Below are 115,343 nucleotides of genomic sequence, written 5' to 3' on the forward strand. Positions count from 1 at the left end.
AGCGTACTATGGCGTCTGCTGACTTCTCATGATAAATCTTGTTTCAACCGTAATTCGAAATGAATCTCCTCACGTCCATGAGACCTCCCACGGTAAGACGATTCACTTTCCTTCCATGCACCCGCATCATTTACATTGGCACGTCCGTGTAGTTAATTGGACTTCGTTATGTGTTGCAAACTCGTCCCGTGTCCTATGCCTGATGATATTCGTGTTCCTCGGGTCGGAATTTTGCCTCCAGCTTCCTTCAGATTCCACCTCACAATGGACACCCTTGCTCTTGGCTAGTGGTTGGCAACTACAAGCCCCCACAGCGGACTTTCACCGCCTAGTTAATCGCCATGCGTGGCACACAACAAAAGAGGATCCCCAAGGGACCCTCTTTCACTCACCACTTAAAACCAAACCCTACTTCACCCGCACCAAAATATCAAACGGATACCGCCCAGCGTTGCGGCCGTACAGCGCCACGCCGCCCCGATCCGCGGCGATCGCGAGCTTGAAGCTGCGGCTGCGGTTCAGCTTGATTGCGATGCGGCTTGGCACCGCAATGCGGCACAGGTAGCCGAACGAGCCGGCGTCGTCGAGCTTGTTGTAGATCTCTTGATATTGCCACGAAAGCACACCGCGGCTATCGGCTGGATCATCCGGCAGCATGAACACGCCGACCTGCTCGCCGTCGATGCTCACCGCAATTTGCGACGGATGCAGCTCATCATCCGTCATATAGTACGTATTGCTGTTGTACTCCACGTTCGCGTTGGCACCGTGCATGAAGTCGATGCCGTGCGCACGGTCACGCGCACCTTCGACGTTGCGGGCAAGCAGACGCTTCGCGCTCGCTTCGAAAGCAATCTCGATATGATGGATGGCGCCCTGCTCTTCTACGCTCGGCAACTCCACATCATACACGAACTCCCCTTCCGAACCGCCGCTTGTTTTGCCTTCCTGAATGGAATTCCACTGGAACGGGAAGCTATGCGATTCGAAGCCAGTCACCGGCACCTGCAGGAACTGTCCTTCCGCCTCATACACGCCGCCGTCCACGCCGCTGCGCACGTCGAACGTCGTGAAGTTGCGCGTCACGACGCGGCCAGCCGCATCAACAAGACGAATTGCCAATACCGCAACCGCATCCTGCTTCGGCATATTCACTACGATTGGCGCTTCAATCGGCTTCACGCCGTAGCCGCCCCAAGCCAGTTCCACGCCACCGCGCTCACCCGTCACGCGCACGCCGAGGTTGTCGTACGTCAGCTCCCACGCAAGCGTGAGCTGCTGCCCGTGATACGAATCGGAGAAGCTCGACGCCAGCAGCGATACCGCAACTTGCTCGCCAGCCTGCACCGTCTTGCACGGTGGTCCGTCGACGACGATAAAGTCCGGCGTATGCAGATCCGCCAGCGACATGCCAGGCACCAGCTCTTCATAGCCAAAATGCTTATCCGTGCCGTTCAGCCGGTAATAGCCGTTGAACTCATTCGTCACGTCGCGGAACTCCGTGAAGACGAATCCGCACATTTTGTCATGGCGGCGGAATTCATTCATCATGTACCAGTAGTGCCAAGCGAGATCGCTGTCGCCTGCTCCGTTCGTGAAGCCCCATACGTTGCCGCACTCGCTGTTCATCAGCGGCGCATCGCCTTGAACATTGCCGTCGATGTAGTTGAAGCCCGAGCCCGGATACGTCTTCTCTACAATCTCCGTCACATGCGCACGAAGCTGCTCATAGCCGTTGATATAAAAATGCCATGTATTCAAGTCCGATTCCACATGGTCGTAGTTGCAAGGCGAGTTATCCTCGACGATCCGCGTCGGATCTAGCTGCTTCGCCCAGCGATACATCCCTCTGACCCACTCCTGCGTCTCCGGCAAATAATTGTGCGGCGCGAACGATTGCGACGTTAAGCTGGAATCTTTTGCATTCGTCTTCAGTCCCCACGTCTCGTTGAACATCACCCAGGATATAATCGATGGATGGTTATAGTCGCGCTCGATAATCTCTCTGGATTCGCTCTCGTAAGACGCTCTAGCCGTCTCGTCCGGATTGCCCCAGAAGCATGGCATATCCTCCATCACAAGCATGCCAAGCTTATCCGCCCAGTACAGCTTGCGCGGCTCCTCCGGTTTGATATGAATCCGGACAAAATTAAGCCCCAGCCGCTTCAGCAAATAAATCTCATCCTGCATCTCGTCATCCGTCGGATACGTAAAATAGCCCGTCTGATGATATGACTGATCCAGCGTACCATTGATATAGATCGGCTTGCCGTTGAGCGTAATCCAGCGGTAATTCCGATCGCCGAACAACGCGGTGCCGACTTCACGAATGCCGAAATAAGTGGATACCACATCATCGGAAACAGCAGCAGTACCAGACAGCGTAATCGTTCCCTCATACAGATGAGGCGTCTCCGGACTCCACAGCTGCGGATCACTCACGACAAAAGAAGTGCTCACTTCGTTCTCGCCTTCCACGAGCGCCGCAGTGAAAGCATGCCGCACAGCGCCGTCAGCAAAGCTGAACTGCAAGCTCGCTTCTCCCGCTTCGCCAGCCACAATGACAGCTTTTACGCTAATCGTGCCATCAATAGCTGTCGCGAATTTTGCAGATTGAATATAAGATTGCGAACGCGCCTCCAGCCATACCGGCTGCCAGATGCCGCGGATTTCCCCGTAACCCTGCTTCCCGCGCGCTTGATAATCATGGTCGTAATCCGTTGCACTTACGATAATCGTATTCGCTGCATCCGTCCGCCACACAGCCGTAACATCGAACTCGAAGTCGCCGTAACCGCCAGTGTGCGAGCCAATATGCGCGCCATTCACCCAAACCTCAGAGCGGTAATCAACGGCACCGAAGCGCAGGAACACACGCGATCCGCTCACCGCTGGCGCCCAGGTCACGCTCTTCTTGTACAAGCCCGTACCGCGCTCGCCGCGGCCAATTCCCGACAGCGGGCTTGCCCAAGAGAAAGGCACAATAATTTCACTGTCAAAATCACCCGCAGGTGCCTCGAAACCGTTTTCAGCTTCAGCCGAAGTATCGAGACGGAAATCCCATGTTCCGTTCAAATTGAGCCATTCCCCGCGCTCCCAGTCGGGACGCGGATATTCAGGACGAGGAATCTGTTTCAATGCAGACGTTAATGCTTGTGCAGTCATTGCGTATAGCACAACCTTCCCTTAAAGTGGATTTGCCCCCATTTTAGCACCAGTATATAGTTTAATCAATATATATATTACACTTTTACAATATTGCGATTATCGGGTACACTACTTCTATAACTATGATGACTGTCGAAGGGCTGGTTAAGTGAAGCCAATGAGCGAAATCAAACAAGATACGAGTACGAAGGATACGATCAGATACCCCTCTTCCCGCATAGTCGATGTGGCCAAAGCGCTCTCCGGCGATGTTCGGGTGCGCATTCTGGAGGCGCTCGGCGAGAAGTCGATGAGCGTCAGCCAGCTGGCGGAAGCGCTTGGCGTAGCGCAGCCGACAATCTCCATTAACGTGCAAATTCTTGAAAGCGTAGAGCTCGTCACATCCACGACCGGCGCGAACCGGGAAAAGATATGCTCCGTCACCGGACGCTCCATTCTGCTCGAGCTGCCAGTCAAGCTCGGCGAAGGGCTGCATCGCACGGAGGAGCTGCATATGCCGATCGGCATGTATGCGCACTGCTCGATCGAACCAACCTGCGGCATCGCGACGCGAGACGGCGCCCATGTCGGTTCCGTCGACGATCCGCGCGTCTTTTATTTGCCGGAGCGAGTCGATGCTGCGCTGCTCTGGTTCTCCGGCGCGGGATATATTGAGTATTACTTCGCCAATCCGATGCCGCCTGGCGTCACGATTGATGAGCTATGGTTCAGCGCGGAGCTCTGCTCGGAAGCGCCTCACTTCCAGATGGACTGGCCTTCGGACATCTCGCTGTACATCAACGATCAGCTCGTCGGCGTATTCACAAGTCCCGGCGACCTCGGCGACCGCAAAGGCAAGCTGACGCCGGACAAATGGAGCGGCACCGAATACGGCCAGCTTACCGAGTGGCGCATCACCGCTGCAGGCAGCCAAGTGAACGGCACTGCCTCCTCCGCCGTGACGATCGAATCGCTTGGTCTGCAGTACAACAAGCCGATTCGCGTACGCATTGAGGTGGCTGAGGATGCGGTGAACTGCCGCGGTCTGAACCTGTTCGGCACTAACTTCGGCGACCACCGGCAGGACCTGCTGCTGTCGTTTATTCGCTATTCGGACTAGCGCTTGTGATAACAAGAGCAACTGCAAATAAGCGCAAGGAGCGTACTCGGACGCCCCTTGCGCTTTCGTATTTTATTCCGCTTACTCCGATGGAATAATCAGCTGTACAGTCTTGATCTCGAATGGCGCAAACGCGAGCGGAAGGCTGCCATCGACAGCTTCCAGTTGCTCTTGCTTGTTCTCCATTAGATCGGTCAGCCACGCTTCCTCCACTGGAAGGCCAACGCGAAGCGCCGATTGCACGGAGGTACCGCTTGTTTCATACAGGCGAACAATGATCGCGTCACTGTCCTCTGCTTTCTTCACTGCCTCGATCATCACATTCGCATGAGCCGGCTGGAAGAAAGAACGCGCCGACGCGGACTGATCGTTAGCCGCGTCACCTGCGGCGCGCGCTGTTCGGAGCGGTACGTTCAGCTCGTAGCCTTGTTTATATACCTCAGCCGCAACATGATCTCCGGCATGCGGGTAAAGCGAATACGTGAACATATGCTCCGCCTTATCCGCTTCCGGATCCGGATGTGTCGAGCTGCGCAGCAAGTTCAGATCGAGCGTGCTTCCCTCGGCGCGGTAGCCGTATTTGCAATCATTAAGCAGCGCTGCGCCGTAGCTTGGCTCGGACAGGTCCACATAATGATGCGCGCAAATCTCATCCTTGGCATAATCCCACATCGTGTTGCGGTGCGTCTGACGGTTCAAATATCCGAACTGAATTTCACAAGCGGCGCGCTCCGAACGGACGTTCAGCGGGAAGGAGGTGCGGAGCATCTTCTCCGTTTCCTTCCAGTCGACCGTCGTCACGAAGTCGATACGCCGGCTGCCCTCTGTCAGCGTAACCTTCTGAATGATGACAGACTCGCCGAATTGATAACAGTGTATAACACCTGCCGACGGGCCGGACTCGAAGGATGACGTCTCGATCAGCTTGAGCGCCATGCCGCCGGTCTCGCGATAATCTTGGCGGAAGTCCCACGCATCGCCTTTGTCGTCGTACACCTGCAGCAGATTCGCGCTCTGGCCAGCCGCGATAACCTCGCGCTTGTGCTCCTTATCGAAGACGGATACGATCGCGCCATCAGCGCCAAAAGCAACCTTCAGCAGCTCGTTCTCCATGCTGCGATCGTCCATGCACACGCTTGGCGATTCTGGCACACTTACCGTTGCGACCGATGCCGTCGACACCGATTCCGTTGCCGCGATACCCATCGCCGGAACCGTCACACGCTGCCAGCTTCCACCTTCGCGCTCCAGCCATTCGGTACGCTCCCACGGCAACGAGTTGAATACCGTGAGCGCTTCACCGGCTACTGCCGAGGAAGCCGATTCCGAAGCCGCAGCACTCGCACCGGCTGCAACCGCGACCGGCGAAGACGATTGCCGCTTCGCAATTGCCTCATACCGTTCAGCAATCAACGCTTCAACTCGATCCAGCAGCACCGCATACCGCTCCAGCGATTCATCGTACACCCGCTTAATGGACGAGCCCGGAAGAATGTCATGGAACTGGTACAGCAGCACTTCCTTCCAGATTTCCTCAAGCTCAGCCTGCGGATAAGAGACGCCGCACACGACACGTGCCAACACCGCGGCGAATTCCAGCTCGCGCAGCGCTTTCTCCAGCTTGCGATTATACCGCTTGTTCCGCGCTTGGCTCGTCAGCGTCCCTTGATGCTTCTCCAGGTACAGCTCTCCGCGCCATGTTTGGTAGCTCGCCTGCTTCTCGGCGAGCTTCTCGAAGAACACCGCGGATGGCTCCTGCACGACCGGACTGAGTCCAAGCAAGTTCTTCTCCCGCGCAAGCCGCTCCAGATGCTCTTCGCCCGGACCGCCGCCGCCGTCGCCAATGCCGAACAGCATGAGGCAGTGGTCGGAAATATTCTTATCGAGGTATTCCGACTCCGCCTTCACAATCGAACGCGGCGCAGCCGGACTGTTGTATGTGTCCTCCGGCGGCATATGCGTCAGCACCTTGGAGCCGTCGATCCCTTCCCACATGAACGTGTGGTGCGGATGGCGGTTATAGGTGCTCCATGACAGCTTCTGCGTCATCATGTAGTCGACGCCGGATTTGCTCAAGATCTGCGGCAGCGCCGCGGTGTAGCCGAACACGTCGGGCATCCACAGCGTCTTCATCTCTTGCCCGAACTCCTGCATGAAATACCGCTTGCCGTATAGAACCTGCCGGACGAGCGCTTCCCCGCCAGGCACATTCGTGTCCGACTCGACCCACATCGCGCCTTGCGGCTCCCAGCGTCCTTCTTTCACGCGCTCCTTCACACGCGCATACAGCGCAGGATAGTGCGTCTTCATCCACTCGTACAGCTGCGGTTGACTCGCGCCGAACACATAATCCGGATAGCGCTCCATCATCGCCAGCGCCGTCGAGAACGTCCGCGCTCCCTTGCGGATCGTCTCGCGGATCGGCCACAGCCACGCGAGATCGATATGCGCATGGCCGATCGCGCTGATCGTCAGCGCCGGATCTCCGCCCCGCTTCGCCAGCTGCTCGCCGAGCAGCGCGCTTGCCTTCGCGATGCGCTCATCAGTCAGCTCCGTAAGCACGAGCGTCACCTCGTAGAGCGCATGAGCGATCTTCTCCTTGCGCGCGGAGCCTTGCGGCAGCTTCTCGGCGGTTTCCAGCAGCACCTCGGCATCGTAGTAGAGCTGGCGAACGTTCTCGCGGCAGATCGCGATGACCGCTTCCTTGAGCGTGCCGCTGCGATAACGGCCGAACAGATCGTTACAGCCCGCATCGCCCCACAGATCAATAACCTCATCCCCAGCGGACGATTCGCTGATGTGGACAACCCGTTTGCCAGGCAAGCCGAGCGAGTAGTCGAACTCCGAGTTAATGTTCGTCAGGCCCTGCACCGGCGAACCTGCTTCATCGACCAAGCACAGCTCCCCGTTCACATCGATCAACAGAACAATTTTGGCACCGCGCGCTTCTTCCGGTACTTGCCCTGCAAAATGAAACCATGCGCAGTCCCACAGCTCGCCCCACCGAACTCCAGCCGCTACATCCAACTGTCTGCCGGACATTCGCTCCGCATACGGGACAGGCTCCTTCGTCACCCAAGCTGTAACCGCTAATGTCGAGAGCGGACGGTAGATATGTTCCTCCAGTCGCCCAAGCATAGACCGCATCTGATCGAACTTAATTGTTTCGTATGGCATCCGAGTCTCCTTTTCTGCAGCAGCTGCACTGTCCTAGATTTGTCCATCCAAACCTGGAGCAGGATTTAGTAAACGTTTACATTGTTGTGTATAATAATATAATACATATCCAATATATATTCAATATGTATTATTAAATAAAAAAGAACCTTTCTACTTTTTCTAGAAAGGTTCTTTCCTTTTTCCGCGCCACTTGCACCGCTCGCTCCACGCACCATAACTTACTTATCGTTCGACTTCAGCGGACCTGTCGACTGCCGTACAACAAGCTCAGGCTTCATGATCATTTTGCTATACTTATGCTCCGACGCTTGCTTGTCATTAATAACCTCAATCAGCTTGTTCGCTGCCTTATAGCCAATCTCGTACTCGAACTGCTTCACATGCGTAAATATACTCATATCCTCTGCAATCGAGGTCGGATCATCGAAGCTGACAATCGACAGATCGTCCGGCACCGAGAGCCCGCACTGACGCGCAGCCCGATACACCTGCATGCCGAGCTTGCTGTTGAGCGTAATATACGCCGTTGCCATTCGATTGCGAATATACCGATACAACGGATGCTTCTCCTCGACCTCCGAGACCGGAGAGAACTCGGTAATAATATGCGCCGGATTAATGAGCGCGCCTTTCTTCTTCAGCGCGTCCATGTATCCTTGAATCCGCTCCTGCACCGTCACCGTCTGGATCGGCGAGTCCGAACAGATGGCAATTTCCCGGTGACCCAGCTCCCACAGATGATCGACTGCAAGTTCTGCTCCTGCACGACCGTCCCCGGCTATATAATGCGTCTCCACGCCAGGCAAATAACGGTCGATCAGAATGAATGGATAATTGGACAGCTTCATGCCAAGAATCTCGACATTGTACTGCTCCTCGTCCACAGGGAAGATCAGCATTCCTTCTGCGCCCATCTCCATCAGCGTCTGAATCGCTTCATTCTCCACCGACAGCACGCTGTTCGAGAGCATAATCACGGTCCGGTAGCCCTTCTCCATGAGGGCATTCTGTACGCCCTGTGTCAGCCGTGCGGCAAAATAATCATAGATCGAGGGCAGAATGAGCCCGATAATCCCTGACTTCGTGCTCGCCTGAGTCACCGGCTCATGGCGGACTGTCGCATTGCTCACTGCCGTCGGCCTTGTCTCCGCCGCAACCGCTTCTCCTGCTTGCCCGCTAACGAAGCTTCCTCTTCCCGGCACCCGCGTGATGACATTCTCATTAGCTAAGCCAGTAAGCGCATTAACAACGGTAATCTTGCTCACGTTGAAGCGCTCCATAAGCTCCTTCTCGGTCGGAATGCGATCGCCTTCCTTGAGACCGTTCGAGCTGATCAGGCTGCGAATATAATCTTGAATCTTCTGATACAGCGGTACCCGATCCATAGCGTTCATTAAAGCCACCACTCATTCTGAATATTAATATATATTCAATATAGTATATCCTGAAGGATAATGCTTTAAAAAAATTTTAGAATTTTTCTATTGCATCTTTCATCTCTCTTCATAGTAGCAGAGTTTTAGCCTTAACTGATAGAAATTTCGTCAATTTTAGACAAATATGGGGTAATGACTAATTAGCTCTTGTAAGCCTTCTCCTACTTAAGAGTCAGACTGCAAGAATAAGCGTATTTCTATCGGACTAGCACGCTATTCATATGTGGATAACTGGGGGTGTGGATATGTTTACAGGTGCGAAAATATTAACACTTCTGCGTATTACATGGTGTGGGCTATGGGGATAAATCAGTGGATAAGTCCGGATTAATACACAAACCACCGGAGGAGGTCACCTGCAACGAGCTCATGCCCGCGCCTGTTCGGATGATTGGACCAGGACAACAGGTCGGACGGATCACTGCCGTTTGACGCATACGCTGCGAACAAGCCAAAGCTGTCCACAAGCCCGACTTCATACTGCTCAGCCAAGCTCACAACCTGCTCCCGATGTGCGCATAGCTGCTTCCAGCTCTCGCTCGACGGGTCACGGTAAGACGTCTCCCAAGTCGGCGTTAACAGAATGATTTTGCTCCCAACCGCCAGCGATTGTTCAATCATTGTGCACCACGCTGCATGAGCCGCCCCCAAGCCGCTGCCCCGGTCATTCAGTGCATAATAAATCGTGACAACGTCAGGGCGTATCGACAAGACATCACGCTCGAACCTTTCCGCTCCACGGACGGCATGCTCGCCTCCGATCGCTGTAACGATGACATTCGCCACGGCAAAAGGAAACTGTTCCTTCAGCCTCCGGTGCAGCAAATGCGGGTAGGCGTTAAATGTATCCACAACCGGCGTCGCGAAGTATCCCGCAGGCACGGTCACGCAAATAACGCTCTTTCTCTGCCATTGCCATATCCATTCCCCTTACGAATATCGTGAATGTTTATGCCGTTCATTCCTTTCATTTCGCGAGTCGTACATCCTACTCCTTCCGCTGCATGAGACGATATTGAAGCGGTGTGGCACCGAGCTGCTGCTTGAACAATTGAATGAACTGCGAAGTCGTCGAGAAGCCGCAATCCGCGCCGATATCGCTGACCGCCAGCTCAGTGCTAAGCAGCAGGTTCCGGCTCTGCTCCAACCTGCGGCGCAGCAGATAATTGCCCGGGGACATCCCCGTCACTTCCTTGAACAGATGACGGAAGTGGTCCTGGCTGTAGCCGGATATTTCCGACAGCGTCCGTATGTTAATCGGCCGGTTGAAGTTCTCGTCAATGTACCTTCTCGCGAAAAATAGTTTGTCCGCCGCGTTCTCCTTCGCCCGCTTCGATGCGCCTGCAGAGTCGAACCGCGCCAGCAGAATGACAGCCTCGTTCACCATCAGGTTCAGCCTCTCCATATAGTGCGGCTTCCCGCCCAGCAGCTCTTCTCGCATTCGCTCTAGCAGCCAGAGCATTTCTTTGGACTCGTTATCGAAGTAGAGTCCATTCGCAAGCGAAATCGGGTAATCGTCATAGGCAAAGCCGAAGAAGAGCACCTCCGTCTCCGTATCATGCCGCTCATCATGCGTATATAACGGCCTTGTCAGCGTCATGCTCCCTGGCACGTAATCCAGCAGACTCCCGTTCAAGTTCATCTGACCGAGCCCCGCCGCATAATAGACCAGCTCATAGCACTGATGATTGTGGAAATCGACATATGTATCTCCTTCATACGAGCTGTAATAGAAGAACTCCAGCTTGCCGTTCACGGAACCTGCCCCCATTTTCGCCAGATCCTGATATTAATTCACCTAATCCATATATCGCATATCCCCCTCTCCCACGTAAAGTAGAAGCAGGTAATTAACCTTGCATTGGAGGGATTTCGATTGATTAACCAAATCGGTCTCAGCCCGCAGCAAATCGAGGACTACAATAAGGACGGCTTCTTGTTTATGGATGATGTACTAACGCCCGAGGAAGTCGAGGAATTGCGTGAAGCATGCGAAAGCGCGCAGATTACGATGCTGCGTTCCCAGCAGGATTATGAGAACAGCACTGTCCACTCGTTAGGCATTACGGCGCTTCATCCAGCCATTCTTCGTCTCGCCAAACACCCCGCTATCGTTCAGAAAATCATTCCCCTAATCGGTCCAAACATTCAACTGCAGCATTCCAAGTTAGCAACGAAACCACCATCGAAGGGCCGCGGCATCTTCCCATGGCATCAGGATTACGCCTTCTACCCGCATACGAATTCAGATCTGCTGTCCGTTATGGTGATGCTTGACGATGCGACGCCGGAGAACGGCTGCATGAGCATGGTTAAGGGCAGCCACCGCTTCGGACTGCTGAGCCATGAGAAGAATGGCTCCTTCACGCCGGAATGCCAGGAGAACCGCTATTGGACGAGCGATGAATATGAGGTCGTTGACGTGACGCCGCGGGCAGGCGGGATCAGCATCCACCACTGCCTGACGCTGCATGGCTCCGCTGCGAATTTGTCGGGCAAACCGCGTAGAGGTATCGTATTCTCTTACCGGGCGGATGATGCCTATCAAATGGCGGATACGATCTTCGACGATACCGGCATGCTGATCTGCGGAACGAAGCAAGGCGTCGTGCGCTGCGATGTCGGCACGGTATGGCTGCCAGTGCGTCCATTCTGGGGCAATCCGTACGGAAACGCTTGGAATCAGGTCGGTCCGTTCGCCGAAGAAACGAACAAACAGGACGGCTCTTCTCCACAAAAATAAAATCTATTTGCGAACATACGTTCGTTATAATATAATGAGCTTGTCGGCAATAATGAGACAAGTTACCAATTATAACGAAGGAGCGATCATTAATGACATTTAAGTTGGAGCCGTATCTGATGATGGACGGTAATACGAAGGAAGCGATTGAATTTTATAAAGAGGCTATGGGTGCAGAGGTTCTCTTCATGCAAACATTCGGCGAAATGCCGGAGAATCCGGAGTTCCCGCTGCCAGAGGAAGCGAAAGGTCTTGTCGGTCACGCCATGGTTCGCGTTGGCGAAACGGATCTGATGTTCTCCGACAATTTCCCAGGCTCGCCGTTCGCGATCGGCAACCAAGTAACAATTTGCATCTCTTCCACGGATCTTGACCGTTCCCGCCAAATGTATGAAGCGCTGCAAGTAGGCGGCCAAGTGCAAATGCCGTTCGCCGAGACGTTCTTCAGCCCAGGCTACGCGGTACTGACCGATAAATTTGGCGTAACTTGGCAGGTTTACACACACGCTAACAAGTAATCGCCTGCGCTGCCCGGCGCAGCCGGCGCGAAGAAACGGCTCTGAACGCAGCTTTTGCGGGATGAGCCGTTTTTTATATAAAAAATGTCAAATTTTCTTTAATATACGCATGGTAGATTGAGGAAAAACACGCTATAATTGTAGCTACGAAGGTTGTCGGCGCGCATGTGGTGCTGTCATTCCAACTAGAAATTTTAAGAAGGGCGTGTAACATGAAGATTCCGGTCGTTAAGAGATTCAATAAAAAAGAATTTGAGATAGTTTTTATTGATCTTGAAGACGTTCTTCTTATGCGCAGCTACCGCGGAGAGGTTTACTACCAGACGAGAGAAGGACTCTACAGTCAAATTTCAACCTTTGAAGAGCATGAGCGTTTTCTTGTTGGACAAGGGTTCAAGAAAGTGGACCGCTGTTATGTTGTGCAGATGGATCAAGTCGAGTTTTTCGACGACGTGCAGCAGCGGCTTTACTTTGTAAGTCAGCCTGTTAACAGCGACTCGCCAAGCGCACCTGTATCCGGCGCGCATCTAAAATCGGTGGAGAAGCTCATCAATAATCCAGGTTCCAAGGAAGGTTCAGCTTCCGTACGGAACGATCTGTCAGGCGGACTTTCGACCACCTGATGGCGATGAAGTAACGAGGAAAGTAGGAAAGCCGGTCCCTGGGGGGACCGGCTTTTTGTTTGCTCGGAGAGAGGCTTTTCTCCTCTCTCGGGCCGTTTTTATCGAGATTCCGGAGATCGAGAGAGACTCCGCAGAACGAGTCGCTCCGCGCCAGCGCAAACCCTGACGTTGGCCCCGGTAGAAATAACCAGTGCCATTGGGGTTGCTCACCTAGGCGGCACCTGACAGGCCGCTGATCTAGGTGGCCGGGAACTGGAAACACACTATTTACTCCAAAAGCACCGTTTCCCCTCGAAAAATCACCAAATAGGGTTTGTACGGTTCCTTAGAAACTTCAGCCTCCGCCCCCGCTAACCTCGTTTACCTGTATACATAGCGCAGGTGCGGAAGGGATCCCTAATCTTAGCTACGCAATCTGATCTTCGCAGCACTATTCGCGCCATTTTAACGCAATTTATACGCCATGAGCGCCATTTCGAGGCAGCGGCGTTTATCCGCCTCCAGAAAATCTTCCCCTAACAGAACCGCCAATTTGTCCAACCTATTATAGAGCGTCTGCCTGTGAATATTCAGCCGCGCGGCCGTCTCCTGCTTGGAGCCCATGCAGGCAAAATACACATCCAGCGTCTCAATAAGCTGCAGATGATGCTCCCGATCGTATGCAATTAACGCCCCTAAATGATCCTCCACGTAGGAAGCGAGAAAAGATAGCTTCGGCACTGCCTTGAGCAGCTGATAGACGCCCAGCCTGTCATAGAACATGCAGCTCTCATAGGCAGCCACATTCCGCGCCACGTCAATCACCTGCTGCGCTTCCTCGTAGCTTCGCGAGGATTCCGAAATTTGCGCGCGCAGCTTGCCGAAGCCAGCGAACAGCTTCAGTGATGAAGCATGCGACTCATGCGCCGACTCTCTCAGTTCTTCCACAAGCCGCTGCAGCGTCGTTTGAAGGTTCACGTGCGAGTCTTTGTGCAGCGCTTCTTTGGCGCAGAGCATGCAGATCCGGTTATTTTGCATCATGACCAAGCTGTTCAGCCCGTGCTTCTTGAGCAATTGCCTCACTAGAATGAGCAAATCCTGCTTATCCGCCTCAATCGTGATCGGCTCGATGTCCGCCGTATGCTGAATCTCGATGATGCCGCCGGCGAATAGATACTCACCTTTGCTCAGCTGCCGCAGCCCCATTCTCGCCTGCGCCTGATCCTCGTTCTCGATCCGGTTGTTCATAATGTCGAGGATAAACTCGTTATGGTCCCGCGACAGCTTCTCTTCGAGAAACTCCGTGCGCAGCGTAATCGCCGCGACGGCTTTGGTCGTGTAATCGAGCAGCAAGGTCAGCGACTCCGTAATTTCGGGCTTATTATGCAGCAAAATGCCGACATAGGAGAAGGTCTGCCCGAAGCAGATGACCGGCTGAACGACGATGAGCTGCTGCGCATTCATGGTCAGTACCGAGACGTCTTTGGCCGATAGCGCTCTGGCATCCATTTGCCGCTGCAGGAATGACGATATCGGGCTCGAAGCCTTCGAGGTCATCGCGGGATAGAGCACGCTGCTGTGATCGAGCGACGAGAAGTAGAGCACCTGCCGTCCGGACTGCTCATGGAAAGCTCGCAAAATCTGCGCAATGCCCGTGCTCTCGATCGTTAGCCGCTGCAATTTACGGGAGTACACCTCAAGCTCCTTCAAGAACTGATGCTGCCTGTTAATGAGCAGCGCATGAATGTCCTGCGTAATTTCTACGAAGCGGACCGGCTGTTCAAACAAGATCAGCGGAAAATGGTGCAGATCGGCCAGCTCTACGATTTCCTTCGGAATGGCATCAACCGTGGTGCCCATCTCGATGCATAATCCAGCCGCATGCTGGTCAATCAGCTGCTTCATGTAAGCGAACCGTTCCTGCTCATTTTGCTTCAGCCACAGTCCCGTCGTTAATATAAGATCGTTCGGGCTCACGTATGGAGCCACGTTCGTAATTTCAAGCACATGCACCCAGCCGACGGGGCGATGCATCCCTTCCCGGCCGGCTACGAGCTTCGCCGGGCGAAATATCGGCCTAGCCAGCAGCTGGCTAATATCGAATTTCAACGTTGTGTCCATATTTTTTCCCTCCGATTAGACATTTTGTCTATGATGCCTAGCCCAACTATACATAATTGTCAATCAAACCGTCAATTCATTCGATGTTTTGTACGATGTATAAGCTTTCGGCTGATTCTATAATGAAGGTAACAAAGAAGGTTCCTATTACGAATCGAGGAGAGACGATCATGAAGATTGGCGTACCGAAGGAAATGAAGAACAATGAATGCCGTGTCGGCGTGACGCCTTATGGTGTGCATGAATTCGTGCAGGACGGACATACCGTCTATGTCGAGACGAATGCGGGCCTCGAAAGCGGCTTTACCGACGCCGAGTACGCACAATCCGGCGCCATTATTGTGACCGATGCCGCATCCGTATGGCAGCAAGCGGATATGATCGTGAAAGTAAAGGAACCGCTGCCGAGCGAATATCCCTATTTCCGAGAAGGTCTCATTCTCTTCACCTATTTGCACCTTTCTGCAGAGCCGGCATTGGCTCAGGCGCTGGTCGACGCGAAAGTAACCGCAATCGCTTATGAAACGGTCAAAGAAGGCGGCACGCTTCCGCTGCTCACACCGATGAGCGAAGTGGCTGGCCGAATGGCAGCCCAAATCGGCTCGCAGCTGCTCGAACGCTCCAAAGGCGGACGCGGCATCCTGCTCTCCGGCATTCCAGGCGTATCGAGAGGCAAAGTTACGATTATCGGCGGCGGTGTCGTTGGTACTAACGCAGCGAAGATCGCGATCGGTCTTGGCGCGGACGTAACGATTCTTGATCTTAGCGCGAACCGTCTTCGCCAGTTGGAAGAACTGTTCGGCAACCAAGTGCAGACGCTCGTTTCCAATCGCCACAATATCGCACGCAGCGTAGCCGAAGCTGACCTGCTCATCTGCGCGGTTCTTATTCCAGGCGCGAAAGCACCTGTACTCGTCTCCGAGGACATGGTCAAAACGATGAAGCGCGGCGCTGTTATCGTAGACGTAGCGATCGACCAAGGCGGCAACGTGGCGACAATCGATCACATTACGACGCATGATCATCCAACTTATGTGAAGCATGGCGTCATTCATTACGCCGTAGCTAATATGCCAGGCGCAGTGCCACAGACTTCCACTGTCGGATTGACGAACGCAACGATGCCTTACGCCGTACAAATCGCTCGTAAAGGCGCGATTAAGGCCATTCAAGACAGCCCTGCCCTGCAAAGCGGCACGAACATTATTGATGGCAAAGTGACATTCAAAGCTGTAGCCGATGATCTTGGTTATGCATATACACCTCTGGCTGAAGTGCTGGAGCTGCATACCGTTCACATATAAGATTCCGATTTTAAATCAGCTTCAGAACCTGATTTAAATATTCAGAGCTAGAGCCCTTCATCTTCAATTTTTTTAAACCCCATGCGAAACCCCCTTGAGATCTCAAGGGGGTTTTGTGTTGGGGCTGGATGAATCGTTATAATGGATAACAGACATGGAATGCGTCGATAATTAATCCCATCAACTACAACTAGGAGTGATACCGCTTTGAATTGGAGCAATCTATTTTATCAAGCATTAACGATAATCATGATCGCAGCCGTCGTTTACACGGGCGTCAAATTATTGTTTAAGCAGAACAGAAGACGTTAATCAAAGCAGACTTACTTAGCAACGGACAAGCACACTCTTCGGCCCTTTCGCTTCTTCATAAGAAGTCGGAAGGGCTTTTTTAAATCCCATATTTACTTTACTCAGGAAATGGTATATATTCTTTTTGCATTAGACATATATTTTATGTCATTTAAGTCATTTAAAGCTTCGAACTAATCTAAGAAAGAAGGTTAAATGATGAAAGCAAAAAAGACAATCGGCTTTATTGTACTATCCGTCTTATCCCTCGTCCTCCTTACCACGCAAGCATTCGCCGCTCCTTCCGACACTGCGCGGGCCGCCCTCAAGACGAAGCTCAACAATGTAACTGGCGCGGTCGCGAAAAAGTTCAATGCCAAAGACAATCTCGGCAACACGATGGACACAGCTAAAATCATTGCAAACCCCGCGGTGTCCGGCCAGTTCCTGGCGGTTTATCACACGTACACCAGCGGCGTCGCCAAGGTGAATCTTGCGACTTCAACGGACCTCATGAATTGGACCTTCGTCAAGTCGCTCGCCGGCTCATTAGGGAACAACGCGACGCAGCCGACAATCAAAGTCGCATCGGACGGCGGTTATGTCGTCGCTTGGGAGCAGGAGCCGAACAATCATATCAAGGTCGCCTACTACACCACCTGGGCGAACCTCCAGACTGGCACGACTTCCAAGAGCTACAACGTACCCCGCACATTATCTAACTACGCCGAAGGAACGCCTAACCTCTATTCCGCTAGCAGCACAAGCGTCGACATCGGTTTCCACTATTTCAAGAATGGGGACGTCGACCGCCAAGCACGCGGTACACTCGCGAACTTCAATTCATGGACTGCCAGCGCGCAGACGAACGTCGACAACTCTTTACTGTATTGGGGCGTGGCGGGCAACATTGGCGACCGGGATGGCAAACTAACCTATAGCGGCTACGATTTCGGTCTAATCGAAGGCCAATTCACCAAGAACAACTTCGGCACGTTCCGCAGCTTCATCTATGACTATTCGACCGGCAATGCGGAGCAGCTCAACCCGGTCACGCCGAACGGCTCGACCGCCTTCGCGAATCCGACCTTCACGACAGTCACATTGAACGGCGTCACGCGTATCGTCGTCACTCTGTTCATATTCTCCGAAGGTGCAGGCAGCGGGGAAAGCGGCGAGCTCATCTACTACTTCAACGCATAAGCGGGAAGCTTCCTGTCCCGGCTCAATAAGAAAACCGTCAGGGATTCCCTGACGGTTTTTGATGACCTTTTTGATGACCCGTTATTAAACCTTCGACGGCGCGCCAGTCGTCTCTCCGGCGACGAGCACAGGCTGCATGACGATTCTTTGCGGCTTCACCGGCTGACCCTTCGCCTTAATGACGTCGAGAAGCAGCCTCGCAGCCTCTTGGCCGATTTCTTCTTCCGACTGATTAATATACGTGAATGGACTGATGAACTCCGTGTGCGGGCTCGGATTGTCGAACGTCACGATGGACAGATCATCCGGCACTTGAAGACCTGCTTTCTTCGCCACCGACCAGATGTGGACACCGAGGTCGCCATTTAAAGCTATATATGCCGTAGCCAGCTTATTCTTCACGAAGCGAAATAACGGATGCTCCGGATCGATTGCGCCCGGCTTGGCACTAAAGTCGGTCAGGAACAATGCGGGATTGATCATCGCGCCTTTTGCTCGGAGCGCATTGATATAGCCATTAATCCGGTCGTCGACGGACACGGTCAGCTGCGGGGAATCCGAGCAGATCGCGATGTTGCGATGACCCAAGTTCCATAAATGGTCGATTGCCATCTTCATCGCCGTGCCGCTGTCGGAGTGCACGGCGTTCGTTTCCACGCCAGGCAAATAGCGATCAATAAGAACAAAGGGGTAGTTGGCTATTTTCAGCGAAATGATGTCCTCGTTGTACACTTCCGCATCGGCAGGGAAGATAATCAGCCCTTCTACATCGTCCTTCATCTCGCGAATCGCTTCTTTTTCCTTCTCCTTGGAGTCAAACGTGAACATAAGCACCAAAGAGTAACCGTTATTTTCGAGTACTTGCGTGATTCCCCGAATGAGTCGGATAGCGAAATAGTCGTTCACGAACGGGAACACGAGCCCGATCTTTGGGCGGGATGGTATAGAAGGCGCAGCTGCTTCAGCGACTGCTTTCTCCTTCGGGATGAACGTCTCCGGAATGCCTTTGACATAGCTGCCCCTGCCTGGGATTCGATAAATCCAGCCTTCCCTGGCCAGCTCGTTCATCGCGTTGGCAACCGTCAGCCGGCTGACGTTGAATTGCTCCAATATCTCCTTCTCTGTCGGGATCCGATCATCTTCCTTCAACCGGCGAGAGCTTATGATTTCTTTGAAATGGTTCTGAATTTGAATGTAGAGCGGTTCACGATCTGTACTCATTAGGGATCCTCCAGTAATTCGGACTTCCTATCTACGATATATCAAATATAGCATACATTGGAAGGGGCTCCAATCGATGCGCCAAACCGCGCGCACAACAAAAACCCCGCAGTCACTAATGACCGCGGGGCCTATATAAGAATTATTTTGGAAGCTTCACCGTCACGCAGGTTCCTTCGCCAAGCTCACTTTTAATGCTGATGCCATACCCGCTGCCGTACTGCACTCGAATGCGCTCCTGCACATTGTAGAGCCCGTAGCCCTTGGACTGCTGCACCAGCACCTCGTCCACCAGCTCCCGCGTCATGCCCGGACCGTTATCCTGCACGATAAACACGATCGTCCCGCCATCAAACGATGCGCTAATCTGCAAGACGCCTCTGCCCGTTCGCTTCTGGTCGATCCCATGCTCAATCGCATTCTCCACAATCGGCTGCAGCACCAGCTTTATCATGTAGCAGTCCAGCACTTCATCGTCAATCTGATACACGACGTCGAAGTTGTCATCGTGCATAATGAGCTGCATCTCCATGTACGACTTTGTATTGAGCAGCTCGTCCCTGACGGACATCATATCTTTGCCCTTATTGAGCGAGGTCCGATAGAACGTTGACAACAAACCGGCTACATTGCTAATGTCATCCGAGCCTGCCGCGATCGCCTTCCAGTTAATGACCGACAGCGCATTGTATAGAAAATGCGGGTTAATCTGCGACTGCAGCGCTCGCAGCTCCGCTTCCTTCTGGCTGATCTTGTTCTTGTAGCCTTCCTCGATGAGCAGATTGATACTATTCAGCATTTTGCCGAACCGCAGCTCCAGCTCCCCGATCTCGTCCCGGACAACGATATCAGTCCCCGTCGCCGTAAGTTTTCCCTGCTCCACGAGCCTCATCTTCTGATTGAGCGAATGTATCCGGCCGACGAAGCCCCGCGTGAATAACCAGATGATGAAGAACAAGACCACGAAGCAGATGCTCTCGATTACAATCGTTGCACGGACGATTTTCCAAGGGTTAATCGTTAACGCCTTCGTGGAATAGAGCAGCGAAATCGTCCAGTTCGCTTCCCGCAATGGCTGCGACAGCACGACCTCATCGCCATTCGTCTCGCCACCCGCCGGCAGCTGTGCCACCTTCGGATTCGCATACAACACCTGCTGCTTCGCATCCGAAACGATGATCGAGAATTCTTTGGTGCTCGTATCGGTTAACGAGGTGAAGAATTCCGGCTTCAGCTCCACGTAGACGAGATTCCGCTTATCATAATTAATGTCGCCAAATATCCGTCTAACGCCAAATATCCGCCCGTCCTGCACATACCAATTCGTCTGCGACGACTTCATCACTTCGTCATACCAGAACTCATGCTCAACCGTCGTAATCGGCATAATGGAATTGATGCGCTGCGTAATGTTGTTGCCGGTGTAGATCATAATGCGTTTAATATCGTGATTAAGCATAAGCGTCGTGTCCAGCAGCGGATCAACGTTCTCGCTTAAGTCGGTGTACATGGAGTAATAATCGGTATATTCATCGTTAAAAATGCGGCTGAAATTCGGATTGAACGTAATGAGCTCAATGGCCGAATTAAACCGCTGCAGCTTGTAATTCAAGCTGTCTTCCATCTTCTGCAGGCTATCCTGAAGAACAACCTGCGCCTGCTGCACCTGCATCTGCTTCGATTGCTGGAAGGAATAAGCGCCAAGTATCGTAAGCGGTATCATCATAACCGCCAAGTAAGAAACGAAGAGCTTCCGCTTCATACTCAAGTTCCTGAGCCAGCTCAGCTTCATGGATGCCCCCGCCTCCGTTCTCGTTCTCTGCCGGTTTTACCGAATCATTATAGTAGAAACCGCTCGAGAAAGATAGGATCGAATCGAGCTGCTGAATCTGAGTTACTGAACCTGAGCTACTCCTTCACCGCACCAAGCACGATGCCGCTGACAAAATATTTTTGCAGGAACGGATAGATCAGCATGATCGGCACCATCGATACCATCACCTTCGCGGCATTCAGCAGCTGGCTCGACATGTTGGACAGACGCTTCACTTCCTCGGCATCGGTCGCGTTCATCAACGAGCTCATATCGACGATGAGCTGCTGAATGTACGTCTGCAGCGGCCAATGCTCCTTATGCTGCATCAGAATCATGCCGTCGAAGAACGCATTCCAATGGCCGACGATCGAGAACAGCGTTACCGCCGCAAGCGCAGGCAGCGAGACAGGCACGAAGATCGTGAACAGCGTTTTCCATGCGCCAGCTCCGTCCATATTCGCCGCCTCTTCGAGCTCCTTCGGAATGCCTTTGAAGAAGTTCATGAGCAGGATGACGTTGAACACCGGAACTGCCGTCGGGAGCACGAGCGCCCAAATTTTGTCCAGCAGATGCAGCTTGTTGATCGTCATATACCAAGGGATAAGTCCGCCGCTGAACAGCATGCAGAAGATAATAAACCACATATAAATATTGCGGCCCGGGAACAGCTTACCCGACTTCGACAGCGGGAAAGCCATCAGTACCGTAATGAGAAAGTTAATCGCCCCGCCCAGCAGCACCCGCTCCACCGAGACGCCGAAGGACCGGAAGAACGAACGGTCATGCAGCACCTGGCTATAGGCATTCAAGTTGAAATCGACGGGCCAGAAGTACACTTGACCTGACATGGCCGCCACTTTGCCGCTGAACGAGACAGCGAGCGTATTAAGAATCGGCGCAAGCGACATAAACGCGACCAGCGTTAGCAAGCAGTAGATGAGTGCATCTACGCTCCGGCTATTACCTCGAATCATCAGCAATCTCTCCTAGAAAATACGATAGTTAGCGAACCGTGAAGCAAGTGCGTAAGACAGCGTGATCAAGAGGAAGCTTACGACGGACTTCAGCAGCCCGACTGCGGTCGCAAGCCCGTACTGCGTCTCGAGCAGACCCGCCCGGTACACATACGTATCGATAATGTCTCCGGTCTGATAGACGATCGGATTGTATAGGTTCAAAATCTGCTCGAAGCCCGCGTTCAGCACGTTGCCGAGAGCTAGCGTCGCCAACAGGATGACCGTCGGCATGAGGCTCGGAATCGTGATGTACTTCAATCGCTGGAACCGGTTCGCGCCGTCGATGGCGGCCGCTTCGTACAAATTCGTATTGATCGAGGTTAGCGCTGCGATATAGATAACGGTGCTGAATCCGAATTCCTTCCACACGTCACTGGCGACAACCAGCGGCCGGAACCAGTGGTTGCTCTGCAGGAACATAATTGGCTCGAAGCCAAACAGCTGAACGATTTGGTTAATGATGCCGTCTAGGCTCAAGATGTTAATCATGACCCCGGAGAGAATAACCCATGACATGAAATGCGGCAAATAAACGATGGTCTGAATGGCGCGTTTAAACTTCACGCTGATGACCTCATGCAGCAGCAGTGCGAAGAGGAACGGGACGATCAGTCCGGCGAGGATCTTCATAAGCGCGATAACGACGGTATTGATCAGAATAATTCTGCTGTCCGGCAGGCTGAGCATATAGGAGAAGTTCTCCATGCCAACCCATTGCGATTTCATGATGCCAAGCGTTGGCTGGTAATCCTGGAACGCGATCACGACCCCGAACATCGGCACGATGCTGAAAATAATAAGGAACAGGATGCCCGGCAGCAGCATCAGGTGATAGTTCCATACAGAGGCTCGATTGTACATGTTATCTCCACCTAATCTTTATTAAGAAGGGTATCGCTCGCGGCTTCGCGAGTGATACCCTTTCACCTGTATAGCAGGGCTTATTTCACAGCGTCTGCAACTTCCTTCGCAATGGCGTCACCGCCTGTGCTCTTCCAAGTGGATACGAACTTGTCGAAGTCGTCGAGCGGTGCCGCGCCTGTGATGATGCGCAGGAACGTCTCATTCTCCAGCTTGTCGAGGTTCGCGCCGCGCTTCACCATCGTCTCCGTCTTGCCGTAGAAGATCGGCTCGACCTTCGTAATTTCCTTCGCGCCCGTAACCGCGCCGGCAGTGAAGAACGCGAGGGAATCCGCGAACGCCGGAATGTCCTTCTTCGGATCTTTATTGTTCTTCAGCACCGAATTCACGCGGGGAATGAGGCGTGCCGGCAGGTTCGCCGTGTCGCCGTCCTTGATCACTTTCTCGTAGACAGGAATGTCACGAGCAAGCGCATCCTGGAAGTCAAGCTGCAGGTTGAGCGGATAGTTGAGCCAGCCTACCCCTTTGTCCTTGTACAGCTCGGCTGATGCCGGGTCGATGAGGCGGATGCCTTCATACTCCACGCTCAGCATCTTCAGCGCTGCTTCCGGATGCTCGGCATCCTTGCTCACAACGAGGAACGAGCCTGATGGCGCGGAAGGAACGACGTTACGCTTGCCGTCGCTGTCCAGCGGCGCTGCAATCGGTACCCAATCCGCATTCGGATCAGCCTTCACGCTGTCGGAAATCATCCAGCCCGCGAACCACGGCGCGAACAGAATGCCTGCTTTGCCGCCGGATACGAGACCCGCATTGTCCTCCCACTTGCGAGTGAGGAACTCTTTATCGATCAAGCCATCCTTATACATTTCGCTCAGCTGTCCAAGAGCTTGCTTCGTCTCTGGCGTCGTCGAGCCGTAGACGATGTTGCCGCTTGCGTCCTTGAACCAGCTCTTCGGATACGAATGGTTCAAGTTGAACACAGGGTCGAAGGTGAAGAAGCCGCCGTCGCCCACCAATGATTTGTCGCCGAGCAGGCCGACCGTGTCCGGCTTGCCGTTGCCGTCTGGATCTTGCTCCTTGAACGCCTTCGCAATCGCCTTCACATCGTCAAGCGATTTCGGCAGCTGCAGGCCGACCTTGTCGAGCCAATCCTTGCGCACCCACAGCAGCTGGTAGCTGCCGTCGATATTCGTGTTCGGCAGACCAAGCAGCTTGCCATCGACACGTCCTGTATTCAGAACGCGGTCGCCGGAATACGAGGAGTAATACTCTTTGATAAGCGGGGAGCTGTACTTCTCATAAACCGATGTCAGGTCTGCCAGCAGACCCGCTTGCGCGAGGCGTTTGAATTGCTGCTCGTCGACAACCATAATGTCCGGAATGTCACCGCTTGCAATTGTCAGGTTGACCTTCTGGTTGTACGCATCCAAATCTTCAACCGAGAAATCATAGTTCACTTTCACGTTCAACCGGTCTTCTACGTATTTCAAATATTGATTGTTCTCCAGCGTATCACCGTCTGGCAGGTTGTTGCCGGATACGCCTTGACGTCCGAGTGAAACGGTAACCGTCTGGTCGTACTTCGAGAAAGGACCGTCGTCTTTAACCGCGCTGTCCGTATTTGTTTCCGCGGCATTCGAATTCGCGGAAGCACTGTTCGAATTCGATGATGTCGCGTTGTTGCCGGCTGCGTTCCCTTGGTTGCTGGAGTTGTCTGAGTTGTTCGAGCCGCAGGCTGTCAAGCTTAAAGCCACTGATGCACATAGGACCATACCTAATACTTTTGTTCTCATGTTCATCCCCCAATTTCGCCTTTGAAGTTTACGTGTTCATCATAACAAGCAATGTCTCGCGCCCTCTATGCGAAATTTTTAAGAATGGGCATCAAATTTTTACGATGTGCTTTCGCGGTATTTTGCCGGACTAACCCCATGAAAGTTGCGGAAAATCTGAATAAAATACGAGGAATTGCTGAAGCCGAGCGTCTCGCTGATGTCGATGATTTTCATATTCGTATTCGTCAGCAGCTCAACTGCCTTCTCCATCCGTACCTGCGTAATATAGCGAACGAGGCTCTTCCCGGTCTCCTTTTTGAATAGGAAACTGAGGTAGCTCGGCGTCAAATGGACATGCTCCGCAATGCTCTCCAGCGACAGATCCTGGCTGTAATCCTTATCGATAAGCCGCTTAATGCTCGTAATGAGCTTGCTCGCAGACTCCTCCTTCGCCTCCTCTTGTGCAGGAATGAGACGTTCGATAATCGCGCTGACCAAGCTCTTTAGCTCCGTTAACGAATTGATGTTGAAGATCTGATCGAGATAGACCGCAATGTCCTCCACGCGCTGCTTGTCCGCCTTCGCATAGGCATGCTTCATCACTTCCGAGCAGATGAATTTCGTATAAATGACAGAGAGCTTCCCTCTCGAGCGCAGCGTGGAGAACAGCATCTCGATGCTGTACTGCGCCCCTTGAACGTCAGCGCGGTCGATATAGTCGTAAACTTGCTTGCGAATCGACTCGATCTCGCTCTCATCCGCGGACGATTGCTCAGAAGGCGCATCCTCCGTGAACATAATCGGGTTGCCATCCATGAAAAATTTAAGCTCGAGCGTCTGCTCCATTTCGTTGAACACATCCAGCAGCTGCCCCAGATGATTCACTGTCCGCCCAATAACGATGCCAATCCGAGCCGGATAGACGGTCGACGCCTGCGCAATCATTGCCTCCGCAAGCTCCAGCTGTTCCTGCTTGCTGATCGGCTCTCGGCTGTTCAAGAAGAAGACGCTTTGGTGCTCGTTCAAACTCAAATAGTCGTAGGTGTAACGGATCGGCTCCCTAAGCAAGGCGACAAACTCGGCATTGTCAAAATACCGCCCGCCGCAGTCGACGAGCATCAGGTGTATGAACGAATGGCTGCTCACTTCCTCTCCCTCGGCGGAATAGGTGCCGTTCAATGCGTCCATCAGCTGCTTTTCCCGCTCATAGACAAGCCCGCGGTTATACCCTTCCAGCAGCTCGCTCGCTTGGCTCCGCGCTTCTTCCTTCGCTTGGCACTTCGCGATTACCGTCTGTATGGCGGCAAGAAACTCCGGAATTTGGATCGGCTTGAGCAAATAGTTCGTTACATTCGTCCGCATCGCTCTGCGGGCGAATTCAAAATCGCTGTAAGCGCTGTATATAATCATCTCGATGTCGGGATTCAGGCTGCTCACCTTCTCCGACAGCTCGAGGCCGTCCATGAACGGCATCTTAATATCCGTAATAATAATATCGACCGGCTGCTGCCTTACGACCTCAAGCGCCGCTTCGCCATTCTCCGCTGTCATGATGTCGAGTTCCAGATTATGCTTGCGGATTAAATGCCGTATGCCTTCCCGTTCAATCCGTTCATCATCCACAATTAAAATCCGGTACATGCGATCCATTCCCTTGTTTTGGTTTAGAAGATTCAGCCCACTAGCGTTCAGAGATTAGTGACTAGAGACTAGAGATTAGAGTTCAGCGCAAAAAGGGCTTATCTCATAGATTTCAAGATAACACCCCTTCTGTGCATTGCATAGCTATCTGGAGCGGAAGGAAATAATTTCCGAGTTAAGGCTGTGGCAAATTTGAACCGCTCTTGCGGCCGAGTCAATATGGCTGCCCCACTCCACCGTGTAGCGGAACTCGTAGAACCCGCCTAAAGTCGCTTTGAAGTTCGTCTCCCAATAGTTCGTGAGCGCCCATGCGTAGAGCGGATGCCGCTCGCCTTCTTGCTGCTGCCCTTGAACTTTGCGCTCGCCATAAGCAAGCTCGCCAGTCTGCATGAGAGGCGTATCCGGCGTTGCAATAAGCAGACCGCGCTCCGGCGACAAGACCGCGAGCCCCTCTTGGATGCAGTAGAAGTCGAGGCTTGTGCCCGGCAGCTGATCGACGCCAGGTCTAATGAGTGCCCCTGCTTTCTCGAACCAGAGCTCGCCCTCATTGCTTGTAAATGGCAAGGAGATGTACACGTTCTCCGGATCCCAGACGCTGTCCTTATGCATTCGCACCGCGACTTCGACGCGCGGCTGTCCGCGGAATACTTTCAGGAACAGGGAGAAGTAGCTGAGTCCATTCAGCTTATAAATGAGCTCGACGATGCCATAGATCGGCCCGTTCGTAATATGCTTCACGCCGGTCAATTGGCCGGCAGAGCGCTCTACGTTGATCCCTTTGCGGTTGCGGCCCATAATGCGGCGCACGTCCGCCATTTGCTCCATTCGGCCCGCCGGCGTCACTTCGTAAACAGGCGTGAACGCTTGATGCACGCGTTCAGGGTCGAGCAGCTCCTTGCCGGATTCTTTGTCCAGCCAGCTGACGATGCCCTCGCCTGTCTTCCACTTGATGCGTACGAATGGCGATTCGATCGTATTCTCGCTAATTTGCAGCTCTTGTTTCTGCTGGTGCTGCTCATCGCCGAGGTGAACCAGATTCGGAATGTCGTGGATGCCGTCATTGCCGCGAAGCCGCGTGCTGCTCGTCGTACGTGTCTGGTCCTGCTGCGCCGGTCTGATCGAGAAGAGGCGCTCCTCGTTCGCCTGCAGCGTAATGCTGATCGCGATCTGGTTGCCCTTGCTTACCGCTTCCAGCTGATGAGGCACGACCCCGCCTGTCGTTTCGTCGATAATCTCCATTCCCTGCTTGAAATACGAAGGCTCCCACTGGTCTTCCATGTAGAAGTGAGCGAGCGTCTCGACAGGATAGTTAAAGGAGTTAATGACTTTATACGTAAAAGGACGATTCGGCTTTAATAGTGCATCACCGCGCGCTTTTAAGACCTTATCGAGCGCTGTATGCACGAGTCTGCTGCCGTTCGCGGCATAGGCCTCCTTGCGCAGGCCAAGCTCCTGCACCATTAGATGCCACGGCTCCCGCACCGAGGAATGATAGCCCCACGTATGCTCGGCGTACATCATGAGCTGCTGCTGGGCATCGCGGATTTCGGTTTGGCTTACGGTTTGGCGATTCGGGTCAAGCCGATCAACCATGCTAAGTGTCCGCTGCGCATTGCGGAAAATCTGCGTATGAATCGCCGTCGAAGCGACGCCGTCGGACCACCAGTCCGGCCAGTCGCCTTTGTGAACTGCAATTGGCACGCTTTGAGCTCGCACGAGGTCGAAGTAGCGGTTCAACGTCGTCATTTCAATCTCAACCTGCTCGCCGTGCTTCTCGTTCCACTCTTGGATGAAGCTCATAATCCGGCCGTTCGGCGCGGCGTTGTCACGGAGCAGTCCCATACAGTTTACGAGTATAAAATCATACGGGTAGCTCTCCGCCTGCAGCTGGTTCAAGTAGCGTGAGATCCGCGTCTCCGCCAGCTTCATGTAATCGTCCGGCACGCCCCAGATTGGGGTCTCGTCCTTAATCGTATAGGAGAGCGCGCCGTCAGGGTTAATGCCAAGCTCGTTGCCGAGCATGTAGTGCTCGCCGTTCCAGACGAGAATTCGCTGCCCGTTCGGTGTTTCCCAGTAGAACGGGATTTGCTTGCGTCCGAGCGCGAACATGCCGTGATGCGTGTGCACGCAGGAGAGCAAGTTCTCGATGCCCGCATCCGCCATCGCCTGCGCGTAGCCCCAGCTGTAGCCATTAATGTCGGCGGTCATTGCCGACTTCACTTGCAGCCCGTGCTGCTTCGCGTAGAGTCCCGCACGGGAGAGTATATCGCTGAGAAGCTCATAGTTGGCGAGTTCGGTCATGTTGAGGTATGTGCCGGACAGCTCGATGTCGCCTCTGCGCAGGCAGCCCACGAATTGCTCACGCTCGGACTCGGTCGCTTCCTCCAGAAACTTCTCCACCGCCCAGAACGTTTCGCACGTCCACTTGTAACCAGCCCACTCCTTATGCTCCTCGGTATGCGAGCTGTTGCAGATCGCGATAGCTTGGCGTATGAAATCAACGTGGAACTGCTCGATTTTCTCCTGGCGTTCCGTGTACCCGATGTCCGTGTGAGAATGATGAATGACGTAAATTTTCCACTTCTTGCCGATCGGCTGCATGCGATTTAGTCCCCTTTGTTCTCGATAATCGAATGGCTGTAACCTTACGTTATGTACATTCTATCAACTCTAGAAAAGGGTTCCTATATTGGTTTCTTTCGAAACATGCCAGTTTTTTTGGTTGTTTTGTTGGGGGAGGCGGCTTCGCCGCCATCGCCCCGTCTCCAGGCGACAAGGCTGGAGCAGCAGGCCTAGCTTGCCGCGGGAGCTCTTGTGCTGAGCTGAGAGTCGGATTTTCCGTCTCTCAGACTGTGAAAATACGCGACTTGCCAGCTGAGAGTAGAAAAATCCGTCTCTCAGACTGTAGATCCCACCGGTGCAGCTCCCGCGCTGGACTGAGAGTAGGATTTTCAGTCTCTCAGCAGCGAGAATGCACGTGTTGCCCGCTGAGAGTAGGATATTCCGTCTCTCAGACTTAATATCTCGCCGTTGAAGCCCCCGCGCCGAGCCGTGAGTAGGATATTCAGTCTCTCAGCAGCGAGAATGCACGCGTTGCCAGCTGAGAGTAGGAAATTCCGTCTCTCAGACTTAATATCTCTCCGTCGTAGCTCCGTTGCCGGGGACGGTGATGCGTCTGGACCGTGGCGATGGGAATTTGCGTTGAGGCGATGGTGACGGGGTGGCGGGATGACGGCGATGCTGGTGGGGCGATGGGGCTGTCGTGATGAAGCGATGGCGGTGGGGCTATGGCGACGAGGCGATAATTGCAAGCGAGGGCGGCGGGGCGGTGGCGAGTTGAGCTCACACACTAATGCTTTCTTCTCGCTAGAGAGGCTGGCTTTTTCCTCTCTCAGTAGGCAATTAACATGTTCTCGGGCGGCGAGAGAGGCTTTTCCCTCTCTTTGATCTCGCGAGTCGAGCCGCCGCCTAACCGGCCACAACCAACCATCACAAAAAAAGGACCTCCCCCTCGCCAAGCGCGAGCTGAGAAGTCCTTTCTCCAACCTTCTCTATGCGTCCTCGTCTTCATCGTCCGCATAGTACGTGCATTTGAACCGCTCGGTGCCGGGGTATTTCGCCCCCAGGCTCTCGACGGTGAAGCGGCTGCTGCGGTAGAAGTCGACCGCATCCTCATCCGTTTCCGCGATGAGCACGCTCGGCTTCTCCAGCTCCAGCAGCTCGAGAATGAGCCCTCTGCCGTAGCCTTTGTAGCGTTCGGAAGACGAGACGGCAATATGGTCAATCTCGATCGTGTCGCTGTTCACGTGGTGATAGCCGATCAAGCCGATAACCTCATCTTCGGACTCCAGGCCAAGCAGCTTATGCTCGCCGCCGTTCTTGTACAAGCTGATCGCCCGCTCCAGATGCTCAGGCTCGGGAAACACCGACCAGCCAAGCAGCTCCTGAATCGATTCCTCATCCAGCCTTGCATGTATATCGATCAACATTCCATTACCACCTTTGCTTCGTGTCTCCATGAGCGATCATTATACCACAACTAGGATGCGGAATCGTAGGCGCTGGAGCGGCGGTATCTCATTTAGCGGAAATTCTCCACGCACCATTCCGCCCGCTTCGGCAGCAGCTTGCCGAGCAGATCCGTCGGAATATGCACGATCGCCGGCTCCTGTGCGCCGAGCTCCTGGGCGATGGTCCGCCAATACTGGTCGTACGTCATCCACTCTTCGCCCGTCACATTGTACGCCTTGCCGAATGTCCGCTCATTGCCGATGGCCGCAACGAAAGCGCGCGCCACGTCGTCGCGGTGGCACGCCACCCAGATGGACATGCCATCACCGTGTACGATGATCGGCCGACCTTCCCGCAGCCGCTTCATCTGGTAATTGCCATCGGCTACAGACGGCACCGCAGTACCGCTGCCGCCATACGTCTGCGCCGGCCTCATAATCGTCACCGGAAACCGCCTGATATCATGCGCGGCAAGCAAAATATTTTCGCTCAGCACCTTGTTATACGCATACGGAAAAGACGGACTCGCATCCCGCTCCCCGTCTTCCGTAACGGGATAAGTGTTGCCCTGCTTGCTGTACACATCCACAGTGCTGCAGTAGATGTAGTGCAAGGTTCGCCCACTGAACGCACGAATCGCGCTCTCCGCCTCATCAGCATGGAACAAGGCCATATCAATGACGCAGTCGAACGGTCCCGCTTCCGCCATCTGTGCCTCGAACAGCGCAAAGTCCGTCCGGTCGCCATGAAGTGTGTTCACGCCAGCCACACCAGACCGCTTCCCGCGATTATAATGCCACATCCATATCACCACGAGCTAGCAGCTGTTTCGTACTCGCCGTGCTGATCAGGCCCGTTCCTCCGATTATAAGCACCCGCTTCGTCATGGACGCATTCGCTTCCTTGGATTTACTGCATTTGTGGCATAGCCTGCTGCACTAAAAGTTCCAGGGCGATCGGTTTGTTGATCAAGTAGCCTTGCAGGCCCCAGCATTTCATCTCTTTGAGCATCTGATACTGCGCCGCATCCTCTACACCTTCGGCAATCACCTTCATGTCCAGCGCTGCCGCCATCATCAGCATGGCCGAGAAGAGCGACTGATTCATATCGCGAATGAACGAGCGGTCGATCTTCAGCTTATCAACCGGAAGCGACGTCAGCATGCTAAGCGACGAGTATCCCGTGCCGAAGTCGTCGAGCGCAATCGTAAACCCGACCGCACGAAGCCGATCAAGCGTCTGCTCCACCTGCTGGAAATTATGTATAACCGAGCTTTCGGTCAGCTCCAGCTCCACGCCGTGCGCGGGAACCCCTTCATTTCGGGCGATCTCGATCACACGCTCTACAAAATCCGGCTCCGACAGCTGCACGCTCGAAATATTCACCGACACCTTAAAGCCGCTGCCGTAATGCCGGGTCAGCTGATGCCAGTCGCGGCATGCCTTCTGAATGACCCAATAGCCGATCGGGATGATGAGTCCGGTCTGCTCTGTAATCGGGATGAAGTCCGCCGGCGATACAACGCCTGCGCCTGCCCGGTTCCAACGCAGCAGCGCTTCCGCGCCAACGACCTGTTCCTGCTGCGGGCTGTAGATCAGCTGATAATAGAGCTCGAACTCCTCCTGCTCAATCGCGTTTGCAAGCGCGAGCTCATGGATGAAGTTCTCGACATGCGCATACCTCGACGTCGATTCGTAGATGTGGTAGCCTTTGCGGCCGGCGCCTTTTGCCTTATAGAGCGCAATGTCCGCCTGCTTCAGCAGTGTCGGGATATCCTCATCGTTCTGCCTGGCGGCGACGCCCACGCTAACGCTCAGCTTAAGCTGCTGCTCCAACACGACAAAAGGAGGCTGGAACAGCTGCATGATCTGCACCGCCGTCTCTACCGGACTCACCTGCTTGCTCGCCGCAACGATGAACTCATCGCCGCCAAGCCGCACCAGCGTATACTCCGGACCGAATGCCCCGTGCAGACGGGTCGCCGCCTCGATGAGAACGGCATCGCCGGCATCATGGCCGAACGTATCGTTAATGTTCTTGAAGCTATCGAGATCGAGCAGGAACAGCGCCTCCGCACTCCCCAGCTGCTCAAGCAAATATCTGCGATTATGCAAGAGACACAGATCATCGTGATAGGCATAATGAATGAGCAAATTCTCGTAATTCTTGCGATCGGTAATGTCCCTCGTAATGGAGAAAATATAAGCAATATGGCCGGTTTCATCATAAATAGGCGACAGCACCGTCTCGCCGCTCATCGTCCCGTTCGGCATGACAACGCCGTCTTCGTAACGGATGACCGTTCGCTCGGTCAGCACCCGGATATATTTTCGATAGAGATAGTCCGCCATAGGAGCGTTCTTCTCATAAAATTCGAAAAAGGTTTTGCCCGCCTCTGCCATCGTAATGCCCGTCAAACGTGTCGCCGCGCGGTTTATATAGTAGTAGGTTAGCTCCATACCGTCTACTTTCATAATAAAGACGGTATCTGAAATTCCATCCAGCATCTGGCCAATGTGCAGATGAAAGCCATGATTATGCATCCAACGTTCAGCTCCTTATGCGTCAACACCTGCAACTCGTAAAGCTGTTGTAAACATTCTGCAAACGCGAGCGAATATCCTCTCTATTAGCACGTCGATTTTTAATGAATTTCCCCGTATGGAATAGGAATAAGGAAGCCCATGTCGTCTGTTCCGAGTTCCATGGCGACACCGCTCTTCAAGAGCCTCTGTGTTAGGGGCAGGTTCGTGCGGATAGATTGCCGCAACACGATCTCCTCATTCGGATTTACCGTAAATGGCTGTGTCTCGTGCCTATCGTCTGTTGTCACTTCCAGTCGTTCGATACCAGTAGCTTTGATTAGCCCAGGATAGAGCATCACAACTTTGCCACGAATATGCTGCACCTTATTCGACTGATTCACGACAACCGTGTATACCTCGAGCAGTTGATCAGCTTCATACCAGCGGACATAGCTACTTTTAGCAAGTATTAGCTCCTGTTTCTCCTTATTCGTGCAGGAAACTGCCAGCAAGAAAATAACGATTACCCCTAAGACACAGCCTATTCGTCTGAACAAAGTTAACCTCCCCTAAATTTACCTTATTTCTAGTCAAGCATTATCGCAAAGAAACAGCTGCCCCCAGCTCACAACGCCTTGATGCAAGCTCGCAACTCTCGGCGCTCTCCGGGCAACAGCCTCCGCCGAGCAGCTTGCTTGAACGAGGACGCCTGATGCGTCGTCGCCCACAGCCGGCCAGACACGTTCGCCGGCATCGTTCAGCGGCAGCACGCCGCCGGTGATGAACCGAAGCGCGCGCGACAGCGACAGCTCGTCCGACATATGATACAGCTCCGCGAAGCGCCCAGCCTTCTCCAGGTTATCTCCATTGCCAAAAGGCGACCAGTGGTCCGTCAGGCTGTCTGTCGCCAGCTCGACCTTGACGCCTTTGCTATGCAGCATCGGCAGCGGCATGACCATCCGGCCGATCGGCACCGTAGAAGCGATCGAAATGCCCGCTTCCGCGAACCGTTCCGCCAGCCGCTCCGCCTCCGCCGGCGTGCCGCCGGCAAAGCCGAACGCATGACTGACGGTCACTTTGCCCTGCCAGCCGGCGTCCAAAGTCATATCGGCTAGCCGGTTCATAATGGCATAACCAGCCGAGCCCTGCTCGTGCAAATGCATGTCGATGCCAGCGCCGGTTTCGGTCGCGATGTCCATCATCGCATGCAGCGACCGCTCCATGTCGCCATCGACTGCAATCGGGTCAAGCCCGCCGACATGCGTCGCGCCAAGCTCGATCGCTTGCTTCACTAAGCGGCGCGAATCGGATAGCAGCAGCCCGTGCTGCGGGAACGCGACAAGCTCGCAGCTCAGCCTGTCCGCGTAATCCGCAAGCGCCTGCTGCGCCGCCTCGAGACCGCGCATGCCGCTCGTCGGCTCGATATTGACATGCCCGCGTACGGAAGTCGAGCCGTTCCGAAGCAGCAGCTCCAGAATCTCACGAGCTTTCTCCGCTGCCGTCGGCAGCAACTGCGGCAAGAGCTGACGCTCCTCTTCGATCCGATCGAATATGCTGCGAGCCGGCTTCACCGCCTGCCAAGGCCGGCCGTAGTACGTCTTGTCGAGATGGATATGCGCCTCTCGAAATGCCGGCAGCAGCAGCGCTCTCTTCGCATCCCGCTTCGGCAGCGTATCCCCTGCAGCGATGGGTTCGAACGTAACGGCTGCGACCTTGCCGCCCTCAATCTTGATATGCCCGGTTGCAGTTTCCGTCGCCGTTACGCGCCCAGCCTCCACTTGAAATCCCGTCTCCAGGGTTACATTTTCCAGCCAGTACGATGATTTATGGTTCATCTATTTAACGCCCCTTATTAATTCCAGTTCTTCTAACTTTATCATAAGAAAAACAAATCCAGACGCTTAATTACGCCTGGATGCTAGGTTAATATCATTAAGCCCCGAACAAATCTCACTTCTTATCCACTTGAAGCAGCGAAACTTGTTTAACGGAGAAGGTATCTTTAATTTTCTCTTCGGATAGTTTGTTCAGCTTGACCAGAGAGGCGATCTTCGAGGAGTCAGGCTTCGAGATCAACCGCCACACCTCTAGATCCGGGATCGCTTCATACAGCTTGTCGTCGTCGTACTCTTTGCGCTCTTGATGAACAACCTTAACGGAATACCGCGATGTCTCGAGCTCCGATACGCCCTGCGACGAACAATGGTTCAGTATCTCGCTTCGCAGCTCCGAAAGCTCCTGCTCCAGCTCCTTCTGCTTCTTCTTCAGCTGGTAATACCGCTTCACAATCTTATTATCCACTTGATACTCACGCTCCCTCTACTCCATGTCTATGCAGAGGAAGCGCCGATCAAGCCTTTAGCATTTCAATTTCTCGTGCTGGATGCCGGCCGTCTCCACCTGGATCGTGGCATGCTCAATCGAAAATCGTTTCGCGAGCAAATGAATCGCCGACTGCAGAATCGTCTGGCTGTCTTTGCCGTCCGCAATTTGCAGGTGGCAGCTCAGGGCGTCGAAGCCCGAAGTAATCGTCCATATATGCAGGTCATGCATATCAGTTACACCGTCAATCGCAAGCAGCGCTTCCTGCACTTCCTGCTGATCGATCGAATCCGGCGTTCCCTCCATGAGGATGTGCAGCGTATGCGTTATAATGCCCCATGCGCTCTTCAGAATGAGCAGCGCAACAAGGACGGAAATGATCGGATCGGCGGCATACCAGCCGAACGCCATCATGACGGCACCCGCGAGAATCGCGCCGATAGAGCCAAGCGCGTCGCCGAGCACATGCAGGTAGGCAGCACGCAGGTTCACGTTGTTCTTCACATCGCCTTTACGCATGAGTGCCCACGCGCTGCCGAGGTTCGCGAGCAATCCAATCGCGGCGATGATCATCATCGAGCCGCTGGCGACCGCCGGCGGATCGTTCAGCCGCTTGATCGCTTCCACGACGATGACAGCAGCGATGACGAAGAGCGCGACGCCGTTGAACAGCGCGGCGAGAATCTCAAAGCGATGGTTGCCGAACGTTCTGCGGGCAGTCGAAGGCTTCGCCGCCAGCCACAGCGCCAGGAGGCTGAGCGCAAGCGCGCCGGCGTCGCTCAGCATGTGGCCGGAATCGGACAGGAGCGCAAGGCTGTTCGTCACGAAGCCGCCGACGAACTCGAGCAGCATAATGCCGAATGTAATGATGAGTGCAATGGCAAGCCCTGTTTTGTTGCCCTCCCTGCCATGGTCGTGATCGTGATGATGGTGGCCATGATGATGGTGGTGGCCGTGATGACTATGTTTTTTAGGCTGATGTTCTGAATGATTGCGGTCGTGAGAATGATCGTGGTCATGATCATGGTCGTGATCATGACGCTGGTCTTGCTTCTGCTTGTGATCGCGCATCGTGCTAGCCTCCTACTACTTAGTGGTCGCAGTGATTAATCGCTTGATGCAGCAGCGAGACGACATGCTCATCGTCGCAGCTGTAGAACACATTCGTGCCCTCTCGCCGTTTCTTCACCAGCCGAATATTGCGCAAGAAACTAAGCTGATGCGAGACCGCTGATTGCGACATGTCCAGCACTTGGGCGATATGATTCACTGCGCACTCCTCTTGGGACAGTAAGTACAGGATTTTCAAGCGGGTTGGGTCTGCCAGCGCCTTGAAGATCTGCGATATCGAATCGACTTTATCGTCGGTAAGAAATGTATGCTCACTCACTTTCATCGGTGCCCGCCTCCTTTGATATCCTAATATGAACATATGCTCATATATAGATTATTGCCGATCTACGTAGTATGTGTCAATCCTGGGCTTGCATCCATTTTCCATCCAAATTGTAAAATTAACTTGACATTATGTTTGGTATATTATACATTTTGTTCAGAAGACTTGACTTGAAGTAATGGGAGGGTATACAGCAGTATGACCTATCAAGAGAAGAAGAGTATCGTATCGATTGTCGCAGCGATTCTGATTTTTGGGCTGTATTGTGCTTACAAGTATGCGAATTATCCAGCAGAGGGACTTACGACGGACGAGACATTTCATTATTGGGGCGCTTTCGTCCTCGTCCTCATGCTCGTGTCCATCATTGCGCATATCGTGATCAGCATTATTTTCAACATCATCTTCCGGATGACGACCGGGGAGAAGGAACCGAGGTTCGCGGATGAGCTTGATAAACTGATCGAGCTGAAATCGAATCGGAACGGCTTCTTCGTCTTCATTCTCGGCTTTCTTCTTGCGATGGGCTCGCTGGTCATGGATGGGCCGGTTCAGAACATGTTCGTCATAATGATCGTCGCAGGCTTCCTGTCCGATGTCACCGGCTCCGTGACGAGACTGTATCACTACCGGAAAGGAGTTTAATATGGCCAAAAATCTTGTCGGCAATCACATCCGCAGACTACGGTTCAATCATAACGAAATGACTCAGCAGCAATTGGCTGACAAGGTGGGCGTCACAAGACAGACCATCGTGGCGCTGGAAAAGGGCAACTACTCCCCTTCTCTCGAGCTTGCTTTTCGCATCGCGCATGCGTTTGGGCTGCCACTGGAAGAGGTTTTCTATTACGGGGAGCATGTCGAGTAATGAGATCAAGATAATGGAGGTAAGTGGACTATGAAACCAACTGCTAATGTACCAAAAGCAACTGGCGTATTCTTCATCCTTGCGGCAATCTCTTCGATTATCGGCCTAAAAATGTACGACCCGCTCCTCAGCGGCTCCGATTACTTGGTGAACGGAGCCGCGCATGCGAACCAGATCATATGGGGAGCGTTGATGGAGCTCATCCTTGTCATATCTGCGGTCGGCACTTCCGTCACCTTGTTCCCGTACCTGCGACGGTACAACGAAAGCATCGCGCTCAGTCACCTTTGCTTCCGATTCATGGAGGCTGCGATCATCGTGGTTGGCATTATCAGTATGCTGTCGCTGCTGACGATCAGCCAGGCGTATGTAGCGGCGGGTTCGCCAGATGCTTCCACCTATCAAGCTTCCGGTACATTGCTGAAAGCCGTGCACGACTGGACGTTCCTGCTCGGACCGAACTTCATGCTCGGCATTAACACGATGATGTACAGCTATATTTTCTACAGAACCGGGCTTATCCCGCGGTTTATTCCGATCTTGGGCATGACAGGCGCGACGCTCGTGTTTATCGCCGCCCTGCTGGAGATGTTCGGCGTCATTGAACAAATTTCCGTTTGGGGCGCTGTCCTCTGTCTGCCTGTTGCCGCGAATGAAATGACGCTCGCCGTGTGGCTGATTGCGAAAGGCTATAACAGAAAAGTGCTGTCGTCGATGACGGTGGAGAAGGCCATGTAGGCGGAGAAGTCGGTGTACAGGCGGCAGAACCGCGAGGTCCCTGGCAGTAGCTGAAAGCTCGAGGTCCCCGGCAGTCGCTCGGCTCGGCGCTATAATGGATTTTTCCACTCATTTTCGAGCGATTGGGCCGTTTTTGCAGGCTATGTTGGATTTATCCACTCATATTTGCTAAGAACCGCTGATTTCGCACTAGATACGGGAAAATGAATGGATTTTTCCAATATAGCTCAAGAAAATCGCATTTCCCCTCTCTTTTCAATGGAAATATCCATTATAGCCCTCAATGCAAAGAGTGATTATCTTCAGCTCCGTTGCTTAATTCAACAGAAGACTAGTCCCACTTTCCGTTTATTTTCAGAGAATGCTATAAACGAGAAAGAGGTGATTCTTATGGCTATTCAAATTCTTGACGAGCGAATCTCGATCCACAACAACAGCTTCGGCGGATCGGAGCCGCTATCCACTTTGCTTTTATTGATTGGAGACATCGGTCTTCAGGTGGTGGCTGCCAATCCGCTGAATACAAATAACGTCCGCGTGTCGCTGGTAGGTACGGCAAACATTGACTTTGCACCGCCTACTGCCGAAACTCCCGAATCCGGCACCATCTCGCTTTTTCTGGAGCGCGGCGGAGACGGAACGCCTGTGGTACAGGCGTGACGATTTGGCAGGAGCAATTCGATATTCAACCGAACTCATCCTTGTTTCCAATCAGTATAACCGCTACCGATTTCCCTCCGGCAGCTGCTGTCTTAACCGGACAGATCAGGTACTCGCTGTTCATCGGTGCAGACAGCCCTTTCAGCCTGGTCCTGTCCGGTCCAGCCGTCTTCAATGGCAGCGCTTCTGCCGGAACGACTTAGTTTATTGGTAATTAACGGTCCAGAGGCTCTGGACCGTTTGTTCTTTGTCAAAGCCGTTGTAAAAATAAAGTGCCGAAGCATCCTATGCAGGATATCATCGGCACTGTAATATGATTATTTTGTGATTACAGCAATGACTTTATTGACTGGGATATAGATTTTTGTCCCTAGCAGCGTCCTTAATACGACGATACCATTGTTTACTTTCAGGATTCTGCCTCCGATTTCTTCAGCAGAAAGCGTCTTAAGCACAACAAATCTCCCCCGAAAACGGTTTAAAAGGCTAGCTATAGCAATCCCCCCTCGTAGACTTCTACTCTATTACTATGTTAAGTTTGCGTCGTGGTTCGGGCTTGTACATAGGGAGTGGGAAGATTGTTTGGGGAGAGTCGGCACTAATCAAACTTGGTACTTATCAACACTTTCATTGTGGTAGATAATGTAAGGATTGAACGTTCAATAGGAGGATACCCATGCTTGCTCTACTATTCTGGATCCTATATCTACTATTTTATTTGCTACTGTATGGGGTCTTTCCATTTTGCATGCGAACAGCATGGGACTAAGAATTTCCAATGAAGCCGAGCCGCCAGGGTGTGCCTATGGGATATTTCTCCTCATGATTTCTATTCCTAGCGTCAGCACTAGCTCCCCTTCCGAAACAACACCAGCAAAGATAGCATTAGAAATCGAGGCAGCTTAGGCCTCTTCGGCTCAACCTGAATGTACTTCCAGGCATATTTGTCGACTTTTTTCAGCTCCCAATTGTTCAGTCTCATCTGTTCTTCATAGAAGTAAGGATGGTTTAACAAATGAATCACGTCCCTCTAAAGATAAATGGTGATCGATCGAACGTGTTCATTATAAAAAAAGAAGTATGACAGCATAGTGTCACACTTCTTCATAGCGGTTCATCATTTTTCCAATTTTATCTCTTATCCTTTGCCTGAGCACTGGGGGTTCGAGTACGACTGCGTCCTCGCCAAAACTGAGCATCTTCTCAATAAGCCAGTCCGTATCGATCCTCTTCACTATCGTTAACGTAAGCGTGCCGTCTTCATTAAACTGCTTCTCATCCATATAAAATTCATCCAGCACCTTAGCAAGCGTACCCGCCGCAAAATGAATAACGGCATGTTCTGTATACTCGTGACTCTCGCCGCCTCCGGTGAAAATATCCTCGGTATGTATGTTATGATGGCGCTCGAACAATTCCGGTAAAGCCGTCAGCTCAGACATTCTCGTTAGCTTGAATACGCGATAGTCGTCCCGAGAGCGGCAGTAGCCATACAAGTACCAAGAGTCATATTTGAGCAAGAGACTCACCGGTTCGACAACTCGGTCCTGACGTTCGTCCTTGGCATTCATATAATGAAAGCGGACAAGCTGACGAGCATTAATGGCGGAGTGAAGCGTCCGCAGATGAGTAGTATACGATCTCCAGCTGCCAAGATCCATAGTCAGGCTCGGCGCTCTGTTGTTGTCCGTCTGGACGGTCTTCAGTCGCTGTATCGTATCATGGGCCCGTTCATCGTCGAACACGGTTGTTGTACTGTTGAGCAGGGTAATGAGAGAAGCAATGTCGTCAGAGTTAAGCAGACTCTTATCCATCTTGTATTCCTTCATTATTCCATAACCGCCGTTTGCGCCTTGATACGATACAATGGGAATGCCTGCAGCACAGATGGCCTCGATGTCTCTGTAGATCGTTCGTTGCGAAACACCGTATTTGCAAGACAATTCCGATGCAGATACCACTTCATGATTCAGCAGCATGTAGGTAATGGATATTAATCTTTCCAGTTTCACGCCAATCACCTCCTCAAGGAATGGAGTCCAAGTATTTTTATTTCATTTTTTCTCGGTTTGGGCAGGTTGAATCATGTAGAACATATGACCGAATACACCTTTATTAACTCTACTCTAATGAACGTTGTGGATTTGGGCAATATTGCAGCCTTCATTCCTTTCGGCTTTTTGCTTCCATGGTTATACCGGATCAGCTTTGCTCGATTTATTACATTGTTTTTCCTATCCATGCTCGTAATTGAAACGACGCAGGCATTAACCTTGCTCGGCAGTTTTGATCTTAATGACGCCATGATCCGTATGTTCGCTTAACGGCAGCATATTTCGTAAGCATATCGGGTACAATACCTCCAAAAATGGGGGTAAGTTACAGGATGAAAGGTACTTCAGCAAACTTCACACCATATATCGAGGACAGCTTATGAAGTGGCTCTGGATGACGGGGATACTTTGGCTGCTCCAGCAGGAGCTGGGCGATCATGCCGAGCATTTAACCGTGACGCATGATGGTCAATCCCTTGTCGACATCAACCGTGCCGATTATGCTTCGCCCGGATTCACGATGGTGGATTTGGATAAATTCGATCGGCTTGTCAAAAAACTGGACCAACAAAGCTTCGAAGCCCCTCGGAACGCGGTCATTAATGATTACGGCGGGATTAAACCCGAAGAGCTTGGTCACCGACTCCATGTGAAGGCGTTCACCGAACAGTTTTTCGAATTCTTCTACGGTACAGGCTCGTCGACAGTTGATATGCCGCTGGCCAATGTCTATCCGCGTGTAGACCGCGAGTTGCTGGCGAACATCAAGGAAAGACCGATCGGTCAATATGCGACCTACTTCAACACCCGTAACAAGAACCGTTCGCATAACATCCTTCTAGCTGCAAAAGCGATTAATAATACGGTCATCTTCCCTGGAGAGACGTTCTCTTTCAATAAAGTTGTCGGGCAGCGCACAAGAGAAAAAGGCTATCTGGATGCACCGGTCATCGTAAGAGGTGAGCTATCGGAGGGGATCGGCGGCGGGATTTGCCAAGTCTCATCTACCTTGTTCAATGCGACCGACCGTGCGGGTCTCCATATCGTAAAGCGTTACTCGCACAGCCGAAACGTACCGTACGTAAGACCGGGGCGCGATGCTACGGTTAGCTGGGACGGTCCTGACTTCGCCTTTCAGAATCGCTATAATCAGCCGATCCTGATACGAGCTCAGGTAGTTCCCGGGAAATTGTTCGTTTCCATCTATTCCTCGGACGTCATCGAGTACAAGCCGCGCCATGTACCTGGTATGATATTCGGACATCTGCCAGAGGAAATCTCTGCGTCGTCAGAAGAGAACGAGATCATTATTCCTTTGCACTGAAGTTGGATGTTACTTTTCACCAAAACGGAGCCTGTAAACCCGCATGGCTCCGTTGTTGTTTCATCGTTAGCGGACATACACGCATACAGCGGAATAATTCTTATGTAACTTTGATAAGCGTTTAAGTATTCAAAAGTCAAATTAAAGTCCTGGAAATGTTCCATATCTTTCTTGCTATAAACAAATTCAGAACGAGGAAAACCTTTCAAGCTGCAGGTTTCACAATCACTTGCAGCATAATGCTCATATGGTTCACAGCGAACCTGATGCCCAAAAGGTGGTAAGATTTTTTTTATCACCAACTGACCACATCCCGATTCTTATAATCACTAGCTGGAAGAATCTCATAGCCAACTAAGTTGATTGCTCTCAATTACCCCCTTCGCGTACTCGGTAATTATTAGTTCAGGTCTAATGTGAACAAAGTGGCGTTTACCAATCTTCTTCACGTCCAGCATCAATTTAGAAGCCTGAACTTTACCACAGCGCTCACAGCGAGGATTCTTAATGTACTTTGTCCCATGATATTCTGCATCCTTGAGAACATCATGCTCCCATGGATAGAGAACGCCTACATGAAAAAACGCAGCTTCCTTCAATTCTTGTTTTGTGTACTCTCTTGATTCAATAACACTATGATTGATATGCTCTGTTTCCAAAAGCCGCAATAATTCAATAAACCCAGTTGTTGCTACATCTGTTGTGACTTCTAAGCCAGTTGGCAAAACTGTAATTTTGTCGACTTCATCAAGAAATTGACCATAAATTTTTTTAGAAATATCGTTATTTACTCTTATCTGTACTAACGCAGTTCGTTTCATCTTTACCCCCTAGTCAAACATTGACTCCCATTACTTAAACTATTGGCTTTAGAATGTCGCTCGCTTCTTGATCGATGATTGTAACACGATTGACACATTAGCTTCATCTTGGTTTAATAAAGGGCGTCTATAATAAGACTCAACCCCCTTTATTAAATATACCTTAGACCCCGCAGCCCGAAGCTGCGGGTCTCTTTTTTAATTATGACAACGGGGCGACAATTGCAAGGCGAATGCAACCACGCGGAAAGCACAACCGTATAATCTACCATACAAACGGACAGGCTGTTGATAGATATACTATTATAGGAGGATACGTGATATGAAATGTTTGAACTGTAACTCGAATGATATCGGCAAGATCGGAAAACAGCAGTACTATTGCTGGAACTGCTGTATTGAGTTTACGATAAATGGCGAGAAACTGGATTTGTTTCAGGTGGAGAAAGACGGCACTGTAAGCTCGCTGAACGATTTGTTCTTCGATGTAGATCTGCCGCCTGAAGAGGTTATTGCCCCTAATCCTGATCAAGCGAAAGCCATTTAATTGACGCGGGCACAATAGGCTTTAAAAAAACGTGGCAGACCATGACTTGAACTCAAGTCGTGATCTGCCACTTTTTTCGCATTCTCCCTCTACTCCGCCTCCAGAACCTGCTTCACCAGCCGCTTCGGCGCGGCGCGCAAGTACGCTTCCTTCAGCAAGGTCGCCATCTCCGCCCAATCCTTCGGCTCATGGATGCCAACCCAGCCGCGATGGCCAATATATGGTGGCCGGTGGAAGCGTCCATCCTGAACCAGCACCTCTTGCGTCTCCAGATCGGACTTGAACGTCATTCCGTAGTCGCTCATCAAGAGGAACGACTTATCCTTCACTTTAAACGTCGTATGACCATGCCCGTCGATAAGCTCCGTCACCTCGGGCAACGCCCCGCAGATGCGGCGCACCTGCTTCAGCATTTCTTTCCCTTTATCGGTTTGCATTCCCATTGGATGTGACATTCGCAGCTGCCTCCTTTAGTGCGCCTTGATATTCCTCATGCAGATACACTATCATTTCGCGCCTCAAAGCCGCAACTCCTCCCGCCAATCCCCCTCGCTACCGCTAACGCTGCTGCTACATTGGAAGCTCGATCAAATTCACTTCCCTCACCGGCTGCTCCCGGTCAAGCGGAATGAAGAAGGTCTTGATCTCGCTGCCGCCGAGCCGCGCTGACCACTTTCGGTCCAGCAGCGGAAGATCAATCTCCGCCTCACAGCCCACACCGCTCGTCTCGCAGCAGCGCAGGATGTAGCCGTCTCCGTCTTCGGAAGGCTTAAACGCCGTCGCCACGACGCTGCTCGCGGAGATGCGAATCCCTTCCGCCGTCTGCGGCAGCGTGCCTTTATGATACGTCTCCACGATATGAATGGGCGGCACGTTCAGCTCGTATGCCCGCTTCGGCACATTCCCATCGCGCCAGTCGCCCGCATGCGGAACGAGGGCATAACGGAACTGCTGAAGCCCTTGATCCATATACTCGCAATACTCATCCCGCTCGCCGTAATGGTCCGCATAGATCGGGCTGCGCACGACCGTCATCCGCAGATCGTTATCCTTGACATCGAAGCTGTACTTGGCGTCGTTCAACAGCGCAAGACCGTATAACTGCTGCGCACTCCCGCTATCAGGCGCAACAACAGCATCCGCCACAGCCGTTCCGGTCACATCTAACCACTGCTGCCCCGGTTCCTCTTCCCCATTCACCGGCCGCTCGATATAGCCGTACGGAATTTCATAGGTCGCACGCGGGTTCGCGACGCCGACCGGGAACGAGAGCTTCAGCATCTTGTGCTTTTCATGCCAGTCCAGCTTCACCTTCACTTCGATACCCGGCTTGTCGCGGTACAAGATAAAGTCCTGCCGCAGCACGGACTGATTATACCGATTCGTCACTCGCATCACCGCACGCAGCGGACCGCTCTCAAGCAGCCTCACCTGTCCGTCCGCGAAAGCGCCAAGCTCATTGCGGAACTCGAACACGCCATGCGCCCATGTGTCGCAGTGATGCTCGTCGATAACAACGGGGACCGCGCCTTTGCCGCTAAGCACCTCAATGCCATTGACTTTATCGTACAATCGGCTCACGTAGCCGGTATGCGGCTCGAATTCGAGGCGATACCAATCGTTCTCGAGCGCAGCACTCTCCGCATCCGCATGCAGCATTCGCTCAGAAACCGCCGCCGCGCCAACCTCGCGCTGCTTGTAAATCCAATACACGCGGTATCCCATCGCCGGAATACGCGCCATGAATGCCGTATCGTACTTATCGTCGCTGCCGTTCGTCCGCGAGCCGCGCACAATCTGGCACTCCACGACAGCGCTTGTATCGTCAGTCACACTCGTGACCTGCTTGTTCACTTGAACGAGCGTCTCCACTTCCCATGACAGCGGGTTGAAGACGACTACCGGAATGCCGGCATCGTTCTGCTCCCACAGCACCCAGTCCGAATCTTTGCTTAAGCTCGCGATCTCGTCCTTCATCGTGTCGATGGACCAGGAGATCCGCTGCAAAGCCGCATTTAGCGACACCGCCGCAATATTCAGCGATTCCCCGTAAGACTCCCGTGCATCGTCGAAAGCTTCCTGAACCGAGCAGCCGCCCATAATGTCGTGGAACTGGTTGAACATGACGTTCTTCCAGCCGCGCTTGATCTCCTCCGCCGAGTAGTTGAACCCTGCAATCAGCTGCGCCACTGCGCCGAATTTCTCCGCCGTCAGCAGCCGGTGCTCCGCCCTCCGGTTAAGCGCCTTCGACTCCGAATGCGTCGAATAACAGCCGCTCGCATGATGCTGCAGATCGTCCGCGAACACCGGAAAATGCTGCCCGCTCCCCAGCATCGCCTCGAAATACGCATTCGGCGAGCTCGGCTCGAACCGCTCCCGGCCGAACTCCTCCCGCAGCCTGCCGATCGACTGCAAATTCGCAATCGTCGGACCGCCGCCATGGTTGCCTACGCCATAGAAGAGCATCATATCTTGCTCATCCTGAGCCGCGGCTTCCGTCATCTCCAGCGCTTTGCCGTACACGGGGTCCTCTTGGTTCTTAACCGACCAATTGCCATAGCTGATCGGGATGCGGTACGTCAGCACCTTGCTGCCATCCTGGCTTTGCCACCAGAACAGGCTCCTTTCCATATGCTTCTCATGCTCGCCCGGACGCATGTAGACGTAGGCATTCATCCCGCTTTTCTTCAGAATTTGCGGCAGTATCCCGCTATGCCCGAACGAATCGACGTTGTAGCCTACTCGCGCCATCACCCCGAACTTCTCGGCGAAATACCGCTGGCTGTACAAGCCATGCCTCGCGAACGACTCACCGGAAGGCAAGTTGCAATCCGGCTGAATCCACCATCCTCCGACAATGACCCAGCGTCCCTCACGGACGCGCGCGCGAATCTCTTCGAACATCTCGGGCGCATTCTGCTCTACCCATTCATAATAAGCCGCCCCTGCACATGTGAAAATAAAGTCCGGAAACTCGTTCATCCGGTCGAGCGCCGAACGGAACGTTGCCTTAATCTCGGCATAACCCTCCTGCCACTGCCACAGCCATACCGGGTCCAAATGAGCATTGCCGATCATATGAAACTTCATTTGACTCATTATGCATTCTCCTTATTCATTGTCCTGTCCAGATAGACAGATAGAGTATCCTTGCCGCTTGTCGCCAGTATCTTCCTTTAATGTAGTTCAATTCATATGCATTTGTCGATGGTTCTACTCGTACAAAAGTGGCTATACGCAACAAAACGCAGCCAAGAGCGGCTACCTGCTCCTGACTGCGTTTCTCTTTATGCTGCGATGCCTATGAATCAACGCGCCATCCATCCGCCGTCTACGCATAGGACATGACCGTTCATATAGTCCGAAGCTGCCGAGGCGAGGAAAACAACCGGCCCCTTCAGATCTTCCGGACGACCCCAGCGTCCTGCCGGAATCCGCTCGAGAATCGACTGGTATCGCTTCTCGTCCGCGATAATCGGAGCCGTATTGCGCGTCTCGATATAACCGGGCGCAATCGCGTTGACCTGAATGCCTTTGCCCGCCCATTCGTTCGCCAGCGCTTTCGTTATGCCAGCCACCGCGTGCTTGCTCGCGGTATATCCGGGCACGTTGATCCCGCCTTGATAGGAGAGCATCGAGGCGATGTTGATGATTTTGCCGCTGCCGCGTTCGATCATATGTCTGCCCGCCAGCTGGCTGAGGAAGAAGACGGCATTGAGGTTCAGATCGATAACCGCATGCCAGTCCTCAGGGGAATGCTCAGCCGCAGGCGCTCGCCGAATCGTTCCCGCATTATTCACGAGAATATCGATGCCGCCGAATAGGCTCTGCGCCCCCAAGAATACATCCTGCAAACCATTAAGATCGCTAAGATCCGCCGAGATTTGCTCGGCTGTTCCGCCAATGGCGCGAATGGCCGCAACGGTTTCATCGCTGTTCGATGCCGATACACAGACGACTGAAGCGCCGGCCTCTGCAAGCGCAATGGCCATCTCTCGGCCGAGTCCCCCGGATGTGCCCGTTACGAGTGCCGTCTTGCCGGTTAGTTGAAATACCACCCTGCATCATTCCTTCGCTCCGTTAATAATTAATCTCACGCCAAGCTTCTGGTACTGTTCCTCCGTCTCCTTCGAAATGCCGGAGTCGGTCACAATCGCTTCGATCTCCTTGAATTCGGCAAACGTAATTAACGCGCCTTGCCCGAATTTATAATGGTCCGCCACCACATACGAGGTGCGCGCCGTCTCGATCCAAGCGCGCTTCAGCTCCAGCAGCTCGCCTGTATAGATGGTGAAGCCGTCATCCGCATGGATGCCCGTAGCGCTTATAAACGCTTTGCGAATATTGAGCTTGCGTATATAAGCAACAGCTTCCGCTCCTGCGAGCATATTGCGTACCCGATAGCCGCCCGGCACGACGAGACGGATGGCATCCTTATGCGCCAGCTCGCTGATGATCATGACATCGTTGGTTACCACCGTAATCGGCTCGTTCGGAAGCTGCCGCGCCATCTCCTGCGTCGTCGTTCCCCCATCGAGCGCGATGATATCGTTCGGTTCGATGAGCCGCAGTGCAGCCGCGGCAATCTCCGCTTTCTCGGAGCCGTGCTTGACCGGGCTTCGCATGGACAGGATGCCGAGCTGATCGGCATGCGCCAGCATCGCGCCGCCATGGACGCGCTGCAGCAGCCCTCTCTCCTCGAGCTTCGCAAGGTCTTCCCGGATTGTTTTGCCTGTAACGCCAAGCCGTTCGCTGAGCTCGCCCACCGTTATTTGGTTGCTCGCAATCAGCAGCTCCATAATACGCTCATATCTCATTAAAGAGTTCATCGTAAATCGGAAGTCTCCATTCAATCGGTTTTACTTCTACTTTAACGCTTGCATCGGGACAAGGTCCATATCCTCGAATGTTTGATTCTCGCCGGCCATTCCCCAAATGAAGGTATAGCTGCTCGTTCCTACGCCGCTATGGATGGACCAGCTTGGCGAAATAACGGCCTGCTCGTCACGGACGACGAGATGGCGGGTTTCCTGCGGCTCGCCCATGAAGTGAAACACCGCTCCGTCATCCGGCATATCGAAGTAGAAATACACCTCGGAACGGCGGTTATGCGTATGGCACGGCATCGTATTCCACATGCTGCCTGGCTTCAGGAGCGTCATGCCCATCACAAGCTGACAGCTTTGAATGCCGCCGGAATGAATATACCGATAGATCGTCCGCTCATTGGAATTGGTAAGCGACCCCAGATGGTTCGGAGAAGCCTCGCTGATCGCCGCTTTCTGCGTCGGGTAGGTCTGGTGAGCCGGAGCCGAGTTCAAATAAAACTTAGCCGGGTTCGCCGAATCCACACTCGTGAACACCACTTCTTCCGCGCCTCGCCCAATATAGAGGCAATCCTTCGGGGACATCGTGTACGTATCGCCATCCACCGATATAACGCCGTGACCGCCGACATTAATGATGCCAATCTCGCGGCGCTCCAGGAACGTCGCTGCCCCGATCGTCTTCGGATCGGCTTCCAGCTTAATAGCACCTTGAACCGGCACCGCGCCTCCCACAATAAAACGGTCCACATGCGTATAGAATAGCGTCAATTGATCCGATTCAAACAGCTGCTCGATTAGAAAATGCTCCCGAAGTTCCTCTGTATCGAAGGTTCGAACCTGACTTGGGTGGTGTGCATACCGGATTTCCATATAATCGCCCCTAACGTTTGATTTGTTCATCGAATAGATCTAAACGTCTTCAACTCGGTTCACTAATGTTTATATAAGTTCATTTAGGTTCATATTAGTTCATTCACACCCATTCCGCAACACCTTTATGCGTAAAATAAAAAACCCCCTTAAGCCGCAATTTCCGCTGCCGCTTAAGGGGATCCTCTTGTCTTGCCTTATTCAAACCTGCTTAATCAAGACCCAGCAATTCGCTGACCGTCACAATCCGATAGCCCTGTGATACGGCTTCCTCCAGCAAAATCGTAACCGCCTCGAGCGATTGCGACCGATCTCCGAAACCGTCGTGAAACAGCAGAATGCTGCCGCTTCGCATCGCTTCTCTTGTCGTCGCCAGGATATGCTCCACGCCAGGCGTGTCCCAATCGTTCGAAGCAAGATTAACGCCGTGAATAACCGCATAGCCGAACTCGCCCGCGACTTCAAGCAGCTCGTCGTTCACGTCGAGATAAGGCGGCCGGAATGTGTTCACGCGCCGACCCGTCACTGCGGTAATCAGCTGCTCAGCACGCTGCAGCTCCTCCCTCTGTGCATCCCGATCAAGCTCCGGCAGGTGCGGATGCAAGTAACTGTGATTGCCGAGCTCATGTCCTTCTTCGACAATTCGTCTTGCGATGTCTGGATAGCTCTCCATATTGGTGCCAAGAACGTAGAAGGTCGCTTTTCCGCCAACCTTCTTAAACGCATCAAGGAACTGCGGCGTCCATTCCGGATTCGGCCCGTCGTCGAATGTAAACGCCAGCAGCTTCTCTTCCGTCTTCACTTCATTGTAGATTGTCGCTGCAGTTGAAGCCATGAAGCTCACTCCTTATCGGGAGAATAAGTCCCTTCATTAATTGCCTTAATCATCGCTGCCGGCACTTTCGGCTTCCGGTCATACGTCAGCAAGCCGTTAATCTCTTGTTCGACGTCCGTCAGCTGCGTATAGCAGTAGCCTTGCACGACGGGCGATCGCAGCATCGGCTTCACGACATTGTTCAGACGCTCCAAATATTCCTCGTCCGTCGATGCGCCGGAGTAGCCCCAGCCTTCCCAATCGCTCTTCTTGAAAGCAATTCCGCCAAACTCCGTAACGAGAATCGGTTGGCCTTCATAGGAGAAGCCGCCTACGCTGAGCCGCCGGTTCGCCGGCATCGCACTTACTGCTTTCTCCACGGACGAGTATCTTTCCTGCAGCACTTCGTTTCTCCACTCATAATCGTGAATGTTGAACAGGTCCGTCTTCACGAGCTCCCAGCCGTCATTCGAGACGACCGGTCTTGTCGCATCGATCGACTTCGTCATGTAGTACATCGCAAGCGCATGCTGCTGCTGCTGAACATCGATCTGAATATTCGGCACGCCCCAGCTTTCGTTCAGCGGCACCCATGCGACGATAGATGGATGGTTGTAGTCGCGCTCCACCGCTTCCTGCCACTCTTTCGCGAAGCGCTCCGCATATTTCTCCGAGTAATCGTACGCATTCGCCATCTCGCCCCAGACGAGCAGCCCCAGCTTGTCGCACCAGTACAGATAGCGCGGATCTTCGACCTTCTGGTGCTTCCGCGCACCGTTGAAGCCCATCGCTTTCGTGAGCTCCACATCCTGCTTGATCGCGTCATCGGACGGCGGCGTCAAGTTGCCATCGGGGAAATACCCCTGATCCAGCACCAGCTTCATATAGTATGGACGGTTATTCAGACAGAACTTGCCGTTCTCGATCGAGACTTTGCGCAGGCCAAAATAACTGTCCACCTTATCGACCGGCACCCCATCTGCGAGCAGCGTAAACGTAACGTCATAGAGATTCGGATGCTCCGGCGACCACAGCCGCCCCAGTCCATGCTCATTGAAGTCGCGAAGCTTGATCGTTCTCGACTCGTGCTCGGCGAAGAGAGAGTATTGATCATCCGCGACTCTCTGGCCGTCTGCTGTCACCGTAACGCGCAGCTGCAGCTGCTGCGACGGGCTGAAGCCGGTCAGGAACGACCGGATGACAACCTCATTGCGATCCACATCAGGCGTCATGCGCACCCGCTCCAAGCGGACCGCCGATACCGCCTCCAGCCAGACCGACTGCCAGATGCCTGTCGTTCTCGTATAGAAGATCGATGCGGAATCGTTCAGCCAATACTGCTTGCCGCGAGGCAGCGTAATGTCTTCGCTATAGTCGACCGCCTGAACGACAATCCAGTTCTCATCGGAACCAGCCTGCAAGTAATCCGTAATGTCCGCATGGAACGGCGTATGGCCGCCCTCGTGGCGAACGACAAAATGCCCATTCACCCATACGGTAGCCTCGTAATCGACGGCGCCGAAGTGAAGAATCGTTCTAAGGTCAGCGAATGCAGCTGGAATCTCTACTTTCCTCCGATACCAGACACAATCATGAAACGCAGGATCTGCGATGCCGCTCAGCCTGCTCTGGAATGCAAAAGGTACCTGAATCCGTTTCGACAATGCCCGCTTCCCCGAGAACCAGTGCTCCTTCTGACCAACACGTTCATCGTCGAATTCAAATTCCCATTCTCCGTTCAAGCTCTCCCACAGCTCGCGGGCAAACTGCGGGCGCGGATAATCCAATCTTGGCGTTGATGACATATGTAATTCCTCCATTAGCTCGTCTTGTGTTGGCTCAGATTCATGCTCTGCTCGCGATAGTCCTTGGGCGTCATGCTTGTCTCCGTCTTGAATACCCGGTTGAAATGGCGGATATTCGCAAAGCCGGTCCGTTCTGCAATGCTCGTTATTTTCTCTTCGGTCAGTAGCAGCCTGCGCTTCGCTTCCTCGATCCGAATGCCTGACAGATGCTCCACGAACGTGCTGCCCGTCTTCTGCTTGAACAGCGTGCTGAAGTAAGCCGTGTTCAGAAAGACATGGTCCGCGATTTCCTTGAGCGTAATCGGCTCGGCGTAATGCCGCTCCAAGTATCGGATCGCTTTCTGAATCGGATCGCGCTCCACATGCTGCTGCCCGGATGCAATGCTCGCCGTTAACCGGCCGAACAAATCCTTGCAGTGCGCAATCAGCTCATCCTGCGAAGAGATGGCGCATACTTCGATGATGAGCGTCCGAATATCTTGCGTACCAAGCCAGCTTCTGGCGATGCCAAGGTCCTCGGACAGCTCGTAGTAATGAATGAACAGCTTGCATATATGCTGATGGACGGTCTCCGGCGTCTGTGCCTGGCTGCATAAATCAGCGATTGCAGTCTCGACACAGGCGCCGATTTCGTCCGTTCGTCCGCCGTTAATGGCTCCCTCGAGCGCTTCCCATTTCCACTTCTTCATGCTCGTCTTGAAATGATTATCCTTCGACGTATGCTCATAGTCGAGCACCTTGTCGCCGCCGACGACGAGTCGGTACAACAGTGCGATCGACGCCTCGCCGAATGTAATCGGGACCAGCTCGAACCCCTTCACGGGACGGCCGACGCCAATCGTGACCGTCATATTGGAGAGCGACTTGATTTGCCTGCATATTGATTCTGCGATTTCAAGCAGCTTCGTGCGGGAACCGTCCGGATCGGGCAAATTAACGAATGCCACGACCTCCGTATCCGAGTAGACGAAGCTGAATCCTTTGCACCGATTGTCTAATATCTCTTGCACGAATTGCTGAATGTAGAGCTGGAACAGAGACGGGTCCGAGCTGCTGTACCGCTCGCTATCGATCGATTGTTTATCGAGCTTAATAACTAAGCTGGCGTAATAGGGATCGTCGAATTGAATGCCGATTCGAGCCAGCAAATCGAGGTCCTGCTGCCCGACTTGGTTGCGATTGAGGCTCGCAACGAGATGGTCACCGGTATGGCGCCGAGCTTGATAATCATCCTGACGTTCATCCGCAGCAGCGGCGGAAGGCTTCTGTGCTGCCGCCGACTTCAGCTTCTCCTGCAGCCGGTCCAATACCTGGAACAGCTCCGCCCGCTCCACCGGCTTCATCAAGTAATCGATGGCCCCGTGGCGAAGCGATTGCTTCACATAGGTAAAGTCGTCGTAGCCGCTGATGACTACGCACAGCATGCCTTGGAAACGGTCGCGGACAATATTTTGCAGCTGAATGCCGTCCATGCGGGGCATCCGAATGTCGGTCAGCACGATGTCCGGCCGCAGCTGTTCGAGCAGCTCCAGCGCCTCGTACCCGTCCCGGGCGTCGCCGACCACTTCCCAATCGCCGTCCTTCGCCGCGATCATGGCGCGCAGTCCTCTGCGAAATACCGTTTCGTCGTCCACAATTAATAGTTTGGGCACCTTCGGTTGTCCCCCTTTCAAGCAAAACAAGTTGCATCATTTCATAACGGGCAGCGAAAGGGTCACGCGGAGCCCTTGATAGGGCATGCTTTCGAGCGTGATGCCGAATGACTCGCCATAGTGAAGCACGATGCGGCGATGCACGTTGAGCAGCCCATTGCCGCTCTTGCCGCCAAGATCCTTCGATGTATACAGCCGATCCTTCAGCAGCTCAAGCTCATCATGCGTGAGGCCAATCCCGTCATCCTCGATGGTAATCGTGAGCAGCCCATCCTGAGCTGAACCGCTGACCCGGATCAGACCGGTGCCAACGCCTTTGTCCAGCCCGTGATTGATTGCATTCTCCACGATTGGTTGGATCATGAGCGGAATAACGTTGCACTCCAGCGCCTCTGGATCGATCTGCTGCTCATATTGAATCCGCTCTTCGTAGCGGATTTTCTGAATGCTCATATAACCGGCGACATGCTCAAGCTCATCCCGCAGCGTCACCGTTTCTTTGCGGCTGCTAAGGCTGTACCGGAGCAGCCGGCTTAAGTTATTCGCCATCGTCACAATCTCGCGGTTATTCTCAAGCTCCGCGAACATGCTGATCGAGCCTAACGTGTTATATAGAAAATGCGGATTGATCTTACTCTGCAGCGCCGCGATCTGAGCGTCCTTCTCGCGAATCTCCGTCTCATATAATAGATAGCCAAGCTCGCTCAGCTTCGACACCATCGTATTAAAAGAACTGCCCAACCGCCCGACCTCGTCGCTTGCCGTTACCGGGAACATCACCTGCAGCTCCCCTTGCTCGACCTTGCGCATTAAGCGGCTCAGCTTGCGAAGCGGATTCGCAATGCGGAAGGCGATGAACACGGACAACAGCATCGCAAGCCCGATGCAGACGAACATCGCGACAGTCATGGAGTTGCGCACCACGACGCTGTCCTTCATCAGCTCCCGAACCGGAACGGCGCTCAGCGTCGTCCAGCCGGTTACCGGAGAAGTGACGTAGGCAACCAGCAGATTGCCTGATTCGCCGGAGCCATTCACATGCGTGACACCTTCCCCTTGCAGCTTGCCCCAGTCTGCAGAGAGATTGGAACCATTTTGCTCGATAACAGTGCCGCCGCTTGGATTAATGATGTTAAGGGCTTCCTTCTCGCCTAAGCTGACCTGCGACAAAATATTGCGTACTGCGTTCGGATCAATATCGATGACAATATAGCCGATCGTCTTGCCCGTATCGAAGCTTCTCAGCTCGCGGGCGATGGAGAAGACGTTGTATTTGGTCCCGCTCGTCGACTGGATTTCATGGGTCGTTATGAACGTCGGCTGTCCGAATTGCGACTTCGTCTGCTTCAGCCATTCGACGCTCTCATCCAGCTTGTACGTCGTCATATACTGGCTGTCCGGCATGACCACATACGATGCACCCCTCTCGCCGTACAGCGAAACGCCCATAATGTCGACACGGCCGTTAATGAAGATTTTCGATACAAAATTGTTCAAATGCGAGATTTCATCCAGCGTCAGCGGCTGTCCCGCCGTTCGCGATGAACCGATATAGTCGAGAATTTCCTTGTACTGATAGGGAGATAAGGTGAGCCGATTGAGCTCATTCATATAAGTGTCGATATTAAGCGTCACTTGTTTGATCGTCTGCAGCTGGTAGCCGCCCACATTCGTTTCCATCGTGCTCTGGAAGCTCGAGAAGGAGTAGATCCCCATCGCCGACAGCGGCAGCACGACCAGCATGAAGTTAACGAGAATCAGCTTTCGTGCAAGCCCCTGATTCCTGAACCATTGCGATATCGTCCCCAGCCGGCTCATGCGTTTGTACGCAGTGCCGCATTGACTTTGTCCGCTGCTTTGCGGAGCGCTTGCTCGGGCGTCTGCTGGTTGTAATTCATTTTCTCGAATTCCCCGATAAGGATCTCGATAATCGACCATTGCTTGACGTTGCGCGGCCAATAGGCGACATAGTTGGCGACTGCGGCATAGTCGCTCCGGTATTTGAGCTCGTTAAATGCCTTATCCTTCACGACCTTGGTCATGCTCGGCACATGTCCCGCTTCCGCCCACATCTCGCCGTGCTCGACCATCCACTTGATGAACGTCATGATCGCCTTCTGTTTCTCATCGGACATATCGCTCTTCTTCGGAATGGCAAGCGTATGGGAATCGCCCCATGCGGACGGCTGATCGTACAGCTTCGGAACCGGGATGACGCCAAAATCCAGCCCCTTCACATGCTCCAGCGCACCAGTCGCCCACATGCCGAGGAAGAGCACCGCCGCCTTGCCGTCCGAGAACAGCTTGAAGGAATCATTGATGTTCGGCGGAATCAAGCCTTCCGAATTGAGCTGGTGGATGAACTTCAGCGCTTGCAGCGACTTCGGATTATCGAAGGCTGCCTTCGTTCCGTCCGCGCTATACATCGCGCCGCCGCCCTTCATCTGGTTGTACAAGCTCCACCAGAGCCAGACCGAGTCAATGCGCGTGCTTGGTTCGGCAAGCGGCGCTACATCGGATGGTACGCTCTTCTTGATCTGCTGCAGGAAGGCGTGGAAGCCCTCTGGACCTTGACCAATGACTGGTTTATCCGCATCATCGAGCAGCCCTGCCTGTCTGAGATACGCTTTGTTGTAATACATGACGAGTGCATGCGTATCCAGCGGTACCGCGAAGGAATGCCCGTTATATACCGTGGACGCCAGAATATTCGGATTGAACTGCTTCCAATCGAGCCCGACTTCCGCCGCAGGCGCCGTCAGGTCCTCGATGTACCCGTTCTGCACAAATTGAGGCATGCTGGTCGTATGAACAATAGCAACGTCCGGCGCATTGCCGGCCAGAATCGCCGTGCGGAGGCGAGAGTAATAGTCGTCCAGACGCGAGTTGGTCTGTACGATCTGAATACCCGTCTGCTCCTCGTTGAAGCGGTTGACCATGGCCGTCATAAACTGATTGTCGCCGCCGCTGAACGGCGTCCAATAGTCGATTCGAATAGCGGCAGCCTTGCTCGGCTGCGCCTCCTGCTCTTCATCATGGCCTCCGCAGCCGCTAAGCAGACCGCCAAGAATAGCCATTATAGCGCCTAGATGAAGCCAGCTTCTGCGCGTAAATCGACGTGCTGATTGTTCTTTGTTGCCCTGCACCTTCGCATACCTCCGTCTATCAACCCGTAATGTCTATATAATCAATGCTCAGCTTGCCTGTTACCGCCTCAAGCTTGATCGCGTGAACGCCTGCCTTCAAGCTCGTTGTCACATCAACAGGCACGAACTCGTTCCGGCCCGTTGGTTTCACTTCCACCGTCTGCGCCTTGCCGTCGTCGATGGTGACTTTGAGGGAGGCGGATTGCTCGCCAGCGTTCGAGACTGCTATTCGCAGCGTATAGTCGCGCTTCTCGGGAACGGCAATGTTCGTGAACTTTACCGCGTCGGCAGTGGATGCCGACTTGGGATCGCCGTTATTACGATCGGAATTGTCAGCACCCTCGCCAGCGCCTTCGCTTTCTCCGCTTGGCGCTAGCTTCGCAACGCCCCAGCCGGACGCGAACGGGTTCTCGGTCGCTTCTGCTCTCCCTACAGCCTGCGCATTCTCCGCTTCGTAGCGAGGAATTTCAATCGCCTCGATCGTCACCCCGGCCAGCTCCGCCGGCAGCGAGATGACATTATTGTTCGATTGCGTGAGCGCTGCCCGCGCGTACGCATATCCGATTCGCTCTGACTTCGTTGGCGCAAGCTCAACCGCCGCCGCTGCCTTCTCGCCATTCACGGTCAAATCCGCAGACAGCGAATCTCCGCTCGTATTGCGATAATGGATAAGAACCGGCACTTCCGTATCAACCGTCGCCGGAATGCCGTCGAACTCCAGCCGCTCCCCGGCTTTCTTCGCGTGCTCCGCCTTGATCACTCCGGCTCCTGCAGGCGCGGCAATCGCTGTATCCAGCGACAACGGTTTGCCGAACTCCGGCATGCCGTCTGCGTTCCAGCTCACGCGCTGCGCCCTTGCTTTCCGGTTGTTCCAGCCGTCGTCGATGCCGGAGGTCGCGTGATAGACGATCCAATCCTCCGTCCCATCCGGCGAAGCGACGAAAGAGTTATGTCCCGGCCCGAACACGCCGGCTTCTTCATCCATCTGCAGCAGCGGCTGTTCGGACTTCTTCCAGTTCGCCGCGACGAGCGGATCCGTGCCCGGCTCAAGAGCCAGCAAGCCAAGGCTGTAGAACGGCGTCCAGCTGCCTGCTCCCGAATAGACGATGAACAGACGTCCATCCTTCTTCAGAATCGACTGGCCTTCGTTAATATAAGGCGGTCCTCCCGCCTGCTCCCAATCAAGCGTCGGCTCATTCAGCAGCACGCGCGAACCGCTGATGGTCAGCGGATCGCTCATCGGCGCGATGTACGTGTTCTGCTGCACGTTCACATCGTCGTCCCAGCCGGACCAGACGAAGTACAATTTCCCTTCGTGCTCCATCGCCAGACCGTCGATCGCCCATTTATTCGTCTCGTCCTTGACCTGCCCTCTGAACGTATAGGATCCCATCGGATCCTCTGTATCCGCTTCCAATACATACATGCGGTGATTCTCGTTTGCGCCGTCGTCCGCTGCGAAATAGATATACCATTTACCCTGAATATATTGAATTTCAGGTGCCCATAGATTCGCAGAATATGCCGTATCGGCCGGCGGGTACCAGACGGTCTCGCTCCGAGCCTGGCGGAAGTCGAGCGTTCTCGACTTCATGACCATCACGTCCGCGCCGTTATGCGTAAACGTCATATAATAATAGCCATCTTTATAAACAACGCTCGGATCCGGCGTATCCATCTCCGCGAGCGTATTCTTGAACGTGCCTCCGTGTCCATTATAGACGACGGGCGCGTCCGCTGTCCCCTTGTCCATCCGATCCACTCCTATCCAAATGGCTGCAATCGCCGCGATCAGCAAGCAGGCTGAGAAGAGCAGAATGCTGGTTCGCTTGCCGTTTATTTTCACGTCTGTCCCCCTCTTCTCTACTCTACTATTTAATGCCGGATTGCGTAACTGCTTTGACGAAAGAACGCTGGCCGACAATAAAGACGAGCAGTACCGGAAGTGTCGCAATGACCGTCATCGCCATCAGCTTGCCGTAAGACTGCGTATAGCTGCCTGTCGCCATAAGCGAAATGCCCGCCGTAATCGTGCGCATCTCGGGCGAAGTCGTGACATAGAGCGGCCAGACGAAGTCGTTATAGATGCCCATGAAGGTGAAAATACCAAGCGTCACTAGCACCGGAATCGAGGATGGAATGAGAATGCTTGCGTAGATGCGCCATTTGTTCGCCCCGTCGATGCGTGCCGCCTCTTCGATTTCTTTCGGGAACGACCTGTAAAACTGATAGAGCAGGAAGACGCCGAACGCCCCGCCCGAGTAAGGCAAAATAAGCGCGTAGTACGTGTTGATGAAGCCGAATTTGTTAAACTCCATATACATCGGCAGAAAGGTGAGAATGCCCGGAATCATCAGCGAAGCGATGAACATCGCGAACAGCGTTCTGCGGAAAGGCAGATCCTTCAGGCGCGCCAACGCATAAGCAGCCATTGAGTCGATCAGAAGAACAATCGCCGTCCCTGCTATGCCGGAGACGAGCGAGTTCGATATCCAGCGCACGATCGGTACGTTCATCAGCTCGCCATTCAACCCTTGCTTATAATTGTCCCAAGTGAGCTTCTTCGGGATAAAATGCATCTGGCCGGACAGCGCTTCGAAGTCGTTTTTCAGCGATGTGGACACCATCCATACGAGCGGCAGCAAGAAAATAACCGCGATCAGTACGGCGAGTATCGCGATGATGAAGGTGTTGGATTTACGCATCTTGTTGCTCCTTTCCTGCATTAGCGAGACGGTATTGCACGAGCGAGATGAGCATAATGAAGATCGCCATCGTAATCGCCATCGCCGAAGCGGAGCCGATCGCTTTGCCCTTGAACGCTTCGTCGAGCACGTTCATGAGCAGCACCTTCGTGCTGTCCCCAGGTCCGCCGCGCGTTAACAGGAACGGCTGGGCAAAAATATTAAACGACGCAATCGTCGACGTAATCAGCACGAACAGCATAACCGGACGAATCGACGGCAGCGTGATGCCCTTAAACTTCTGCCATGCATTCGCGCCGTCAATCGAAGCCGCTTCGTAGTAATCCTCCGGCACTTCGTTCAGCGCGTTAATGAAAATAACCATATTAAAGCCGACCGTCCACCAGATCGTCGTCGATACGAGGGATAGCCAAGCCCAAGGCAGGTCGGTCAGCCACGGGACCGGCGCGATCTCGATCTTCTGAAGCAGACTATTAATGAAGCCGGCGTTCGTATCGAACATCATGAGCCAGATAACCGCCATAACCGAAGCGGAGATGGCGAACGGCATAAAGTAGACGGTGCGGAACAAGCCGCGCAGCCGGGCAGGAAGGCGATTCACGAGGAGCGCGAGCCCAAGGCCGACTAGCAATAAGAGCGGCACGGAGTAAAGGACGAATTGGATCGTATGCCAGAGACCGTGGAAGAATTCCGTATTCAGATAGGAGCCGACTTTGAAAATTTCGATGTAGTTGCTAAGGCCGACGAACTTATGCTCATCGGACAGCAGCTCGAAGTCGTGCATGCTGATATAGACGCCGTATCCGATTGGAAACAGCATGAACAGTGCGAAACAGATGGTGTAAGGCAATGCGAATAATGATGAGCTAAGCCGGGACTGCCACGATGTTCTCAAAATGTACCCCTCCTGCAAATAAGAGGAAAAGACGGGAATCTCTCGTTCCCGTCTGCCTCTTGAATGATCGATTACTTCTTCATCGCTTGCTTGGATTTCGCTGCAGCGTCGTCGAGCGCTTTCTGAGGGTCCTTCTTGCCTAGCAGCGCGCTGCTCAGCTCGCCCCAGATCGGGTCGGAAATTTTGCCCCAGTTCAGTACGTTCGGCGCGAATTGCACATAGGAGAAGCTGTCTGCGATCGAGCTTTGCGGCAGCGCTTTGAAGTCCGCGCTTTCCAGCATCGGCTTCGCTGCGAGCGCCTGGCCGGATTTTGCCCAGTCGAGGGAGTTCGAAGCCACATACTTCAAGAAATCGCCGATACCGGCGAGCACATTAGCGTCGGTAACATCCTTCGGAATCGCGAAGTTATGGGAGCCGGCGAAAACCGCTTGCTTCGCTTTACCGATCTGCGGAACAGGCGCGATACCGTAGTTCAGACCCGCTTCGTCGAATTGGCTCTTCATCCACGGACCGTTGAATTGGATCGCGTTCTTGCCTTGCAGGAACAGCGTGTTCTCGCCGTCTTGCTGAACGTTTCCTGGCGAGATGCCTTTGTCGACCATGCCGCGCATCCACTGCACCATCTCAACGGCTTCCGGCGAGTTATACGAAACATCGCTGCCGTTCCAGAGCTCGCCGCCATTTTGCCATACAAGCGTTGGGAAAATAAACTGCTGCGGCCACAGCGTCGGTACGACATAACCGTATTGCCCTTTGCTCTTGTCCGTCAGCTTCTCGACGTCGGCATCGAACTCGGCACGGTTCGTCGGCGGCGCCGTAATGCCCGCTTTCTCGAACAGGTCCTTGTTGTAGTACATCACGAGCGGGTGAATATCGAGCGGAATACCGTACCACTTGTTCTCGATCGTCGAGTATTGAACAGGCGCATCCACGTAGTCGGTCTTGTTAATGCCTGCTTTTGATGCAATATCGTCAAGCGGCTGCAGCTGACCTTTGCTCACATAAGTTGGAATTTGGTCCACGTGCATGATCATCAGATCCGGACGTTCCTTGCCTGTGCTGAGCGCAACATCGAGCTGCTTGTAGTATTCGCCGTTCGGCTGAATGACGAATTTGATTTTATATTGATCTTGAGCGGCGTTGTAATTCTCAACGATCTTCTTCATGAAGGCGCCGTCGGCACCGGAGAATGGCGTCCAGAACAGGAACTCGGTCGGCTCGCCCTTCGCCTCGGCCGGCTGTTCGTTCGCTTGCGCATTCGAGTTCGCGTTTGCCGTCGTATTGGAATTGCCGGAAGCCGCTGTATTGCTGTTGCCGCCGTTATTGCCGCCGCCGCAGCCAGCCAGAACTAGCGCGGAAATATTCAACATCAGGAAAAGCGTGCCGAATCTTTTTACCGATTTTCTCATTCTCTTGTTTCCCCCTGGTCGATAGGTTGAAAGACGGATCGTCTTCCTGAAACTCATCTTATCGGGATCGGGAGGCGGAAAAAATGACATCCCTTTGGATGAGACGGACATATTTTTGGATGAATGAGGGAGCTGATAGGCTTGGTTGTAAATGTGCAAAAATATGTCCGCGAATGCTGTAGATAGGTCCTGTTCAAGACGCAAAAAAAACGGCGGCGCAGTCTGAATGGCTGCGCCGCCGTTTTCGAAAGTATTATTGCCCTCTGAAACGGAAGGACGAAAACTGTGTGCGGCTTCCCTTGTCGGTCGCAAAGCCGACCATGCCGTTCAAGTAAGGCGCGTCCTTATCCTCATAGCAGAGCAGCATGGTGCCATCCACCGAGATGTCAAAAGCGTCGCCTGCCGCGTTAATCTCAATCGTATAGCATTGTCCGAGTGACCAATCGAACATGGTGCTCGCAAGCTCTCGGTAACCGTTCTCGTTCTTGTACAGGCAGAACCGTCCGCCTTCTGAGAAGCCTGCAGCGTAAGAGCGGATGCCGCCCTGCACGCGGAACAGCACCCGATGCTCGCTGCCGGACTGCGGAATGACCGATGCCGAGAAACGATAGTCGTCCCACTGCAAATCGCCTGTGTAGCTTTCGGCGGAGTCGCCATAGAAGCTGCCGACCAGCTTGCCCTCGTCCAACGTCCATAAGCCCCGCAAATACGTCAGCTGGCTGACCTCGATATGAGTGCCGTTCCACTTCTCCAGCCGTTCCTTCGCAAAGTCGACTGCGTAATCCGGCTTCCCGGAGAATCGCATATCGTCCACATAAGCGATCAGCGGCCCCCAGCCGCCTTCAGGAATCCACTCGATGCCCGCTTCCAGCAAGCACACGTTGTCCATTGGCGGGATGGAATATCGCAATTGCTCCCACTGGCCAGGCGTAAGCGTCAGCTTCTCTCCGTAATGACGAACGTCCGTGTTGCGGTCCCTTACGTATAGACGAGCCTGGATGGTCCGCTTCTCCGCCTTGGGCAGCGACACCATCGCTTCGATCGTTTGTCCTGGGTACAAATTCGGCGAGAAACACGGGTCGTAGCGGCTGTCGTTGAAATCCTCCGGACGGTAGTACGTTTGCCTGTAGGTCCGGTAGCCTTCGCCACCGCGGGCGCGGTCGAAAACGACCTTCAACGATCGCTCTCCGCTGGCCGCGGCTTCCGTCGTATTCTCGACGAAGCTGGTCACCTGATGCTGACGGTCGTCGCAATCGGTGCGGAATGCATGCGTTGAGCCAGGGAGCTCGAAATGGAAGTTCGATTGGCCACCGCCCAGAATCGCCTTCCATTTCTCCACAGGCTCAGCTCCGGCGATTCGATAGCCGATCCCGGCGATGTATTGGGCGCACCACGGCAGATCGAGCGCATTCAAGGAACCGATGACGCTTGAGCAGCAGAGGAAGTCGTTGATCGGCTTACGCCATGAAGGGTCGATGCCTTCCAAGCCGACCAGCACGCCCATGATCGTGCCGACGTTGCCGACGTTGCAATCGGTATCCCAGCCGCACATGTTGCAAATATTGATCGCTCTGGAGTAATCCCCCTCAGCGTACAGCAGTGACAAGACGATGACGGCGGAGTTCGGAATAATGTGGCAGACGCCTGGATACCGGTCATAGCCGTAATTGTCGAATACGAATTTGAAGCAATCCCGCCAGTTGCCCGGATGCTCGCGATAGAATGCAATTACGTCGTTTGTCATCCGGGCATATTCGCAATCCGACGGAATGACGGACAAGCCCGCTGCGATAATCGCTTCCGCGTCCTTCTCCGTAAAAGCAGCTGCGATGCAGGCCGCGATGAACATGCCGCCGTACTTGCCGTTGCCGTCATGCGATACGCTGGCGACTTTCTCCGCATAGTGGGCAGCCAGTGGCGGATTGCCCGGCGCGATCAGGCCCCACGCGTCAATGAAGATTTGCCCGCCTATTTGCTCCGCGACAGCGCTTCCATTCATTTCGATCGAACCGGAGCGCGGCGCCATAATGCCGTTCTTCAAATTCAAATATGCCGTATGCTCGGTCGACTTGCCGTATCCGCCCCACCAATAGAAGCCGTGGCCGTCCGGCGCATAATTGAGCCAGGTGAGTCCCATCTGCTCTGCCGTTACATCGGTCGTATGCGTATAGTCGTCAAGCGCTCGCAGGAAGAACAGCGGTCCGTTCGTGTCGTCATCAGCCGCGAAGTTCCGGAAGTGGTGCAAATAACCTGTAATTTCGCCAAAGGTGCGTTCGAGCTGCTCATAAGACCAACCTTCGACGTTGCCGCCATGACGAACGCCGATGACTTTGCCTACCCATCCTGCATACACCCGTTCCATGTAATCCTCGGGTATCGTATGATTCACTAGAGCCTGCCGTTCGGAAATACTCATCGCCATCGTTTCCCCTCACACTCCGTTTGCTCATGTATCCGTGCCCGCAGCGCTGCCGAGGGCAGTGGAATCGTCCTCATCATACCTTAGGCGTCTCTGCCGAAAAATCACAATAACCGCACATTTATGTCCGAAACCGCTCTTTTATTCAATCAGATAAGGCAAGCGAATAATGACCGTCGTACCTGCACCGGGAATGCTGTTCACCGTCAGGCCGTAATCCCGCCCGAAATGCAGCTTGATTCGCTCGTTGACATTTCGCAATCCGTAGCCGCTCCTCTGCGCGGCATGCGCTTGCTCGCCAAGCAGCGAAGCCGACACTTCATGCGTCATGCCTATTCCGTCGTCGATGACCTCAAGCTGCACGGCACCGTTCCGATAACCGCCCTTGATCAGAATCGTAATCTGCTCCTTCTCGTGCCCAAGTCCGTGCAGAATAGCGTTCTCGACAATCGGCTGAAGAATCAGCTTTAGCACGGACGCGTCCATAATCCCGTCATCCAACGCATAGATTGGCCGGATGCGGTTTTTGAGGCGATATCGCTGAATGTCGATATAAGCCATAATGCATTCAAACTCTTCCCGCATCGTGATAATATCCTTCCCTTTGCTTAAAGAGATGCGGTAGAACTTTGCCAAGCTCTCCACGATTTCGCATACGTCCTCGTTGCCGTTCTTCCTTCCCAGCCAGCTGACCGTGGACAATGTATTGTAGAGAAAATGCGGATTGATCTGACTTTGCAGCGCGGTCAGTTCCGCTTCCTTCTTCTTGATGCTGAGCGTGAATACTTCGTCGATCAAATATTTCATGCGCTCCGCCATTTGATTGAAGCTATGGTCCAGAACGGCGATTTCGTCCTTCCCGCTGACGAACCGCCCGGTCTCGATTTCCCCGTTACGCATACGCTGGATCCGTTTCAGCAGAATCATCATACGGGACAGAATCAAATTGGAAACAAGAACGATAAGGACCACGGACAAGACAGCGCTGCCGATGATAAATAACAGGCCATAATTCCGCATGTCCTTTGTTTCCTGAAGCAAACGGTTAACCGGAATCATATACACCATTCTCCAGCCGTTGGACAATTCGTTGTACATCACCTTCACATGGTCGTTCTCGCTTCGGTTCAGCAGAAAATCGCCGCTTGCCTTTCCTGTAATACGGTGCATTACATCTCCAGCCATTTGCTTGCCCAGGCTCGCCCGGTCATTTGACGTTATAATCGTTCCGTCGGACTCGATGAGATAGATCCCCTTGTCCATACCCTCCTTGGCCAGCAGCGAATACAAATCCGACTCCTTGATTTCGATCGAAAGCAGACCTACGGACTGATGATCCGTATAGAACTCCAGCGGCCGGTTATAGCTGAACACGCGGGTCGTTTTTTCCGTTCGTCTTAGCTCGACATCCCAATATACGTTGCCGTCGGGAACGGACTTCACTCTGCCCCAATATCCCTTATAACTTGAAGCGGAAGCTCTCTGAAAGCCGAGCTGGCTCGTAATTTTATCATCGGCCAAAGTCAAATAAGGCTTGGCGTTATATAGAGAAGGATTGTGAAAGTAAATACTGACCGTGCGCAGGTCATTCTTGAACTTAAGCAGCACCTTTACCCGTTCGATGAACTCCCGTTCAACTTCAAAGATATCCACATTCGTGCTATCGCTGTAATCCTTCTGAAGGTCCAGATTTAAATTCGTATCGAAGTAGAAATGATTGGATAGCTCCTCGTAGGAAGCCAGCCTGGTTTCCATGTTGTACATCAGCTGCTGCATGGAGATGCCGTAAGTCCGGTTGGTCTGGTTCTCGATAATTTGGTTCGCCTTGTGCATCAAGAAGAAGCCCATGCACAGCAGCGGCAGAAAAGCAGCGACCAGATAGGAGGCGATCAGCTTCGGTTTCAGCCTGACCCGATTAGCCGTCAAATCCGGCAAGCTTCTAAGCCAGGAAATGATACGCATCTTTAAATTCCCCCGGTGACAGGCCGTAGAAGCTTTTGAAAACGGCGCAAAAATAGGATACATTCTCATAGCCGACGGCGGCAGCGACTTCGTTAACTTTGCGTTCCGGCTGACGAAGCAGCTCGCTCGCGCATTTCATCCGGGTTTGCACGATATATTCCTTAAGCGTCATGCCCGTCTGGTTCTTGAACAGCTTTCGGACGTATCCCGGTGCCAGAAAAACGCGGGATGCAATGGAATCGATCGTTATGTCCGTCATATATTCGCTTTTGACCCACTGCTTGATGGTTTGCACGATATGCTCGTGTTTGTTGCCTTGATTTTTACGGATCAGCTCTGAAATGTTTTGCACATAAACGATGACCCACGATACCAGCGAATCTATCGTCTCCATATGCATTAATTTATCCCATGGCGCCTTCTCCTGCTCGAATGCGGCCTTCATCAGTTCTCTCTTCTCGGCCAGCGTATGCAGCGCCGTCGTCAGGAGATCGACGGCGACGAACCACGCTTGCTCCTTCTTCATAGCTTTATTTTGGAAGCAAGCACGGATGATCGCTTCGATCTTTTCCGTATCAGAGGTTATAATCGCCTCCGTCAGCTCTTCTTTGGAACGATGCAGGGCAATCGGGAATTCGTCCCGGCTGTCTTCGTGATCTTCGTGCCACATCACGCTCGGCACATCCGAGTACATGCTGCGGCTGGCCGCCATTCTTGCCAAACGGCAATAACGGTGGCAGCTGCGAATGCCGTCCTCGGCCAGAGCAATGCCAATCGCGTACGTCAATCCCGTTGTCCGATTCAGCTGCTGCATCCAGCTCGCAGCCAGCTGTTCCACATGCTCCTCCGCTTCTTCCGGCGACAGAATCGGCGAACTGGGGACAAGCACCGTATACTCGCCCTCTCGGGTCATGACGGCGGGCAAGCCCGTCTCCTCCTGAATGATCCGGCTCAATTCCCGATGTACAGTAACCGCTTTAAGCGGTTCTGCTTCCTCGCTGTCCGGCGAGAGCTCCTTCACCTTCAGTATCATAACCGCGGTTCGGCTCGTCGGCAGCGCAAGGCCGAACGATTGCGCCTGCTGGATCGTACGTTCGCCGTCAACCGGCTCGATGCCGAGCAGCAAATCCCGCAGCAGCTGCTCTCTCAGAACCGGCATGTTCTCTTCCACCTGGTGCCTCAGCTTATCCCCTTCCTGTACGCGATGCTTCTCCTCCTCGATTCGGCCGATCGCTCCCGCAATCGTCTGCATAAGCGTCTCTTTATTGATCGGCTTCATTAAGTAGGCGACGGCGTTAACATCCACGGCGTTGCGCGCCGCATCAAAGTCCTCATACCCGCTGATGAAGATGTATTTGACATTCGGGTACATGCGCTTCAGCCTGCTGGCAAACTGCAAGCCGTTCATGCCAGGCATCCGCACGTCCGTAATAACAAGGTCAGGCTCCTCATGCTCAAGCGCTTCGAGCGCAGCATGGCCGTTCCACGCCTCCCCGATCACCGTCACGCCGAATTGCTTCCAGTCGAATAACGAACGAATGCCCTCGCGTTCCATATCCTCGTCGTCAACGATAAATAATTTGATCACGCTGCTCCCTCCCAGCCCTAATTGCATATGGGCGTAAGAGACTCCCGTCGGCGCAACCGGAGCCTCTTCCGCCCATATGCAATCTTATTTCCAGCTCGCTTTACGTTCCTGATACAGCTGGTTCATCGCAGCCTCGGCTTTGCCGATGCCCATGTCGTCCGCTTTTTTCAAAAATGCGTCGTAGCCCTTGTCGAATTCTGCATCATTTGCGGATAACAGCAGCTTCACAATGGTATTGTACGCATATTGATTCACTTTCGTCGACGCGATGAATTCGTCGCTCTCCGGCTTGAAGTTCAGGCCCGAAATATCGGAAGAATCCCAGCCTGTGCTGCGTCCTTCCTCGATCCAATCCGTCCCTTTCTCGCCGAAGCCTTCATTGGCACGCTTCTGCTCGTCGTCCATCCACATCGAGAAGTCCAATTCCTTCTTCGAGTAATGGTACGTGAAGCTCGGATGCTCGTTCATATCCGTGCTGAACGTCAGGAAACCGAATGTGCCGAGGCCGCGCTTCGTCGCGAACAGCTCGTCATTCTGCCAGCCGTTCACTTGGAAGGTCGTGCTGAGAATGACCTTCTTTCCGTCTTCTACGGACGTATAGTAATCGTAGCCCTCTTTGTCTTCGCCATCATAGTTGATGACTCCTTTTTGCAGCAGGTTGCCCTCCTGGGTGTTGAGGTAATTGACGAACTGCATGAAGCGCGCAGGGTCCTTCATTTTCTTCGTTATATAGATGCCCGTATCGTAGTTTGCACCGTATTCGTCATAGGTCGTCCTCGCGACGTTTGCATCCGCTTTCAGCAAGAAATATTTAAAGCGGAACGGCTTTTTATCCTGCGTGAAGATGCTGTTCGCCTCGTACATATTGTCAAACCAATGCCCGATGGAAGAGAATACCTTCTCCGACGCCATCTTGGCCTTCAAGCCGTCCATGTTCTGAACCGCGGATTCCTTGTCGAGCAGCCCTTGCTGATAAAGCTGGTTCACCCACTGCAGCGCATGGCGGATGCCCGGATCCTTGAATTTATACATCAGCTTGTCGTCCTGCGTCCATACGTAATCGCCGTATACCCGCACGCCTTCGGCGCCGGCGAGTGTCTTGATCATATTTTGGAAGAAGCCCTCGGCTCCCAGTGCCAGCGACATCGGAATGTACTGCGGGTACTTCTCCTTCACTTCTTTCAGCAGAGCCGTCGTATCGTCGAACGTCTGCGGCTTGTACCAGCCTTTGGCCTCCAGGACGTTCGTCAGAAACTGGAAGCTAAGTCCCGTCTCCAGCATGCGTTCCGCGCCAGGCATAATATAGCCGGAAGGAATGCGGTAGATCTTGCCGTCCGGGCTCTTCAGCTGATTCCAGGCCGAGCTCAAGTTCTCCTTGATCTGTCCGCCGTACTTGTCGAACAATTCATCAAGGGGAATGACATGGCCCGCATCGATGAACTTCTGTGCCATTGCCGGATTGGTAATGACAAGGGCGTCCGGGTATTCCCCGCTTGCCAGCATAATGTTCAGCTTCTCATCCGCGTTGGAAGGCGGCACCTCAAGCTTCAGATGAACCTTCGTCTTATCGTACACCTGCTTCACGATCGGCGCGTCATCCGCAGCGATCTGCGTATCCGGGTAAGGAAGCATCACGCTGAACTCCGCATCCGGCCAAGTGGACATATCGCCCTCGAGCGCAGGCGCGTTTGTATTCGCTGTGCCGCCAGAAGTATTGGATGGCTGCGCGTTGTTCGTCGTTCCACTGTTGCCGGAGCAGCCCGCCGCGATGGTGAGCATCATGCATGCGCTCAACAGCAGGCCAGACATTTTCCTTCCCCGATTGCTTGCTTTTCTCATATGAAACCTCCCCCAAGTGAATAAAAGCATCCTTTGCTATTTACAGCCCTCTGCGAGGACGAACAGCCTTATTGCGCCAGCCTAGCCTTTGACGGAGCCGATAAGCATGCCTTTGACAAAATATTTCTGAATGAACGGGTAGACGCACAGAATCGGCACTGTCGCCACCATCGTAATCGCCATCTTCACCGCATCCGGCGTAACCTTGACCATGCCGCGGCGGGCCAGACTAGCCTTCATCTGGTTAATCATCGCTCCGGCTTCGGTCTGATTCAATATTTTCATCAGCACATATTGGAGCGTTTGCAGCTTGTCGTTCACGGTGAAGAAGAGCGTATCCTGCCAGGAATTCCATTGGCCGACGGCGACGAACAAGCCGATCGTGGCGAGAATAGGCGTGGACAAGGGCAGAATGATTCGGAAGAACACGTACAGATCGTTCGCGCCGTCGATATAAGCGGATTCGATCAGCGCATCGGGAATCGTCTTGAAGTTTGTGCGGAGCAATATCATGTTGAACGCGCTGATCAAGCCCGGAATAATGTATACCCAGAACGTATTGTAAAGGTGAATCGTCTTGAACAGAATGAAGGTTGGTATAAGGCCGCCGTATAAGAACATCGTCAGAATAAAGAACGAATTGAAAAACTTGAAGCCGAGCAGTTCCTTCTTCGTGAGTGAATAGGCTAGCATGGCCGTGCATAACACCGAGGATAACGTGCCAGCTGCGGTGCGCAGCACGCTCATGACGGAAGCGTCAATCAGCGCATCGTACCGGAAAATAACGCCGTAGTTCGCGAACGTAAATTTCCTCGGCCAGACCGTTAGACCTCCGCGCATGGAATCGACGGCATCGTTCAGCGAGAACGCCAGCACATGCAGAAACGGATACAGCGTCACAATCATCAGCAGCGTAAGGAAGCCGATATTGCATACATCGAACAGAGTATCTTGCCATCTTTGTTTCATCGCTTTCGCCCTCTCTTCACAGCACGTTTTCTTCGCCGAGCTTCTTCGCGATCCGGTTGACGAGATACAGAAGAATCAAGGATACGATCAACCGGAACAGGCCGATTGCCGTTGCGTAGGAATACATCGCGTTGCCAAGACCCATGCGGTACACGTACGTATCGATAACCTCGGAATACTCGTATACCATTGGGTTACCCAGCAAATAGGACGGATCAAAACCTGCACTCAAGATCCCGCTGGTGCTGAGAATGAGCAGCACGACAATGGTCGGGCGAATGCATGGGAGCGTAATGTGCCACATTTTTCTCCATCGTCCCGCGCCATCGACGCTGGCCGCGTCGTACAACTCGGTATCGACCGCCGACATCGCCGCAATGTAGATGATGGCATCCCATCCGATGCTCTTCCAAACGTTTATAAACACGACGAGAAACCAGAATAGGTGCGGCTCCCCAAAGAAGAAAATCGGCTCGTCGATCAGGCCGAGCTTCATCAGAATCCGGTTTACCGTCCCGTCCGTCGGGGAGAGGAGCGTCAAGAACAGGTTGGCGACGACGACATACGAGATGAAGTAAGGCAAATAGGATATGGTCTGAACGGTCCGCTTGAAGAAGACGCCTTTCACTTCATTTAGCAGCAGCGCAAGCGATACCGCTCCGATCGTTCCGACCACGATATTCAAGACGCTGATTGCGATCGTGTTGCGCAGCAGTGTATACAGCATCTCTTCCTGGAAGAACGTCCGGAAATGCTTCAAGCCGACCCACGGGCTCCCCATAATGCCTTTGCCCGCATTGTAATCCTGGAAGGCCATGATCCAGCCCCAAATCGGCGCATAGCAGAATATGGCCGCCCAGACGGCGAACGGCACGCAGAACAGCAGCAAGATCTTCTGCTTCTTGATCTTCCTCCAAGCACTGCTTTGTTGTTGTGCTCTCGGAGCACCTGGCACCAGTCCGCTCGGAACATGATTCATCGTTCGGTCATCCTCTCTAGTTCCTCTCTAACCGCACAGTCTACTTCCAAGCAGAAACCGATCTGCGCCAGCCTTGTAAGCGGATTCAATTTGATGTATTCATCATAGCTCACTCTTTTGCGAGGGAACATCCAAATTACCGGACATTCGTGCTTGAAAACGTTCTTTTTTGGGGAACACATCCGTCTCCTTGGCCGTTATGGCCAAATCGAGCGAATCGCCCACACCTGCAGCGACCGGAACGATACGCTGCCTTTCCTCGCGAATACAGTGACTCTGTCGCTCTCCTCCAAGAGCGGATACATTCGTGCTGACAGACAGGAGTCATAGCCTGCAAAAACCTCGAGCAAGGAATAATCCAGCAACATATGCACCTTCACGGTACTCCCCGCCGCCCAATCGATCTCCCCTCGAAGCTCCGCCTTATGCGTCGACGGCGACAAGCTTGAGCGAGTACGATCCACATGAAAGCTGCGCTGCTCCGGCTCGAACACGATAACTGTGCACTCTTCATCATTATCCGTGTGCAGCAGCTTGAACCCGAAGGATGCATTCGCGTCGATAAGCTCAATCTCCGCAAGCAGCTCCAATGCCCGCCCTCTCGTTTGCAGCAAGCAGGCGGAGCCCGCGTTGGCGAGAGCAGCGTCTCCCTCATCAGCACCTGCGCAAAGGATCAATCCGCTTAAGCGCTCGCATGGTCCGCGCAGCCGCTGCAGCTCCGGCACCGGATCCATACGGAGTCTGCCGTCCGCTGTCAGAGACAGCTGCCGCGGAACGGTAAGCGCTCCAGCCCAGCCTTTCGCGTCTTCAAACGCTCCGCGCGCCACTTCCGGCATCCATGCCCACAGCAGTTTTCGCCCCTTGCCGTCCTCCATGACATTCGGCGCGTAGAACCCTTCCCAGCCGCCGGGGTCGAGCACGCCATGATGCTCGGGCGTGAACGTAAAGTCGTCGTTCAGCGTGCCCGTATAATAGCGAACGGCATCTTTAGGCGAAACTTCGACTGCATTCTCATTGAAGAAGAATTTGGTCACGGCAAGCCCGACCACTTCATTTATCAACATGCGTTGAATCAGCTTGACACTTGCGCCGACGAAACCTGGATGGTCGGCGACAATTACGAATGGGAGATTGACGCTCCCCAGCAGCTCGGCATTCGGGGGATATGGGTCAATCCCAGCGGAGAAGCCAGACGCAATGCGGAGGTTCAACCAGCCCCGTTCCGAACGATACGTGCTTTATGCGAGCTTCGCGCGATTCTCGCAGATCAAGACTCGCAATAGAAGGGAGTGATTCGATACTGCTCCATATTGAAGACTTCATTCACGAGTTTTTGCACGAGGACCTACTGAGCCGAACGAACGTAGAGACCGTTATCCTGTGTGGTTCCTATGCTACCGGAAAAGCAACAATGCTCAGCGACATCGACTTGTGCTATATCGGTTCATTCGCAAGCTTCCAAAGGGAAAGCATCGCGTATCAGGGTCGCGAGTTCCAGCTAATGCTCGCGCCGTGGTCATGGTATGAACATGTCGTTAATGAATATGAACGCAAAGGGAACTTGGCAACGATTACCGTCATGCTTGCTACCGGCACATGCTTAATTGGTGATAGCGATCAGTGGAGAGGCTTGAAGCAATTAGCTGATCAACTATATTACGAAGGTCCTCAGCCCCCCTCTACCGAGGAATTGAGAAAAATCAGAGTACAGCTCACCGACATATGGGAAGATTACTGCGATAAAATCGACACTCAGGAAAGACTGTGGCTATCGATAGCGATCCTGCAAAATTGCATGGAAGCTATATTCCGGATCCGTGGTTGGTGGTCGGTAAAGCCCAAATACCAACTCGAAGAAATATATGCTCGTGATTCCAGAATGGCAGAATTGCTTGAGCAGTGTCTTTCTTCAATCGGGACTCAGAACGAATTAGAAACGATTTGCCGTTATGTTCTGGAGCCTATTGGCGGATGGATGAAGGAATCATGGAAAGCCTAGGCACAATCAGGAGAATAAAAACGCGGCCGTGAACCGGCTGCGTTTCTTGCGTTTCCCCTACGGGTCGATCGTTTGGATCGTCCCGTCCGCATTGTAGCGCAGTTCCGTAAACTTTATACCGAAGAGCGAAGAGCTATCATACGGTCCTACCTTTCCGACTATCCGCCCCTTCCATGCGATCTTTGCTTTCCCGACCGCCTGTCACTCCCGTGCCCATCCTCGCTTCCCCGAGCGCCAGCCCTCCATACCATCTTAGCTTTTCGGGCCAGCCGCACGCCCCTCCCCCTGCGATATTTTCGGCAGTCCGCCCTCCTTCTACCTGCGAACTCGGAGGCTATGTTGGATAAATCCAACATGGAAAGGCGATGTAGGCAGTTTCCGGTAGCTATAGTGGAAAAATCTAAAATCCACTCATTTTTGCTCAAAAAGCGGCGAAATCGGCCCATTCTGCCGAACATAAGCGGATTAACCCAACATAGCTTCATAGTTACCCTAATATCTGGATGTTGGGGACCGTAGATGACATCGGCAGTCCCGAAGTAAACTTGAGAGTCGGAATATCCGACTCTCAGCTATAATCCGGCGCTTCTCGGGCGCGAGAGTCGGATTTTCCGACTCTCGCAACTGAAAAAGAGAGCGAGATACGCCTGTGTACACCTGAGAGTCGATTTTCCCGACTCTCAGCTCTAAATCCGGCGCTTTTCGCCCGCGAGAGACGGATTTTCCGACTCTCAGCCCCGCCTCCGCCGCCCCCAAACCGTACAAAAAAACGCAGCCGCGAAAACGGCTGCGTTTCTTGCTTTTTCCCCGCGTACGGGTCTCGTCCCATCCATCCTTCATCCAATTACCCTTTTACGGATCCAGCCGCAATGCCTTCCACGATCCGATTGCTCAGCAGGAAGAAGATGACGAGTATCGGCAGAATGCTAATCATCAGCGTCGCGCCGATCGCGCCCCAATTCGTCGTATACTGGCCAACGAAGTTCTGGATGCCAACGGTCAGCGTCTTCTTCGAATCATCGCTCAGGAACGTGTTGACGAATATGAACTCGTTCCAGTTATAGATCATGTTAATAATTGCCGCCGTCACGCTTACGGATGCGGTCATCGGCAGAATGATCCGGAAGAACATCCGGTTCACGCTGCAGCCGTCCATGATCGACGCCTCTTCCACTTCCTTCGGGAGCGCCATGTAGAAGCCCATCAGGATCATAATCGTCAGCGGCAGGTTGAACGCGATATATGACAGCACGATGCTGAGCTGCGAATCGGTCAGATGCACTTTCTTAAATAAGCTGAACAACGGTATAAGCGTCGAATGAACGGGAATCATCATGCCGATCATGAACAGCCCGAGCACGATGCCGCTCAGCTTCCACTTCATCCGCGTCATCGCGAACGTCACGAAGTTGGCGAGCAGAATCGTAAGCACGACGGATACAACCGTAATCCACAAGCTATTGAAGAAATATCGGCCGATGCTGCCCTGCTCCCAAACGGTGGAGTAGTTGCTCCAGTGCAGCGTCTTCGGCAATGCAAACGGCGACAGGTTAAAAATCTCTTGGTTGTTCTTCAGCGAGAAGAGCAGCAGCCAGAGAAGCGGAAGCAGCTGCAGCACTGCAGTCGCCGCCAATACGACATAGAGAACGCCGTATCCAATCGAGCTGCTAAGCGTTCGTGCGGAGACTGCTTCTTCCGTACGGGGACGAATCGCTGTACTCATGCTTGGCAAGTGAATCGCCTCCTGTATTATGAATATTGAATGGTATCTTTCGTCGCTGTCAGACGGCGAATGACCCAAGTTGCAACCAGACAGATGATGAGCAGGAAGAAGCCAATCGCGCTGCCATAGCCAAAGTCAAACTCGCGGAACGCTTTATGGTACATGTACGATGCCATCACTTCACTGGCCTGGTTCGGACCGCCGTCTGTCATGACATAGATGAGGTCAAAATATTTCAAAGAGCCGACAACAGCCAGCACGATCGTGACCTTGATCACCTCCGAAATCAAAGGCAGCTTGATGCGCAGCGCCACCTGCAGCGCGTTCGCGCCATCGATCTTCGCCGCTTCCACGAGCGAAGCCGGGATATTCTTAAGCGCCGCGTAGTAGATCAGAATGTAGAAGCCGGCGAACTGCCACAGAATCGGGATAAAGATCGCATAGAGCACAATATGCGGATCTGCCAGCCATTCCGGCGTATGATGAAAACCAAGCTTCTCCAGAAGCCCGTTCAATATGCCATTAGTCGGGTGATACACCTTCAGCCACAGCTGCGCAATCGCGACGGAAGAGAGCAGCATCGGGATCAGATAGATTTTACGAAGCAGATTAGCTCCCCGGATCTTCCCGGATAACACAAGCGCAACTGCCAGGTAGAGGATCAAACATAGAGTGGAGAGCAGCGCGAACAACAACGAGTGAAACGTGCTGTGCCAGAACACGCTGTCATGCATAAGCGTCTTGTAATTCGCGAGCCCGATATAGCTCGGTTTGCCGATGCCGTTCCAATTCATTAAGCCGTAATATCCCGTCAATACAATCGGTACATAGATGATCGCAAGAATGAGGAACAGGGACGGCAGGACGTAGAGCGCAATAATTCGTTTATTCGACATGACTGTATTCATCGCTGTCATGGCCTCCTGCTGTTGTCCATGCATGGGAAAGGCGCAGCCGCAAGCTGCGAATGCGCCCTTCCTAAGCATGACGTTCTTTTTATTAGAAAATTACTTGCCTGCCTTCAGTGCTTCATCTTGCTTCTTAATAAACTCATCCGGTGTTACCGCTTTGCCGAGCAGCGCCTGCACCAGGTTATGATGCGCGTCGGATGCGCCAGGTTTCATCTGGGTATCGAGGTAGAGCGTGACTTTGCTCGCTTTGTTCAACTCGTTCAGCAGATCGATGAACATCGGCGGAAGCTTCACAGTAGACGTATCGACTTTCGTAGCCGGGATAACGCCAGCGTCCGTTACGGAGTGCTCGCCCCACTTCTGTACGAAGAAGCTGACGAATTTCTTCGCTTCATCCACATGCTTCGAGTTCTGGGATACGAACAAACCTACGCCCGGTCCGCCTACCCAATCATCCACATTGCCTTTGCCGCCATCGACGGTCGGGAACTTGAAGTAGCCGATCTTATCCTTGAACGCTTGCGGTACGTCCGGCGAAGTGGTGTAGTTCGGCACTTCCCATGTACCCATCGCGAACATCGCCGCTTTCTCGTTCATGAACAGCGCCTTCGCTTCTTCGTTGGACAAGCCGTTGTAGCCTTTGACGAACGCGTTCATGTTCACAAGCTCTTGCGCTTGCTTCGCCGCATCGAGCAAGGCTGGATCGTTGAAGTCGTTGCTCGCAACCGCCTTATCCATCACGTCCGGACCGCCGATCCGGTCAGCCAGGTACATGTACCAGAACGAGGACGGCCAAGCGTCTTTGCCGCCGAGCGTGATCGGAGTCACATTGTTGTCGTTCAGCGTCTTGATGACCGTCTTCAGCTCATCCAGTGTTTTTGGCGCTTGCAAGTTATATTTGGCGAAAATCTCTTTGTTGTAGTAAACAGGAACGATGTTCAGCTCCACTGGAAGCGCGTACGTCTTGCCGCCGAAGGAATAAGCTTCGGTTGTGCCCGCTACGAACTTATCCTTCAGTTCGCCTTGAAGCAGATCGTCTACCGGTGCGAACATGTTGCCGTTTACATAAGGGTCCATGAAGCCGGCCGCCCAAGTGAAGCCGACATCCGGAAGGTCGTTCGATGCGGAGAGCACCTTCAGCTTGTTCTTGTATTGTTCGTTCTCAAGCACTTCGGTATCGATCGTTACGTTCGGGTTCGCTTTCTCGTACTCGCTAATAATATCCGTGACCATCTTGTTCTGCGCGGAGTTGCTGCCGTCCGGCCACAGGTGCATCATCTTCAGCGTAATCTTCTCGTCCGATGCTGCGCCGGAATTCGAATTGCCCGAGGATGCATTCGCATTCGACGAATCGGATGCGCTATTGTCCGTGCCCGCGGAGCTGTTAGCCGCATTATTATTGCCCGAGTTGCCGCCGCAAGCGGTTACAACAAGCGTCGTAGCGATAAGCAGGGTGCCAAGCGTCAAAATCTTGCTCTTCATAAGATGAAAATCCCCCTTAAACGTGTATGAAGGATGTATGCGCTTTCCTTCTGGATATTAGTCTATCATCGGTGCGGGTAGGGGATAAGGGTACGGCGTTTGCGTAAACTTCCACTATTTTTGGGTATTCTCTTCTTCCCGTTTCATCTCGGAGCGGTACTGCCCCGGACTCATGTCCTCATATTCCTTGAATACCTTGTTAAAATATTTGGCCGTCTGATACCCGATCCGCTCGGCAATTTCCGCAATGGGCAGGTTTGTCCGAAGCAGCATCTCCTTCGCTCGCTGCAGCTTCCGGCGTGCCACGAATTCGCTGAACGTCATCTGGCTCTGCTCCTTGAACAGCGTGCTGAAGTAGCTGGCGTTCAGATGCACATGCTCGGCGACGTCCTTCAGACTGACGGCCTCTTCAATATGTGCGTCTACGTATTGCATAGCGCTGCGAACCGGATCGCTAAGACCCGCTTCCGAATCGGCAACCGCCATCAACTGCGGATCGCTCATCTTCGTCATGAGCATCACTCGGTCCCGTTCCTGCACTGCCTCGAGCGCTTCTTCTACGGCTGCAATCAGCTTGTCCTTGCTAATCGGCTTGAGCAAATAATTGACGACGGACAGCTGGATCGCCTGCTGCGCATATTCAAATTCGGCATGGCCCGAGATTAGAATGACAGCTGGCCGCCGCTGCATGTCCGCCTCCTTCATCCGACTAACGAGACTAAGCCCGTTTATCTCCGGCATGCGAATATCCGTAATCATCAGATCGACCTGCGTCTCCTCCAATATGCCCAGCGCAGTGAACCCGTTTTCTGCGGTCAACAGCTCGTATTGCAAATCCGCCCAAGCGCCGAGCATCTTCTTCATGCCTTCTCTCGATCTTGGCTCGTCGTCGACGATAAGAATGGTCCGTGTTCTCATAGTAGAGCTCTCCCCCTGTCTGCCGGAATCGTAATGCTAATGCGCGTTCCCTTACCCTGCTGGCTCTGAATCGAAATACGCGAGACTGCCAAGTCTCCTTCACTTGGAAAATAGAGCCGCAGCCGCCGCTGCACATTCGCGATGCCGACGCCGGAATCTTTCGTTGACTGCACTTTCCCGCTCTCCAATCCTTCAATAAGCTGGCGTAGGCTCTCCTCGCTCATGCCCGCTCCGTCATCCTCGACTGTCACGATGACATCCTCTCCGAACTTCCGAGCCGTAACCTCTACGCGTCCTGGTGTAACTTTGCTCTCCACGCCATGCAGAATTGCATTCTCCACAAGCGGCTGAAGCAGCAGCTTCGGCAGCTGAATAGAGGAGAACTCGTCCGATACGTCGATGTGCCAGTCCAGCCGATCCTCGAAGCGCATCTTCATGATGTTCAGATAGCGTTCGATATGCTCAAGCTCCTCGCGCAGGCTGACCCATTCATCCTTGTTCGGCTTCGTAATCGTATAGCGGAACAGATCGCTCATGTTGACGACGTAAGCCGCGAGCTGTTCCTCGTCCTTATCGAGCAGCGACCAGTAGAGAGCGTCGAGCGTATTGAACAGGAAGTGCGGATTGATTTGCGCCTGCAGCGCTTTCAGCTCCGTCATGCTTTGCGACAATTCTTTCTCATAGACAAGTTTAATAAGGCCGTTTATATTATCGACCATCTGATTGTACGAGTAGTTAAGCTCCCGGATTTCTATGGTCGATGAGACGATATCCGTCGGCTTCAGAATGTTGAGGCGCGACCCGCGCATCGTCTTGATGAGTCTAAACAGCGGACGCGTAATGATCGTTGATAGGAAGAAGGAGAGCAATATAAACAGAATCGTGCCGATGCAGGCAGATACGATAATGGTCGTGCGGACGACCGAGATTCCCTTCGTAATCGTGTTGACCGGCGTCAGAATGAGCAGCGTCCAGCCGGTTACGGAAGAACGCTGTTTGACGACGATGAACGATCGATTGCCGATCTTCACCGTCTGGTCCTTGGAAGCCGCGAGTACTGAAGCCTCCAGGGCAGTTATCGATTTATCGTTCGAGGTAATGAGCTGGCCGTCCTTCGCGATAAGCAGCATCGTCTCCGCTTCGCCTTCGCCGGAGAGCGGACCTTTGAGCGCGAACTTGCTGCGGTCAGCCCGAATCAGCAAATAGCCGCCCGTCGAGAAATACTTATCGATGAGGCTTATTCGGCGAATCGCCAGCAGCGACGACGGATCGGATGGATCGATGCCGAACCAGACAATGCCGCCCTTCTTGGCATTCGCCTGCTCGATCCAGTCCTCGCTCACTTTCACGCCGAGATTATCGCCGTCCAGCGGATAGAGCCGGACGCGGTCTTTATTATAAAGCTCCACCGACTTGATCCCGTCCGTGTACATTTGCACGAGATTGATGATCGGCGGAAGCGCTTGCCGTTCTGCGAACGTCGAATGATGCCCTTTGGTCTCTCGAAGCAGCAGCTGCTGCACGTAGCCGTTCGTGGACACTAACGTCGTTAAGGAATCGATCTGATCCAGTACCCCCTCAAGACGCCCATTCGCTTGAACCGCCGTTTGGCCGATATGCTTCTCGGCGTTATTTTTCAGCAGCGTCGATACGGAATTGAAGGTAATGCCGCCGACAAAGGTCAGGATAATCATCATCACGGCTATAAACCCGAACAGCATCTGGTTTCGCAAGGTGTTATAGTTCAGCAGCTTTGGCCACACGCTTGAATCCTCCCTCTCTAGCACAGATACCTCCCACCATATCATTTTTATGGATGAATAGGAATAACAATAAGGCGTTCAAAAGCAAGCACCGCCTGCCCTCGAACGCCTCTCTACTATCTACTACAGCACTTCTTCCAACTGCTTGCGACTATGTGCATCAAGCTGCTGCCAATCGGTAATCTCGCAGCGTTTGCCGCTGATGTCCGAGAGCAGTACCCGCCCGCCTCCCGGATATTGCATGAATTCGTGCAGGTTGCGCATGACGATGCGGGTCGCGCCAAGATGCGTCTGCAGCTCCCATATCCATAGGTCCGACTTGAACTTCACGCTGTCCACCCGCGTTACGCGCGGCATGAAGTAGCGGAGCTGCAGCTCCTTCTCTAATTCCACCGCACTCTCCTCGTAGAGCTCCTTCACATCGGCAATGATTCCAAGCTCGTCGCCCTTCGTGGTCCGGATCGAGATATACTGCGTGGCATACAAGAACGGGAAGGCGCGGTACACTTCCAGCTCCTTGTACGTTTTGCCATCGATAATACCTTGAAACACACCGCCCTGGCCGCGGCTGAAGTAGACGTCATCCGGCGAGAAGAGCCGGATATCGTACGGATCCGTCGTTATCGTCATTAACCTTCAACCCCCTTAATCTTGGACAGCTCGCGCTGCGCATCCACCAGCTTGCGGTACACGCCGTCTTCCTTGTCCAGCAGCTCTTCATGCGTGCCGACCTCCACAATCTTGCCCCGCTCAAGTACGACGAGCCGGTCGGCATTGCGAAGCGTGGACAGACGATGCGCGATTGCGAACGTCGTCCGGCCCTTAACGAGACGCGAGATCGCCTCCTGGATCTGGCGCTCGGTCTCCGTATCCACGGACGCGGTCGCCTCATCCAGGATGAGAATCCGCGGATCGTGAATGACCGCGCGGGCAATCGCGACCCGCTGCTTCTCCCCGCCGGAGAGCTTGTGGCCGCGCTCGCCGACCCGCGTGTCGTAGCCATCCGGCAAACGCACGATAAAGTCGTGCGCGTTGGCGATCTTCGCGGCGCGCATAATCTCGATCGGCGTGGCGTCAGGCTTGGAATACGCGATGTTCTCGGCAATCGTGCCGTCGAACAAGAAGGTTTCCTGCAGGACGACCCCGATCTGCTTGCGCAGGTCGATCTGGCTGATGCTCCGCAGATCTGTGCCGTCAATGCGAATTGCGCCTTCGTCCGTGTCATAGAAGCGGCAGATCAAGTTAATGAACGTCGACTTGCCGGCACCGGAATGGCCGACTAGACCAACCATTTCCCCGGCCTTCACGGTCAGGTTCACGTCTTTCAGAACAGGGTGATGCTTCTCGTAGCCATAGGTCACTTTCTCGAACACGACCTCGCCTTGGATGACGCCAAGAGGCACTGGATTATGCACGTCCGGCACGTCGGACGGCGTATCCATAATCTCGAACACGCGGTGCGCGGCCGCCATCGCATTGCTGGCCCAGCTGATCATCTGGCTGATCCACTGGAGCGGACCGAAGAGCATGCCGAGGTAAGAGATGAGCGCCATCAGCACGCCGAGCTGCATATTGTCATGCAATACTTTGTTCCCGCCGTTGTACCAGATCAGCAGCGTGCCAAGCCCCGCAATAAAGGCAAACGCCGGAAACATAAACGACCATAGCCCTTCCATGCGGATGTTCCGCCGGACCACTTCTGTATTCGCATCCGCATAACGGGACAGCTCATCCCGCTCGCGGCCGAACGCTTTGACGACGCGAATGCCTTGCAGCGAGTCGCCGACAAGCGTATTGAGCCGGAAGATCGAGCGCCACTGCTGATACCAGCGCCGTCCGATCTTCGGCCATATGGTCATCGATACCGCAACCATTACCGGTACCGGAAGGATGGCATACAGCGTCAGCTGCCAATCGAGTCCGAACATAATGATAAAGATGGCAATAATCCGCAGCAGCTCCGCCGACATGAACACGACGCCGTCCGTCATGAACTGCCGCATCGCCTCGGAATCGTTGTTCACTCTGCCGATGAACTGCGAGGTCTGTCGCCGATCGAAGAAAGCCAGCGAGAGCCGCATGAGCGAGCTGTACACGTCCTTCCGCAAATCCCCCATCAGCTTGGAGCCGACCCATACGCCGATGAGACCGCGAATGGTCTGCATCACCGACATCAGCAGCATCGTAGCGCCAAGTCCAAGCACCACGAGCAGCAGCGTCGAGCCGAGATCCTTCGGTCCCAGCACATCGTCGATAATAACCTTCGTTAAGTAAGGCGGTACGAGCTCGACCAGCGTGGTCGTAATTAAGAGGCACGCCGCTGCGATCATGTGCATCTTGTAAGGCTTCGTATACCGCAGCATCCGCGCCGCTACTTTCGAGTTATCCTTGCAGAACTGGCATACTTGGGTCCCCTCGGACAACGGATGGCCGCAGCTAGGGCAGTTACGCGGAAGCTCCCGCTCCGAAACGACCGGCCGTTCTTCGCCCTTGGCAAGTGCGCCAAGCAGCTTGGCGGCGAAGCCAAACATCGGCGATAACGCTGCCGTGTACCGCGCAATGACGACAGGGCCTTTGCCGGTATCGGCAAGCAGCGTACCTCCGCCAACAGCGCTCGCCGCACGCGCATCTGTAAGTTCCGATACGGCAAGCTGGAGCAGCTGCGTACCGTCCTGCTGCCATACCATGATCTGCCCTTCCGTAATGGCCAGCCACTGTTCCCCGAAACGGCCATTCTCCAGGAGATCGGTCTTCGTGCTGAACAACAGCTCAGCCTTCAATTGCTTCCGCATGACTTCCGGAAGCTGACTTTCGATCGACGACATGGTTTCCTCCCATTCTTCAATCACTTGTTGTGAGCAGACCGGGACACCTCAACCACCCCATCCGCCTATACGAATATATGTTCGTCAATCATCCATTATATCCTGCTTGATTTGTAAACTTTACCCAAATATTTTTACTGTTTCGTTCCGGCCGCCTCTTTAACCGCCCCCAATAACAACAAAAACCCAAGCGAGTTCTCACACTCGCTCGGGTCTCTTGCGAACCTTCTCCGCATAATACAAGCCGCTTTCGGGGAAGCTACCTTTTGCCTTAGGCGGATGGCATCATTTTCCTAAACTCATGTTGCATTGCCAGTCTCGGGCTGCTGATTCTGCTTCTTATGCGCTATATATTTCTTAACCATCTTCTTCCCCGTGATGAAATACCAGACGATCAACGGCGAAATAATGTTAATGCCCAGGACCACACATACGATGATCCACATAAACCATTCCGTATTAATCACTTTCTGATAGATCCATGAGTGATAGAAATCCATACCGGCCTGGCTCCTTTGCCCTGTAATGTCTTAACTCATATAGTGAACAGGCGAGCAGCCGTCTATACCAGGCACGAGAAAGGATGGAGTGAAACATGCCAGCAGACCAAGTAGCCAAAGCAGACAAAGCAGACAAAGCAGCCAGAGAGCAGGAGGAGCTATTAAGCGCGACTTTCACGCCGAAGCTAAACGATAATATCGCCATCATCGATGCCCTGCTCGGGAAGAGCGCGGATCTGCAGCAGCGGGAGTTCCGGTTATGCGGCAATCCGGATTTTCCGGGCGTCTGCTTTTTCGTCGACGGGCTCGCGGATACGCTCGTTATTGAAGCGATTCTGAAGGCGCTCATCGTGTTCGGCGAAGATCTGCATCGCGATCCCGCTGCAATTCCATCGGCGGAAGAACTGCGGACGACGCTGCTCGTGAACGCTTCAGCGAAGACGGCAACCCGGATGAAGGACGGCATTGCCGCCGTCGTGTCCGGCGATACGCTGCTCCTCGTTCAAGGCATGAAGGAAGCGCTTATTGTCAGCTCTAAAGGCTGGAAGGATCGGGGCGTTGAGGAGCCTTCCGCCGAAAATAACGTCCGCGGTCCGCGTGACGGCTTCAACGAGAGCATCCGCACCAATACGGCGCATGTGCGCAGGCGTATTAAGGACCCGCAGCTGCGTTTTGACCCTATGATTGTCGGCACCCGCTCACAGACGGACATCAATATTGCGTATATCCAGGATCTTGTGAAAGAAGGACTTGTCGACGAGGTCAAAAGAAGGCTGCGAGGCATTAAGATCGATGCGATTCTCGAGAGCGGCTATATCGAAGAGCTGATTGAAGACGCGCCGCTGTCGCCGTTCAATACGATCCAGAGCACGGAGCGGCCGGACAAAGTCGCTTCCGCCCTGCTCGAAGGCAGAGTCGCCATCTTCATCGACAATACGCCGGTCGTTCTTATCGTACCGACGTTCTTCTGGCAGTTCATTCAAGCGCCGGACGACTACTATAACCGCTACTGGGTCGGCTCGTTCTTTCGCTGCGTGCGCTATCTCGCGCTCATTATCAGCCTCGTGCTGCCGTCCATCTACGTCATGCTCGTCTCGTTCCATCACGAGATGATTCCAACCGCGCTGGCACTGACGATTGCCTCCGGCCGCGAAGTGGTGCCGTTCCCGGTCATCCTTGAGGCGCTTATGCTCGAGATCGCCTTCGAGCTCATGCGCGAAGCCGGCCTGCGAATGCCGAAGCCGATCGGCCAAGCGGTCAGCATCGTAGGCTCGCTCATTATCGGACAAGCCGCCGTGCAAGCGGGGCTCGTCTCTCCGTTCATGGTCATCGTCATTGCGATTACGGAGATTTCATCCTTCGCCATCCCGAGTTATTCCTCATCGCTCGCGCTGCGCATCTTCCGGTTCCCGCTCCTGATCGCGTCCGGCGTGTTCGGCTTGCTCGGCTTTGCGGTCGTGTTCTTCGCCCTGCTGCTGCACGCGATGTCGATCCGCTCCTTCGGCGAATCGTACTTGGCGCCGGCAAGCCCGTTCCGGCCGGGCGATCAGCGTGACATGGCGATTCGGATGCCAATCTGGATGATGAACGAGCGGCCGGATTTTGCTCAAGATTCACAGCGGCTGGGCGAGAATCAGATGCCGCAGCCGCCAAAAGGAGGCACGACCTAGCGATGAAACGTGCTGCAGTTCTATTACTCAGCCTCCTCTTACTGCTATCTCAGACCGCTTGCCTGGGGCTGCGGCAGATTAATGAACTTGCCCTTGTCACTGCCGTCGGTCTTGATATTGGTGATAAGCCCGATACGGTCCGGGTATCCGTCCAGATTATCCGGCCTGCCGATGCGCGCGGACAAACCGGGGCGCCTTCGGGCGGAACCGGGCAGCCGATTTACTCGATTAGCGCCGAGGGCTCGACCATCTTCGATGCGATCCGCAACTTAGGGCGATTCTCTTCGCGGCGTGTGTACTGGGCCCATAATTTTGTCATCGTCATGCACGAGGACTACGCCAAGAAGGGTATCGAGGAGATGGTCGATTTCTTCACCCGCAATCATGAGCTGCGCATGAGCTCTTGGGTGGCGGTTACACCGGACCGTCCGGATGAAGTCATTGCGACAATAACCGGTCTTGAGGTCGTGCCCGGCGAGGCCATCGATCGGCTCTTCCGCAATAATCACATTGTCGGCCGTGCGCCCGCGAGCAACATGATGAATCTTGAAGAGGCTTTCCTGAGCAGTTCGACGGAGCCCGTACTAGCTAAAGTATCCTTGAAGCCCCGGGGCATCTCCAACAAGAAACCAGAAGAGCACGGTTCCCTGGAGCAGGTAGAACTCGCCGGCGCAGCGGCATTTCACGGCGACAAAATGGTCGGCTGGTTGAATTCGAAGGAGGCGCGCGGTCTTCTCTTCTTCTTGGAGCGTCTGAGCAGCGGCATCGAAGTCGTGAGATGTCCGAACAATAACAGCGAGAAGCTGTCTGTTGAGTTCAAGGAGGCCCGGACGAAGGTGACCCCGAGCTTCCCGAATAATAAGCCGCACTTCCGGATTCAGATCAAGACGAATGCGGACATCGTCGAAAGCGGCTGCGGCATTAATCTGGATCAAGAGGTGCGCTTGGAGACCCAGAAGAAGCTGGAGAACCAGCTGAAGCAGAATATTATGAGCGTCATCGACAAAGCGCAGAATAACTATCATTCTGACTTTATGAAGTTCGGAGATGTATTCCGAAACAAATATCCGACAGAGTGGCAAAGCTCCAAGAAGAATTGGGATCTCATGTTTGCGAAGGCGACGTTCGATGTAGAAGTCAAGGCGAGCATCAGGAGCGGCGTAGTTAAAGCAGTTGGGACTGAAATTCGATGAATATGAAGCTAAAGATGCAGCGGGTGTCACAGCAGGCCCGGACGTCCAACCAGCAGAGCAAATTTCAAATTACGAATGGCATGTTCATTGCGATGATGGTCAATCTCATCTTCGTCAAGGCAATCGGCGTCACGCAAGGCGTACTCGCCCGCTCGATCGGCCAGGATATGTGGATCACGACCATGCTAGGGATGTTCCAGGGGATGGTTGTGATCTACATCACCTACCTCGTCCTGCGCAAAACGCCTGATCTTGATTTCATGTCGCTCGCACAGCGACTGCTTGGCAAATGGTTCGGCAAGCTGATCGCGCTTGTCATCTTCGCGTTCTTCATGGCCGGCTTCGGGCCTGTAATGCTGACCTTCGTGTATCATATCCAGGATTACTTCTTACCGGAAGCGCCGCTCATTCTGTTCTTCGTCGCGCCGCTGCTCGTCGGCGCGCTTGGCTGCTACTATGGACTTGAAGTAATGGCTCGGCTCGCGCTTGTCGGGATGCTGTTTATATTTCTGTTGAACGTGCTCATCATTATCGGCTCTACGAATGAATTCGATATTCGGAATTTGCTGCCCGTCTTGGAGAACGGGTTTCCCCGCACCTTCATGGCCAGCTTGAACTACGACACCGATTGGGCGTTCGCGACGATGCTCGCAGCGATTGTCATGCCCTCTCTTAAGAATGCCGGCAAGATCGGCGGCACGACCGGACTGATCGGCATCGGAGCGAGCGGACTGCTGACGATGATCTGGTCCATTCTCGAAGGCGCCGTTTTGTCCTCAGAGGTGACGAGCCAATACACCGTATCGTGCATGAAGCTGGCACGCAATGCGCACATCGGCACCTTCCTGCAGCGATACGAGATGATCATGATCGCCTTGTACTCCATCCCGATTCTGTTCGAGGTGATGTTCTTCATCTATGCGACATCGGTGTGCGCGACTCGAATCTTCGGACTGAAGAGCAATCGAAGCATGATCCCGATTGTGAGCGTCATTCTCGGTACGTACGGCTATTGGATCGTAGGCGACCATTACCGAGCGATTAATTATCTCGAGGAGACTTGGCCGAGGATCGCGCTGCCGATTGCTTTCGGCCTGCCGGTGCTGCTGCTGATCTTGCGCCTCATGCTCGGCAAGAAGCTGAATAAACAGAGTTAACGATAAACCCCCGCAAAGATTAGATAGACTAATCCTTACGGGGGTTTGTTTTATTTAGGAGGATTCTCCGGTGTCGGTACGGCAGGCCCAAATATAGCATATGCCTTACGAGAGTTCGTATATTCAGCGTAGTTTAATATAGGGTTTACAATAGACATAGAAAAGCCGGCAGCGAACGCTGCCGGCTTTCTCGATTTTTTTATTAGTTATTCCGATACAGCTTCTCCAGCGCCTCGCGCTGCTGCGGCTTAATATCGATTCTGGAGCGGATATTCTTCGCTCGCAGCTCCGCATCCTCTAGCGTGTCGCTGATACCCAGATTGATCAGCGTTCCCGCTGCAACGACTCCTGTGCGGCCTCCGCCCCCGTTGCAATGAAAGGCTACCTTTTTGCCGCTTTTATACGCATCCACCACGTGGTTAATCGCCTTCATGAACAGGACGTCCTGAGGCTCCGGGGCATTGTCGCCCAGCGGCACTTGAATCCACTCGACGTTCGCCTGCGGATACTCGCAGCCGCTCGCATCGCCGCGAAGGTCAACAACCACATCGACGCCTTCATTCTTGATCATCGCTTCTACATCCGCTGCCCCGCCCATGAAGATCCGGTTCTCGTGTAGGGACTGGTATTTCTTCTCCACGGTCATTGCTTCATCCACTCCTCCGTATAGTTGACCTGATTATACATCCGATCCAGCAGATACGTATACAAGTACATCCCGCCTATACAGATGAAGGAAGCGGCCAAGAACCACCCGTCTTTCAAGGTGATAAGCTGCAATTGCTCCATAGCCTTAAGTGCAAGAAACAGCAGCACAATGACCACCAGCTTCCACCTCCATCTGATTCTAGAGAAATAGAGGTATATGGTGATACTGCCAAGAATGAGCGTTTCGGAAGCCGAGAGAATGACCATACTGCGGTCGCTGCCAGGTACTAAGGTCGAGCTGTATCTCCGAATGCCAGCAAGCTGAAGCACCCACGTAATCGAATGAATGTACAGCGTCACCAGGCCAAAGAGGATAAACGGATAGCGCCAGAAGCGCCACTTGGAGCTGAAGCAGACGTTGTATGATTTTGTCGCGATCCAGAAGAAAATGAGCAGAAACACGACGGTCATCCAGGTACGATACCAATAGTGCTCGTATATGCCTAAATAAAGAAACAGCTCCTCGATGCCCCCATATACGAGTGCGAACAGGATGCACCAGTAAAATCGCGGTCGAAACAACGCAAGAAGTGCGGCTGTCGCCGAAACGGAAAACTGAGAGAAGAGATTGCCCGCGATCGCATCGTTGGGTGGTGATTGCGGGATCAGCATCGGTTTGTACGTGTATGCGTTCAGATAAGAGAGAACGACCATCTCGAAGCAGAAGCTCATGCCTGTAATTGTAAAATAGAATGCCAGCATGAAATAAGGACGTTTCGCTCTCCTTAGAAGAATGGCGAGTTCAATAAGCGTCGTGATGCCGAGTAAAATAAACCAGATTGTGTTGGTCCAAAAGGTTTCGGGCAATTCCTCACTTCGTTTCCTCAGGTGATACACAAAGTATTTCCATATGAGGGGAAGTTAGTCGCCGATTGACACCTCGCCTGCCTGTCTTATACCAACGTCAATTTCCAAAAGGCAATTCGGTCCCGCTTCCATGTGTAGGTGATGTACAGCTCATTGCCTTTAGACACGATGGCCGGGTACGAGTATTCCCCCGGTTCGTTCTCCAGCACGAACTCATCGCCCCACGTCATACCGTTATCGTGCGAGAAGCGCACCACAAGCGGCGTTCGCGGGCTATCCGTTGCATAGCCGCTCACCGGGTTAAAGATCAGTGCAAGCTTGCCGCTATCCATTAGCGCCACATCGATACCGCTGTTGTTATTCGGCAGCGCAGCCTTGTAAGCTTGGCACCACGTCTGCCCGCCATCCTCCGAATCGCTGCGGAAGATCCAGCCTTCGGTGCTGCGCAGCAGCATATGTATATGCCCTCCTCCGGATGACCACAGTGTCGGCTGAATGAGCCCTTTGGCAAACCAGTGGACTGCGCCTACATATGATGCCAGGTCCATTGGTACAAGCTCGCTCTTCGTCCATGTCTGTCCGTTGTCGCGCGAAATATCAACGAACGCCTCCCAGATTTGCTTCCCTGCGATGTCCGGATCATGCCGTTCCACGGAAGCCGGTGCCAATATCGTACCGGACGCATCCGGCAGCATAATCGGCTTATTCCGTACAGGACCGCGCCCCCCGATATCTCCCGGAACCAGTTCCCGAGGTGTCTCCCAGGTGATCCCGCCATCCTCGGAACGACTTACACGCGTGAACCATTCCGTAATTTCGCGGCCCACTTTATAGAACAATACAAGCGAATTCCCCTGTGCGAGCAGCACCGGGTTCCAGTGCGCAATCCCCTCTTCGTCAGCCGCTTTGTACGGCGCCGACCAGACGCCCTCCACGCGCCGCGACATCCAGATCGCTACATCGCTCGATTTTTCATGCTTCCCTGCAAACCATGCCGCTGCTGCATCGCCATTCGCGAGCACCGCCACTGTCGATGCATGACTGCTCTGAAACGGCTGCCCCTCTTCGAAGATATACTGCTTCTCCGCAATGATTCGGTTCCCATTTTCCATGATCCATTCACGCTCCTTGCGAACAGGATACCTACTGTCATGCGGAGAGATCAATTCACTTCTTTCGCTGACTTCACGATTTTCTATAAAAATTTAATATGTTTCGTTTATAGATCAAGTAGGAAAGGAAACCCTGATTAAAGAATGGAATAAGGAAGACATATCTTAGGAGGACATCAACGTCATGGGAAGAGTCGTACATTTCGAGGTTCATGTTGACGATATGGATCGCGCGAAGAAATTTTACGGTGAAGTATTTGGCTGGACGTTTGAAGATTGGAGCAGCTATGCGGGCATGCCTTATTTCGGAGCAGTGACCGGCGATGCTGACGCAATGGGCATCAACGGCGCCTTGATGCAGCGCATGGGTCCCCCGCCTGCGCCAGGGCAAGCGGTGAACGGCTTCGCCTGCACGATGGGCGTAGGCGACTACGATGCGACGGAAGCGAAGATTCTGGCGCTTGGCGGGAAAGTCGCGCTGCCGAAATACGCGCTGCCGGGGATGGCGTGGCAGGGCTACTACATCGACACCGAAGGCAATATTATCGGCATCCATCAGCCGGATGAGAATGCCAAATAAACAAGAAATCCCGACCGGAATGGGTCGGGATTTCTTGTTTGGAAGCTCACGAATTCTTCGCCTCATGATAATCGGCCCACAACCCCTGCTACGTCTTCTTAAGCTCCCCTGTATGCTGGATATTCACATGAACGTCAATTCGGTTCAGCGATGAGGGAGTAAGGTCGATATCCTTCCAATTGCCATACCTCTTCTTGAACAGGATATTTCTGAAGCTGTACATATCGGCTTTTATGCGGACTCCATTTTCATAGGTCGATCGGATTTGTTCCATCTTGTTTCGCGATCGATATCTTCGGTCTAGTCTGAACTCCCGATATCATTTTAAATTGTCGAAGTATTCGTCGCCTCCTGCCCGAATGGCACTTTCGGTGAACAGAAAGGCGCGAAAATGACTCCAGAACAGCCTTCTTTGCATCAATCGTAAAGGTAGTATCCATATATAGGAGCGTGATTAAGTGCAAAAAAGCCGCCCTAATGAAGAGGACAACCTTCAGATTAATGGATTCAATTAAATGTTAAGTGGGCTAAACGCTCTTCCAATATCACGCGCAGTTCATCAGGAATCCGATCGTACACGACCCCCTTCCCCAGGAACAACAGCCAATCCGCGTAATACGCCAACGCCTCGGCATCGGTCACATCCAGTTGAACATGGAAGATCCCGCTTGACTGAAACATCCCGGTAAACGACAAGATGATCCCCGGCGGATGCATGCGCTTAAAGCGCTGAATTCCAGTATGATCAAGCCTCACAACCAGATTCGACTCGCGCGCGCGAAGCAGCTTCTTGCTTAATATCTCTTGCTCCGACCACTTCATCTCCTGTTCAGAAATGGCCGAATCACGCAGCAGCGCAACAGGCAAATAACGAAACTCCTCCGTATCCAAATCAAACACCTCGACCAGCCACTGTGCGTTCGAGTTGAAGATATGCAGCACATAAACGTCCAGCAGCTGCGGCCAGCCCAGACTCAGCTCATAAGTCACGCGAAGATGCTTATCTCGCACAGCAAGCGAAATCAACTGGTTCAGCTCCGCAGGCGCCGCATCGTCGAGCTCCAGAAGATTCGGATTAGCAGGATTTGTATTCTCGAACAGCAAAATATGATTCAGTTCGATCAGCTCGTCTTGCTGGGTTTGCGACGCGATGCCGATGAGCTTCTCCGTAATCGAGCGGCGATTCTGCAGATAAGGCAGCTGCGAATTTTTCGAGGCGATAAAGCTGATAAAGATCGCCTTCAGCTCTTCTGGCGTGAAACGGGCGGCGGGCAGGTAATGATTCTGCAGGACATTGTAGCCGCCGCCGCGCCCAAGCTCGGTCGTCAGCGGAAAGCCCATCTCCTGAATCTCATTAATGTCGCGAATCGCCGTCGCGCGGGAAATCTTGAACTCCCGCTGGATCTCGGAGATCGTAAAGTGCGCTCGGTTATTGATGTAGCGCATAATCAGGTTCACTCGTTCTGTTTTTTTCATGATTTTATTGTATCAAAAATGCAGCAAAGAAAAGGTATCATTTTTTGATACATTCGGGAATTAGAATCAATCTTGTAAAGAATACAACCACTAAGGAGAGAATAATATGTCTAACTACGCTATCAAAACCATTTCGGAAAACTACAAAATGACTGCCTTCGGTGTTACCTTTGAAGACTACAACGACTGGGCAGGCAATGCAGCCAAAACGGCAGCGAAAAAAGCTGAAATCACGGAAAACGGCAAGTTGGCTGAACTTCTCGCACTCGCTGACGGGCAAGAATATCAAATCAATTACAACATCGACCGCAAGCCTTGGCGCGGGTTCGGCGTGATGGGCGAGTTCGACGTGGAAGGCGCGGTTGTCCTCGACTTCCTCGCTGGGGAATACCTCGTCGTTCCAGGCACTGGTGCTGACAAGGACCGCCTTGCCGACGAAATCACAGGCAAAGTGTTCGGCGGCCTGCTGCAAGAAGTCACAGGCTACAACTACGTTGGTCCTGGTAATGCAACGTTCGTCAAAGCTGATGAGAACGGTGAATTTTACGGCGAAATGACGCTTCGCGTTAAGAAAGTCGAAGGCTAAATCTCGGGAACGAAAGGAGCACTCACATGGCAGATTACACACTTGAACATAAGAAGTCATTCACCTTGACCGCTTATGGCTTCTCCATCCAGTCCAATTTCCAAGACATGCCCGCGATGCAGAAAGAAAAATCCGAGTTTTGGGGCAAACTGAAGGCCGACGGGCGATTTAACAAACTCAAAGACGCCGCAAAGAACGATCGCGAATGGTCCGTCAACGAGGTCTATCAAGGCAAGCCGTGGAATTATTTCGCGGTTGAAGCTGGAAAATCCGTAACTGACGCAACGCGCATCATCGAGTTTCCAGATAGCGAGTACATCGTAGTCGCAGGAAGCGGAGAAAAGGAAACGTTGTTTGATCAGCTGACTTACCGCGCATTCGGCGAAGTCCTGTCCCAAATCACGGATTATGCTTACATCGGCGGTCCGAATGCGACTTATCGCACAGATAACGGCGACGGCACGTTCTACGGTGAGTTTTGGGTGCCTGTGGTTAAGCGATAAAGGTCTGGACAGAAAAAAGTGGAACCAACGACCAACGTGAATGCGCTGGTTCCACTTTTTTTAATGTAAGCATTCAATGAGGAGTAATCCTAACCATCCGCCAATTAAAATGCCCGCTGTAACCGATAAGCCTCCTCTTTCTTTCCAGGCAGGTCTTACCATCTCAAAAATGGCAATATACACGATTGTCCCCACCGTAATGCCTAACAATAACGATTGGCCCTCCGGAATGATCATCCCGAATACATAACCTAAGCATGCACCAAGACCTGTAGGAATACCTACAATGGCAACGATCAGCAGGACCATATGGGACATGTTGGCAAGGACGAAAGGAAGGATAAGCGCAATTCCTTCGGGAATGGCATGTGTAATCATCGTTATACTTAGACTCTTCACAAGCTGCGGACTATTAACGAGGCTGCTGCCAAGAGCGATGCCTGCAGGAAAGTTATGTAAAGCAACAGCGAAAGTAAAGAGCAGACCAGCGCGCAACCACGAATCCGTACGCGTACCCGTCGTAAACGTGATGATCCGATGGGAAATGCGTTCAAATTGCCTGATTCCGTACAGCCCTAATAAGATACCTGCTATGGTTAAAGGAAATCCCCCAATGGCAATGCTCTCCGGGATGATATCCAATACGATGATTATCATCATCATTCCTGCAGCAACATGAATGACGAAGGAAGCGATTTTTCGACGAACACTCCCTACGATTAAGGCAATTATCGCCCCAATTCCAATTCCGCTTCCGCCTAATATAAGCCCCAGCAACCCCGCTTTAAATACATTTATAGTGTCATTGAACACACCTGCGCCTCCCCCTTGTCCCAGTCCCATACTATATGTGACCATAGGGGATGGTATGATTAGTCGCAGGAGCGAAATCCGTTCTTAAATTTAAAGAATGGCGTTGGCATGAAAGGCTTATATTATGATTGGGAAGACGCTAACCATTCTTAAGGAGGCTACAATTTAATGTCAAATGCAGGTCATCGCCATAGAAGCGGCGAGAAGGTAACGGAATCCGGGCATTACATTGATAATGATGGCGGACATGTCGTTCTTCAAGCCGGGGACACGTTCCCTAACTGTCCGAAGTCAGGGAAAGCAACCACCTGGAAGCATGAATCCACTCTCTGAGCTAGCTTACACGTTCAAGTGCCGCCTGGGTATCCAGGCGGCACTTATTTATTTGCCTTTTCTAATTACGCTGGCGAAATAACATGAAAACCAATGCAAGAACTGCGATTGCGATGATGGATGTCCAAATGTTCTTCTGCTTAGACCTCGCCGATCGCCCCGCCTGCCTTGTTCAGTGACTAATAAAAAAGAGGCAACCAGGCATTGCTCCACTGGTTGCCTTCTTTGTCATATTGGAAACCCAGTTATCATGGAGCGGCATTTGTTCCATTCGTTTAATTTCCCTTCTTGTATGCGCGCACCGCGAAGAAATAAGCGACTACGAGTATCCCTAAGCACCATGCGAGAGCGACCCAGATTTCATCGCCGACCGGTTGAGTCGATAATAACGCGCGAATGGCTTCTACGATCGAGGTAACCGGCTGATTCTCGGCGAAGGCGCGTACGACCGCCGGCATCGATTCTGTCGGAACGAATGCCGAGCTGATGAATGGCAGGAAGATCAGCGGATAGGAGAACGCGGTAGCGCCTTCCATCGAATTCGCGGCCAGTCCGGCAATCGCCGCGACCCAAGTCAAAGCCAGCGTGAAGAGCATGAGTATGCCGGCTACGGCAAGCCATTCCAGTATCCCCGCCGATGAGCGGAATCCCATGATGAGCGCGACGAGAATGATCACGACAACCGATAGGGCGTTAGATACCAGAGAAGTCAGCACGTGTCCCCACAGCACGGCGGAACGCGCGATCGGCATGGAATGGAATCGCTCGATTATGCCCCGTTGCTTATCCTGGAACAGGCGGTAAGCCGTATAAGATATCCCGCTAGCGATCGCCATCAGCAAGATGCCGGGCAAGAGATAGTTCACGTAGTTGTCCGTACCGGCCTGGATGGCGCCGCCGAGCACGTAGACGAACAGCAGCAGCATGGCGATAGGCGTGATGCACACCGTAATGATGGTGTCCATGCTTCGCATAATGTGGCGCATGGATCGTCCGAGCATGACGCTCATGTCGCTGAAGAAATGTTCATTCATCGTTACGCCCCCTCCTTATAACCAATAATTGCGAGGAAGATCTCTTCCAACGAAGGTTGTTTCTCCACGTACTCCTTCTTGGCGGGCGGAAACAGCTTCTTCAGCTCCTCGAGCGTGCCGTTCGCGATTATTGTACCCTTATGCAAAATGGCAATTTGATCGGCAAGCTGTTCCGCTTCGTCCAAGTACTGCGTCGTCAGAAACACCGTCGTGCCGCCGTCCGCCAGTCCCTTGACGAGCTTCCAAGTCTCGATGCGCGCCTCGGGATCTAGACCTGTGGTCGGCTCGTCGAGGAAAATGAGCTGCGGGCTGCCGATCAGGCTCATCGCGATGTCGAGCCTGCGGCGCATGCCTCCCGAATAGGTGGACGCCTTGCGATTGGCGGCATCATTCAAGCCGAAGCGATTCAACAGCTCATCCGCGACAGCTCGCGGATTGGGCAGGTGACGCAGCTTGGCGATCATGACCAGATTCTCCCGGCCGGTCAAAATCTCGTCCACGGCTGCGAATTGCCCGGTCAGACTGATCGCTTGCCGCACCTTCTCGGGCTCGGATGCGACGTCGAAGCCGTGTACGGCGGCGGTGCCTCCGTCTTGCTTAAGCAGCGTGGCGAGAATTCTGACGATTGTCGTCTTGCCCGCGCCGTTTGCGCCCAGCAGGGCGAAGATCTCGCCCCGCTTCACTTCGAAGTCTACGCCCTTTAGCACTTCCGTGTCCTTGTAACACTTTCGCAATCCTTTCACTTCTATTGCTTTATCCATACTGATATCCCTCCTTTTACTTTATCAGCCGGAGCTTATTTCTTGTTCTTCTTCTCATCAACCGACTCTTGATAGAGGTCGGCGTATGTCTTCGAATCCTTGATGAGCTCGTCGCAGAAACCCGCCACGTCACTGCCCGTCACTTCAAGCACGCCCTTCCCCGAAGCCGCGCCTTCTTCGAACAGGTCGACGATGCCCGAGAGCAAACCCCCTTCGGTGAGGTCGACAGGTCCGACTTTGAACAGATATTTCTGAATCTCTTTATACACAATCTGATAATCCTTAGGGAGCGCTTTGACGCGCGCCACGTGCGCTCGCCATTCTTTTTTGCCTTCGATGATTTCTCGGATTCCCATATCAATCACTCCTATTTGCCTAATTTTTTGGCGATATTATCGTTGAGCTGCTTGCGCCACTTGTCGCGATAAGACTTAGCTCCTTCATTTCCGGCCAGCGCCGAACAGAAGCCTTTGATATCGTCACCCAGAACCTCTTGCACGCTCTGGCCGTCCGCCGCCGTCTCTTCGAGCAGACCAAGAACGCCGTCGAAGATGGGCATCAGATTGCGACCGGTGAAGTCCGTGTGCGGCCACAAATGGACATTGATTTCTTTCCATGCCGCTTGATAATCGGCAGGCAGCTTGTGGACTCGCGCTTCAAAAGCTTTCATTTCCTTCTTCATGTCGTTGCCGGTAATTTTGTCCCAGAAGTTCATTGTTTTCTCTCCTTTAACTCGCTCATTTTCGAATTGACGAATTCCCACTTCTCCCAGAACTTCTCCAGCTCCTCGCGCCCCGCTTCGTTGATCAAGAAGAATTTTCGCGGCGGCCCCATATCAGACGGCTTCTTGGTGATCTCCACCAACTTGTTCTTCTCCAGCCGGAGCAGGATCGTGTACACCGTACCCTCCACCACATCCGTAAAACCAAGGGCGTTCAGCCGCCGCGTGATTTCGTACCCGTACGTTTCTTCACGGCTTATAATTTCGAGGACGCTGCCCTCGAGCACCCCTTTGAGCATTTCCGTCAGATTATCCAACACGATCACCTCTCGCTATTCTGTATCACTGGTATTCAGTGTTACTGGTATTCAGTGTTACTTACTACATCTATAAAGTAACACGTAGTAGTGTTCGTGTCAACAGGTTTTGTTATTCGAATTGAAAAATGGGCAACCGGAATGAATTCCTGTCATAACAAAGAAGTTTTGTTAAGCTTGCTTTTCCAAGTGAGTCGTTTACCCATTGATTACAATTCCGCTTACAATGCTGATTTTAGGACCACGTCCTCATGCTGTCGACGAAAACGAAAAAACTATTCCGTTTTAAATTTTTGCCACCAAATTCACTGGATCAAAGGTCCATCTTCTACTAAGAAGAGTCCGTCAAAGCGGGCATAAAAAAGGGACTATTGGCCAGACTATGATAATGCCCCTAAGGCATTTTCTTTAAGAACTTTTCCTTCGGAGGTACATGAAGGCAATGAAGCCATCCGAACAATTCGATATCCATTCACTTGAGCAGCTTTTTTCCATTGTCAGCAAGTCCAATGATTTTTCACGGATCAGTTTGGAGATCGGGCAAACCAGCCTTACCGTCAGCTTCTATCCTTCTATGTCGGATACTGGAGAGATTCATGATCATTTACTCCCTTGCCTGCACAAAATTGACGAAGAAATTCAACGCTTAGAGGAATTGAAGAAATGGCTGCCCTTCGACGAAATAACTTGCGAGACTGTGCCAAATCAAATCGCCAATAAACTTCAACAGGGCTATGTTGTGCTTCAACTTCAGGAAGCAAGAAATGAAGCACTTCTCATTAATATCTCACATGAAACGATGGGACATCGTACAAGCAATGATACGGAGAACGAATTTAGCGTAATCGGGCCTAAAACGGGCTTCGTTGAGAATTTGTCCATTAACTTGCACCTCCTGCGACAACAAATTGCTATACCACAATTGATCTTTGAGGAACTGACGATCGGATCATTGTCCAAAACAACCATTGTCGTCGCCTATATTGAAGGACTTACTAATCCTGAAATCGTTCAAACTATGAAGAATAGGCTGAAAGGCGTCGACATGGACATCGTTTATGACAGTTCATTTCTTGAACAAGTCATCAGCGATAACACCAATACGCCATTCCCGCTCTTTCTGACCACCGAGCGCATCGATCGGATCGCATACGTCATTTCCTCTGGTCAAATCGCCTTATTTACCAGCGGCTCACCTTATGTTTTAGCTGGCCCTTCGACATTTATGGATTTCTTTATTTCACCTGAAGATTATTATTTGAACTGGATTACAGGCTCTTTTTTTCGCGTAATTCGATTGATGAGCGTGTTCTTCTCGCTATTTGCATCGCCGATTTATATCGCCGTATTAACTTTTCATTACGAGATGATTCCTTCCAGACTACTCCAGCCCATTATGATGTCAGGCCTTCATGTTCCATTTTCGCCTGTCATTGAGGTCGTGTTCTTAGAAACGACCATTGAACTGTTGCGTGAAGCAGGCGCAAGGTTGCCCGCAAAAATCGGCCAAACGCTCGGAATCGTCGGGGGCATTGTCATCGGCGAAGCTTCGGTTCAAGCTTCTCTGACTAGCAATATCTTACTGATCATCGTGGCTCTGTCGGCCTTGGCTTCTTTCACGACGCCGATCTTCAAGATGGCGAATACGATTCGCGTGCTCCGGTTCCCGCTCATTCTTTTCTCGGCTCTCCTTGGCGGGCTCGGAATCGCGATCGGATTCACGCTATTGCTTGCTCATCTATTGCGGCTAAAAAGCTTGGACACTCCTTACATGGTACCGTTTTTTCCATTCCGGAAAGGCAATCTCAGCGATAGTCTAATTCGAGCTTCATATCAATTCACCACTAATCGAATCCTGTACTTGAACCCGCTTCGCACCAAACGCTATCAGCCCGACACGAAGAAAGAAGATATCGAACATGATGATTAAGGTCACATTGCTCCGACTGGTAATAATTCTGTTCTCTCTGTTGCTGCTGGCCGGGTGCGGAAATGAAAGCATCGTGAACCGAATACGGATTCTGTCCGCTGTCGGTTTTGACCGAGAAGGAGAGCTATGCAAGGGAACTGTTGCGTACCCGAATTACATCCAACGGAAGGGAAGCTTGGCCATCTTAAAGGGGCAGGGCAAAGAACCGAAGCTGATCATGGATCAGTTCGAACGCGAATCTCCCCGCAAAGTGAAATACAACAAAGTCAATTCCATCGTTTTCAGCCAGGCGATTGCAAGAGAAGGCATCTACACTGCCGTTTCAACCATTATTCGAGATCCAGATCTCGGTAATACACTCCTCCTCGCTGTATCGTCTTGCTCTGCTGAGAAGTTGATTGAAAGCTTGGATCATCAAGAATTGGAGAACCTCCCTTTTAATATCGTAAAACAGAACATGGCAAATGGAGGCGTGCCTCCTTCCAATCTCCATCTATTCCTGCACGATTATTACTCGGAGGGAAAAGACCCTTCCATGCCGAGCTTATCGTTGAACGAGCAGCGCCAAATCCAAATCCATGGGTATGCACTATTTAAAAAGGATCGCCTGAGGATCGTCCTGAACACGAATGAAATGACGTTATTCGGATTGCTGCAAGGTAAAAAGGTAAGAGGCGAATTGGCCTTCAACTATAAGGAACATCAGTATGTGCTTTCGCTTCTTGCCGGCCGTTCATCGAGCAAGACGCAGATGCGTCCTGCGGCATTTCGCTACGATATCAACGTTGACGGGAACATCCGTAACCTAGAGGGCAATCGAATGTCGATGGATCCGTCTGAAGCCGGCGCTTTGTCCTCATGTATCGAAGGCCAGCTGAAAGCTCAGCTTCTAGCCTTGCTCAAGAAAATCCAAGCCAATGACATGGATTCCTTAGGAATTGGAGAACGATTTCGGTCGGAGGATCGAAATTGGAAAGCATCCGTTTTTTACAAGAAGGTTTACCCAACCTTGCAATTCAATGTGAATGTGAACGTTCATTTAAAAAATTCAGGTGCCGGAGAATAAAACGACAATGAGCTACCAAGCTTCCCTTTCCAAGACGGTTTCGCCCTACCTCCTCTGGTTCTTGCTGCACAAATCTCAGACAGGCATCTCCATGCTGAATTTTCAGCATGCTATCACTCCAGGAGCCGGTCATGATGCTTGGATTTCTGTCCTTGTCACCGGCTTGTCGATACACGTAGTCGTTCTGCTGATTTTTTACATACTCAAGCATGCAAGCAAGGGAGACATCATTTCGCTGCATGTTCAATTGTTCGGCAAGTGGCTGGGTTCACTGCTTAACGGCGCCTTCCTTCTTTATTTGCTCATGCTTATCTGTTTTCAGCTGATCTCGTATTCGCAAGTCATCCAAACACTCGTTTTCCCCGAAATGAAGGCGTGGCGTATCGCGCTGGTGTTTCTTCTTATGTTCGTTTATATTGTACGCGGCGGCTTTCGCGTCATCACCGGTATCACGTTTTGTTTCGTGCTCATACCTTCACTGTTAATCGTTACGCTGATTTTCCCGCTTCAATATGCAGAGTGGCGAAATTTTCTGCCGTTCCTGAATCACACACTTCCTGAATTCACTTATTCCGCTTCTAGAAGTGTGCCTCTCTATATGGGCGTTGAGCTGCTTCTTATTTATTTCCCCTATATAAGGGACAATGCTAAGTCAGCCAAATGGGCTCATATTGGGGTGCTTCACACCTATGTGTTATATTTAATCATCGCGTGTACCACGTTTGCCTTTTACAACCAAGGGGAAATAAAGCATGAGATTTGGCCGACGCTAAGCTTGTCCAAAATCATCTCTTTTACGTTTCTGGAGCGCTTTGATTATTTTTATATTTTCAATTGGGTCTTCGCTATTACTCCGCCTTGCTGCATCGTACTCTGGGGGTGTACGCGCATTCTGCGATCTTCGACCTCTCTATCCGCGAAAACATCGTTATGGATCGTGGTTATCGTTGTGTTCATTATCGTTGCTTGGCCATATAACGCCCAGATGATGCAGGTAGTCGAGGACTGTATTCGCTACGCCGGATCAATCCTCTTGTATGGCTATATTCCGTTGCTTGCCGTTTGTGTGTTTATAAGTAATCGGCTGCAAATATGGCGCGCTGAACGCGCGTCTTAGTCTGCGGCATTCGTATATTTTACTTCAGGTAATTCCGTTCGATTTCGCTTACTGAAGGGGACTTCAGTATAAAATGGGTTGGACTTCAAAACTCATGGTACAAATGGTATCTACCATTTTTTAACGTGAGTGAAAGAATGAAAATCCTGCTTGTTATCAATGCCCCTGCCACCGTGGATTCCCCCGCTTCTGTGAGCCTTGAGGTTGGCAACCATTTTATGAATAACTATCGCAAAATGAATCCTAGCGAAACTATCGGGCAAATCGATTTGTATAGTGAAGAAATTAATGAGGATTACCAAATCATTCGAGCCCAAGGCACAAACCTACTAGATAAATCAGAAGTACTGGATAAAGCAAAGAAAGAAGCTGAAAAAGAAGCTGCATATCTTTCAAGTAAAGTAACGGTCTAAACATATGTAATACCTCAATAACCGCAAATAAGGTGAAGCGATCGTTCCTGAATGGGAATGATCGCTTCACCTTTGCCCGAGTTACGCCAAAACCAGGAGATAGCCGGCCGTGATCTACAATACAGTTTCCATAATCTTCGCCCTCCGACGATACGGCCATCACCGCTGCACTCCTTTCAGATCTTGCAGCCATCCGTTTCGAATTTTGAGAGCCCCTCTACCATAACCCCCCTGTAAATGCCGCCCTTCAATCGATGCTGAAGAGCATCTTGATAAGCGGGACTGTAATACCACGCTTTTGCTTCCTCCATGTTCGGAAATTCCAGCACAGCCACACCTTCCACATCCGGCCCCTCAATGACTTCATGCGTTCCATACATAGCAAGAGGTTTCAGCGAATGACCGGCAAGACCAACCGGCGCTTTAGACGCGTAGATACCCAGCTCTTCTATATTATTTGTTTTTTCTCTGATAAAAACAACGTATGCTGACATTCGAATATCAAATCCTCTCCATGTTATTTCAGCAGTCACTTTTCTATTAAAAGAAGAGATTGCTGCTTTCATGAAACAACTATAGTCACGAGAGGTTGATCTGTATATTTTATATTTTTAATAAAACTCATTAATATAATTAATGATAAAGGCGCGATCCAGCTAACTTCCTAGATATAATGAGACTCAATTGAACTTTTTTTCAAGATAGCTGACGAATCTTTGGGCAGCCGGTGAAAGGAACCTGTTTTTTTTGTATTGCAGACCAACTTCCCAAACCCAACCTTTATCCCGGATCTTGATCCAGTTTAAACCCTTCAGCTCCAACCCTGCTGTTCTTGGCAATACAGACACTCCGAGTCCTGCCGAGACAAAACCCGCTACTGTCGGTAAATCATCAGCATCGTACGTAGAAGCCAAAGTGAAATTCATATGATGGACCCGAGCCAGGAGCGAATCCTTTAGTGAACAGTTTTGCTTTAAGCCTACGAACGGCTCTCCGTTTATCTCCTTCAAGCTAACGGATTCCCGGTTGGCAAGTGGATGACTTGAAGAAACGACAAGATATAGGGGTAACGAAACAATCGGCAGCCATTCAAAGGTCTCTCCTTCGGGTCTTTCAGAGGTAATCATTATATCCGAATCGCCACTCTCAATCTGTTCTACTATTAATCCTTTGTCACCTTGCGACAATTTAAACGTAATTTTGGGATTGGCTTGCTGATACTCTCGGATGATGCGTGGAATTAAATCAACTCCCAAGATATTCAAATACGAAAGATGAATGAAACCTGAATTCGGATTTGAGCACTCTTCGATTTCCTGTTTCCCACGCTCTACCTCCTTCAGTATTTTCTCCACGCGCTTTGCAAACATTGTACCGTATCGGTTAATTTTCAGATTTCTTCCCTTTCGTTCAAATAAAGGCACACCGAGCTCCGCTTCTAGTTTTGAAATCGAGTGGCTTAGTGCAGGTTGCGTAACCGATAGACTTTCTGAAGCTTTCGTTAAATGCTCCATTCGGGCAACGGCCAAGAAATACTCCAACTGTGTAAGCTCCATAGAATCCCCCTGCGTACTTTTTTGTTATTATACATGAAAGTAAATTATATAAACCATAGAAATCATGCATTAGACTCATGGGACATAGGTTGTTATGATTCAGATGTTCAGATTGACCACACACCTTAGTCGCATCTCACAGAAAGGAAGATCACATATGTTTCAGTTCTATTATTGGTTGCCCCATTAGCAATAGGGTATGCAAACGATTTGCTAATTAATGAAATTTAGGAATGGGTGAATCGGTACCAATACTTGATATAAAGGGGAACCAACATGTCAAATTCATTTAAAATTATACTTCTCGCTCTTATTACCTTCTTCGTAGGGACTTCAGAATACGTAATTGCAGGATTTCTGGATATCATCGCAAAAGACACAGGAATATCCGTTGCATCTGCTGGTCAGCTGATTTCAATCTTCTCACTCAGCTACGCAATCGGTACACCAATTCTTGTCGCATTGACCGCTAGAATGGATCGAAAAAAACTTCTGCTTGCATCGCTTATTACTTTTGTTATCGGTAATGCCATGGTTATCTCATTGCCTGGATATCTGCCCCTGCTTCTCTCAAGAATTGTCCTTGCTCTCAGTGCCGGCATTTTTCTTACGGTATCAATTACTATGGCTGCTAAGTTGGCAAAACCCGAGAAAATCGGCAGCGCAATTTCCACAGTCGTAATGGGCTTTAGCACTTCCTTTGTCATCGGCATCCCTCTTGGTCGACTGGTTGCCGCGAATATGAATTGGAAACTAAACTTTGCAGCATTGGGGATACTCGGATTGGCTTCTATTTTCGTTTTGATGGCTGCTATCCCGCATACGGAAGGCGAAGAACCGATACCGCTAGTCAAACAACTGGCTTTTCTTAAAAATACAAAGATTCTAATGGCGCTTGTTGTGATTTTCTTTTGGATTCTAGGTTACTCGATCGCTTTCACCTATATTACCCCATTTCTTCTGAATGCAGCCCACATGAATACCAGCACCATTAGTGCAGCTTTGTTCATCTTCGGGGTCGCGAGCATGATTGGCGCAAAAATTGGCGGATCCGCAACGGATAAATGGGGAGTTCGAAAAACATTGCTTTCTGGTCTCATTATACACGCCATCTCTCTCGCTCTTCTTGCGCTTAGCGTTCACTCTGTAGCCGCTGTCTTCTTTGTTCTTGTGCTCTGGTCTTTGTCACTGTGGTCCTCCGGTCCAACCCAGCAGGTTAATCTGGTGAGCCAAGCTCCGGAAGCATCCAGCATTATGATCAGCTTGTATTCGTCAACGCAGCAATTATCCATGGCAATCGGCGCCGGTCTTGGAGGTATTGTCCTTCAGAACACGTCTATCAACAAAGTTGTATGGTTAGGATCGCTTGGGGTAGCAATTGCTGCAATCATCGCGATCCGTGTTATTCGACCTGAAGTCAAACGAGGCCACTAAGAACTTCCGTTCTCTTTACATGAAAAATAGTAATTAAATTTATTAAAATTATAGATTAGATTCATATTTGTAACCAGGGTATACTACTGAATGTGATTGTAACAATTAATTTCAACCCGCAAGGAGGATATATAAGTATGAATTTCGCTTCGTATGAGAATGAGTTTCAAGGCAAACGGGCATTGGTTACGGGAGGAACAAAGGGAATGGGCTATGCAATCGTGAAGCGGTTGGCCCAAGCGGGAGCCAAAGTGCTTACAACGGCGCGTACAATCCCGACTAACTACGATATTTCTGGAGTCCATTTCATTCAAGCTGATATTACAAAGCCAGAAGGCACCGCGGTCCTTGTCGAGGCTGTTAAAGAGAAGTTAGGCGGTATCGACATTCTAATTAATACGGTCGGAGGGGCCTCTACCCCTCCAGGCGGGGCATTAGCTTTAACCGAGGAGGATTGGCTGGAAACGTTGAACATGAATTTGCTTGGTTCTGTCCGTTTGGACAAAGGTTTACTGCCTATGATGGTAGAACAAGGGAAGGGCGTCATCATTCATATAAGCTCCATTCAAAGAAGATTGCCTCTGTACGAAACGACTTTGCCATATGCTGCTTCAAAAGCAGCGCTAACTAACTACAGTAAAGGACTGTCAAAAGAGTTCTCCCCAAAAGGAATTCGAGTTAATACGATTGCGCCTGGCTTTATCCAAACAGAAGCAGCGGATAGGATGATTGATCGAATCGCAACGGTCGCCGGCAGCCGTGAAGCAGCGTTGCAGGAGCTTATGAACTCGCTCGGAGGTATTCCAATTGGTCGTCCTGGCCTGCCTGAGGAAGTCGCAGAGCTCGCCGCTTTCTTGGTTTCTGAACGCTCAGCATCTATTACGGGAAGCGAGTACACCATCGATGGCGGTACAGTGCCTACCGTTTAATATTCACTTTTGCTTATAAAATAAAGGAGGAATAATTATGATTCAATTACCAAACTCCGTTAAGGCTTATTTTAATGCATCGAACAATGAACAACTGGATTCGTTTCTTGAAGCATTTAAAGAAGATGCACTCGTCATTGACTTTAACAGGGAATTCAATGGTCTTGAAACTATTCGCAACTGGTGCAAATCAGACATATTGGGCGTGCACGTTCGTTTTGATATCACCGATGCTTGGGAGCAAGACGGTGCATATGCTGTCATCGCGTCTCTAGATGGGGAGTTCGATAAAACAAATCTCCCCGATCCATTATTATTGATTCATACTTTCAAGTTGGCTGACGGCAAGATTCAAGAGTTGCATGTCTCACTGCCCTAAACAGATATAGATAAGATAAATAATCGCTCTCTACTAGGCATTTCAAGCCTTGTGGAGAGCGATCATTTAAATGTATGTCCTTCTTAAACCCAGAATCGCCGTTCACAACCCGTAATTTCTGCAACGGTAACCGGTGTTGCCGTCTTCCAGGTGACCATCGTATCCACAGACGATCCCGCGATTGCCCTGCCACTGATCTCAACCATCTTGATTCCAACCAATTACATGATTCCGGAACGTGGCACTACAAATGAACAACGCGACGCTGCTCGCACTGTACACCATCGTATACGCATTACTTGGCGCCATCGTCTTTGGATGGGAGAAGGTGATCGTGCGATGAACAAAACGCTGTTACTCGGCTTGATCATTATAATTTTCATGCTTTGCGCTTCCCTATTCGGCAAATACGTCGCGCCTCACGACCTGAACGAGTCCGCACAGGTAAGTTCCAACGGCGGCGAGTTGATCGTTCCGCCGTCCCCGCCGTCTAAGGATCACCCCCTCGGTACCGATAAATACGGATACGATATCCTCGCCAAGCTTCTCGCCGGATTGAAGTACACCATTTTTGTCTCGGTCCCGGTTGCCTTCTCCCGCACAGCGATCGGCCGGCCCTTGGTCCATATTGCGGAGACATATCTTGCAGCATTTGAAGGAAAGCTTCCTGATCCTTTTCGTGCAGGAAATTGTGCTCATTCTAGGCTTGACCGGGCAGTTCGCGATTCTGAACATTTTCGTCGGCGATACTAAATAGCTCAGAGATCCGCTTGAATACATCAGCCGGACGAATGAATGGAGCGGACGGGTTGGAGAAGCATTACCGCAAGACATACGCAAAAGTATCGCAAATATAAGGCATTCGGGTACAAACCTCTTGCTTAGTCCAATTAAAGTTTCTGCTGAAGGTTTAGTTATATCTTTTTTTCGCTCAGTCTTCCTGGATGCGGAGAATTCGACTCGAGTCATCTCATTCAAATTGCGTATTCTTTTCACACGAATACCCGATTGTCTCCGAGATATAAGTTCTCCTTAATAAAAAGTCCCGATGACTAAGTGTCATCGGGATTTTTTAAATACCTTTATTCCACCGTAACCGACTTCGCCAGGTTACGCGGCTTATCAACATCATTACCGCGAGCCAGCGACGCATAGTATGCGATCAGCTGCAATGGCACGACAGACAGCGCTGGCGCCAGCACCGGCAGCGTCTTCGGAATCGCGAACAGCTCGTCAACGGACTTGCCTACTTCGCCTTCCAAGCCTTCGTTCACAACGCCAAGTACATGCGCGCCGCGAGCTTTGACTTCCTTAATGTTGCTAAGCGTCTTCTCATACAGATCCTCTTGCGTGATGAGCGAGACAACCGGGATACCTTCCTCGATCAGAGCCAACGTACCATGCTTCAATTCGCCTGCTGCATACGCTTCGGAGTGAATATACGAAATTTCCTTCAGCTTCAGCGAGCCCTCTTGCACGACTGCAAAGTCAACGCCGCGGCCGATGAAGAACAGGTTGTTATGCTTCGCGAGCGATTCCGCCAATTGCTTCAGCACTGGCGCTTTCTCCAGAATGCGCTCCACTTTCTCAGGCAGCTCATTCATCGCTGCAACGACTTCCGCGATCGCATCCGCATCGCGCGTGCCAAGCGTATCCGCAAGGAACAGACCGAACAGGTAGAACGCAATCAGCTGCGATGTGTAAGCTTTCGTCGATGCTACGGCAATCTCAGGACCTGCTTGCGTGATGATGACATCATCCGCTTCACGGGCAACCGAGCTGCCTACGACGTTCGTGATCGCCATTACGCGTGCGCCGCAGCGCTTCGCTTCACGAAGTGCCGCCAGCGTATCCGCTGTTTCGCCGGATTGGCTGACCACGATAACGAGCGTATCTGGCGTAATGATCGGCGAACGGTAACGGTACTCGGAAGCAACGTCCGTCTCAACCGGAATGCGAGCCAGGCTCTCAATAACGGTTTTGCCTACCAAACCAGCGTGCATCGCTGTACCGCATGCGACGATTTGGATTTTGCGGATGCCGCGGATTTGATCTGCAGTCATGCCGATTTCTTTCAACACTACGCTGCGGCCATCGTCCGAGATACGGCCCATCATTGTGTCGCGGTATGCTTTAGGCTGCTCATAAATCTCTTTCAGCATGAAGTGGTCGAAGCCTGCTTTTTCAGCTGTAACCAGATCCCAATCGACACGGAATATTTCCTTGGAAATAAAATTCCCTTCGATTGTCATCAGTTCGACAGCGTTCTTCGTCAGAATCGCCATCTCGCCGTCATTCAGGATGTACACATCACGTGTATGCTCCAGAATCGCTGGAATGTCCGAGCCGATGAAGTTCTCGCCTTCACCAACGCCGATAACGAGCGGGCTTGCATTACGAACCGCAACAAGACGATCCGGTTCAAACTCCGTCAATACGCCAAGTGCATACGCACCGCGCATACGCTTCACTGCACGCTGAACCGCTTTGACGATATCGCCGTCATACTCTTCCGCGATTAGGTGGGAAATAACTTCAGTATCTGTCTCCGATACGAACTGCGCGCCTTTCGCGATCAGCTCATCCTTCAAATCCAGGTAGTTCTCGATAATGCCGTTATGCACGACGGAGAACTTATGCGAGTTGTCCGTATGCGGGTGAGAGTTCACGTCAGACGGCTTGCCATGAGTTGCCCAACGCGTATGGCCGATACCTACAGAACCTTCAAGCGGCTGTCCGCCCAGCTTCTCTTCCAGGTTCGCGAGACGTCCGATCGACTTGCGTACTTCCAATCCGTTCTTCGTGAATACAGCGATACCGGCGGAGTCATAACCGCGGTACTCCAGCTTCTTCAAGCCTTCGATCAAAATATCCTGCGAATCACGTTTACCGATATATCCTACAATTCCACACATATGAATAGACCTCCGAATTTGGGTAATATTCCCCGCTGCAGTCGGATGCCTCGATTTTTATGCATGGCGGCTCAAAGCCGCCTTATCGCCGGCAACGTCCTGCCAAGGGGTGAACTTGAATGATGAATGAAATCATACAGGGAAAAAGACAATAAGAAAGAAAGCGCACGCCCTGCATGCAAATGACAAAATAATCCTTACAATCGTGTACAAAAAAAAATAGAAGCAGCCCTTAAGTCTGCTTGAAGCCAAGACAATACACGACAGCCTCCGTTGCCGCATGTAAAGCCTGTGTAACTATGGAGCATTCTACCGACCCTTTGTCAGACCAGTTGCCCAGTCTATTTGAGTATCGGCTTACGGTCAAATGCAATACCGGGAGGTCCCCGCCGAACATTTCGAACACCTCCACCTCGTCAGCTTGCCGATTCATACAGCCGGTGAAACGCCGCGCGTCCATTTCCATTATGGACGATTCGCAGCAGCCGCATAAACCCGCGCAAGCTCTGGCGCTTAGTGAAACCTGACCTCGATCCTCGCTTTCCATTCCTGAATGTACTTTCTTACTATATTCATTTTTATGCGATGGTGCAACAAATAATTTCCGCGAGCGCTTACAAAAAAGAGCAAGGTTTGTCAACATTTTGTACATTTTGACGTTTACAAAAAAACAACCCTAGATGCCGCTGCTGCTGCACATCCAGGATCGTCTCAACACCTGATTCATCGAGTTATTTTACCAATAATTACTCTGCGCCAAGTTCCGCACGAACCGTATCCACGATCCGATTCACATACGCTTCTACTTGCTCTCTATCCGGTCCTTCCGCCATGACGCGGATCAGCGACTCTGTGCCGGACGGACGAACGAGCACGCGGCCGTTGTCGCCGAGCTCCTGCTCAACCTCTGCAATTGCAGCTGCAATCCCGGCATTGTCCTTATACGCGCTCTTATCCGCAACACGCACGTTAATGAGCACCTGCGGGTATTTACGCATCAGCGTCTTCTGTTCACTCAGCTTCTTGCCGGAAGCGACCAATGTATTCGTCAGCTGCAACGCTGTCAGAATACCGTCACCCGTCGTATTGTAATCGAGGAAAATAACATGGCCGGACTGCTCGCCGCCCAGGTTAAAGTCGCCGCGACGCATTTCTTCCATGACGTAACGGTCGCCAACCGCAGTTTGAGCCGTGTTCAGGCCGATCTTCTGCGCAGCTTTGAAGAAGCCGATGTTGCTCATGACTGTAGTTACTACCGTGTCGTTCTTCAGCTTGCCAGCCTGCTTCATCGCGTCGCCGCAGATACACAGAATAAAGTCGCCGTCTACTTCTTCGCCGTTCTCATCAATCGCAATCAGACGGTCAGCATCGCCGTCGAAGGACAAGCCGAGATCTGCGCCGTGCTTCAGCACTTCCTCACGAAGATACTCCGGATGCGTGGAACCAACGCCATCATTGATGTTCAGGCCGTTCGGCTCAGCGCCTACCGTAATAATTTCCGCGCCAAGCTCGCGGAATACCGTCGGAGCAATTTCATGTGCCGAACCGTTCGCGCAATCAAGGACGATCTTCAGACCTGCGAAGTTCTGATCGACGGTTGTTTTCAAGAAGTCGATGAATTTGCGCTTCGCTGTCTCATCCACGGTTACTGTACCGATATCGCCGCCTTCTGGACGAGGCAGCTCATCGACCTCAGCATCCATGAGACGCTCGATTTCAAGCTCTGTATCGTCAGACAGCTTAAAGCCGTCCCCACCGAAAAATTTAATGCCGTTATCTTCAACCGGGTTATGCGAAGCCGAGATCATAACGCCTGCATCCGCACCCATCTCACGTGTCAAATAAGCGACTGCCGGCGTCGAAACGACGCCAAGGCGTACTACGCTCGCGCCGATCGACAGCAAGCCTGCAATCAGCGAGGCTTCAAGCATCGGTCCGGAAATACGCGTATCAAGGCCAATAACAACCTTCGGACGCTCTGCCTGTCCTGCAAGCACATATCCGCCGCAGCGGCCAATTTTATAAGCAAGCTCCGGGGTCAATTCGCGATTCGCGACGCCCCGCACACCATCAGTACCGAAATATTTTCCCATCTGTAATTATTCCCCTTTAATGTATCCATAGTAAGTTGCAGCGCCATAGTCCGGCTTCTGCTATTGCGTTTCATCGTTCTTATTCGTGCTGCCGGACTTTCCGCCGCTGCTGCTCTGGCCAGTCGACGCCCCGCTTCCGCCTGCAGCGGTTGAATTATCCCCGGCAGGCGCTTGATCAGACGTCCCGCCAGCCGCACCGGAACCGCTCGCCGCGTTCCCGCTTCCGCCGCCATCAACCGCGCTGCCGTCTCCCGTACCGTCCGGCGTCGTACCGCCGCTGCCGTCACTCGGCTGCCCATCTGCAGGCAGCGAATCCGTCGGCCCCACAGTAGATGTTGCCGTGGCATCTGTAATATCCACTGTTATGCTAAGCGGCGCATTCGGTGCCTGTTCCACAAATCGCGGCAGATGCATCTCAAGCGGCACGACATGGCTGCCTGGCCCAAGGCCGCTTAAATCAGCAATGAGCTGTACATCCTTCACGCCAAGCGCAGACAGCGTATTCGGCGCACCGCGTACAATCGCATCCACGATGCCGGTCGATGGCACCGCTATATTCGCTTTCAAGCCATCTGAGAGGCCAATGAGCGTAACAGGCAAGCCTGCTATAACTCGTGACTCCTCAGGCACTATCGTATATTCAATCGTTACTTTAACAGGATCTACTGAAGCGATATCGTTGTTAGGAACGACATCGAGATCCATCGTACCCGATTGTTTCAACTTCGACAAGTCAATTGTGATACCGTCATAGTACTCGTATTTATCGAGCACGTCCTGCGGTCCATACACCGTGATTTGATCCACGCTCTGTTTGAAGGAGGCGATCGCGAGCCCCTCCGGCAGCTGCCCAGTGAAGCCGATCTGAAGCGGCAGCTTTTTAAACGGCTTCGTGATCGGGACCTCGACCTCCACCACGCTCGGACTTATTACCGCATCCGTCAGTTCGTTTCCGTCTTGATCGAATGCGGCCAGCTTCATTTTCTTATCGGCGACGGTCTCCTCTTCGCCTTCTACCGAGATGGTTCCTCCAACCGAGGCCACAAGGTCCATCTGATCCTTCGGCAGCGTGACATGCACGCGGTTCGGCTTCACGACCGGCGTTCCGGTCTTGTACCCTTTGCCTGGCCTGCCCTCGGTATGTATCGTCACATCATATTCTTTCGTAAGCAGCCGTTCCAGAACGACCGTGACGTTGCTTGGCCTTACTTCAATAAGCTCTAGCCCCCGAGGCAGATTTACCTTGAGCGGGAGCACCTTCCTGCCTTCTGTCGCTTGGCTTAGATCGACCGTAACCTGATAATCGTTATTGCGTTCCGCGAGAAGGAAGTCCGATCTTGATCCGCTTACCGTGAGGTGCACCTCGCCCGGGTCCAGCAGACGCAGCGCGAAGTTCTTATCATCCATGCCGATCGGCTTCACCTGAACCGCGTCAATCTCACGCGATTCCGTCAAATTCGCAACCGTGTTCGGCGATTTCTCCGAGTCAAAATGGACAACAGCCCACATCAGGATCCCGATCATCAGCGATATGATTTTGATCGCCGTCGGATGGCTTAGCCACTTATCCATGCTGACTGCCCCCTTTCCGCTTCCAGAAAGGTGGTTTCGTATTCTTTTGGCCTACACGCGCCTTCGAGTTCGGGTTCAGCTCTTCGAACAGTTTCGAGATGAGCGACTCATCTTTAATGTCGCGAACGATCATGCCGCCAACAGCGAGGGAGACTTGTCCCGTTTCTTCCGACACGATCACCGAGATCGCATCGCAGACTTCGGTTACGCCAATTCCGGCGCGGTGACGCGTGCCAAGTTCCTTACTGATGAATGGATTCTCCGACAGCGGCAAGTAACAGCCTGCGGCCATAATCTGATTGCCTCTAATAATAACGGCACCATCATGCAGCGGCGTATTCGGAATGAAGATATTAATGAGCAGCTCCGAGCTGACGAACGACTCCATCTGGATGCCCGACTCAATGTAATCGGAGAGCCCCGTACTGCGTTCAAACACGATCAGCGCGCCGATTTTACGCTTGGCCATATAATTAATCGACTTAATGATCTCATTAATCCGATCACTTATATCCCGCTCCACAACGGAAGAACGGCTGAACAAGCTTCCTCGTCCCAGCTGCTCGAGCGCCCTGCGAAGCTCCGGCTGAAAAATAATAAGGATCGTCACGACGCCGAATGTGAACATCTGATTCATGAGCCATTTCAGCGTGTACAGGTTAAACCACGTACTGAGCGCCCAGGTCGCGACAAGCACGATGATCCCTTTAAGCAGCTGCACCGCCCGGGTTCCGCGAACGAGCAGGATGAGTTTATAGATAATATAGCTAACGATCGATATATCGATAATATCCTTGATCCAACCCTTCCAGGTCAAATCCGCAAAATAGTTCATCCGTTATTCACCCCCCAAACACCATCTGCCCTAGGTATCATTAATCTCATTACCCTTTATTCTAACCTAATTCTTTTCTAGAAATGGGGCTGCAAATCCTTTTTTCTCACAAAAAAACCTCCCTGAGTAGGAGGTTAGCCATGCAAATCAGTACGCCAAACTGCTGATGGAATGAGACACTTTGTACCAAAACCAGTCCAGCGCCTGGTCAATCTGCTTCACTTCTCCGGATATATGGGCGGTCGATGCTTGATACAGTGATCCAGAGATGACCGTTACATCCCCATCCACTTCACCGTATACATTCGCTTTGCCATTCTCAACGACCAAGTCGCCTTTCACGTGTGCGCCTTCAGGAACAGTCACCGTATCGCCCGAAATGACGACCTGCGCAAGATCTGAACCGCTCACCGTTAGCTCGCTATCCTGCTGCCACATGGCAAGGAAGCTCGAGAACATGACGAGTACAAATACCGCTGCGACGGAGATCGCCGGATGACTGCGCACCCAGCTTGCGAAGCCAGCTCTGCGCCTCCGCTTGAAAGGAACCGAATCCATAATGCGTGCAGTGAGGGCAGAAGACTGCTCGGCCGTCATGACTGGGCGCCGCTTATCCATCATGGTCCCTGTGAGCGCCTCGGTCCGTTCGAGCTGCTCCAGCCTTGTGCGGCATGCCACGCAGGAATCTATATGAAGCTTTAGTTCAGCTTGCTCATCACGAGACAGCTCATCATCTAAATAATCATGCATCAGCATGACGGCGACGTTGCAATTCATAGCAGCCAATCCTTTCATCAATATAATCTTCAGTGTTATACGTTACGTTTCACTGGCCGAGATGTTTCACTTTTTTAAGGGGTTCCCCTGTAAAAATATGACTTTCCACTCTCGCCCATCTGCTACAGCTTATGCTCCAATTTCTTGCGAAGGAACTCCCGGCCCCGATGGACACGTGTCTTCACCGTCGTAACGGGCATCCCCAGCACATCGCCGATTTCCTGCAGCGATAGCTCCTCCAGGTAGCGCAGCACCATGACGGATTTATATTTAGCCGGCAACGTCTCAATTGCCTGATGAATGATTCGCTGTGTATCCGATAGCAGCAGCTCGCTCTCAGGCGTCCGGTCATCGCTTGGAATCATCGCATAACCGTCAAGCCCTTCGTGGTCCGACGACTCGGCATCGAGCGAATAAACCGCCTTGCGCTTACGAAGTCGATCGATACACAAATTCGTTGCGATCCGATAAATCCAGGTCGAGAACTTCATCGTGTCGTCGTACCGTTCCAAGTTCCGGTACACCCGCAGGAATGCTTCCTGTACAACATCCTCTGCTTCTTGCCGGTTGTACAGCATTCGGTAAGCCATATGATAAAGCTTGTCCTGGTACATCTCAACAAGCTCGGCAAAAGCCCGCTGATCGCCTTTCAAAGCTAATCTTGCTAACCTCGCCTCAACTGATTTCAACGCTTCTCCTCCAAACGGCCAATCGTTATACAAACCATAAAAACGAATCGTACCTCCATGATTATACATGGAAATGAAGCAATATGGCAAAAAACTACTAATTCTGCAGCAATCATATATTTAAACAAAAAAGCCGGACTCGAAGCAGCAGTGCTGCCCGGTCCGGCTTTTCTTCTCGAAAATATTCGTATCAGCCCGTGTTTCTCAGGCCAGCTGCAATTCCGTTAATCGTAAGCAGCACTTCACGCAGCAGCTCTTTGTCGTCTGCTTCGCCGTTTGCGCGATTCTCGCGCAGCTCTTTCAAGAGCTGAACTTGCATGTAGCTGAGCGGATCCACGTATGGGTTACGCAGGCGGATTGACTCTTGGATAACCGGCAGATTGTCCAAAATTTCCGCTTGTCCGGTAATTTCCAGAATCAACGACGATGTCATCTTGTATTCGTTCTCGATTTGCGTAAAGATCCGATCGCGAATAGCTTTATCTGAGATCATGCCCGCATATTCTTTGGCGATCTGAAGATCTGCCTTGGCCAGCGCATTCTGCAGCGTATCGATGAGCGTCGTGAAGAATGGGAACTTCGCATACATTTCACGCAGCG

The 115,343-nt window shown here is 52.4% G+C and carries 103 protein-coding genes (1 of these 103 running past the window's edge); 30 read left to right on the plus strand and 73 right to left on the minus strand.

Annotated elements, in window-relative coordinates; translation table 11 throughout:
- Positions 1-408 precede the first annotated feature (408 nt).
- Positions 409-3,165: a glycoside hydrolase family 2 protein gene (locus A8990_RS16855; protein ID WP_116190219.1), complete on the minus strand. Its 2,757-nt coding sequence runs from the start codon at positions 3,163-3,165 to the stop codon at positions 409-411.
- Positions 3,166-3,325: 160 nt separating this feature from the next.
- On the opposite strand from A8990_RS16855, the gene A8990_RS16860 reads away from it, so the two are divergent.
- Positions 3,326-4,267, plus strand: coding sequence for an ArsR/SmtB family transcription factor (locus A8990_RS16860; protein ID WP_116190313.1), 942 nt, complete (start codon positions 3,326-3,328; stop codon positions 4,265-4,267).
- Positions 4,268-4,348: 81 nt separating this feature from the next.
- Here A8990_RS16860 and A8990_RS16865 read toward each other — a convergent pair whose 3' ends face one another.
- The 4 genes from A8990_RS16865 to A8990_RS16880 form a co-directional block, all read right to left on the minus strand.
- The gene (locus tag A8990_RS16865) at positions 4,349-7,444 is read right to left on the minus strand and encodes an alpha-mannosidase (protein ID WP_116190220.1); all 3,096 of its coding nucleotides are present in this window, start codon (positions 7,442-7,444) and stop codon (positions 4,349-4,351) included.
- Between the two features lie 221 nt (positions 7,445-7,665).
- Positions 7,666-8,841, minus strand: coding sequence for a GntR family transcriptional regulator (locus A8990_RS16870; RefSeq protein ID WP_116190221.1), 1,176 nt, complete (start codon positions 8,839-8,841; stop codon positions 7,666-7,668).
- Between the two features lie 369 nt (positions 8,842-9,210).
- Positions 9,211-9,771, minus strand: a complete 561-nt coding sequence (locus tag A8990_RS16875) for an SGNH/GDSL hydrolase family protein (RefSeq protein WP_181909627.1) — start codon at positions 9,769-9,771, stop codon at positions 9,211-9,213.
- A gap of 100 nt (positions 9,772-9,871) precedes the next feature.
- Positions 9,872-10,654: a helix-turn-helix transcriptional regulator gene (locus tag A8990_RS16880; RefSeq protein WP_116190223.1), complete on the minus strand. Its 783-nt coding sequence runs from the start codon at positions 10,652-10,654 to the stop codon at positions 9,872-9,874.
- 105 nt (positions 10,655-10,759) lie between these two features.
- Here A8990_RS16880 and A8990_RS16885 point away from each other — a divergent pair, with 105 nt between their 5' ends.
- The 3 genes from A8990_RS16885 (at position 10,760) to A8990_RS16895 (ending at position 12,767) form a co-directional block, all read left to right on the plus strand.
- Complete coding sequence (locus A8990_RS16885) at positions 10,760-11,626, plus strand: phytanoyl-CoA dioxygenase family protein (protein WP_116190224.1); 867 nt, start codon at positions 10,760-10,762, stop codon at positions 11,624-11,626.
- Positions 11,627-11,718: 92 nt separating this feature from the next.
- Positions 11,719-12,144: a VOC family protein gene (locus A8990_RS16890; protein ID WP_116190225.1), complete on the plus strand. Its 426-nt coding sequence runs from the start codon at positions 11,719-11,721 to the stop codon at positions 12,142-12,144.
- A gap of 212 nt (positions 12,145-12,356) precedes the next feature.
- A complete protein-coding gene (locus A8990_RS16895) occupies positions 12,357-12,767 on the plus strand; it encodes a LytTR family transcriptional regulator DNA-binding domain-containing protein (protein ID WP_116190226.1) in 411 nt (136 codons plus the stop codon).
- Positions 12,768-13,211: 444 nt separating this feature from the next.
- On the opposite strand, the gene A8990_RS16900 is transcribed toward A8990_RS16895, so the two are convergent.
- Positions 13,212-14,867, minus strand: coding sequence for a PucR family transcriptional regulator (locus A8990_RS16900; protein ID WP_116190227.1), 1,656 nt, complete (start codon positions 14,865-14,867; stop codon positions 13,212-13,214).
- A 170-nt stretch (positions 14,868-15,037) separates the two neighbouring features.
- Between A8990_RS16900 and ald the strand changes: the two genes are divergently transcribed.
- Together ald and A8990_RS16910 are read left to right on the plus strand one after the other, a co-directional pair.
- Positions 15,038-16,171: an alanine dehydrogenase gene (ald, locus tag A8990_RS16905; protein WP_116190228.1), complete on the plus strand. Its 1,134-nt coding sequence runs from the start codon at positions 15,038-15,040 to the stop codon at positions 16,169-16,171.
- Between the two features lie 507 nt (positions 16,172-16,678).
- Positions 16,679-17,665, plus strand: coding sequence for a hypothetical protein (locus A8990_RS16910; RefSeq protein ID WP_220376818.1), 987 nt, complete (start codon positions 16,679-16,681; stop codon positions 17,663-17,665).
- 84 nt (positions 17,666-17,749) lie between these two features.
- Here A8990_RS16910 and A8990_RS16915 read toward each other — a convergent pair whose 3' ends face one another.
- The 15 genes from A8990_RS16915 to A8990_RS16985 form a co-directional block, all read right to left on the minus strand.
- The gene (locus A8990_RS16915) at positions 17,750-18,886 is read right to left on the minus strand and encodes a GntR family transcriptional regulator (protein WP_116190229.1); all 1,137 of its coding nucleotides are present in this window, start codon (positions 18,884-18,886) and stop codon (positions 17,750-17,752) included.
- Positions 18,887-19,028: 142 nt separating this feature from the next.
- Positions 19,029-20,678 carry a sensor histidine kinase gene (locus tag A8990_RS16920; protein WP_116190230.1) on the minus strand — a complete coding sequence of 550 codons (1,650 nt, stop codon included), beginning with the start codon at positions 20,676-20,678 and terminating at the stop codon, positions 19,029-19,031.
- A gap of 116 nt (positions 20,679-20,794) precedes the next feature.
- Positions 20,795-21,676 carry a carbohydrate ABC transporter permease gene (locus A8990_RS16925; RefSeq protein ID WP_116190231.1) on the minus strand — a complete coding sequence of 294 codons (882 nt, stop codon included), beginning with the start codon at positions 21,674-21,676 and terminating at the stop codon, positions 20,795-20,797.
- A gap of 12 nt (positions 21,677-21,688) precedes the next feature.
- Positions 21,689-22,579, minus strand: a complete 891-nt coding sequence (locus A8990_RS16930; protein ID WP_116190232.1) for an ABC transporter permease — start codon at positions 22,577-22,579, stop codon at positions 21,689-21,691.
- 80 nt (positions 22,580-22,659) lie between these two features.
- Positions 22,660-24,375, minus strand: a complete 1,716-nt coding sequence (locus A8990_RS16935; protein WP_181909628.1) for an extracellular solute-binding protein — start codon at positions 24,373-24,375, stop codon at positions 22,660-22,662.
- Positions 24,376-24,474: 99 nt separating this feature from the next.
- Positions 24,475-25,998, minus strand: coding sequence for a response regulator transcription factor (locus A8990_RS16940; RefSeq protein ID WP_181909629.1), 1,524 nt, complete (start codon positions 25,996-25,998; stop codon positions 24,475-24,477).
- A 144-nt stretch (positions 25,999-26,142) separates the two neighbouring features.
- Positions 26,143-28,599: a glycoside hydrolase family 38 N-terminal domain-containing protein gene (locus A8990_RS16945; RefSeq protein ID WP_116190235.1), complete on the minus strand. Its 2,457-nt coding sequence runs from the start codon at positions 28,597-28,599 to the stop codon at positions 26,143-26,145.
- A 950-nt stretch (positions 28,600-29,549) separates the two neighbouring features.
- The gene (locus A8990_RS16950; RefSeq protein WP_116190236.1) at positions 29,550-29,987 is read right to left on the minus strand and encodes a GNAT family N-acetyltransferase; all 438 of its coding nucleotides are present in this window, start codon (positions 29,985-29,987) and stop codon (positions 29,550-29,552) included.
- 92 nt (positions 29,988-30,079) lie between these two features.
- Positions 30,080-30,778: an NAD-dependent epimerase/dehydratase family protein gene (locus A8990_RS16955; protein WP_181909630.1), complete on the minus strand. Its 699-nt coding sequence runs from the start codon at positions 30,776-30,778 to the stop codon at positions 30,080-30,082.
- Between the two features lie 140 nt (positions 30,779-30,918).
- Entirely contained in the window at positions 30,919-32,553 is a 1,635-nt protein-coding gene (locus A8990_RS16960) for a putative bifunctional diguanylate cyclase/phosphodiesterase (RefSeq protein WP_116190238.1), read from the minus strand.
- A 101-nt stretch (positions 32,554-32,654) separates the two neighbouring features.
- Entirely contained in the window at positions 32,655-33,092 is a 438-nt protein-coding gene (locus A8990_RS16965; protein ID WP_116190239.1) for a hypothetical protein, read from the minus strand.
- Positions 33,093-33,125: 33 nt separating this feature from the next.
- Positions 33,126-34,370 (minus strand): amidohydrolase, encoded by a 1,245-nt coding sequence (locus A8990_RS16970; RefSeq protein WP_116190240.1) that lies wholly within the window; start codon positions 34,368-34,370, stop codon positions 33,126-33,128.
- Positions 34,371-34,485: 115 nt separating this feature from the next.
- On the minus strand, positions 34,486-34,836 hold the full coding sequence (locus A8990_RS16975) for a hypothetical protein (protein WP_116190241.1): 351 nt from the start codon (positions 34,834-34,836) through the stop codon (positions 34,486-34,488).
- Positions 34,837-34,893: 57 nt separating this feature from the next.
- Positions 34,894-35,928, minus strand: coding sequence for a cation diffusion facilitator family transporter (locus A8990_RS16980; protein ID WP_116190242.1), 1,035 nt, complete (start codon positions 35,926-35,928; stop codon positions 34,894-34,896).
- A gap of 19 nt (positions 35,929-35,947) precedes the next feature.
- Entirely contained in the window at positions 35,948-36,253 is a 306-nt protein-coding gene (locus A8990_RS16985) for an ArsR/SmtB family transcription factor (RefSeq protein WP_116190243.1), read from the minus strand.
- A 198-nt stretch (positions 36,254-36,451) separates the two neighbouring features.
- Between A8990_RS16985 and A8990_RS16990 the strand changes: the two genes are divergently transcribed.
- The 5 genes from A8990_RS16990 (at position 36,452) to A8990_RS17010 (ending at position 38,722) form a co-directional block, all read left to right on the plus strand.
- Positions 36,452-36,898, plus strand: coding sequence for a hypothetical protein (locus tag A8990_RS16990; protein WP_116190244.1), 447 nt, complete (start codon positions 36,452-36,454; stop codon positions 36,896-36,898).
- Position 36,899: 1 nt separating this feature from the next.
- Complete coding sequence (locus A8990_RS16995; protein ID WP_116190245.1) at positions 36,900-37,121, plus strand: helix-turn-helix transcriptional regulator; 222 nt, start codon at positions 36,900-36,902, stop codon at positions 37,119-37,121.
- A 30-nt stretch (positions 37,122-37,151) separates the two neighbouring features.
- A complete protein-coding gene (locus tag A8990_RS17000) occupies positions 37,152-37,859 on the plus strand; it encodes a DUF4386 domain-containing protein (protein WP_116190246.1) in 708 nt (235 codons plus the stop codon).
- A gap of 390 nt (positions 37,860-38,249) precedes the next feature.
- Positions 38,250-38,519 carry a hypothetical protein gene (locus A8990_RS17005; RefSeq protein WP_116190247.1) on the plus strand — a complete coding sequence of 90 codons (270 nt, stop codon included), beginning with the start codon at positions 38,250-38,252 and terminating at the stop codon, positions 38,517-38,519.
- On the plus strand, positions 38,516-38,722 hold the full coding sequence (locus A8990_RS17010; protein WP_116190248.1) for a hypothetical protein: 207 nt from the start codon (positions 38,516-38,518) through the stop codon (positions 38,720-38,722). Before A8990_RS17005 ends, A8990_RS17010 begins: the two co-directional genes overlap by 4 nt.
- An 891-nt stretch (positions 38,723-39,613) precedes the next feature.
- Here the strand turns inward: A8990_RS17010 and A8990_RS17015 are convergent.
- Positions 39,614-40,531, minus strand: a complete 918-nt coding sequence (locus tag A8990_RS17015; RefSeq protein WP_116190249.1) for a helix-turn-helix transcriptional regulator — start codon at positions 40,529-40,531, stop codon at positions 39,614-39,616.
- 84 nt (positions 40,532-40,615) lie between these two features.
- Here A8990_RS17015 and A8990_RS17020 point away from each other — a divergent pair, with 84 nt between their 5' ends.
- Both A8990_RS17020 and A8990_RS17025 read left to right on the plus strand, forming a co-directional pair.
- Entirely contained in the window at positions 40,616-40,843 is a 228-nt protein-coding gene (locus A8990_RS17020) for a VanZ family protein (protein WP_116190250.1), read from the plus strand.
- Positions 40,844-40,952: 109 nt separating this feature from the next.
- Positions 40,953-41,897, plus strand: a complete 945-nt coding sequence (locus A8990_RS17025) for a VanW family protein (protein WP_116190251.1) — start codon at positions 40,953-40,955, stop codon at positions 41,895-41,897.
- 344 nt (positions 41,898-42,241) lie between these two features.
- On the opposite strand, the gene A8990_RS17030 is transcribed toward A8990_RS17025, so the two are convergent.
- Entirely contained in the window at positions 42,242-42,718 is a 477-nt protein-coding gene (locus tag A8990_RS17030) for a hypothetical protein (protein WP_116190252.1), read from the minus strand.
- A 322-nt stretch (positions 42,719-43,040) separates the two neighbouring features.
- On the opposite strand from A8990_RS17030, the gene A8990_RS17035 reads away from it, so the two are divergent.
- Positions 43,041-43,265: a hypothetical protein gene (locus tag A8990_RS17035; RefSeq protein ID WP_116190253.1), complete on the plus strand. Its 225-nt coding sequence runs from the start codon at positions 43,041-43,043 to the stop codon at positions 43,263-43,265.
- Positions 43,266-43,354: 89 nt separating this feature from the next.
- On the opposite strand, the gene A8990_RS17040 is transcribed toward A8990_RS17035, so the two are convergent.
- The 21 genes from A8990_RS17040 to A8990_RS17145 all read right to left on the minus strand — a co-directional run bounded on the left by A8990_RS17040 (position 43,355) and on the right by A8990_RS17145 (position 72,021).
- Entirely contained in the window at positions 43,355-43,720 is a 366-nt protein-coding gene (locus tag A8990_RS17040) for an MmcQ/YjbR family DNA-binding protein (RefSeq protein ID WP_245996065.1), read from the minus strand.
- A gap of 115 nt (positions 43,721-43,835) precedes the next feature.
- Positions 43,836-46,364, minus strand: a complete 2,529-nt coding sequence (locus A8990_RS17045) for an alpha-mannosidase (protein ID WP_116190254.1) — start codon at positions 46,362-46,364, stop codon at positions 43,836-43,838.
- A gap of 209 nt (positions 46,365-46,573) precedes the next feature.
- Positions 46,574-47,323 (minus strand): 2-dehydro-3-deoxy-D-gluconate 5-dehydrogenase KduD, encoded by a 750-nt coding sequence (gene kduD / locus A8990_RS17050; RefSeq protein WP_116190255.1) that lies wholly within the window; start codon positions 47,321-47,323, stop codon positions 46,574-46,576.
- Positions 47,324-47,329: 6 nt separating this feature from the next.
- Positions 47,330-48,094 carry a DeoR/GlpR family DNA-binding transcription regulator gene (locus tag A8990_RS17055; protein WP_116190256.1) on the minus strand — a complete coding sequence of 255 codons (765 nt, stop codon included), beginning with the start codon at positions 48,092-48,094 and terminating at the stop codon, positions 47,330-47,332.
- A gap of 36 nt (positions 48,095-48,130) precedes the next feature.
- Positions 48,131-48,964: a 5-dehydro-4-deoxy-D-glucuronate isomerase gene (gene kduI / locus A8990_RS17060; RefSeq protein WP_116190257.1), complete on the minus strand. Its 834-nt coding sequence runs from the start codon at positions 48,962-48,964 to the stop codon at positions 48,131-48,133.
- Positions 48,965-49,175: 211 nt separating this feature from the next.
- Positions 49,176-49,799, minus strand: coding sequence for a polysaccharide deacetylase family protein (locus tag A8990_RS17065; RefSeq protein ID WP_116190258.1), 624 nt, complete (start codon positions 49,797-49,799; stop codon positions 49,176-49,178).
- A 5-nt stretch (positions 49,800-49,804) separates the two neighbouring features.
- On the minus strand, positions 49,805-51,583 hold the full coding sequence (locus A8990_RS17070) for a glycoside hydrolase family 2 protein (protein WP_245996066.1): 1,779 nt from the start codon (positions 51,581-51,583) through the stop codon (positions 49,805-49,807).
- 14 nt (positions 51,584-51,597) lie between these two features.
- Positions 51,598-53,235 carry a response regulator gene (locus tag A8990_RS17075; RefSeq protein WP_147306823.1) on the minus strand — a complete coding sequence of 546 codons (1,638 nt, stop codon included), beginning with the start codon at positions 53,233-53,235 and terminating at the stop codon, positions 51,598-51,600.
- Positions 53,236-53,271: 36 nt separating this feature from the next.
- A complete protein-coding gene (locus tag A8990_RS17080) occupies positions 53,272-55,053 on the minus strand; it encodes a cache domain-containing sensor histidine kinase (RefSeq protein ID WP_116190261.1) in 1,782 nt (593 codons plus the stop codon).
- Positions 55,050-56,381 carry an ABC transporter substrate-binding protein gene (locus tag A8990_RS17085; protein ID WP_245996067.1) on the minus strand — a complete coding sequence of 444 codons (1,332 nt, stop codon included), beginning with the start codon at positions 56,379-56,381 and terminating at the stop codon, positions 55,050-55,052. Before A8990_RS17085 ends, A8990_RS17080 begins: the two co-directional genes overlap by 4 nt.
- 19 nt (positions 56,382-56,400) lie before the next feature.
- Entirely contained in the window at positions 56,401-58,227 is a 1,827-nt protein-coding gene (locus A8990_RS17090) for a family 43 glycosylhydrolase (RefSeq protein WP_245996068.1), read from the minus strand.
- A 25-nt stretch (positions 58,228-58,252) separates the two neighbouring features.
- Entirely contained in the window at positions 58,253-59,086 is an 834-nt protein-coding gene (locus A8990_RS17095) for a carbohydrate ABC transporter permease (protein WP_116190262.1), read from the minus strand.
- Positions 59,079-59,981 carry a carbohydrate ABC transporter permease gene (locus A8990_RS17100; protein ID WP_245996069.1) on the minus strand — a complete coding sequence of 301 codons (903 nt, stop codon included), beginning with the start codon at positions 59,979-59,981 and terminating at the stop codon, positions 59,079-59,081. The genes A8990_RS17095 and A8990_RS17100 overlap by 8 nt, the downstream gene beginning before the upstream one ends.
- 71 nt (positions 59,982-60,052) lie before the next feature.
- Positions 60,053-61,390 carry an ABC transporter substrate-binding protein gene (locus A8990_RS17105; RefSeq protein ID WP_116190263.1) on the minus strand — a complete coding sequence of 446 codons (1,338 nt, stop codon included), beginning with the start codon at positions 61,388-61,390 and terminating at the stop codon, positions 60,053-60,055.
- A 253-nt stretch (positions 61,391-61,643) separates the two neighbouring features.
- Positions 61,644-63,806: an ADP-ribosylglycohydrolase family protein gene (locus tag A8990_RS17110; RefSeq protein ID WP_116190264.1), complete on the minus strand. Its 2,163-nt coding sequence runs from the start codon at positions 63,804-63,806 to the stop codon at positions 61,644-61,646.
- A 144-nt stretch (positions 63,807-63,950) separates the two neighbouring features.
- Positions 63,951-65,771, minus strand: coding sequence for a sensor histidine kinase (locus A8990_RS17115; RefSeq protein WP_181909631.1), 1,821 nt, complete (start codon positions 65,769-65,771; stop codon positions 63,951-63,953).
- Complete coding sequence (locus A8990_RS17120) at positions 65,749-67,359, minus strand: response regulator transcription factor (protein WP_181909632.1); 1,611 nt, start codon at positions 67,357-67,359, stop codon at positions 65,749-65,751. The genes A8990_RS17115 and A8990_RS17120 overlap by 23 nt, the downstream gene beginning before the upstream one ends.
- A gap of 84 nt (positions 67,360-67,443) precedes the next feature.
- The gene (locus A8990_RS17125) at positions 67,444-69,198 is read right to left on the minus strand and encodes an extracellular solute-binding protein (RefSeq protein WP_181909633.1); all 1,755 of its coding nucleotides are present in this window, start codon (positions 69,196-69,198) and stop codon (positions 67,444-67,446) included.
- An 81-nt stretch (positions 69,199-69,279) separates the two neighbouring features.
- The gene (locus A8990_RS17130; RefSeq protein ID WP_116190268.1) at positions 69,280-70,167 is read right to left on the minus strand and encodes a carbohydrate ABC transporter permease; all 888 of its coding nucleotides are present in this window, start codon (positions 70,165-70,167) and stop codon (positions 69,280-69,282) included.
- Positions 70,168-70,183: 16 nt separating this feature from the next.
- Entirely contained in the window at positions 70,184-71,146 is a 963-nt protein-coding gene (locus A8990_RS17135) for an ABC transporter permease (protein ID WP_116190269.1), read from the minus strand.
- Positions 71,147-71,343: 197 nt separating this feature from the next.
- Positions 71,344-72,021, minus strand: coding sequence for a GH32 C-terminal domain-containing protein (locus A8990_RS17145; RefSeq protein WP_425463914.1), 678 nt, complete (start codon positions 72,019-72,021; stop codon positions 71,344-71,346).
- On the opposite strand from A8990_RS17145, the gene A8990_RS32750 reads away from it, so the two are divergent.
- Together A8990_RS32750 and A8990_RS17155 are read left to right on the plus strand one after the other, a co-directional pair.
- A complete protein-coding gene (locus A8990_RS32750) occupies positions 71,911-72,429 on the plus strand; it encodes an HAD family hydrolase (RefSeq protein WP_425463915.1) in 519 nt (172 codons plus the stop codon). The two genes, A8990_RS17145 and A8990_RS32750, sit on opposite strands and share 111 nt — an antisense overlap.
- The gene (locus A8990_RS17155) at positions 72,387-73,145 is read left to right on the plus strand and encodes a nucleotidyltransferase domain-containing protein (protein ID WP_181909635.1); all 759 of its coding nucleotides are present in this window, start codon (positions 72,387-72,389) and stop codon (positions 73,143-73,145) included. Before A8990_RS32750 ends, A8990_RS17155 begins: the two co-directional genes overlap by 43 nt.
- Positions 73,146-73,989: 844 nt before the next feature.
- Here A8990_RS17155 and A8990_RS17160 read toward each other — a convergent pair.
- The 8 genes from A8990_RS17160 to A8990_RS17195 all read right to left on the minus strand — a co-directional run bounded on the left by A8990_RS17160 (position 73,990) and on the right by A8990_RS17195 (position 83,267).
- Entirely contained in the window at positions 73,990-74,868 is an 879-nt protein-coding gene (locus A8990_RS17160) for a carbohydrate ABC transporter permease (protein WP_116190319.1), read from the minus strand.
- A gap of 26 nt (positions 74,869-74,894) precedes the next feature.
- The gene (locus A8990_RS17165) at positions 74,895-75,776 is read right to left on the minus strand and encodes a carbohydrate ABC transporter permease (protein ID WP_116190274.1); all 882 of its coding nucleotides are present in this window, start codon (positions 75,774-75,776) and stop codon (positions 74,895-74,897) included.
- Positions 75,777-75,875: 99 nt separating this feature from the next.
- Positions 75,876-77,261, minus strand: coding sequence for an extracellular solute-binding protein (locus A8990_RS17170; protein WP_116190275.1), 1,386 nt, complete (start codon positions 77,259-77,261; stop codon positions 75,876-75,878).
- A 114-nt stretch (positions 77,262-77,375) separates the two neighbouring features.
- On the minus strand, positions 77,376-78,179 hold the full coding sequence (locus A8990_RS17175; RefSeq protein ID WP_116190276.1) for a response regulator transcription factor: 804 nt from the start codon (positions 78,177-78,179) through the stop codon (positions 77,376-77,378).
- Positions 78,176-79,942 carry a sensor histidine kinase gene (locus tag A8990_RS17180; RefSeq protein ID WP_116190277.1) on the minus strand — a complete coding sequence of 589 codons (1,767 nt, stop codon included), beginning with the start codon at positions 79,940-79,942 and terminating at the stop codon, positions 78,176-78,178. The genes A8990_RS17175 and A8990_RS17180 overlap by 4 nt, the downstream gene beginning before the upstream one ends.
- Positions 79,943-80,065: 123 nt before the next feature.
- The gene (locus A8990_RS17185) at positions 80,066-80,572 is read right to left on the minus strand and encodes a DUF1854 domain-containing protein (RefSeq protein ID WP_116190278.1); all 507 of its coding nucleotides are present in this window, start codon (positions 80,570-80,572) and stop codon (positions 80,066-80,068) included.
- A complete protein-coding gene (locus tag A8990_RS17190; RefSeq protein WP_116190279.1) occupies positions 80,572-82,767 on the minus strand; it encodes an ABC transporter ATP-binding protein in 2,196 nt (731 codons plus the stop codon). The genes A8990_RS17185 and A8990_RS17190 overlap by 1 nt, the downstream gene beginning before the upstream one ends.
- Before the next feature lie 299 nt (positions 82,768-83,066).
- Positions 83,067-83,267, minus strand: coding sequence for a hypothetical protein (locus A8990_RS17195; protein ID WP_116190280.1), 201 nt, complete (start codon positions 83,265-83,267; stop codon positions 83,067-83,069).
- A gap of 95 nt (positions 83,268-83,362) precedes the next feature.
- Between A8990_RS17195 and A8990_RS17200 the strand changes: the two genes are divergently transcribed.
- From A8990_RS17200 to A8990_RS17210, 3 genes are read left to right on the plus strand one after another with little or no spacing between them, the layout of a single operon-like run.
- Positions 83,363-84,937, plus strand: a complete 1,575-nt coding sequence (locus A8990_RS17200) for a spore germination protein (RefSeq protein ID WP_116190281.1) — start codon at positions 83,363-83,365, stop codon at positions 84,935-84,937.
- A gap of 2 nt (positions 84,938-84,939) precedes the next feature.
- Positions 84,940-86,130 carry a Ger(x)C family spore germination protein gene (locus tag A8990_RS17205; RefSeq protein WP_116190282.1) on the plus strand — a complete coding sequence of 397 codons (1,191 nt, stop codon included), beginning with the start codon at positions 84,940-84,942 and terminating at the stop codon, positions 86,128-86,130.
- Positions 86,127-87,287 carry a GerAB/ArcD/ProY family transporter gene (locus tag A8990_RS17210; protein ID WP_245996071.1) on the plus strand — a complete coding sequence of 387 codons (1,161 nt, stop codon included), beginning with the start codon at positions 86,127-86,129 and terminating at the stop codon, positions 87,285-87,287. The genes A8990_RS17205 and A8990_RS17210 overlap by 4 nt, the downstream gene beginning before the upstream one ends.
- Before the next feature lie 202 nt (positions 87,288-87,489).
- Here the strand turns inward: A8990_RS17210 and A8990_RS17215 are convergent, their stop codons facing one another.
- From A8990_RS17215 to A8990_RS17225, 3 genes are all read right to left on the minus strand, one after another.
- The gene (locus tag A8990_RS17215; protein WP_342772901.1) at positions 87,490-87,933 is read right to left on the minus strand and encodes a protein-tyrosine phosphatase family protein; all 444 of its coding nucleotides are present in this window, start codon (positions 87,931-87,933) and stop codon (positions 87,490-87,492) included.
- On the minus strand, positions 87,930-88,802 hold the full coding sequence (locus tag A8990_RS17220; protein ID WP_116190283.1) for a hypothetical protein: 873 nt from the start codon (positions 88,800-88,802) through the stop codon (positions 87,930-87,932). Before A8990_RS17220 ends, A8990_RS17215 begins: the two co-directional genes overlap by 4 nt.
- Positions 88,803-88,888: 86 nt before the next feature.
- Positions 88,889-89,914, minus strand: coding sequence for a sialidase family protein (locus A8990_RS17225; protein ID WP_116190284.1), 1,026 nt, complete (start codon positions 89,912-89,914; stop codon positions 88,889-88,891).
- Between the two features lie 184 nt (positions 89,915-90,098).
- Between A8990_RS17225 and A8990_RS17230 the strand changes: the two genes are divergently transcribed.
- On the plus strand, positions 90,099-90,494 hold the full coding sequence (locus A8990_RS17230; protein ID WP_116190285.1) for a VOC family protein: 396 nt from the start codon (positions 90,099-90,101) through the stop codon (positions 90,492-90,494).
- Positions 90,495-91,001: 507 nt separating this feature from the next.
- Here the strand turns inward: A8990_RS17230 and A8990_RS17235 are convergent.
- Positions 91,002-91,970 carry a helix-turn-helix transcriptional regulator gene (locus tag A8990_RS17235; protein ID WP_245996072.1) on the minus strand — a complete coding sequence of 323 codons (969 nt, stop codon included), beginning with the start codon at positions 91,968-91,970 and terminating at the stop codon, positions 91,002-91,004.
- Positions 91,971-92,076: 106 nt separating this feature from the next.
- On the opposite strand from A8990_RS17235, the gene A8990_RS17240 reads away from it, so the two are divergent.
- Positions 92,077-92,556 (plus strand): hypothetical protein, encoded by a 480-nt coding sequence (locus A8990_RS17240; protein WP_116190287.1) that lies wholly within the window; start codon positions 92,077-92,079, stop codon positions 92,554-92,556.
- Between the two features lie 26 nt (positions 92,557-92,582).
- Complete coding sequence (locus A8990_RS17245) at positions 92,583-93,059, plus strand: GyrI-like domain-containing protein (protein WP_116190288.1); 477 nt, start codon at positions 92,583-92,585, stop codon at positions 93,057-93,059.
- Between the two features lie 60 nt (positions 93,060-93,119).
- Here the strand turns inward: A8990_RS17245 and A8990_RS17250 are convergent, their stop codons facing one another.
- Positions 93,120-93,872 carry a ZIP family metal transporter gene (locus tag A8990_RS17250; RefSeq protein WP_181909636.1) on the minus strand — a complete coding sequence of 251 codons (753 nt, stop codon included), beginning with the start codon at positions 93,870-93,872 and terminating at the stop codon, positions 93,120-93,122.
- Between the two features lie 168 nt (positions 93,873-94,040).
- On the opposite strand from A8990_RS17250, the gene A8990_RS31595 reads away from it, so the two are divergent.
- Entirely contained in the window at positions 94,041-94,205 is a 165-nt protein-coding gene (locus A8990_RS31595) for a YjzC family protein (RefSeq protein ID WP_181909637.1), read from the plus strand.
- Positions 94,206-94,480: 275 nt separating this feature from the next.
- On the opposite strand, the gene A8990_RS17255 is transcribed toward A8990_RS31595, so the two are convergent.
- The 5 genes from A8990_RS17255 to A8990_RS17275 are packed head-to-tail and all read right to left on the minus strand — an operon-like array spanning position 94,481 to position 97,020.
- On the minus strand, positions 94,481-95,239 hold the full coding sequence (locus A8990_RS17255) for an ABC transporter permease (RefSeq protein WP_116190290.1): 759 nt from the start codon (positions 95,237-95,239) through the stop codon (positions 94,481-94,483).
- Positions 95,240-95,241: 2 nt separating this feature from the next.
- Complete coding sequence (locus A8990_RS17260) at positions 95,242-96,000, minus strand: ABC transporter ATP-binding protein (protein WP_116190291.1); 759 nt, start codon at positions 95,998-96,000, stop codon at positions 95,242-95,244.
- A gap of 35 nt (positions 96,001-96,035) precedes the next feature.
- Complete coding sequence (locus A8990_RS17265) at positions 96,036-96,356, minus strand: DUF1048 domain-containing protein (protein WP_116190292.1); 321 nt, start codon at positions 96,354-96,356, stop codon at positions 96,036-96,038.
- A gap of 11 nt (positions 96,357-96,367) precedes the next feature.
- The gene (locus A8990_RS17270; protein WP_116190293.1) at positions 96,368-96,715 is read right to left on the minus strand and encodes a DUF1048 domain-containing protein; all 348 of its coding nucleotides are present in this window, start codon (positions 96,713-96,715) and stop codon (positions 96,368-96,370) included.
- Complete coding sequence (locus A8990_RS17275) at positions 96,712-97,020, minus strand: PadR family transcriptional regulator (protein ID WP_281272513.1); 309 nt, start codon at positions 97,018-97,020, stop codon at positions 96,712-96,714. The genes A8990_RS17270 and A8990_RS17275 overlap by 4 nt, the downstream gene beginning before the upstream one ends.
- 460 nt (positions 97,021-97,480) lie before the next feature.
- On the opposite strand from A8990_RS17275, the gene A8990_RS17280 reads away from it, so the two are divergent.
- From A8990_RS17280 to A8990_RS17295, 4 genes are all read left to right on the plus strand, one after another.
- Positions 97,481-98,968: a spore germination protein gene (locus A8990_RS17280; protein WP_116190295.1), complete on the plus strand. Its 1,488-nt coding sequence runs from the start codon at positions 97,481-97,483 to the stop codon at positions 98,966-98,968.
- Positions 98,961-100,034, plus strand: a complete 1,074-nt coding sequence (locus tag A8990_RS17285; RefSeq protein ID WP_245996075.1) for a Ger(x)C family spore germination protein — start codon at positions 98,961-98,963, stop codon at positions 100,032-100,034. The genes A8990_RS17280 and A8990_RS17285 overlap by 8 nt, the downstream gene beginning before the upstream one ends.
- A 7-nt stretch (positions 100,035-100,041) precedes the next feature.
- A complete protein-coding gene (locus tag A8990_RS17290) occupies positions 100,042-101,151 on the plus strand; it encodes a GerAB/ArcD/ProY family transporter (protein ID WP_116190297.1) in 1,110 nt (369 codons plus the stop codon).
- Positions 101,152-101,288: 137 nt separating this feature from the next.
- Positions 101,289-101,564 carry a hypothetical protein gene (locus A8990_RS17295; RefSeq protein ID WP_116190298.1) on the plus strand — a complete coding sequence of 92 codons (276 nt, stop codon included), beginning with the start codon at positions 101,289-101,291 and terminating at the stop codon, positions 101,562-101,564.
- Between the two features lie 176 nt (positions 101,565-101,740).
- Here the strand turns inward: A8990_RS17295 and A8990_RS17300 are convergent, their stop codons facing one another.
- Entirely contained in the window at positions 101,741-102,130 is a 390-nt protein-coding gene (locus tag A8990_RS17300) for a DUF1330 domain-containing protein (RefSeq protein ID WP_245996073.1), read from the minus strand.
- 114 nt (positions 102,131-102,244) lie between these two features.
- A complete protein-coding gene (locus A8990_RS17305; protein WP_116190300.1) occupies positions 102,245-103,120 on the minus strand; it encodes a LysR family transcriptional regulator in 876 nt (291 codons plus the stop codon).
- Positions 103,121-103,396: 276 nt separating this feature from the next.
- On the opposite strand from A8990_RS17305, the gene A8990_RS17310 reads away from it, so the two are divergent.
- From A8990_RS17310 to A8990_RS17320, 3 genes are all read left to right on the plus strand, one after another.
- Complete coding sequence (locus tag A8990_RS17310) at positions 103,397-104,554, plus strand: MFS transporter (protein ID WP_116190301.1); 1,158 nt, start codon at positions 103,397-103,399, stop codon at positions 104,552-104,554.
- A 137-nt stretch (positions 104,555-104,691) separates the two neighbouring features.
- A complete protein-coding gene (locus tag A8990_RS17315) occupies positions 104,692-105,483 on the plus strand; it encodes an SDR family oxidoreductase (RefSeq protein ID WP_116190302.1) in 792 nt (263 codons plus the stop codon).
- A gap of 37 nt (positions 105,484-105,520) precedes the next feature.
- Positions 105,521-105,862, plus strand: coding sequence for a nuclear transport factor 2 family protein (locus A8990_RS17320; RefSeq protein WP_116190303.1), 342 nt, complete (start codon positions 105,521-105,523; stop codon positions 105,860-105,862).
- 83 nt (positions 105,863-105,945) lie between these two features.
- Here the strand turns inward: A8990_RS17320 and A8990_RS32500 are convergent, their stop codons facing one another.
- The 9 genes from A8990_RS32500 to ppc all read right to left on the minus strand — a co-directional run.
- Positions 105,946-106,068: a hypothetical protein gene (locus tag A8990_RS32500; protein ID WP_281272512.1), complete on the minus strand. Its 123-nt coding sequence runs from the start codon at positions 106,066-106,068 to the stop codon at positions 105,946-105,948.
- A 190-nt stretch (positions 106,069-106,258) separates the two neighbouring features.
- On the minus strand, positions 106,259-106,489 hold the full coding sequence (locus A8990_RS32160; protein WP_245996074.1) for a hypothetical protein: 231 nt from the start codon (positions 106,487-106,489) through the stop codon (positions 106,259-106,261).
- A 455-nt stretch (positions 106,490-106,944) separates the two neighbouring features.
- Positions 106,945-108,777, minus strand: a complete 1,833-nt coding sequence (gene glmS / locus A8990_RS17330) for a glutamine--fructose-6-phosphate transaminase (isomerizing) (RefSeq protein WP_116190305.1) — start codon at positions 108,775-108,777, stop codon at positions 106,945-106,947.
- A gap of 746 nt (positions 108,778-109,523) precedes the next feature.
- Positions 109,524-110,870 (minus strand): phosphoglucosamine mutase, encoded by a 1,347-nt coding sequence (gene glmM, locus A8990_RS17340; protein ID WP_116190307.1) that lies wholly within the window; start codon positions 110,868-110,870, stop codon positions 109,524-109,526.
- A gap of 60 nt (positions 110,871-110,930) precedes the next feature.
- Entirely contained in the window at positions 110,931-112,442 is a 1,512-nt protein-coding gene (locus A8990_RS17345) for a CdaR family protein (RefSeq protein ID WP_116190308.1), read from the minus strand.
- Positions 112,435-113,277 (minus strand): diadenylate cyclase CdaA, encoded by an 843-nt coding sequence (cdaA, locus tag A8990_RS17350; RefSeq protein WP_116190309.1) that lies wholly within the window; start codon positions 113,275-113,277, stop codon positions 112,435-112,437. The genes A8990_RS17345 and cdaA overlap by 8 nt, the downstream gene beginning before the upstream one ends.
- A 147-nt stretch (positions 113,278-113,424) precedes the next feature.
- Entirely contained in the window at positions 113,425-114,054 is a 630-nt protein-coding gene (locus A8990_RS17355; protein WP_116190322.1) for a zf-HC2 domain-containing protein, read from the minus strand.
- Between the two features lie 122 nt (positions 114,055-114,176).
- On the minus strand, positions 114,177-114,743 hold the full coding sequence (gene sigW, locus A8990_RS17360; RefSeq protein ID WP_116190310.1) for an RNA polymerase sigma factor SigW: 567 nt from the start codon (positions 114,741-114,743) through the stop codon (positions 114,177-114,179).
- Positions 114,744-114,933: 190 nt separating this feature from the next.
- A protein-coding gene (ppc, locus tag A8990_RS17365; RefSeq protein WP_116190311.1) for a phosphoenolpyruvate carboxylase crosses the window boundary here: on the minus strand, positions 114,934-115,343 show its 3' end. It continues 2,398 nt past the right edge of the window; 410 of the gene's 2,808 nt are visible here — the last part of the coding sequence; its start codon lies off the right edge, out of view; its stop codon occupies positions 114,934-114,936.

Source organism: Paenibacillus taihuensis (assembly GCF_003386535.1).
GTDB classification, from domain to species: domain Bacteria; phylum Bacillota; class Bacilli; order Paenibacillales; family Paenibacillaceae; genus Paenibacillus_Z; species Paenibacillus_Z taihuensis.

Excerpts from the sequence above, each read along its gene's own strand:
- A8990_RS16940 (WP_181909629.1), bottom strand. The coding sequence starts at position 25,998 with ATGTACCGGATTTTAATTGTGGATGATGAACGGATTGAACGGGAAGGC.
- cdaA (WP_116190309.1), bottom strand. The coding sequence starts at position 113,277 with ATGAACTATTTTGCGGATTTGACCTGGAAGGGTTGGATCAAGGATATT.
- A8990_RS17320 (WP_116190303.1), top strand. The coding sequence starts at position 105,521 with ATGATTCAATTACCAAACTCCGTTAAGGCTTATTTTAATGCATCGAAC.
- A8990_RS17035 (WP_116190253.1), top strand. The coding sequence starts at position 43,041 with ATGAAATGTTTGAACTGTAACTCGAATGATATCGGCAAGATCGGAAAA.
- A8990_RS17295 (WP_116190298.1), top strand. The coding sequence starts at position 101,289 with ATGAAAATCCTGCTTGTTATCAATGCCCCTGCCACCGTGGATTCCCCC.
- A8990_RS16910 (WP_220376818.1), top strand. The coding sequence starts at position 16,679 with ATGATGAAAGCAAAAAAGACAATCGGCTTTATTGTACTATCCGTCTTA.
- A8990_RS17240 (WP_116190287.1), top strand. The coding sequence starts at position 92,077 with ATGTCTAACTACGCTATCAAAACCATTTCGGAAAACTACAAAATGACT.
- A8990_RS16945 (WP_116190235.1), bottom strand. The coding sequence starts at position 28,599 with ATGCAGCCGATCGGCAAGAAGTGGAAAATTTACGTCATTCATCATTCT.
- A8990_RS17045 (WP_116190254.1), bottom strand. The coding sequence starts at position 46,364 with ATGAGTCAAATGAAGTTTCATATGATCGGCAATGCTCATTTGGACCCG.
- A8990_RS16930 (WP_116190232.1), bottom strand. The coding sequence starts at position 22,579 with ATGTACAATCGAGCCTCTGTATGGAACTATCACCTGATGCTGCTGCCG.
- A8990_RS16920 (WP_116190230.1), bottom strand. The coding sequence starts at position 20,678 with ATGAAGCTGAGCTGGCTCAGGAACTTGAGTATGAAGCGGAAGCTCTTC.
- A8990_RS17285 (WP_245996075.1), top strand. The coding sequence starts at position 98,961 with ATGATTAAGGTCACATTGCTCCGACTGGTAATAATTCTGTTCTCTCTG.
- A8990_RS16950 (WP_116190236.1), bottom strand. The coding sequence starts at position 29,987 with ATGTTGATCGATATACATGCAAGGCTGGATGAGGAATCGATTCAGGAG.
- A8990_RS16925 (WP_116190231.1), bottom strand. The coding sequence starts at position 21,676 with ATGATTCGAGGTAATAGCCGGAGCGTAGATGCACTCATCTACTGCTTG.
- A8990_RS16995 (WP_116190245.1), top strand. The coding sequence starts at position 36,900 with ATGGCCAAAAATCTTGTCGGCAATCACATCCGCAGACTACGGTTCAAT.
- A8990_RS17315 (WP_116190302.1), top strand. The coding sequence starts at position 104,692 with ATGAATTTCGCTTCGTATGAGAATGAGTTTCAAGGCAAACGGGCATTG.
- A8990_RS17110 (WP_116190264.1), bottom strand. The coding sequence starts at position 63,806 with ATGAGTATTTCCGAACGGCAGGCTCTAGTGAATCATACGATACCCGAG.
- A8990_RS16895 (WP_116190226.1), top strand. The coding sequence starts at position 12,357 with ATGAAGATTCCGGTCGTTAAGAGATTCAATAAAAAAGAATTTGAGATA.
- A8990_RS17265 (WP_116190292.1), bottom strand. The coding sequence starts at position 96,356 with ATGGGAATCCGAGAAATCATCGAAGGCAAAAAAGAATGGCGAGCGCAC.
- A8990_RS16960 (WP_116190238.1), bottom strand. The coding sequence starts at position 32,553 with ATGCATAATCATGGCTTTCATCTGCACATTGGCCAGATGCTGGATGGA.
- A8990_RS16935 (WP_181909628.1), bottom strand. The coding sequence starts at position 24,375 with ATGAGAACAAAAGTATTAGGTATGGTCCTATGTGCATCAGTGGCTTTA.
- A8990_RS17245 (WP_116190288.1), top strand. The coding sequence starts at position 92,583 with ATGGCAGATTACACACTTGAACATAAGAAGTCATTCACCTTGACCGCT.
- A8990_RS16900 (WP_116190227.1), bottom strand. The coding sequence starts at position 14,867 with ATGGACACAACGTTGAAATTCGATATTAGCCAGCTGCTGGCTAGGCCG.
- A8990_RS16970 (WP_116190240.1), bottom strand. The coding sequence starts at position 34,370 with ATGAACCATAAATCATCGTACTGGCTGGAAAATGTAACCCTGGAGACG.
- A8990_RS17025 (WP_116190251.1), top strand. The coding sequence starts at position 40,953 with ATGAAGTGGCTCTGGATGACGGGGATACTTTGGCTGCTCCAGCAGGAG.
- A8990_RS16990 (WP_116190244.1), top strand. The coding sequence starts at position 36,452 with ATGACCTATCAAGAGAAGAAGAGTATCGTATCGATTGTCGCAGCGATT.
- A8990_RS17200 (WP_116190281.1), top strand. The coding sequence starts at position 83,363 with ATGCCAGCAGACCAAGTAGCCAAAGCAGACAAAGCAGACAAAGCAGCC.
- A8990_RS17270 (WP_116190293.1), bottom strand. The coding sequence starts at position 96,715 with ATGAACTTCTGGGACAAAATTACCGGCAACGACATGAAGAAGGAAATG.
- A8990_RS17195 (WP_116190280.1), bottom strand. The coding sequence starts at position 83,267 with ATGGATTTCTATCACTCATGGATCTATCAGAAAGTGATTAATACGGAA.
- A8990_RS17165 (WP_116190274.1), bottom strand. The coding sequence starts at position 75,776 with ATGAATACAGTCATGTCGAATAAACGAATTATTGCGCTCTACGTCCTG.
- A8990_RS16980 (WP_116190242.1), bottom strand. The coding sequence starts at position 35,928 with ATGCGCGATCACAAGCAGAAGCAAGACCAGCGTCATGATCACGACCAT.
- A8990_RS17030 (WP_116190252.1), bottom strand. The coding sequence starts at position 42,718 with ATGAAACGAACTGCGTTAGTACAGATAAGAGTAAATAACGATATTTCT.
- A8990_RS17210 (WP_245996071.1), top strand. The coding sequence starts at position 86,127 with ATGAATATGAAGCTAAAGATGCAGCGGGTGTCACAGCAGGCCCGGACG.
- A8990_RS17310 (WP_116190301.1), top strand. The coding sequence starts at position 103,397 with ATGTCAAATTCATTTAAAATTATACTTCTCGCTCTTATTACCTTCTTC.
- A8990_RS17145 (WP_425463914.1), bottom strand. The coding sequence starts at position 72,021 with ATGGAGGACGGCAAGGGGCGAAAACTGCTGTGGGCATGGATGCCGGAA.
- A8990_RS17230 (WP_116190285.1), top strand. The coding sequence starts at position 90,099 with ATGGGAAGAGTCGTACATTTCGAGGTTCATGTTGACGATATGGATCGC.
- A8990_RS17185 (WP_116190278.1), bottom strand. The coding sequence starts at position 80,572 with ATGACGATAACGACGGATCCGTACGATATCCGGCTCTTCTCGCCGGAT.
- glmM (WP_116190307.1), bottom strand. The coding sequence starts at position 110,870 with ATGGGAAAATATTTCGGTACTGATGGTGTGCGGGGCGTCGCGAATCGC.
- A8990_RS17155 (WP_181909635.1), top strand. The coding sequence starts at position 72,387 with ATGCGAGCTTCGCGCGATTCTCGCAGATCAAGACTCGCAATAGAAGGG.
- A8990_RS17205 (WP_116190282.1), top strand. The coding sequence starts at position 84,940 with ATGAAACGTGCTGCAGTTCTATTACTCAGCCTCCTCTTACTGCTATCT.
- A8990_RS17290 (WP_116190297.1), top strand. The coding sequence starts at position 100,042 with ATGAGCTACCAAGCTTCCCTTTCCAAGACGGTTTCGCCCTACCTCCTC.
- A8990_RS17175 (WP_116190276.1), bottom strand. The coding sequence starts at position 78,179 with ATGAGAACACGGACCATTCTTATCGTCGACGACGAGCCAAGATCGAGA.
- A8990_RS17225 (WP_116190284.1), bottom strand. The coding sequence starts at position 89,914 with ATGGAAAATGGGAACCGAATCATTGCGGAGAAGCAGTATATCTTCGAA.
- A8990_RS16855 (WP_116190219.1), bottom strand. The coding sequence starts at position 3,165 with ATGACTGCACAAGCATTAACGTCTGCATTGAAACAGATTCCTCGTCCT.
- A8990_RS16860 (WP_116190313.1), top strand. The coding sequence starts at position 3,326 with ATGAGCGAAATCAAACAAGATACGAGTACGAAGGATACGATCAGATAC.
- A8990_RS31595 (WP_181909637.1), top strand. The coding sequence starts at position 94,041 with ATGTCAAATGCAGGTCATCGCCATAGAAGCGGCGAGAAGGTAACGGAA.
- A8990_RS17055 (WP_116190256.1), bottom strand. The coding sequence starts at position 48,094 with ATGAACTCTTTAATGAGATATGAGCGTATTATGGAGCTGCTGATTGCG.
- ald (WP_116190228.1), top strand. The coding sequence starts at position 15,038 with ATGAAGATTGGCGTACCGAAGGAAATGAAGAACAATGAATGCCGTGTC.
- A8990_RS32500 (WP_281272512.1), bottom strand. The coding sequence starts at position 106,068 with ATGGTTGAGATCAGTGGCAGGGCAATCGCGGGATCGTCTGTGGATACG.
- A8990_RS17300 (WP_245996073.1), bottom strand. The coding sequence starts at position 102,130 with ATGAAAGCAGCAATCTCTTCTTTTAATAGAAAAGTGACTGCTGAAATA.
- A8990_RS17020 (WP_116190250.1), top strand. The coding sequence starts at position 40,616 with ATGACCGAATACACCTTTATTAACTCTACTCTAATGAACGTTGTGGAT.
- A8990_RS17040 (WP_245996065.1), bottom strand. The coding sequence starts at position 43,720 with ATGTCACATCCAATGGGAATGCAAACCGATAAAGGGAAAGAAATGCTG.
- A8990_RS16890 (WP_116190225.1), top strand. The coding sequence starts at position 11,719 with ATGACATTTAAGTTGGAGCCGTATCTGATGATGGACGGTAATACGAAG.
- A8990_RS16985 (WP_116190243.1), bottom strand. The coding sequence starts at position 36,253 with ATGAAAGTGAGTGAGCATACATTTCTTACCGACGATAAAGTCGATTCG.
- A8990_RS17345 (WP_116190308.1), bottom strand. The coding sequence starts at position 112,442 with ATGGATAAGTGGCTAAGCCATCCGACGGCGATCAAAATCATATCGCTG.
- A8990_RS16865 (WP_116190220.1), bottom strand. The coding sequence starts at position 7,444 with ATGCCATACGAAACAATTAAGTTCGATCAGATGCGGTCTATGCTTGGG.
- A8990_RS32160 (WP_245996074.1), bottom strand. The coding sequence starts at position 106,489 with ATGGACCAAGGGCCGGCCGATCGCTGTGCGGGAGAAGGCAACCGGGAC.
- A8990_RS17105 (WP_116190263.1), bottom strand. The coding sequence starts at position 61,390 with ATGAGAAAATCGGTAAAAAGATTCGGCACGCTTTTCCTGATGTTGAAT.
- A8990_RS17065 (WP_116190258.1), bottom strand. The coding sequence starts at position 49,799 with ATGGCTTCAACTGCAGCGACAATCTACAATGAAGTGAAGACGGAAGAG.
- A8990_RS16880 (WP_116190223.1), bottom strand. The coding sequence starts at position 10,654 with ATGGGGGCAGGTTCCGTGAACGGCAAGCTGGAGTTCTTCTATTACAGC.
- A8990_RS17215 (WP_342772901.1), bottom strand. The coding sequence starts at position 87,933 with ATGACCGTGGAGAAGAAATACCAGTCCCTACACGAGAACCGGATCTTC.
- A8990_RS17160 (WP_116190319.1), bottom strand. The coding sequence starts at position 74,868 with ATGAGTACAGCGATTCGTCCCCGTACGGAAGAAGCAGTCTCCGCACGA.
- A8990_RS17190 (WP_116190279.1), bottom strand. The coding sequence starts at position 82,767 with ATGTCGTCGATCGAAAGTCAGCTTCCGGAAGTCATGCGGAAGCAATTG.
- A8990_RS17305 (WP_116190300.1), bottom strand. The coding sequence starts at position 103,120 with ATGGAGCTTACACAGTTGGAGTATTTCTTGGCCGTTGCCCGAATGGAG.
- A8990_RS17280 (WP_116190295.1), top strand. The coding sequence starts at position 97,481 with ATGAAGCCATCCGAACAATTCGATATCCATTCACTTGAGCAGCTTTTT.
- A8990_RS17115 (WP_181909631.1), bottom strand. The coding sequence starts at position 65,771 with ATGCGTATCATTTCCTGGCTTAGAAGCTTGCCGGATTTGACGGCTAAT.
- A8990_RS16870 (WP_116190221.1), bottom strand. The coding sequence starts at position 8,841 with ATGAACGCTATGGATCGGGTACCGCTGTATCAGAAGATTCAAGATTAT.
- glmS (WP_116190305.1), bottom strand. The coding sequence starts at position 108,777 with ATGTGTGGAATTGTAGGATATATCGGTAAACGTGATTCGCAGGATATT.
- A8990_RS17125 (WP_181909633.1), bottom strand. The coding sequence starts at position 69,198 with ATGAGAAAAGCAAGCAATCGGGGAAGGAAAATGTCTGGCCTGCTGTTG.
- A8990_RS17275 (WP_281272513.1), bottom strand. The coding sequence starts at position 97,020 with ATGCTCAAAGGGGTGCTCGAGGGCAGCGTCCTCGAAATTATAAGCCGT.
- A8990_RS17255 (WP_116190290.1), bottom strand. The coding sequence starts at position 95,239 with ATGAATGAACATTTCTTCAGCGACATGAGCGTCATGCTCGGACGATCC.
- A8990_RS17000 (WP_116190246.1), top strand. The coding sequence starts at position 37,152 with ATGAAACCAACTGCTAATGTACCAAAAGCAACTGGCGTATTCTTCATC.
- A8990_RS17005 (WP_116190247.1), top strand. The coding sequence starts at position 38,250 with ATGGCTATTCAAATTCTTGACGAGCGAATCTCGATCCACAACAACAGC.
- A8990_RS17080 (WP_116190261.1), bottom strand. The coding sequence starts at position 55,053 with ATGAGCCGGCTGGGGACGATATCGCAATGGTTCAGGAATCAGGGGCTT.
- A8990_RS17070 (WP_245996066.1), bottom strand. The coding sequence starts at position 51,583 with ATGTCATCAACGCCAAGATTGGATTATCCGCGCCCGCAGTTTGCCCGC.
- kduI (WP_116190257.1), bottom strand. The coding sequence starts at position 48,964 with ATGGAAATCCGGTATGCACACCACCCAAGTCAGGTTCGAACCTTCGAT.
- A8990_RS17170 (WP_116190275.1), bottom strand. The coding sequence starts at position 77,261 with ATGAAGAGCAAGATTTTGACGCTTGGCACCCTGCTTATCGCTACGACG.
- A8990_RS17260 (WP_116190291.1), bottom strand. The coding sequence starts at position 96,000 with ATGGATAAAGCAATAGAAGTGAAAGGATTGCGAAAGTGTTACAAGGAC.
- A8990_RS17355 (WP_116190322.1), bottom strand. The coding sequence starts at position 114,054 with ATGAATTGCAACGTCGCCGTCATGCTGATGCATGATTATTTAGATGAT.
- A8990_RS17095 (WP_116190262.1), bottom strand. The coding sequence starts at position 59,086 with ATGCGTAAATCCAACACCTTCATCATCGCGATACTCGCCGTACTGATC.
- A8990_RS16915 (WP_116190229.1), bottom strand. The coding sequence starts at position 18,886 with ATGAGTACAGATCGTGAACCGCTCTACATTCAAATTCAGAACCATTTC.
- A8990_RS17135 (WP_116190269.1), bottom strand. The coding sequence starts at position 71,146 with ATGAATCATGTTCCGAGCGGACTGGTGCCAGGTGCTCCGAGAGCACAA.
- A8990_RS17235 (WP_245996072.1), bottom strand. The coding sequence starts at position 91,970 with ATGAAAAAAACAGAACGAGTGAACCTGATTATGCGCTACATCAATAAC.
- A8990_RS17130 (WP_116190268.1), bottom strand. The coding sequence starts at position 70,167 with ATGAAACAAAGATGGCAAGATACTCTGTTCGATGTATGCAATATCGGC.